This is a genomic window from Pseudomonas sp. Pseusp15 (assembly GCF_059492165.1).
Map to the genome: position 1 here is coordinate 5,962,375 of NZ_CP168523.1, position 112,539 is coordinate 6,074,913.

The 112,539-nt window shown below is 57.6% G+C and carries 113 protein-coding genes, 6 tRNA genes and 3 rRNA genes (2 of these 122 cut by a window edge); 84 read left to right on the forward strand and 38 right to left on the reverse strand.

Going from position 1 to position 112,539, the window contains the following annotated elements; genetic code table 11:
• Nucleotides 1-930: the 3' portion of a tRNA (adenosine(37)-N6)-threonylcarbamoyltransferase complex transferase subunit TsaD gene (gene tsaD, locus ACEN8R_RS26895; protein WP_495624482.1), read on the forward strand. Its footprint begins 96 nt before the window's first position; 930 of the gene's 1,026 nt are visible here — the last part of the coding sequence; its start codon lies beyond the left edge, outside the window; it ends in the stop codon at nt 928-930.
• A gap of 23 nt (nt 931-953) precedes the next feature.
• Here tsaD and plsY read toward each other — a convergent pair whose 3' ends face one another.
• Entirely contained in the window at nt 954-1,523 is a 570-nt protein-coding gene (gene plsY, locus ACEN8R_RS26900; protein WP_018928842.1) for a glycerol-3-phosphate 1-O-acyltransferase PlsY, read from the reverse strand.
• 74 nt (nt 1,524-1,597) lie between these two features.
• Here plsY and folB point away from each other — a divergent pair, with 74 nt between their 5' ends.
• The gene (gene folB, locus ACEN8R_RS26905; RefSeq protein ID WP_018928843.1) at nt 1,598-1,951 is read left to right on the forward strand and encodes a dihydroneopterin aldolase; all 354 of its coding nucleotides are present in this window, start codon (nt 1,598-1,600) and stop codon (nt 1,949-1,951) included.
• The gene (gene folK / locus ACEN8R_RS26910; RefSeq protein ID WP_018928844.1) at nt 1,942-2,460 is read left to right on the forward strand and encodes a 2-amino-4-hydroxy-6-hydroxymethyldihydropteridine diphosphokinase; all 519 of its coding nucleotides are present in this window, start codon (nt 1,942-1,944) and stop codon (nt 2,458-2,460) included. Before folB ends, folK begins: the two co-directional genes overlap by 10 nt.
• 79 nt (nt 2,461-2,539) lie before the next feature.
• On the opposite strand, the gene ACEN8R_RS26915 is transcribed toward folK, so the two are convergent.
• The 11 genes from ACEN8R_RS26915 to ACEN8R_RS26965 form a co-directional block, all read right to left on the reverse strand.
• Nucleotides 2,540-3,763 (reverse strand): multifunctional CCA addition/repair protein, encoded by a 1,224-nt coding sequence (locus ACEN8R_RS26915; RefSeq protein ID WP_018928845.1) that lies wholly within the window; start codon nt 3,761-3,763, stop codon nt 2,540-2,542.
• 63 nt (nt 3,764-3,826) lie between these two features.
• On the reverse strand, nt 3,827-5,389 hold the full coding sequence (locus ACEN8R_RS26920) for a SpoVR family protein (protein WP_018928846.1): 1,563 nt from the start codon (nt 5,387-5,389) through the stop codon (nt 3,827-3,829).
• The gene (locus ACEN8R_RS26925; protein ID WP_018928847.1) at nt 5,386-6,657 is read right to left on the reverse strand and encodes a YeaH/YhbH family protein; all 1,272 of its coding nucleotides are present in this window, start codon (nt 6,655-6,657) and stop codon (nt 5,386-5,388) included. Before ACEN8R_RS26925 ends, ACEN8R_RS26920 begins: the two co-directional genes overlap by 4 nt.
• Nucleotides 6,658-6,860: 203 nt before the next feature.
• A complete protein-coding gene (locus ACEN8R_RS26930) occupies nt 6,861-8,783 on the reverse strand; it encodes a PrkA family serine protein kinase (protein WP_007904259.1) in 1,923 nt (640 codons plus the stop codon).
• A 296-nt stretch (nt 8,784-9,079) separates the two neighbouring features.
• Nucleotides 9,080-9,409 carry a thiosulfate sulfurtransferase GlpE gene (glpE, locus tag ACEN8R_RS26935; RefSeq protein ID WP_018928848.1) on the reverse strand — a complete coding sequence of 110 codons (330 nt, stop codon included), beginning with the start codon at nt 9,407-9,409 and terminating at the stop codon, nt 9,080-9,082.
• A 33-nt stretch (nt 9,410-9,442) separates the two neighbouring features.
• A complete protein-coding gene (locus tag ACEN8R_RS26940) occupies nt 9,443-10,324 on the reverse strand; it encodes a symmetrical bis(5'-nucleosyl)-tetraphosphatase (protein ID WP_018928849.1) in 882 nt (293 codons plus the stop codon).
• Nucleotides 10,324-10,704, reverse strand: a complete 381-nt coding sequence (apaG, locus tag ACEN8R_RS26945) for a Co2+/Mg2+ efflux facilitator ApaG/CorD (protein ID WP_018928850.1) — start codon at nt 10,702-10,704, stop codon at nt 10,324-10,326. The genes ACEN8R_RS26940 and apaG overlap by 1 nt, the downstream gene beginning before the upstream one ends.
• 115 nt (nt 10,705-10,819) lie before the next feature.
• Nucleotides 10,820-11,638: a 16S rRNA (adenine(1518)-N(6)/adenine(1519)-N(6))-dimethyltransferase RsmA gene (gene rsmA, locus ACEN8R_RS26950; RefSeq protein ID WP_018928851.1), complete on the reverse strand. Its 819-nt coding sequence runs from the start codon at nt 11,636-11,638 to the stop codon at nt 10,820-10,822.
• On the reverse strand, nt 11,635-12,624 hold the full coding sequence (pdxA, locus tag ACEN8R_RS26955; RefSeq protein WP_018928852.1) for a 4-hydroxythreonine-4-phosphate dehydrogenase PdxA: 990 nt from the start codon (nt 12,622-12,624) through the stop codon (nt 11,635-11,637). Before pdxA ends, rsmA begins: the two co-directional genes overlap by 4 nt.
• On the reverse strand, nt 12,621-13,937 hold the full coding sequence (surA, locus tag ACEN8R_RS26960) for a peptidylprolyl isomerase SurA (RefSeq protein WP_018928853.1): 1,317 nt from the start codon (nt 13,935-13,937) through the stop codon (nt 12,621-12,623). Before surA ends, pdxA begins: the two co-directional genes overlap by 4 nt.
• On the reverse strand, nt 13,918-16,731 hold the full coding sequence (locus ACEN8R_RS26965) for an LPS-assembly protein LptD (RefSeq protein WP_495624483.1): 2,814 nt from the start codon (nt 16,729-16,731) through the stop codon (nt 13,918-13,920). The genes surA and ACEN8R_RS26965 overlap by 20 nt, the downstream gene beginning before the upstream one ends.
• Nucleotides 16,732-16,861: 130 nt before the next feature.
• On the opposite strand from ACEN8R_RS26965, the gene ACEN8R_RS26970 reads away from it, so the two are divergent.
• Genes ACEN8R_RS26970 through ACEN8R_RS26980 form a run of 3 tightly spaced genes read left to right on the forward strand, consistent with a single transcriptional unit; the run spans nt 16,862 to nt 19,315 of the window.
• Nucleotides 16,862-17,881 (forward strand): aminoglycoside phosphotransferase family protein, encoded by a 1,020-nt coding sequence (locus ACEN8R_RS26970; RefSeq protein WP_018928855.1) that lies wholly within the window; start codon nt 16,862-16,864, stop codon nt 17,879-17,881.
• Nucleotides 17,878-18,549 (forward strand): N-acetylmuramate alpha-1-phosphate uridylyltransferase MurU, encoded by a 672-nt coding sequence (gene murU, locus ACEN8R_RS26975; protein WP_018928856.1) that lies wholly within the window; start codon nt 17,878-17,880, stop codon nt 18,547-18,549. The genes ACEN8R_RS26970 and murU overlap by 4 nt, the downstream gene beginning before the upstream one ends.
• 1 nt (nt 18,550) lies before the next feature.
• Nucleotides 18,551-19,315 (forward strand): TerB family tellurite resistance protein, encoded by a 765-nt coding sequence (locus tag ACEN8R_RS26980; RefSeq protein WP_026286624.1) that lies wholly within the window; start codon nt 18,551-18,553, stop codon nt 19,313-19,315.
• A gap of 43 nt (nt 19,316-19,358) precedes the next feature.
• Here ACEN8R_RS26980 and ACEN8R_RS26985 read toward each other — a convergent pair whose 3' ends face one another.
• The gene (locus ACEN8R_RS26985; protein WP_018928858.1) at nt 19,359-20,351 is read right to left on the reverse strand and encodes an alpha/beta hydrolase family protein; all 993 of its coding nucleotides are present in this window, start codon (nt 20,349-20,351) and stop codon (nt 19,359-19,361) included.
• Between the two features lie 73 nt (nt 20,352-20,424).
• Between ACEN8R_RS26985 and ACEN8R_RS26990 the strand changes: the two genes are divergently transcribed.
• From ACEN8R_RS26990 to ACEN8R_RS27055, 14 genes are all read left to right on the forward strand, one after another.
• Nucleotides 20,425-22,821, forward strand: a complete 2,397-nt coding sequence (locus ACEN8R_RS26990) for a PAS domain-containing sensor histidine kinase (RefSeq protein ID WP_018928859.1) — start codon at nt 20,425-20,427, stop codon at nt 22,819-22,821.
• A gap of 72 nt (nt 22,822-22,893) precedes the next feature.
• Nucleotides 22,894-23,535: a response regulator gene (locus ACEN8R_RS26995; protein ID WP_177325199.1), complete on the forward strand. Its 642-nt coding sequence runs from the start codon at nt 22,894-22,896 to the stop codon at nt 23,533-23,535.
• A gap of 339 nt (nt 23,536-23,874) precedes the next feature.
• Nucleotides 23,875-24,999, forward strand: coding sequence for an ABC transporter ATP-binding protein (locus ACEN8R_RS27000; protein WP_018928861.1), 1,125 nt, complete (start codon nt 23,875-23,877; stop codon nt 24,997-24,999).
• 49 nt (nt 25,000-25,048) lie between these two features.
• Nucleotides 25,049-26,092 (forward strand): ABC transporter substrate-binding protein, encoded by a 1,044-nt coding sequence (locus ACEN8R_RS27005; RefSeq protein WP_018928862.1) that lies wholly within the window; start codon nt 25,049-25,051, stop codon nt 26,090-26,092.
• A gap of 120 nt (nt 26,093-26,212) precedes the next feature.
• On the forward strand, nt 26,213-27,460 hold the full coding sequence (locus ACEN8R_RS27010; RefSeq protein ID WP_018928863.1) for an ABC transporter permease: 1,248 nt from the start codon (nt 26,213-26,215) through the stop codon (nt 27,458-27,460).
• A 12-nt stretch (nt 27,461-27,472) separates the two neighbouring features.
• A complete protein-coding gene (locus tag ACEN8R_RS27015) occupies nt 27,473-28,297 on the forward strand; it encodes an ABC transporter permease (protein WP_018928864.1) in 825 nt (274 codons plus the stop codon).
• 138 nt (nt 28,298-28,435) lie between these two features.
• A complete protein-coding gene (locus ACEN8R_RS27020) occupies nt 28,436-29,584 on the forward strand; it encodes an iron-containing alcohol dehydrogenase (protein WP_018928865.1) in 1,149 nt (382 codons plus the stop codon).
• A gap of 91 nt (nt 29,585-29,675) precedes the next feature.
• On the forward strand, nt 29,676-30,350 hold the full coding sequence (rpe, locus tag ACEN8R_RS27025) for a ribulose-phosphate 3-epimerase (protein WP_007941649.1): 675 nt from the start codon (nt 29,676-29,678) through the stop codon (nt 30,348-30,350).
• Complete coding sequence (locus tag ACEN8R_RS27030) at nt 30,347-31,165, forward strand: phosphoglycolate phosphatase (RefSeq protein WP_018928866.1); 819 nt, start codon at nt 30,347-30,349, stop codon at nt 31,163-31,165. The genes rpe and ACEN8R_RS27030 overlap by 4 nt, the downstream gene beginning before the upstream one ends.
• A gap of 70 nt (nt 31,166-31,235) precedes the next feature.
• The gene (gene trpE, locus ACEN8R_RS27035) at nt 31,236-32,717 is read left to right on the forward strand and encodes an anthranilate synthase component I (protein ID WP_018928867.1); all 1,482 of its coding nucleotides are present in this window, start codon (nt 31,236-31,238) and stop codon (nt 32,715-32,717) included.
• 467 nt (nt 32,718-33,184) lie between these two features.
• Nucleotides 33,185-33,778: an aminodeoxychorismate/anthranilate synthase component II gene (locus tag ACEN8R_RS27040; RefSeq protein WP_018928869.1), complete on the forward strand. Its 594-nt coding sequence runs from the start codon at nt 33,185-33,187 to the stop codon at nt 33,776-33,778.
• A gap of 9 nt (nt 33,779-33,787) precedes the next feature.
• Entirely contained in the window at nt 33,788-34,837 is a 1,050-nt protein-coding gene (gene trpD, locus ACEN8R_RS27045; protein WP_018928870.1) for an anthranilate phosphoribosyltransferase, read from the forward strand.
• Entirely contained in the window at nt 34,834-35,670 is an 837-nt protein-coding gene (trpC, locus tag ACEN8R_RS27050; RefSeq protein WP_018928871.1) for an indole-3-glycerol phosphate synthase TrpC, read from the forward strand. The genes trpD and trpC overlap by 4 nt, the downstream gene beginning before the upstream one ends.
• 98 nt (nt 35,671-35,768) lie before the next feature.
• Nucleotides 35,769-36,470, forward strand: a complete 702-nt coding sequence (locus ACEN8R_RS27055) for a lipoate--protein ligase family protein (RefSeq protein WP_018928872.1) — start codon at nt 35,769-35,771, stop codon at nt 36,468-36,470.
• A gap of 26 nt (nt 36,471-36,496) precedes the next feature.
• Here ACEN8R_RS27055 and crp read toward each other — a convergent pair whose 3' ends face one another.
• On the reverse strand, nt 36,497-37,141 hold the full coding sequence (crp, locus tag ACEN8R_RS27060) for a cAMP-activated global transcriptional regulator CRP (protein WP_018928873.1): 645 nt from the start codon (nt 37,139-37,141) through the stop codon (nt 36,497-36,499).
• Nucleotides 37,142-37,388: 247 nt separating this feature from the next.
• Here crp and ACEN8R_RS27065 point away from each other — a divergent pair, with 247 nt between their 5' ends.
• Nucleotides 37,389-37,811 (forward strand): OsmC family protein, encoded by a 423-nt coding sequence (locus ACEN8R_RS27065; protein WP_007941657.1) that lies wholly within the window; start codon nt 37,389-37,391, stop codon nt 37,809-37,811.
• 238 nt (nt 37,812-38,049) lie between these two features.
• Complete coding sequence (gene speD, locus ACEN8R_RS27070; RefSeq protein ID WP_018928874.1) at nt 38,050-38,844, forward strand: adenosylmethionine decarboxylase; 795 nt, start codon at nt 38,050-38,052, stop codon at nt 38,842-38,844.
• Between the two features lie 93 nt (nt 38,845-38,937).
• Here speD and coq7 read toward each other — a convergent pair whose 3' ends face one another.
• The 6 genes from coq7 to hemJ all read right to left on the reverse strand — a co-directional run bounded on the left by coq7 (nt 38,938) and on the right by hemJ (nt 43,461).
• A complete protein-coding gene (coq7, locus tag ACEN8R_RS27075) occupies nt 38,938-39,585 on the reverse strand; it encodes a 2-polyprenyl-3-methyl-6-methoxy-1,4-benzoquinone monooxygenase (RefSeq protein WP_018928875.1) in 648 nt (215 codons plus the stop codon).
• Between the two features lie 121 nt (nt 39,586-39,706).
• Complete coding sequence (locus ACEN8R_RS27080; protein WP_007906873.1) at nt 39,707-40,045, reverse strand: histidine triad nucleotide-binding protein; 339 nt, start codon at nt 40,043-40,045, stop codon at nt 39,707-39,709.
• Between the two features lie 80 nt (nt 40,046-40,125).
• Nucleotides 40,126-40,914: an SDR family NAD(P)-dependent oxidoreductase gene (locus ACEN8R_RS27085; protein ID WP_018928876.1), complete on the reverse strand. Its 789-nt coding sequence runs from the start codon at nt 40,912-40,914 to the stop codon at nt 40,126-40,128.
• 62 nt (nt 40,915-40,976) lie between these two features.
• A complete protein-coding gene (locus ACEN8R_RS27090) occupies nt 40,977-41,936 on the reverse strand; it encodes a DUF805 domain-containing protein (protein WP_018928877.1) in 960 nt (319 codons plus the stop codon).
• A 91-nt stretch (nt 41,937-42,027) separates the two neighbouring features.
• Nucleotides 42,028-42,996, reverse strand: coding sequence for an NAD(P)H-dependent flavin oxidoreductase (locus tag ACEN8R_RS27095; protein WP_018928878.1), 969 nt, complete (start codon nt 42,994-42,996; stop codon nt 42,028-42,030).
• Between the two features lie 33 nt (nt 42,997-43,029).
• Nucleotides 43,030-43,461, reverse strand: coding sequence for a protoporphyrinogen oxidase HemJ (hemJ, locus tag ACEN8R_RS27100; protein ID WP_018928879.1), 432 nt, complete (start codon nt 43,459-43,461; stop codon nt 43,030-43,032).
• A gap of 295 nt (nt 43,462-43,756) precedes the next feature.
• Between hemJ and argC the strand changes: the two genes are divergently transcribed.
• Both argC and erpA read left to right on the forward strand, forming a co-directional pair.
• Entirely contained in the window at nt 43,757-44,791 is a 1,035-nt protein-coding gene (gene argC / locus ACEN8R_RS27105) for an N-acetyl-gamma-glutamyl-phosphate reductase (protein WP_018928880.1), read from the forward strand.
• A gap of 168 nt (nt 44,792-44,959) precedes the next feature.
• Nucleotides 44,960-45,310 carry an iron-sulfur cluster insertion protein ErpA gene (erpA, locus tag ACEN8R_RS27110; protein ID WP_007906865.1) on the forward strand — a complete coding sequence of 117 codons (351 nt, stop codon included), beginning with the start codon at nt 44,960-44,962 and terminating at the stop codon, nt 45,308-45,310.
• Nucleotides 45,311-45,383: 73 nt separating this feature from the next.
• Here erpA and ACEN8R_RS27115 read toward each other — a convergent pair whose 3' ends face one another.
• Entirely contained in the window at nt 45,384-46,475 is a 1,092-nt protein-coding gene (locus ACEN8R_RS27115) for an anhydro-N-acetylmuramic acid kinase (RefSeq protein WP_026286625.1), read from the reverse strand.
• 3 nt (nt 46,476-46,478) lie between these two features.
• Complete coding sequence (locus ACEN8R_RS27120) at nt 46,479-47,897, reverse strand: peptidoglycan DD-metalloendopeptidase family protein (RefSeq protein WP_018928882.1); 1,419 nt, start codon at nt 47,895-47,897, stop codon at nt 46,479-46,481.
• 210 nt (nt 47,898-48,107) lie between these two features.
• On the opposite strand from ACEN8R_RS27120, the gene tyrS reads away from it, so the two are divergent.
• The 55 genes from tyrS (at nt 48,108) to bfr (ending at nt 90,640) form a co-directional block, all read left to right on the forward strand.
• Nucleotides 48,108-49,307, forward strand: coding sequence for a tyrosine--tRNA ligase (gene tyrS, locus ACEN8R_RS27125; RefSeq protein ID WP_018928883.1), 1,200 nt, complete (start codon nt 48,108-48,110; stop codon nt 49,305-49,307).
• Between the two features lie 552 nt (nt 49,308-49,859).
• Nucleotides 49,860-51,398 (forward strand): 16S ribosomal RNA (locus ACEN8R_RS27130).
• A gap of 82 nt (nt 51,399-51,480) precedes the next feature.
• Nucleotides 51,481-51,557: transfer RNA gene (locus ACEN8R_RS27135), tRNA-Ile, on the forward strand.
• 29 nt (nt 51,558-51,586) lie between these two features.
• A tRNA-Ala gene (locus tag ACEN8R_RS27140) sits at nt 51,587-51,662 on the forward strand.
• A gap of 246 nt (nt 51,663-51,908) precedes the next feature.
• Nucleotides 51,909-54,800 (forward strand): 23S ribosomal RNA (locus ACEN8R_RS27145).
• A gap of 155 nt (nt 54,801-54,955) precedes the next feature.
• Nucleotides 54,956-55,071 (forward strand): 5S ribosomal RNA (gene rrf, locus ACEN8R_RS27150).
• Together the 16S, 23S and 5S rRNA genes with 2 tRNA genes alongside form the textbook arrangement of a ribosomal RNA operon.
• A 135-nt stretch (nt 55,072-55,206) precedes the next feature.
• Entirely contained in the window at nt 55,207-56,166 is a 960-nt protein-coding gene (birA, locus tag ACEN8R_RS27155; protein ID WP_018925649.1) for a bifunctional biotin--[acetyl-CoA-carboxylase] ligase/biotin operon repressor BirA, read from the forward strand.
• Complete coding sequence (locus ACEN8R_RS27160; RefSeq protein WP_018925650.1) at nt 56,156-56,905, forward strand: pantothenate kinase; 750 nt, start codon at nt 56,156-56,158, stop codon at nt 56,903-56,905. The genes birA and ACEN8R_RS27160 overlap by 11 nt, the downstream gene beginning before the upstream one ends.
• Nucleotides 56,906-56,912: 7 nt before the next feature.
• Nucleotides 56,913-57,353, forward strand: a complete 441-nt coding sequence (locus ACEN8R_RS27165) for a hypothetical protein (protein ID WP_018925651.1) — start codon at nt 56,913-56,915, stop codon at nt 57,351-57,353.
• A 143-nt stretch (nt 57,354-57,496) separates the two neighbouring features.
• Nucleotides 57,497-57,581, forward strand: a tRNA-Tyr gene (locus ACEN8R_RS27170).
• 24 nt (nt 57,582-57,605) lie between these two features.
• Nucleotides 57,606-57,679 (forward strand) — tRNA-Gly (locus ACEN8R_RS27175).
• 26 nt (nt 57,680-57,705) lie between these two features.
• Nucleotides 57,706-57,781 (forward strand) — tRNA-Thr (locus ACEN8R_RS27180).
• 174 nt (nt 57,782-57,955) lie between these two features.
• Nucleotides 57,956-58,031, forward strand: a tRNA-Trp gene (locus ACEN8R_RS27185).
• A gap of 45 nt (nt 58,032-58,076) precedes the next feature.
• Entirely contained in the window at nt 58,077-58,445 is a 369-nt protein-coding gene (gene secE, locus ACEN8R_RS27190; RefSeq protein WP_007933728.1) for a preprotein translocase subunit SecE, read from the forward strand.
• Nucleotides 58,446-58,454: 9 nt separating this feature from the next.
• Nucleotides 58,455-58,988, forward strand: a complete 534-nt coding sequence (gene nusG, locus ACEN8R_RS27195; protein WP_007933727.1) for a transcription termination/antitermination protein NusG — start codon at nt 58,455-58,457, stop codon at nt 58,986-58,988.
• 117 nt (nt 58,989-59,105) lie between these two features.
• Nucleotides 59,106-59,537 (forward strand): 50S ribosomal protein L11, encoded by a 432-nt coding sequence (gene rplK, locus ACEN8R_RS27200; RefSeq protein ID WP_007933726.1) that lies wholly within the window; start codon nt 59,106-59,108, stop codon nt 59,535-59,537.
• Entirely contained in the window at nt 59,537-60,232 is a 696-nt protein-coding gene (rplA, locus tag ACEN8R_RS27205) for a 50S ribosomal protein L1 (protein ID WP_007933725.1), read from the forward strand. Before rplK ends, rplA begins: the two co-directional genes overlap by 1 nt.
• 198 nt (nt 60,233-60,430) lie before the next feature.
• Nucleotides 60,431-60,931 (forward strand): 50S ribosomal protein L10, encoded by a 501-nt coding sequence (rplJ, locus tag ACEN8R_RS27210; protein WP_018925653.1) that lies wholly within the window; start codon nt 60,431-60,433, stop codon nt 60,929-60,931.
• Nucleotides 60,932-61,009: 78 nt separating this feature from the next.
• Nucleotides 61,010-61,375 carry a 50S ribosomal protein L7/L12 gene (gene rplL / locus ACEN8R_RS27215; protein ID WP_018925654.1) on the forward strand — a complete coding sequence of 122 codons (366 nt, stop codon included), beginning with the start codon at nt 61,010-61,012 and terminating at the stop codon, nt 61,373-61,375.
• 220 nt (nt 61,376-61,595) lie between these two features.
• Nucleotides 61,596-65,669: a DNA-directed RNA polymerase subunit beta gene (rpoB, locus tag ACEN8R_RS27220; RefSeq protein WP_018925655.1), complete on the forward strand. Its 4,074-nt coding sequence runs from the start codon at nt 61,596-61,598 to the stop codon at nt 65,667-65,669.
• A 64-nt stretch (nt 65,670-65,733) separates the two neighbouring features.
• Nucleotides 65,734-69,933, forward strand: a complete 4,200-nt coding sequence (gene rpoC, locus ACEN8R_RS27225; RefSeq protein ID WP_007933713.1) for a DNA-directed RNA polymerase subunit beta' — start codon at nt 65,734-65,736, stop codon at nt 69,931-69,933.
• A gap of 218 nt (nt 69,934-70,151) precedes the next feature.
• Complete coding sequence (gene rpsL, locus ACEN8R_RS27230) at nt 70,152-70,523, forward strand: 30S ribosomal protein S12 (RefSeq protein ID WP_003186084.1); 372 nt, start codon at nt 70,152-70,154, stop codon at nt 70,521-70,523.
• 118 nt (nt 70,524-70,641) lie between these two features.
• Nucleotides 70,642-71,112, forward strand: a complete 471-nt coding sequence (gene rpsG, locus ACEN8R_RS27235) for a 30S ribosomal protein S7 (protein WP_002555493.1) — start codon at nt 70,642-70,644, stop codon at nt 71,110-71,112.
• Nucleotides 71,113-71,142: 30 nt separating this feature from the next.
• Nucleotides 71,143-73,248 carry an elongation factor G gene (gene fusA / locus ACEN8R_RS27240; protein WP_007933703.1) on the forward strand — a complete coding sequence of 702 codons (2,106 nt, stop codon included), beginning with the start codon at nt 71,143-71,145 and terminating at the stop codon, nt 73,246-73,248.
• Between the two features lie 30 nt (nt 73,249-73,278).
• Nucleotides 73,279-74,472, forward strand: coding sequence for an elongation factor Tu (tuf, locus tag ACEN8R_RS27245; RefSeq protein WP_007933700.1), 1,194 nt, complete (start codon nt 73,279-73,281; stop codon nt 74,470-74,472).
• Nucleotides 74,473-74,630: 158 nt separating this feature from the next.
• Entirely contained in the window at nt 74,631-74,942 is a 312-nt protein-coding gene (gene rpsJ, locus ACEN8R_RS27250; RefSeq protein ID WP_003186070.1) for a 30S ribosomal protein S10, read from the forward strand.
• 80 nt (nt 74,943-75,022) lie between these two features.
• Nucleotides 75,023-75,658 carry a 50S ribosomal protein L3 gene (rplC, locus tag ACEN8R_RS27255; protein ID WP_003186059.1) on the forward strand — a complete coding sequence of 212 codons (636 nt, stop codon included), beginning with the start codon at nt 75,023-75,025 and terminating at the stop codon, nt 75,656-75,658.
• 12 nt (nt 75,659-75,670) lie between these two features.
• On the forward strand, nt 75,671-76,273 hold the full coding sequence (rplD, locus tag ACEN8R_RS27260) for a 50S ribosomal protein L4 (protein ID WP_003228735.1): 603 nt from the start codon (nt 75,671-75,673) through the stop codon (nt 76,271-76,273).
• The gene (gene rplW / locus ACEN8R_RS27265; protein WP_002555488.1) at nt 76,270-76,569 is read left to right on the forward strand and encodes a 50S ribosomal protein L23; all 300 of its coding nucleotides are present in this window, start codon (nt 76,270-76,272) and stop codon (nt 76,567-76,569) included. The genes rplD and rplW overlap by 4 nt, the downstream gene beginning before the upstream one ends.
• A gap of 14 nt (nt 76,570-76,583) precedes the next feature.
• Nucleotides 76,584-77,408 (forward strand): 50S ribosomal protein L2, encoded by an 825-nt coding sequence (gene rplB / locus ACEN8R_RS27270; RefSeq protein ID WP_003186055.1) that lies wholly within the window; start codon nt 76,584-76,586, stop codon nt 77,406-77,408.
• Between the two features lie 16 nt (nt 77,409-77,424).
• Nucleotides 77,425-77,700 (forward strand): 30S ribosomal protein S19, encoded by a 276-nt coding sequence (gene rpsS / locus ACEN8R_RS27275; protein WP_002555486.1) that lies wholly within the window; start codon nt 77,425-77,427, stop codon nt 77,698-77,700.
• An 11-nt stretch (nt 77,701-77,711) separates the two neighbouring features.
• Nucleotides 77,712-78,044, forward strand: a complete 333-nt coding sequence (gene rplV, locus ACEN8R_RS27280; protein ID WP_003103908.1) for a 50S ribosomal protein L22 — start codon at nt 77,712-77,714, stop codon at nt 78,042-78,044.
• Nucleotides 78,045-78,057: 13 nt separating this feature from the next.
• Nucleotides 78,058-78,744: a 30S ribosomal protein S3 gene (rpsC, locus tag ACEN8R_RS27285; protein WP_003176422.1), complete on the forward strand. Its 687-nt coding sequence runs from the start codon at nt 78,058-78,060 to the stop codon at nt 78,742-78,744.
• Between the two features lie 12 nt (nt 78,745-78,756).
• On the forward strand, nt 78,757-79,170 hold the full coding sequence (rplP, locus tag ACEN8R_RS27290) for a 50S ribosomal protein L16 (RefSeq protein ID WP_003228729.1): 414 nt from the start codon (nt 78,757-78,759) through the stop codon (nt 79,168-79,170).
• Nucleotides 79,170-79,361 carry a 50S ribosomal protein L29 gene (gene rpmC / locus ACEN8R_RS27295; RefSeq protein ID WP_002555481.1) on the forward strand — a complete coding sequence of 64 codons (192 nt, stop codon included), beginning with the start codon at nt 79,170-79,172 and terminating at the stop codon, nt 79,359-79,361. The genes rplP and rpmC overlap by 1 nt, the downstream gene beginning before the upstream one ends.
• Nucleotides 79,362-79,363: 2 nt before the next feature.
• Nucleotides 79,364-79,630, forward strand: coding sequence for a 30S ribosomal protein S17 (gene rpsQ / locus ACEN8R_RS27300; RefSeq protein WP_003176419.1), 267 nt, complete (start codon nt 79,364-79,366; stop codon nt 79,628-79,630).
• A gap of 23 nt (nt 79,631-79,653) precedes the next feature.
• Nucleotides 79,654-80,022, forward strand: coding sequence for a 50S ribosomal protein L14 (gene rplN / locus ACEN8R_RS27305; RefSeq protein ID WP_002555479.1), 369 nt, complete (start codon nt 79,654-79,656; stop codon nt 80,020-80,022).
• An 11-nt stretch (nt 80,023-80,033) separates the two neighbouring features.
• Nucleotides 80,034-80,348: a 50S ribosomal protein L24 gene (rplX, locus tag ACEN8R_RS27310; RefSeq protein WP_007896770.1), complete on the forward strand. Its 315-nt coding sequence runs from the start codon at nt 80,034-80,036 to the stop codon at nt 80,346-80,348.
• A gap of 20 nt (nt 80,349-80,368) precedes the next feature.
• The gene (gene rplE / locus ACEN8R_RS27315) at nt 80,369-80,908 is read left to right on the forward strand and encodes a 50S ribosomal protein L5 (protein ID WP_003210069.1); all 540 of its coding nucleotides are present in this window, start codon (nt 80,369-80,371) and stop codon (nt 80,906-80,908) included.
• A gap of 13 nt (nt 80,909-80,921) precedes the next feature.
• Nucleotides 80,922-81,227 carry a 30S ribosomal protein S14 gene (rpsN, locus tag ACEN8R_RS27320; protein WP_003176414.1) on the forward strand — a complete coding sequence of 102 codons (306 nt, stop codon included), beginning with the start codon at nt 80,922-80,924 and terminating at the stop codon, nt 81,225-81,227.
• A gap of 208 nt (nt 81,228-81,435) precedes the next feature.
• Nucleotides 81,436-81,828: a 30S ribosomal protein S8 gene (gene rpsH / locus ACEN8R_RS27325; protein WP_003186040.1), complete on the forward strand. Its 393-nt coding sequence runs from the start codon at nt 81,436-81,438 to the stop codon at nt 81,826-81,828.
• 13 nt (nt 81,829-81,841) lie between these two features.
• Nucleotides 81,842-82,375 (forward strand): 50S ribosomal protein L6, encoded by a 534-nt coding sequence (gene rplF, locus ACEN8R_RS27330; RefSeq protein WP_003176412.1) that lies wholly within the window; start codon nt 81,842-81,844, stop codon nt 82,373-82,375.
• A 10-nt stretch (nt 82,376-82,385) separates the two neighbouring features.
• Entirely contained in the window at nt 82,386-82,736 is a 351-nt protein-coding gene (gene rplR / locus ACEN8R_RS27335) for a 50S ribosomal protein L18 (RefSeq protein ID WP_003186037.1), read from the forward strand.
• A gap of 3 nt (nt 82,737-82,739) precedes the next feature.
• Nucleotides 82,740-83,240: a 30S ribosomal protein S5 gene (rpsE, locus tag ACEN8R_RS27340; RefSeq protein WP_003186035.1), complete on the forward strand. Its 501-nt coding sequence runs from the start codon at nt 82,740-82,742 to the stop codon at nt 83,238-83,240.
• A gap of 2 nt (nt 83,241-83,242) precedes the next feature.
• Nucleotides 83,243-83,419, forward strand: coding sequence for a 50S ribosomal protein L30 (rpmD, locus tag ACEN8R_RS27345; protein ID WP_003176408.1), 177 nt, complete (start codon nt 83,243-83,245; stop codon nt 83,417-83,419).
• Between the two features lie 3 nt (nt 83,420-83,422).
• Nucleotides 83,423-83,860, forward strand: a complete 438-nt coding sequence (rplO, locus tag ACEN8R_RS27350) for a 50S ribosomal protein L15 (protein WP_003228720.1) — start codon at nt 83,423-83,425, stop codon at nt 83,858-83,860.
• Nucleotides 83,861-85,189 carry a preprotein translocase subunit SecY gene (secY, locus tag ACEN8R_RS27355; RefSeq protein ID WP_003228718.1) on the forward strand — a complete coding sequence of 443 codons (1,329 nt, stop codon included), beginning with the start codon at nt 83,861-83,863 and terminating at the stop codon, nt 85,187-85,189.
• Nucleotides 85,190-85,216: 27 nt separating this feature from the next.
• Nucleotides 85,217-85,333 carry a 50S ribosomal protein L36 gene (gene rpmJ / locus ACEN8R_RS27360; protein WP_002555468.1) on the forward strand — a complete coding sequence of 39 codons (117 nt, stop codon included), beginning with the start codon at nt 85,217-85,219 and terminating at the stop codon, nt 85,331-85,333.
• Nucleotides 85,334-85,463: 130 nt separating this feature from the next.
• Nucleotides 85,464-85,820 carry a 30S ribosomal protein S13 gene (gene rpsM / locus ACEN8R_RS27365; protein WP_003186020.1) on the forward strand — a complete coding sequence of 119 codons (357 nt, stop codon included), beginning with the start codon at nt 85,464-85,466 and terminating at the stop codon, nt 85,818-85,820.
• A 30-nt stretch (nt 85,821-85,850) separates the two neighbouring features.
• Entirely contained in the window at nt 85,851-86,240 is a 390-nt protein-coding gene (rpsK, locus tag ACEN8R_RS27370; RefSeq protein WP_002555466.1) for a 30S ribosomal protein S11, read from the forward strand.
• Between the two features lie 18 nt (nt 86,241-86,258).
• Complete coding sequence (gene rpsD / locus ACEN8R_RS27375) at nt 86,259-86,879, forward strand: 30S ribosomal protein S4 (RefSeq protein ID WP_003176404.1); 621 nt, start codon at nt 86,259-86,261, stop codon at nt 86,877-86,879.
• A gap of 22 nt (nt 86,880-86,901) precedes the next feature.
• Nucleotides 86,902-87,903, forward strand: coding sequence for a DNA-directed RNA polymerase subunit alpha (locus ACEN8R_RS27380; protein ID WP_003186012.1), 1,002 nt, complete (start codon nt 86,902-86,904; stop codon nt 87,901-87,903).
• 42 nt (nt 87,904-87,945) lie between these two features.
• The gene (gene rplQ, locus ACEN8R_RS27385; RefSeq protein WP_007924175.1) at nt 87,946-88,332 is read left to right on the forward strand and encodes a 50S ribosomal protein L17; all 387 of its coding nucleotides are present in this window, start codon (nt 87,946-87,948) and stop codon (nt 88,330-88,332) included.
• A 238-nt stretch (nt 88,333-88,570) separates the two neighbouring features.
• Nucleotides 88,571-90,025 carry a catalase gene (locus tag ACEN8R_RS27390; RefSeq protein ID WP_018925656.1) on the forward strand — a complete coding sequence of 485 codons (1,455 nt, stop codon included), beginning with the start codon at nt 88,571-88,573 and terminating at the stop codon, nt 90,023-90,025.
• A 150-nt stretch (nt 90,026-90,175) separates the two neighbouring features.
• On the forward strand, nt 90,176-90,640 hold the full coding sequence (bfr, locus tag ACEN8R_RS27395; RefSeq protein ID WP_018925657.1) for a bacterioferritin: 465 nt from the start codon (nt 90,176-90,178) through the stop codon (nt 90,638-90,640).
• A gap of 72 nt (nt 90,641-90,712) precedes the next feature.
• Here bfr and uvrA read toward each other — a convergent pair whose 3' ends face one another.
• Complete coding sequence (gene uvrA / locus ACEN8R_RS27400) at nt 90,713-93,547, reverse strand: excinuclease ABC subunit UvrA (RefSeq protein ID WP_018925658.1); 2,835 nt, start codon at nt 93,545-93,547, stop codon at nt 90,713-90,715.
• A gap of 191 nt (nt 93,548-93,738) precedes the next feature.
• Here uvrA and ACEN8R_RS27405 point away from each other — a divergent pair, with 191 nt between their 5' ends.
• Both ACEN8R_RS27405 and ACEN8R_RS27410 read left to right on the forward strand, forming a co-directional pair.
• Complete coding sequence (locus ACEN8R_RS27405; RefSeq protein ID WP_018925659.1) at nt 93,739-95,136, forward strand: MFS transporter; 1,398 nt, start codon at nt 93,739-93,741, stop codon at nt 95,134-95,136.
• A gap of 9 nt (nt 95,137-95,145) precedes the next feature.
• On the forward strand, nt 95,146-95,667 hold the full coding sequence (locus ACEN8R_RS27410; protein ID WP_007933689.1) for a single-stranded DNA-binding protein: 522 nt from the start codon (nt 95,146-95,148) through the stop codon (nt 95,665-95,667).
• 72 nt (nt 95,668-95,739) lie between these two features.
• On the opposite strand, the gene ACEN8R_RS27415 is transcribed toward ACEN8R_RS27410, so the two are convergent.
• The 10 genes from ACEN8R_RS27415 to ACEN8R_RS27460 form a co-directional block, all read right to left on the reverse strand.
• Nucleotides 95,740-97,944, reverse strand: a complete 2,205-nt coding sequence (locus ACEN8R_RS27415; protein WP_018925660.1) for an OsmC domain/YcaO domain-containing protein — start codon at nt 97,942-97,944, stop codon at nt 95,740-95,742.
• Between the two features lie 120 nt (nt 97,945-98,064).
• A complete protein-coding gene (locus tag ACEN8R_RS27420; RefSeq protein WP_018925661.1) occupies nt 98,065-99,222 on the reverse strand; it encodes a glutathionylspermidine synthase family protein in 1,158 nt (385 codons plus the stop codon).
• A gap of 12 nt (nt 99,223-99,234) precedes the next feature.
• Nucleotides 99,235-99,963 carry a DUF1190 domain-containing protein gene (locus ACEN8R_RS27425; protein WP_018925662.1) on the reverse strand — a complete coding sequence of 243 codons (729 nt, stop codon included), beginning with the start codon at nt 99,961-99,963 and terminating at the stop codon, nt 99,235-99,237.
• A 19-nt stretch (nt 99,964-99,982) separates the two neighbouring features.
• The gene (locus ACEN8R_RS27430; RefSeq protein ID WP_018925663.1) at nt 99,983-100,411 is read right to left on the reverse strand and encodes a DUF350 domain-containing protein; all 429 of its coding nucleotides are present in this window, start codon (nt 100,409-100,411) and stop codon (nt 99,983-99,985) included.
• A gap of 14 nt (nt 100,412-100,425) precedes the next feature.
• Nucleotides 100,426-101,100 (reverse strand): DUF2491 family protein, encoded by a 675-nt coding sequence (locus tag ACEN8R_RS27435; RefSeq protein ID WP_018925664.1) that lies wholly within the window; start codon nt 101,098-101,100, stop codon nt 100,426-100,428.
• Nucleotides 101,087-102,121, reverse strand: coding sequence for an ion channel (locus ACEN8R_RS27440; RefSeq protein ID WP_018925665.1), 1,035 nt, complete (start codon nt 102,119-102,121; stop codon nt 101,087-101,089). Before ACEN8R_RS27440 ends, ACEN8R_RS27435 begins: the two co-directional genes overlap by 14 nt.
• A 71-nt stretch (nt 102,122-102,192) precedes the next feature.
• Nucleotides 102,193-102,756, reverse strand: a complete 564-nt coding sequence (locus ACEN8R_RS27445) for a rhomboid family intramembrane serine protease (RefSeq protein ID WP_018925666.1) — start codon at nt 102,754-102,756, stop codon at nt 102,193-102,195.
• A gap of 247 nt (nt 102,757-103,003) precedes the next feature.
• Nucleotides 103,004-103,702: a PspA/IM30 family protein gene (locus ACEN8R_RS27450; protein WP_007933675.1), complete on the reverse strand. Its 699-nt coding sequence runs from the start codon at nt 103,700-103,702 to the stop codon at nt 103,004-103,006.
• A 24-nt stretch (nt 103,703-103,726) separates the two neighbouring features.
• A complete protein-coding gene (locus ACEN8R_RS27455) occupies nt 103,727-104,308 on the reverse strand; it encodes a YjfI family protein (RefSeq protein WP_018925667.1) in 582 nt (193 codons plus the stop codon).
• A gap of 281 nt (nt 104,309-104,589) precedes the next feature.
• Complete coding sequence (locus ACEN8R_RS27460) at nt 104,590-105,138, reverse strand: cysteine hydrolase family protein (protein WP_018925668.1); 549 nt, start codon at nt 105,136-105,138, stop codon at nt 104,590-104,592.
• A 101-nt stretch (nt 105,139-105,239) separates the two neighbouring features.
• On the opposite strand from ACEN8R_RS27460, the gene ACEN8R_RS27465 reads away from it, so the two are divergent.
• From ACEN8R_RS27465 to ACEN8R_RS27475, 3 genes are all read left to right on the forward strand, one after another.
• A complete protein-coding gene (locus tag ACEN8R_RS27465) occupies nt 105,240-106,235 on the forward strand; it encodes a GlxA family transcriptional regulator (protein WP_495624484.1) in 996 nt (331 codons plus the stop codon).
• A gap of 209 nt (nt 106,236-106,444) precedes the next feature.
• On the forward strand, nt 106,445-107,554 hold the full coding sequence (locus tag ACEN8R_RS27470; RefSeq protein ID WP_495624485.1) for a DUF3182 family protein: 1,110 nt from the start codon (nt 106,445-106,447) through the stop codon (nt 107,552-107,554).
• Nucleotides 107,544-108,302 (forward strand): alpha/beta hydrolase family protein, encoded by a 759-nt coding sequence (locus tag ACEN8R_RS27475; protein WP_018925671.1) that lies wholly within the window; start codon nt 107,544-107,546, stop codon nt 108,300-108,302. The genes ACEN8R_RS27470 and ACEN8R_RS27475 overlap by 11 nt, the downstream gene beginning before the upstream one ends.
• A gap of 42 nt (nt 108,303-108,344) precedes the next feature.
• Here ACEN8R_RS27475 and ACEN8R_RS27480 read toward each other — a convergent pair whose 3' ends face one another.
• From ACEN8R_RS27480 to ACEN8R_RS27500, 5 genes are all read right to left on the reverse strand, one after another.
• The gene (locus tag ACEN8R_RS27480) at nt 108,345-109,331 is read right to left on the reverse strand and encodes a lysylphosphatidylglycerol synthase domain-containing protein (protein WP_495624486.1); all 987 of its coding nucleotides are present in this window, start codon (nt 109,329-109,331) and stop codon (nt 108,345-108,347) included.
• The gene (clsB, locus tag ACEN8R_RS27485; protein ID WP_064620680.1) at nt 109,328-110,614 is read right to left on the reverse strand and encodes a cardiolipin synthase ClsB; all 1,287 of its coding nucleotides are present in this window, start codon (nt 110,612-110,614) and stop codon (nt 109,328-109,330) included. Before clsB ends, ACEN8R_RS27480 begins: the two co-directional genes overlap by 4 nt.
• The gene (locus ACEN8R_RS27490) at nt 110,611-111,408 is read right to left on the reverse strand and encodes an endonuclease/exonuclease/phosphatase family protein (protein ID WP_018925674.1); all 798 of its coding nucleotides are present in this window, start codon (nt 111,406-111,408) and stop codon (nt 110,611-110,613) included. Before ACEN8R_RS27490 ends, clsB begins: the two co-directional genes overlap by 4 nt.
• On the reverse strand, nt 111,405-112,331 hold the full coding sequence (locus ACEN8R_RS27495; RefSeq protein WP_018925675.1) for a DUF72 domain-containing protein: 927 nt from the start codon (nt 112,329-112,331) through the stop codon (nt 111,405-111,407). The genes ACEN8R_RS27490 and ACEN8R_RS27495 overlap by 4 nt, the downstream gene beginning before the upstream one ends.
• Before the next feature lie 157 nt (nt 112,332-112,488).
• Nucleotides 112,489-112,539, reverse strand: the end of a protein-coding gene (locus ACEN8R_RS27500; RefSeq protein WP_495624487.1) for an MFS transporter. Its footprint extends 1,161 nt past the window's final position; the window shows 51 of its 1,212 coding nt (coding positions 1,162-1,212); its start codon lies off the right edge, out of view — the gene reads right to left on this strand; its stop codon occupies nt 112,489-112,491.

The following is a 112,539-nucleotide window of genomic DNA, read 5'->3' on the forward strand; positions in this document are numbered from 1 at the left end:
ATCGACCTGCATCGCGCTTATGGCGGCGTTGTGCCGGAGCTGGCTTCGCGCGATCACGTCAAACGCATGCTGCCCTTGATCCGTCAGGTGCTGGCGGAGGCCGACTGCGTGCCGACCGAGATCGACGCCATCGCTTATACCGCCGGCCCCGGCCTGGTCGGAGCCCTGCTGGTAGGGGCTTCCTGCGCGCAGGCGCTGGCTTTTGCCTGGGGTATCCCGGCCCTGGGCGTGCACCACATGGAAGGTCACTTGCTGGCGCCGATGCTGGAGCCGCAGCCACCGGAGTTCCCGTTCGTCGCTTTGTTGGTCTCGGGCGGTCATACGCAGCTGGTTCAGGTCGACGGGATCGGTCAGTACACGCTCTTGGGCGAGACCCTCGACGATGCCGCCGGCGAAGCGTTCGATAAAACTGCAAAAATGATGGGCCTCAATTACCCGGGCGGTCCGGAGATCGCTCGTCTGGCGGCGCAAGGCGTTGACGGACGTTTCGTCTTCCCGCGTCCGATGTGTGATCGTCCGGGCCTGGCGTTTAGCTTCAGCGGTTTGAAAACCTTCGCCTTGAACACCTGGCAGCAATGCGTCAGCGCCGGGGACGACGGCGAGCAAGCCCGTTGCGACATCTCGCTGGCGTTCCAGCAGGCCGTGGTGGAGACTTTGACCATCAAGTGCAAGCGTGCCCTGAAACAGGCTGGCATGAAGCGTCTGGTGATCGCTGGTGGCGTCAGCGCCAACAAGGCGTTGCGTACGTCACTGGAAAAAATGCTCGGCGACATGAGGGGCAATGTGTTTTATGCCCGTCCGGAGTTCTGCACCGACAACGGTGCGATGATTGCGTTTGCCGGCTGCCAGCGCTTGCGGGCCGGTCAGCACGAAAGCCTGGCAATCAGCGTGCAGGCGCGCTGGCCGATGGAGCAGTTGTCGGCGCTGTGATGAGTGGCGCTCACGTGCGGTATTTAAAAATGCCGTTCGCGCCCGGCAAACAGGTCGCGTAGATTGCCGCGATGACGCCAGACGATCAGCCCCGTGAGCGCGCTCATGGGCAGCAGTGCCGCCGGTTCTTGCCAGGCGAGCAGCGGCAGGGTCAGGGGTGTGGCAATCAGGGCGGCGAGTGAGCTGGTGCGGGTCAGGTAGAACGTCAACAGCCAGGCACAGACCGCCAGCAGCGCAGCGGGTGGATAGAGCCCCAACAGCATGCCGGCCGCGGTGGCGACACCCTTGCCGCCGCGAAAGCGGAAGTACAGTGGAAACAGGTGACCGATGACGGCGAAGACGCCGATCCAGGCCTGTTCCTGCAGTGAAAGGCCCATTGCACCTGCGACCAGCACTGGCAGCAGGCCTTTGCAGAGGTCGCCGAGCAAGGTCAGGATGGCGAGTTTTTTGCCGGCCAGACGAAACATATTGGTGGCACCGGCATTGCCCGAGCCACTCATTCGCGGATCGGGGTTACCGGTCAGGCGGCTGAGCAAAATGGCGAAGGACAGAGAGCCGAGCAGGTAGGCGAAAATCGCCAGTGACCAAAACATGCTAACTATTCCGGGCGAGGACGCCCTGATTCTAACGGCGCATTGCGCCCTTGTCGTGCAGCGGAGAGAAGTGCTTGGACAGAGTGTTTATCGAGGGCCTGGAAGTCGACACCGTGATCGGTGCCTACGACTGGGAACGAGGCATCCGACAGTGTCTGCGACTTGATCTGAGCTTCGCCTGGGACAATCGTCCGGCCGCTGCTGGTGATGACCTGACTCTGGCGCTCGACTACGCGAGCGTTTCGTCACGCATCCAGGCTTTTGCCGAGCAGGCGCAGTTCCAGCTGGTCGAGACGTTTGCCGAGCGTCTGACAGAAGTGCTGATGAGTGAGTTCAAGATCACCTGGATGCACCTCAAGCTGACCAAGCCAGGTGCCGTTCCGGCGGCCAAGGGCGTGGGTGTGGAGATCGAGCGCGGATGTCGCTGACTCAGGTGTACCTCGGGCTCGGTAGCAACATCGAGCGCGAATCCCATTTGCAGGCTGGCCTGGACGCCCTGGCGGGTTTCCTGGTGGATATGCGCTGCTCGGCGGTGTTCGAAAGCCAGCCGGTGGGGATCAAGAGCGGGCCGTTTTTCAACTTTGTGGTCTCGGCCTATACCGATCTACCGTTGATGGAGCTGGATCGACGGCTGAAATTCATCGAAGCGGATAACGGCCGTTACGCGCCGGACCGCAAGGGCTTGCCGCTGGATATCGACGTGCTGCTGTTCGGCGATCTGGTGGGCAATTTCGATGGTTTGGTCTTGCCGCGGGCAGAGATTCTGAAAAACGCATTCGTGCTGTGGCCGTTGTCGCTGATTGCGCCGGACAGAGTGCATCCGGGTGTAGGCAAAAGCTTTGCGACCTTGTGGAGCGAGGCGCGGATCGATCAGGTGTTGGCGCCGGTGGCTTTTGAGTGGCGCGGTGAGCAGTTGACCCCTTCCGATATGCTGTAAAGCAAAAGATCGCAGCCTGCGGCAACTTCTACGCCGATCTCTGTAGGAGTTGCCGCAGGCTGCGATCTTTTGCCCTTGCTTATGCTTTTTCTTTGTAGGCCTTCAGCGCTTTGAGCCGCTCGCGCTTGATCGCCTCGCCCAATTCCGGCCCCTTGAATCCCTTCTCCAGCAACGGCTGAACCGCCACGCTTCGCGCTGCAGTCGCGGCACCGCGCAAATAATCCGCCTGTGGATAACTTCGCTGCTCCAGGCCTTTGCGCCCTCGAGCGTCCATCTCGCACGCCGCAATAAACTCCTCAAAGCGCTGAGGTCGACGATAGACGTCGAAACTCTGCAGCAACTCCAGCAGGGTCGACGGTTTCAGCTCCAGAGCCCGGTGGCCATGGGTGTGATACTCGCCCACCAGCAGTGCCAATTCCTGACAATCCTTCGGTGCCTTGAAGCGCTCGTTGATCGCTTTGATCAGCTTCAGGCCTTTGTGCTCGTGGGCGATGTGGCGGGGCCATTCCTCCTCGGGCGTCAGTCCTTTGCCCAAGTCGTGCAGCAGGCAGGCCCAGCGCACGGTCAGCGGCTGTTTGTGCTGTGCCGCTTGCTCCAGCACGCTCAGGGTATGCACGCCTGTGTCGATTTCCGGGTGATGGGCCTCGGGTTGCGGTACACCGAACAGCGCATCGACTTCCGGCATTAGCACTTTGAGCGCACCGCACTCGCGCAGCACCTGGATGAACACCTGGGGTTGGTCTTCCATCAGCGCACGGGCGATTTCTTTCCAGCTGCGTTCCGCGGTCAGTGCCTCCAGTTCACCTGATTCGCTGAGTTGCCTCATCAGCGCCAGTGTTTCGGGGGCGACGGTGAAGCCCAGTCCTGCATAACGCGCGGCGAAGCGGGCAACGCGCAGAACGCGGAGCGGATCTTCGGCGAACGCGGGGGAAACGTGACGAAGCAGGCGAGCCTCGAGATCCCGCTGGCCATGGTAGGGGTCGGTCAGGTTCTGCTGATCGTCTTCGGCCATGGCGTTGATCGTCAGGTCACGACGAATCAGGTCTTCTTCGAGCGTGACTTCGGGGCTGGCGTGAAAGGTGAAGCCGCCGTAACCGCGCCCGCTTTTGCGTTCGGTGCGGGCGAGGGCGTATTCCTCACCGCTTTTGGGGTGAAGAAATACCGGAAAATCCGCACCCACCGGGCGAAAGCCCTTGGCGAGCATTTCTTCGGTGGTGGCGCCTACCACGACCCAGTCGATATCGGTGACAGGCCTGCCCAGCAGGCGATCGCGTACCGCACCACCGACTTTATAAATCTGCATAAAAAACCTCCGTTAGCCCGACAGAATAACCTTTGCGTCGAACTTCCGGAGGCCGAAACAGGATCAAAGATGAATGACAGCCAAGTCTAGCCGGCCGTAGTCTCCCTCGCCGTGTTCGCTTCTGGGTGGAACATGGTGGGTTTTCACCACCTGATCCCCTTGCAGGGTTTCCAGGTGAATGTCGAAGCCCCAGAGCCGATGCAGGTGCTTGAGCACTTCCTCGGTGGAATCGCCGAGCGGCTTGCGGTCGTGCTGCTGGTGACGCAGGGTCAGCGAGCGGTCCCCGCGCCGGTCGATGCTGTAGATCTGGATGTTGGGTTCGCGATTGCCCAGGTTGTATTGCGCCGCCAGGGTTTCGCGGATGGTTCGATAGCCCTCTTCGTCGTGGATCGCCGGAACCAGCAGATCATCCTTTTGGTCGTCATCGAGGATGCTGAACAGCTTCAGGTCGCGGATCACCTTGGGTGACAGGTACTGCAGGATGAAGCTCTCGTCCTTGAAGCTGCTCATGGCGAATTTGATGCTGGACAGCCAGTCTGTGCCGGCGATTTCCGGGAACCAGCGGTAGTCCTCTTCGGTAGGCTGTTCGCATATCCGCCGGATATCGCGATACATGGCAAAACCGAGGGTGTAGGGGTTGATTCCGCTGTAGTAGGGGCTGTCGAAGCCCGGCTGGAACACCACGCTGGTATGGGACGTCAGGAACTCCATCATGAAGCCATCGGTGACCAGGCCTTCGTCATACAAGTCGTTCATCAAGGTGTAGTGCCAGAAGGTGGCCCAGCCTTCGTTCATCACCTGTGTCTGGCGCTGTGGATAAAAATACTGGGCGATCTTGCGCACGATCCGCACGATTTCACGTTGCCATGGCTCCAGCAGCGGGGCGTGTTTTTCGATGAAATACAGGATGTTTTCCTGAGGCTCGGCGGGGAAGCGTGCGTTGTCCTTGTCGCTGAATTTGTCCGCGCCTTTTGGAATGGTTCGCCACAAATCGTTGATCTGCTTTTGCAGATGTTCTTCCCGATCCTTCTGCCGACGGCGTTCTTCTTCGGCGGAAATCGGATAAGGGCGTTTGTAACGGTCGACCCCGTAATTCATCAGCGCATGGCAGGAATCGAGCAAGTCCTCTACCGCGTCGATACCGTGGCGTTCTTCGCACTGCATGATGTACTGCTTGGCGAACACCAGGTAATCGATGATCGAGCTGGCGTCGGTCCAGGTGCGGAACAGGTAATTGCCCTTGAAGAAGCTGTTATGGCCATAGCAGGCGTGAGCCACCACCAGGGCCTGCATGCAGATGGTGTTTTCTTCCATCAGATAGGCGATGCAAGGGTCCGAGTTGATCACGATCTCGTAGGCCAGCCCCATCTGGCCGCGGCTGTAGGATTTTTCGGTACTTAGGAAGTGTTTGCCATAGGACCAATGGTGATAACCCAGGGGCATGCCCACAGAGGCGTAGGCGTCCATCATCTGTTCGGCAGTGATGACTTCGATCTGGTTGGGGTAGGTATCGAGCGCATAGCGGGCCGCGAGACGACTGATTTCGCGGTCGTAGGCCTGGATCAGCTCGAACGTCCATTCGGAGCCGGTGGAAATGGGTTGGCGCTTTTGCTCTTTGGCGGTCATGTCACTAACCTGCGCTGGAAGAGTTCACGGAAGACCGGATAGATATCCCCGGCCGAGACCAGTTGCTGCTGGGCAAAAGTGTCAGAGAAGGCTTCGGCGATGCGTTCGTACTCGAACCACAGGGCCTGGTGTTCGCGCGGGGTAATCTCTACATAAGTGTAGTACTGCACGAACGGCATGATCTGATTGATCAGAATGTCGCGGCAGATCGGCGAGTCGTCGTTCCAGTTATCGCCGTCGGACGCCTGGGCGGCATAGATATTCCACTCATTGCTCGGATAACGCTCGGCCATGATCTCCTGCATCAGTTTAAGGGCGCTGGAAACGATGGTACCGCCGGTTTCCCGGGAGTAGAAAAACTCCTCCTCATCCACTTCGCGGGCACTGGTGTGGTGGCGGATGAACACAACGTCGATTTTGTCGTAGTTCCGCTTGAGGAACAGGTACAGCAGGATGAAGAAGCGCTTGGCGATGTCCTTGGTCGCCTGGGTCATGGAGCCGGACACGTCCATCAGGCAGAACATCACTGCTTTGGAGCTCGGGTTCGGCTGTTTGATCAACAGGTTGTACTTGAGGTCAAAGGTGTCGAGAAATGGCACTCGGTGAATGCGCGCACTGAGCTTCTCGATTTCCGCTTCGAGTTCCTGGATGTCGCCGAAGTTGTCCGGCTCCTCCCGTCTAAGCCGGGCGAGCTCCTCTTTGACTTCGCGCAGTTTTGCCCGGCTGCTGCCGGACAGGGCGATTCGCCGGGCATGGGCCGAGCGCAGCGTACGGATAATGTTGATCCGTGACGGGTTGCCCTCGTTGCTGATGCCCGCGCGTACGGTCTTGAAGGTGTCGGTGCCGGTCAGGTGACGTTTGACCAGGTTAGGCAGTTCAAGGTCCTCGAACATGAATTCGAGGAATTCTTCCTGGGTGATCTGGAAGACGAACTCGTCCATCCCTTCACCCGAGTTACCGGCCTTACCGGGGCCTCTGCCGCCGCCACCTCCGGGCGGACGGGCAATGTGCTCGCCGCTGGTGAACTCCTTGTTGCCCGGGTGCACGATGGTCTGCTTGCCGCCCCGGCCATGGTGAAGCACCGGCTCGTCGATGTCGCGGCCGGGAATGCTGATTTGCTCGCCGTGTTCCATATCGGTAATGGAACGCCGGCCTACCGCCTCTTCGACGGCCTTTTTGATGTGATCACGGTAGCGCCGCAGAAACCGCTGACGGTTTACCGTGCTCTTGTTCTTGCCATTGAGACGTCGGTCGATCACATAGCTCATGACTGCTCCTTAGAAGCTGTCCTGAAAGGGGCGAGCGGTTATGCAGCATCGACCTGTGCCGAGGGATGTTCACGCTCCCCCAAGCGCTTCTGGATGCTGCCTGAACCTCGTTACCGACTTTCGAACACCTCCCAGAGGTCTGTGTAACAGAAAATGCGTACACAGGCCTCTGGCTAACGACAACCGGTCTGACCGGCAGCGGGTTACTGTGATTTTCTGACCCGCAAGTACCACTCGGACAGCAGTCGTACCTGTTTGTCGGTGTAGCCCCGCTCGACCATCCGTGTGACGAAGTCGTTGTGCTTCTGCTGGTCCTCTTTGCTGGCCTTGGCGTTGAAGCTGATGACCGGCAGAAGGTCCTCGGTGTTGGAGAACATTTTCTTCTCGATGACCACCCGCAGTTTTTCGTAGCTGAGCCAGGTTGGGTTTTTGCCGTTGTTGTTGGCACGGGCGCGCAGTACGAAGTTGACGATTTCGTTGCGGAAATCCTTCGGATTGCTGATGCCGGCCGGTTTCTCGATTTTCTCCAGTTCCTCGTTCAGGGCTACGCGGTTGAGGATCTCGCCGGTTTCCGGATCGCGGTATTCCTGATCCTGAATCCAGAAGTCGGCGTACAGCACATAGCGATCGAAGATGTTCTGGCCGTACTCGCTGTAAGACTCGAGATAGGCAGTCTGGATCTCCTTGCCGATGAACTCGATGTAACGCGGCGCCAGGTACTCTTTCAGGAAGCGCAGATAGCGTTCGCGGGTCTCGGCCTGGAATTGTTCCTGTTCGATCTGCTGTTCCAGCACGTAGAGCAGATGCACCGGGTTGGCGGCGATTTCGTGCGGATCGAAGTTGAAGACCTTCGACAGGATCTTGAAGGCGAAGCGGGTCGACAGACCGTTCATGCCTTCGTCGACACCTGCTGCATCGCGGTATTCCTGGATCGACTTGGCCTTCGGATCGGTGTCCTTGAGGTTTTCGCCGTCATACACGCGCATCTTGGAGTAGATGTTGGAGTTTTCCGGCTCTTTAAGGCGCGAGAGCACGGTGAACTGAGCGAGCATTTTCAGCGTGTCGGGTGCGCAATGGGCCTTGGCCAGCGAGCTGTTGAACAGCAGCTTGTCGTAGATCTTCACCTCGTCGCTGACGCGCAGGCAATACGGCACTTTGACGATATAGATCCGGTCGATGAAGGCTTCGTTGTTCTTGTTGTTCCGGAAAGTGTGCCATTCCGATTCGTTGGAGTGGGCCAGCAGAATCCCGGTGAACGGAATTGCCCCCAAGCCTTCGGTGCTGTTGTAGTTGCCTTCCTGAGTGGCCGTCAGCAATGGGTGCAGCACCTTGATCGGTGCCTTGAACATTTCGACGAATTCCATCAGGCCCTGGTTGGCCCGGCACAGCGCACCCGAATAGCTGTAGGCATCGGCGTCGTTCTGCGGGAACTCTTCCAGTTTGCGAATATCGACCTTGCCCACCAGTGCCGAGATGTCCTGGTTGTTTTCATCGCCCGGCTCGGTTTTCGCAACTGCAATCTGGTTGAGGATCGACGGGTAGAGTTTCACCACGCGGAACTGGCTGATGTCGCCGCCGAATTCGGCCAGGCGCTTGGTGGCCCATGGCGACATGATGGTGTTGAGGTAGCGCCGGGGAATGCCGAAGTCTTCCTCGAGGATCGCGCCATCTTCAGTGGCGTTGAACAGACCCAGGGGCGACTCGAAAACCGGCGAGCCCTTGATTGCGTAAAAGGGCACTTTCTCGATCAGCTGTTTGAGCTTTTCGGCCAAAGATGACTTACCGCCACCGACTGGGCCAAGCAGGTAGAGGATCTGTTTCTTTTCTTCCAGACCCTGAGCGGCATGGCGGAAATACGACACGATCTGGTCGATGCATTCTTCCATCCCGTGGAAGTCTTCAAAGGCCGGATAGCGGCGGATCACCTTGTTGGAAAAGATGCGCGACAGCCTCGAGTTGGTTGAGGTGTCGAGCAGTTCCGGTTCGCCGATGGCCAGCAATAGACGCTCGGCCGCGGAAACGTAGGCGCTGCGGTCCTTTTTGCACAGTTCAAGATACTCTTGCAGCGAGAGTTCTTCCTGGCGCGTGGACTCGAAGCGTTGTTGGAAGTGGCTAAAGATACTCATGACGTCACCTCGCTCGATACGTGGAGCCGACGCCGGATCACTCAGTCGATGCTGGCAGCAACCGAACAGGCAGTTGCTGTTTACCCCCCAGAACTCTTCCGGAGCTGACTACTCCGAAAGCTACTCCCGATGACCCGTGCGCCGGTGTACCGGCTCTCCCCTGTTTTGGATGGCCTGCGCTTAAGGATAGTTGGGAATTTGGGAGGTAAAGGCAAGATACGTAATTAGTTGTGGCAGACCGTTCGTCTGTAATCGCGCGAGCCCACGGGGGCCGGGGCTTGCGCATTACAAAATAATTATTCGGAAGTGCCTTGCGCCGTTTCCGAAGGATAGGTCGTACGCCACAGCTCAAAACCGCCGTCCATGCTGTAGACGTCGGAAAAGCCCTGGCTGATCAGATAAGCAGCTGCGCCCTGGCTGGAATTTCCGTGATAGCAGACCACTACCGTCGGTGCATCCAGATCGGCGCCCTGGATGAAAGCATGCAGAGAATGGTTATCCAGATGCTTCGAACCGGTGATGTGCAGTGCGGCAAATGTTGCCGGGTCGCGGACATCGACCACCACCGCGCCTTGTTCGCGCAGGGCCTGGGCCTGTTCTGGGGGGATACGTTTGAATTCGCTCATGGCGGGCTCCTGTGGCTCGGCTGAAAGCGCAGTCTAGCGCGGGGCGCTGGCTGACGTTTGTTCGGGAATAGAGGTGGCGACTGCCGGTCGAAGGTGGCCATGGGCGTCACACTTGCATTGCAGGCGCTCGAAGGTGTCGACATTCATCAGGGTCATGGCACCACCCCAGACGCAACCGCTGTCGAGGGCAAAGAGCCCCGGTTCGTTGCACTGGCCTTCGAGCGCCGCCCAATGGCCGAAGATGATCTTCAGGCCTTTGGTTTTACGCTCCTTGTGCGCGAACCACGGTGCATAGCCCGGCGGTGCGGTGTCGATGCCTTCCTTGCCCTTGAGGTCGAGTTTGCCGTCGCTGGTGCAAAAACGCATCCGGGTGAAATAGTTGGTGATGACTCGCAGGCGGGCGGCGCCTTTGAGGTCGCTATTCCATTTCACCGGCTCGTTGCCGTACATGCCGTCAAGGTAAGGCGCGAAGCGGTTGTCATCGTGAAGGGCTTCTTCGACTTCGGCGGCGCACTTCAAGGCTTTGCGCAGCGACCATTGCGGCGGGATACCAGCATGGACCAGGGCGATATCGCGTTGTTCATCGTAGTGCATGAGCTTTTGCTGGCGAACCCACTCCAGCAGCTCCGCGCTATCGGGTGCTTCGAGGATCTCACGCAAGGTATCGGCTTTCTTCAGGCGCTCGATGTTTTGCCCGACGGCCAGCAAGTGCAGGTCATGGTTGCCGAGTACGCATACCAGCGACTCGCGGATGCCATAGAGGAAGCGCAGGGTTTCCAGCGACTGTGGGCCACGGTTGACGAGATCACCCACCAGCCACAGGCGATCTCGGGCAGGGTCGAAGGCCACTTGCTCGAGCAGGCATTTGAGCGGTTCAAGGCAACCTTGCACATCACCGACGGCATACGTCGCCATCAGTGCAACGCCCCTGGGACCGCCAGACGGAACGGCGCGATGATGGCGTCGAAGTGCTTACCGTCTTCGGCGAGCATCTGGTAGGTGCCCTGCATCGTGCCGACCTTGGATGTCATGACGGTGCCGCTGCTGTACGTGTGGCTCTTGCCCACCTCGATCAACGGCTGCTGGCCGACGACGCCCGCACCGCGAACCTCCTCGACATGGCCGTCACCGTCGGTGATGACCCAATGCCGTGAAAGCAGTCTGGCGGGTAGCAGGCCATTGTTTTGCACGGTGATGGTGTAGGCGAAGGCAAAGCGGTCTTGCTCGGGTTGCGATTGTTCTGCCAGATAGCGGGTGACGACGCTGACGTCGACCTGGTAACGAGGATCGGACATGCAAAAGGCCTTAGAAACGAAGCGGAACGCGGGGCGTAGCTGATAGAACTCAGTCTAGGCCAAGTATCGGGTAGTAAACCAGAGTGGCGTCCTACCCGATAGCGCTCATCGCCTGTCAGTCAGTGGCAGGCTTTTGTAGGGCTTGTTCACTGAGCTTGTCGGCCAGGCGTACGAAGGCGGCCAGGTCGAGTTGCTCGGGGCGCAAGCTGCCATCGACGCCGGCAGCTTCGATTTCGGCATTGCTCAGCAAAAGTTTCAGTGTGTTGCGCAGGGTCTTGCGGCGCTGGTTGAAGGCTTCACGCACAACGCGCTCCAGCAGGCGATGATCCTTGGCCGGGTGCGGCAGTACCGCGTGGGGCACCAGGCGCACGATCGCGGAGTCGACTTTCGGCGGAGGATTGAACGCGCCCGGGCCGACGTTGAACAGATGCTCGACCCGGCAATGGTACTGAACCATGATCGACAGGCGACCCCAGTCACCGCCACCCGGACCCGCCGCCAGACGTTCGACCACTTCCTTTTGCAGCATGAAGTGCATGTCGCGAATCAGGTTGGCGTTGTTCAGCAGATGAAAGATCAGCGGCGTCGAGATGTTGTACGGCAGGTTACCGACCACTCGCAGGCTGTTTGGCGCAGCGTTCAGGCTGTTGAAGTCGAACTTCAGCGCGTCACCCTGATGCAGGTTGAAGTTGCTCTTGCCGGCGAACTGCTGATTGAGAATCGGGATCAGGTCCTTGTCCAGCTCTACGACGTCCAGTTGAGCGCCGCTGTTGAGCAGGCCGGCGGTCAATGCACCCTGGCCCGGACCGATTTCCAGCAGGCGGTCTTCAGGTTTGGCGTGAATGGAGCGCAGGATGCGATCGATAACGCCGGCATCGTGCAGGAAGTTCTGGCCGAAGCGCTTGCGCGCCCGGTGTTGGTAATGCTCGGTCATAAACGGGTCTCGGCCATCTGGTAGGCGGTTTCCAGGGCGACTTGCAGGCTGCCGGTGTCGATGTTGCCGCTGCCGGCCAGGTCCAGGGCGGTGCCGTGGTCGACCGATGTGCGGATGATCGGCAAGCCGAGGGTCACGTTGACTGCCGCGCCGAAGCCTTTGTATTTCAGCACAGGCAAGCCCTGGTCGTGGTACATCGCCAGCACCGCGTCGCAGTGCTCCAGATATTTGGGGGTAAACAGAGTGTCGGCGGGCAGGGGGCCGCGAAGGTCCATGCCCTCGCCGCGCAGGCGCTCTAATGTAGGTTCGATGATGTCGATTTCTTCATGGCCCAGATGACCGCCTTCACCGGCGTGCGGGTTGAGCCCGCAAACCAGGATGCGTGGCTGGGCGATGCCGAATTTTTCTTTCAGATCGGTGTGCAGGATCCGCGTGACCCGCTCCAGCCGCTCCGGCGTGATCGCGTCGGCAATCTCGCGAAGAGGCAGGTGAGTGGTGACCAGCGCCACGCGCAAACCGCGGGTGGCGAGCATCATCACTACTTGCGCGGTGTGGGTCAGGTCAGCGAGAAACTCCGTGTGCCCGGAAAAGGCGATCCCGGATTCGTTGATCACGCCTTTGTGCACCGGCGCGGTGATCATGCCGGCGAAATGCCCATCCAGACAGCCCTGGCCAGCGCGGGTCAGGGTTTCCAGGACGAAAGCCGCATTGGCCTTGTCCAGTTGCCCGGCGGTGACCCTGGCGTTGAGTGGCGTATCCCACACATACAGGCTGTTGGCCGGTGCAGGAACATCTGGCCAACTGTCCGGCGTGACCGCCAGCAGATCGACAACCACGCCCAGCTGCGCGGCCCGCTCAAGGAGCAGGTCGCGGCTGGTAATGGCAATCAGGGGGTGTGGCTGGGCTTGCGAGGCGAGCAGCAGGCACAGGTCGGGACCTATGCCGGCCGGTTCGCCGGGGGTCAGCGCGAAACGCTTGGGTTTCACTGCGCTGCCTGGTCTGCACCAGGGAGTTTGATTTCTACGTACGCTTCGTCACGGATCTGACGCAGCCAGGTTTGCAGCTCTTCGTCGTATTTGCGGTTACGCAGTACGGTCATCGCTTGCTGCTCGCGGGCCTGGGTCGTGCTGTCGGTGGCGCGGCGGCCAAGGACTTCCAGGACGTGCCAGCCATATTGGGTCTTGAACGGCTTGGACAGCTGACCTTGCGGGGTCTTGGCCATCACTTCGCGGAATTCAGGCACCAGTGCGTTCGGATCGATCCAGTTCAGGTCGCCGCCGTTGAGGGCGGAACCCGGGTCTTCCGAGAAGCTTTTCGCCAGCTCGCCAAAATCTTCGCCCGCTTCGATACGGGAGTAGAGCGATTGAGCCAGGGCCTTGGTTTTTTCTTCGTCGCGAATCGGGCTTGGTTTGACCAGGATGTGGCGTACATGAACTTCGTCACGCACCTGCGCTTCGCCACCACGCTTGTCGAGGATCTTCAGGATAATGAAGCCGCCCGGGGTGCGCATTGGCTGGGTTACGTCGCCAACGGCCATGGTGCTCAGCAGGCGGTCGAATGGAGGTGGCAATTGAGCGGCTTTACGCCATCCCATGTCGCCGCCTTCCAGTGCAGTTTCGCTGGCGGATTTGGCGATTGCCAACTGACCGAAGTCAGCGCCTTGCTTGAGTTGCTGGTAAACCGCGTCGGCTTGCTTGGCGGCATTCTGAATCGCCTCGGAGTTGGCGCTTTCCGGCGTAGGAATCAGGATGTTGGCCAGGCGGAACTCTTCGGACAGCTGCATTTTGCCCAGATCGGATGCCAGGAAATTCTTCACTTCCTGCTCGGACACCTGGATGCGCTCCGCCACACGGCGCTGACGCACACGGCTGATGATCATTTCGCGGCGGATCTGGTCACGGGCATCGTCATAAGACAGGCCGTCGCGAGCCAAAGCGGCGCGGAATTGTTCGATCGACATGTTGTTGCGCTGGGCAATGGTGCCGACAGCCTGGTTCAGTTCTTCATCGGTAATGCGGATGCCGGAGCGCTCGCCGATCTGCAATTGCAGGTTTTCGACGATCAGGCGCTCAAGCACTTGCTGATCCAGTACGCCGGTAGGCGGTACGGCAGCACCGCGTTTGGCGATGGTTTGCTGAACTTCGTGAACGCGCCGGTCCAGTTGGCTCTGCATGACCACGTCATTGTCGACGATGGCCACCACTTTATCGATGGACTGTACCGCGGCGTTGGCCGCGGTACCCAGGAACAGCGCGCCCAGCATCAGCGGGCGCAGACAATCAGAAAGCTTGGTCTTCACGTTCACGATAACCTTGGATGCCTTTGTCGAGGAAACTCTCTACTTTGGCGCCGGTGAGGCCGCCGAGTCCCTTCAGAACAATTTGGAGGAAGACGCCGTGGTCGCCTTTTTCGTTTTGTGGAGCTTCCTGACTGAATTCGTCATAGGAAACCCAGTAACGGTTGATCAGGCGTAGTTTCCAGCAGCAGTTGTCGTACTCGAAACCACCAAAGGCTTCCAGGGTACGGTTGCGGTTGTAGTCATACTGCCAGCGGCTGATGGCGTTCCATTGCGGCACGATCGGCCAGATCACCGAGAAGTCGTGCTGTTTGATCTTGTAGTAGTCCTTCACGTAGCCAGGTGTGCCCGGGGTGCCGTAGTCACCGCCGCCCACCGTCCATTTACCGGTGTTCTGGTCATAACGGATCTGGTCATTGCGATAGCGATAACCGGCGTTGATGACCTTGTTCGGGTTGTCTTCAGGCTGGTAGTGGAACATCGCGCTGCCCGAGCGAGGGCTGCGGCTGTCCGGGTCCCAGTTGTAGTCGGCCGTTGTACGCCAGTCGCGGTTCCAGCGGTATTCGTATTCCAGTGCATATGGCGAAACGTTGGCTTGAGCATCGGCGCGGGTTTTTGCATCGATACCTGGCAACTGGACTTCGCGGTCCTTGAAGTACAAGGCCTGGCCGACGCTGATGCGTTGACGTTCGAAACCATTGTCTTCGATCCAGCGGTTGGTCACGCCCAGCGACAGTTTGTTCTCGTCGCCGACGCGGTCGGAGCCGGAGAAGCGGTTGTCGCGGAACAGCGAGGCATAGTTGAAGGTGTATTCGCCGGTGTCGAATACTGGAATATCCTTCTGGTCTTCCTCAGGTACATAGAGGTAGAACAGGCGCGGCTCGAGGGTCTGGCGATAATTCTTGCCAAACCATTGGGTGTCGCGATCGAAATACAGGCCGCTGTCGATACTGACAATCGGCACGCCACGGTTCTGGTTGCTGCCGAAATGACCGTTGATGTTTTCAGTCCCGGCTGCAGCTGCGGCTTGATCCTGGGCCGCGATTTGGCTTTTGCCAGTACCGTCCAGATCCAGTTGGTACTGGGTGTATTGGTACTTGAGCGAAGGCTTCAGGAAGCCATAGGTCCAGTTCAACGGCAGGCTGACAGCCGGTTTGAGATTCAAGCGGTCGCCGTTGGCACGTGCCAGGCCGGTCACGTTGTTATCAAGACGTGATGCAACCGTGCCGTCTTGGTTTACGAAGTCACCGCTCTTCAAATCACGCTCAAACCGCACGGCCTCTGTCTCGTAATCGAAATTCAGCCCTTCCGGATGATAAGGCAGCTGACCATTGAAGGTGATCTGCGGCAAACGGTCATACGGCGTGATGTTCGAAACGGTCGCCAGCTGATAGGCCTGGGCGTTCAAGCGAGCGGTGTAGCTGTCGCCACGATAGGTGACAGAGCCCTGCTGGTTCACGTAGTCAGCGCTTTTCACGCCAATCTGGTCAGTCTGCAGATCCTGGAAGTAATACGGATCGCTGATCTTGGTGTAGTCAACCTGCGTAAAGACGCGCGAGTCGAGGCCACCCTTGTGCTGCCAGTTGTACATGTAGCGGGTTTTTTCGTAGTCGGTCTGCTTGCTGCGCTCAGTATCTTCGTCGTTGAGGTACGCGGCGCCGAACTGACCTTCGCTGGACTTGGTCAGGTAACGGAATTCGCCTTCCATCAACAGGCCGCGCTTGCTCATGTAGCGCGGGTACAACGTGGCGTCGTAGTTTGGCGCCAGGTTGAAGTAGTACGGGGTGACCAGCATGAAGCCGGTATCGCTGCCTGTGCCGATGGTCGGCGGCAGGAAGCCGGACTGGCGACGGTCATCGATCGGGAAATAGATGTACGGCGTGTACAGAACCGGAATGTCCTTGACCCGCAGCGTTACGTTGGTCGCGGTACCGAAACCGGTGGCCGGGTTCAAGGTGATGTTGTTGCCCTTGAGCTGCCAGGCATTGCTGTTCGGTTCGCACGTGGTGTACGTACCGTCCTTGAGACGGATGATCGCGTTCTCAGCACGTTTGGCGTACAGCGCGTTACCGCGGATGCGCGACTTGTGCATCACGTATTCGGCGTTGTCGACCTTGGCTTCACCGGTATCGAGCTGCACGTCGGCGTGGTCGCCCACGATCAGTGCGCCATTGTCGCGAATGCGCACGTTGCCGGCCAGTTCGCCACGGCTTTCGGCCTGGTACAGGTTCGCTTCGTCGGCTTCGACCTGCATGCTGCCCTGACGCATGACCACGTCACCGGCCAGGGTCGCGACTTGCTCTTCCTGCTTATAGCGGGAGGCCTTGGCACCGATAAAGGTTGGAGCGTCGCTTTTATTCGTCTTGTCATTCATGCCAGGACGAATCGGTTCGATATAGGAACCAGAGCAGTAAGGACCGGTTTCGGCCAATTGCGCTGCGGTGAGCTTCTCGCGCGGAACCCAGTCGAGGTGGCTGTAGTCTTCACTACGCGACTTCAGGCCGCGGCCCTTGGACTCGGTAACCAGCACAGGTTTGGCGCCGGTGTCTTCACTGGAGGCGGTGCCTGCCGGGGTTTCTCCAGTGGCGGAAACTGCGGTGCCTTCATGCACGGGGCGCGGCGGCAATGCAGCGGCCGGCGCCTTTGGCGCACAGTCCCAGGCACCCGAAGCAGAGACTGAGCAGTCATACTGTTCCGCGGCGACCACGAACGACGTGGCCAGGGGTTGCAGGGCCAGCAGACTGCCGGTAACCAACAACGGAAATTTTTTACGAAACGCGGGGGATTTCAATGCCATCTTATTAGTCCGGGCTTCCTGCGTGCCATCTGCCCGCGGTGTGGGCCGCACGCCTCTCGATGGTCTGAAAAAGATGCTGGATAATAAAGCATGACCCGCTTGACGGCTAGCGCCGTCGGAGACCCTTGCAATGCCTGACCAAGATGTACGCTTGCAACACCTGAAAGTTTGGCTCGATGAACAGTTGGCTATCCTCTTTGCAGAACAAGGTTGGGGCGCCGTGCCCCCGGCCACGTTGACCGCGGCCAGTAGCGACGCGAGTTTTCGGCGCTATTTCCGCTGGGAAGGCGCGGGCAGAAGTTTCGTCGTGATGGACGCGCCACCGCCCCAGGAAAACTGCAAACCCTTTGTGGATATCGCTTTTCTGCTGGCGAAATCCGGCATAAACGTGCCGAAAATTTATGCCGAGGACCTCGAGCGCGGTTTCCTTTTGCTCAATGATTTGGGCAACAAGACTTATCTGGACGTGATCGAAAGCGAAAATGCCGACGATTTGTTCAAGGATGCCCTGCAAGCGTTGTTGGCTTTCCAGCAATTGCCGATGGTGGCGCCGCTGCCGAGTTATGACGTCGCGTTGCTGCGTCGCGAGCTCGAACTGTTCCCCGAGTGGTACGTGAAGCGCGAACTGGGTATCGAGTTCGATGCGGCGCAGCAAGTGCTCTGGCAGCAGGTCAGCGACCTGCTGATCGACAGCGCTCTGGCTCAGCCTAAAGTCCTGGTGCATCGCGACTACATGCCGCGCAACCTGATGATCAGCGAGCCGAATCCCGGTGTGCTGGATTTCCAGGACGCGGTCTACGGGCCGGTGACCTATGACGTGACTTGCCTGTTCAAGGACGCCTTCCTCAGCTGGCCTGAAGAACGCGTGCGCGGCTGGCTGGAAGATTACTGGCAGCAAGCCGGTGCGCTCGACATCCCGGTTCAGCCGGACTTTGAAGACTTTCTGCGCGCCAGCGACCTGATGGGCGTGCAGCGTCACTTGAAAGTCATCGGCATCTTCGCCCGCATTTGCCATCGCGACGGCAAGCCACGCTATCTCGGCGATGTGCCGCGTTTCTTTGCTTATATAGACGCGGTCATTGCCCGTCGTCCTGAACTGGCTGAGCTGGATGTGTTGCTGGCCAGTCTGCGTGCTGGAGTGAAGGCATGAAGGCAATGATTCTGGCGGCGGGTAAAGGCGAGCGCATGCGTCCGCTGACCCTGACCACGCCAAAACCACTGGTTCGTGCCGGCGGAGCACCCTTGATCGAGTATCACCTGCACGCGCTGGCGGCTGCGGGGTTTACCGAGATTGTGATCAACCATGCCTGGCTCGGTCAGCAGATCGAAGATTATCTGGGGGATGGCTCGAAATATGGCGTGAGCATTCAATATTCGCCGGAAGGTGAACCGCTGGAAACCGGTGGCGGTATTTTCCGCGCGTTGCCTTTGTTGGGTGATGAGGCTTTTGTGGTGGTCAACGGCGACATCTGGACCGACTACGACTTCAGCGTGTTGCACCAGCCCATCGTCGGGCTCGCCCATTTGATCCTGGCGGACAACCCGGCGCATCACCCGAGCGGGGACTTCACTCTGGTCGATGGCCATGTGCAGGACGGTCAGCCGGATACCCCAACCCTGACCTACAGCGGCATCGCCGTGCTGCACCCGCAGCTGTTTGACGGTTGCTCGGCCGGGGCCTTCAAGCTTGCGCCATTGTTGCGCAAAGCCATGGCCGATGGACAAGTGACGGGCGAGCGCCTGAATGGACATTGGGTAGATGTCGGCACTCACGAGCGCCTGGCTGAAGTAGAAACCTTGATAGAAGCGAGACGCTGACATGTTGTGGCCAGGGACTCTGATTGGAGCCGGAGCGGGCTTTGCCATAGCCAGCATTCCGGGGGCCATGCTCGGTGCTTTATTGGGACAGGCGCTGGATCGGCGCTTGCACCTGCAGAGCTGGGCACATTTATGGGAAAAGTTCGGTGGCCGCTCGGTGCTGCGCAACGATGAACTGCTGTTCGTGTTGCTGGGCCGATTGGCCAAGAGTGATGGGCGGGTAGTGGATGGCCACATTCAGCAGGCGCGACAGGAAATGCGTGCGCTGGAGATGACCGAGTCGGCGCAACGTCGGGCGATAGCGGCGTTCAACCGCGGCAAGTCGGGGCACGATCGGTTGCGTGGTTATCTGCGACGCTTGAGTGCTCAGCCCCATGCGGCGGAAGGCGTGTTGCGTGCCTGTTGGCGGATGGTCTGGGCCGATGGCCGCGCCGGTAGCAGCGAGCGCGAACTGATTGCCCAGTGGGGCAAATGGTTGGGCTGGACGCCGCAACAGGTACAGGCACTGGCGAGTGACTACGAGCCGAAGCGACCATTGGTCAGCAGCGCGATTACGTATCAGGACGCCTTGCGGTTATTGGGCGTGTCGGCGACCAGCGAGCCAGCACAGATCAAACGCGCCTATCGACGCCTGCTCAGTCGCCATCATCCGGACAAGATTGCCGGCAGCGGTGCGACGGCGTTGCAGGTTCGTGAGGCGACGGACAAGACTCGTGAATTGCACAACGCCTACACGTTGATTCGCGAACGGCGGGACTTTCGATAGCAGGGCAGAGTTGTGTCGCCCGCGAATGGGGCGACGCGATCCATCAGTCCGCCGCAGGCTGCGGATTCAACCATCCCCGCACCCGGCGAACCAACTGCTCTTGCTCAGCCTTGGCATTGCCCGGCAGTGCCTTGAGCGAGACCTGGCTGAACGCCGATGTCTTCAAACGTTTATTGGCCTGCAAGCGTTCCAGTGCCGCGTTGCGATCCAGTGGTTTGTCCATATAGAAGATGTCGGCAGTCGGCAGCTTGATCGTCGGCGTCAACTCGGCAAGCTCAGGCTTCGCCGTAACAGGCGTCTGGGCGGCGACCATCACGAACTTCTCGACTTGCGATGGCTGCTTCTCGCTCAGATAGCGCGCGGCCCAGTAAGCGCCGGTGCCATGCCCCAGCACGACGACTTTGCGAGCGCTTTGCTGTTCGGCATAAGCGATGGCCGCGTCGATGCGGGCGAAAATTCGCTCGGCGTCGGCTTTGGCGTGTTCTTCGGTGGTTTCGGCGATAGCCTTGTCGGCCACCTCCGCTTCGCCGCCGGCGGCCTGTTCGATGGGCGCCGCGGTGGTCGAGTCTTTGTTGCCGGCATCAGGCGCTTTGGGCACTGGTGCCACTTCGACGATACGTGGCGCAATGGCTTCGCTTTGCAGGTCCGGCAAGGTGATACTCAGGCTGCTCCACTCGGCGTCCGGCAATTGGCGGCGCAATGGGCTGATTGCTTGCGGCCAGTCAACGGTTTCACCGGCACCCGGGATGATAATCACCGCGCCTTTGGGCTCGGCGGTATTGGCTGGTTTCCACAAGGCGAGAAAGCTGTCGGTACCGGCTTGCAGTTGTTGCTGTTCCTGCGCAGGAATTTGTCGCTCAAGTGCCGTCGATTCTTCCTGGCTACGCTCAAGCAGCGGCTGGCGTTCGACCGGTTTTTCTTCGGCGGGCTTTTCCGCAGTGGCAGGTGCCGGGTCGGCCGCCTCGACGGAAAAGGCGCACGGCAGGATCAACGACAGGCACAATGCTGGCAGTGCCAGGCGGTAGACAGGGGGCATCGGATATTCCAGGCCAGAAGTTATTCCGGCAGCCTAATGGGTTGGTCAGTATTTGTCAGTGTGTGAGACTTCGATGATGCATTTTCGCTGCCTGTGGGTTATCGGCTGTTTGTGGTTTCCCTTGATGGGCTGGGCGGCTCCCGCGCCGCCGGCGCATGTCGTGTCATTGTCTTCGGCGCAACAGCAATGGCTGGCGCAGCATGAAGAGTTGCGGGTCGGGGTTGTATTGCAAGTGCCCTATGCTCAATACGATCGCCGCTTGCAGCGCCTGTCCGGGGTCAACATCGAGTTGATGAAGTGGCTGGCCAAGTCGCTCAAGGTCGAGCTGAGCTGGCGTAATTATCCTGATCTTGCGCAACTGGAAGCCGCCGCGCGCGAAGGCGATATCGATATCGCGCCGGGGCTGACCCAGACTCCCGCCAGTTTACGACTCTGGCAATTTTCCGATCCGTACATGCGGGTGCCGCAACTGGTGGTCAGCGACCAGAAGAGTACGGGGGTGGTGGAGCTGGAAAAACTCGACAGTCAGACCCGCGTCGCCGTGCGCATGCCCAGCGTCACCGCCGATTTCTTGCGTAGTACCTATCCGCATTTGAACCTGCAGGGCGTGCCTCTGGAGCGCCAGGCGCTGCAACTGTTGTTGAGTCAGCAGGCCGGTTACGCGGTGGTCGATGAAGCGCAATTCGGGCGTCTGTCAGCCGAACCCGAGTTTGCCGGGCTGGCCGTGGTGGGCGACATCGGTTTCCCGCAACTGTTGCGAGTGGCCACGCGTCGGGACTGGCCGGAGTTGGCCGGCATCGTCGAAAACGCGCTGCGCGCGATTCCGGCCAAAGACCTCGAGCGACTGCACGATCAATGGCTGCAACCCAAGTACCCGCGGCTGTCCGATTCACCGGTTTTCTGGAAAAATCTCTGCCTGCTGTTGCTGGTGTTATTGCTGAGCAGCATGGCCATTGTGTTCTGGCAGCGTCGTCAGCAACACAGTCTGGAGCAACGTTTGCTGGCGGCGCGCGAAGACATTGCCCTGCGCGAGGCTAGCGAAGAGGCCTTGCGCCTCACGCAGTTCTCCATCGATCAAAGCACCGTCGGCATCCTTTGGGTCAACTGGGACAGCCATGTGCGCTACGCCAACCGTGCCGCCGAAAGCATGCTCGGCTATCCGGCGGGCGGGATCATTGATCGACCCTTGATCGATTTCGAGCCCGGTTTGCACATGGACCGCTGGCTGAGCCTGTGGAAACGCGCCCGGGCCAGTGAGGAAGGGCCGCTAAGTTTCGAAACCAATTGTGTGCGGGCCGATGGCAGTATTCTGCCGGCGGATGTCTCGTTGAGCTTCTTGCGTTTTCGCGAGGGCGAATACCTGGTGGTTTACCTCAATGATGTCACCGAGCGTCGTCGCGCCCTGGCCGCCTTGCAGGAAAGTGAAGCACGGCTGCAGGGGATCGCCGCCAACGTCCCCGGGCTGGTCTTTCGTCTGGAGCGCGCGCCAGTGACCGGGCAGATCGACTTTGCCTACATCAGTGAAGGCAGCGAGAGCCTGGTGGGCTACTCGCCCGCCACCCTGGCCCATCGTGACAAAGGCCTGCGCAGCCTGGTGCATCCGGATGACAAGGCCAGTTATCACCAGACCCAGGACCATGCACTGGACACCGACAGCGACTGGTCGTGGCAGGGACGGATTCTGACCCGTCAGGGCGAACAACGCTGGGCTGAGATCAAGGCCATTACCCGCCGACTGGAAGACGGCGCCTATGTCTGGGACGGGATCGTCTGGGACATCACCGAGAGCAAGCGCATCGAGCTGGAGCTGGCCAGCTCCCGTGAGCAGTTGCGCGAGTTGTCTGCGCATCTGGAGAGTGTGCGGGAAGAGGAGAAGGCACGGATTGCCCGGGAAGTTCACGACGAGCTGGGGCAGATGTTGACCGTGTTGAAGCTGGAAACGTCCATGTGCGAACTGGCTTATGCGCAGCTCGACCCTGGCCTGCACGAGCGCTTGAACAGCATGAAGCGTTTGATCGCGCAGCTGTTTCAACTGGTGCGTGATGTGGCCACGGCGCTGCGGCCACCGATTCTCGATGCCGGGATCGCCTCGGCCATCGAGTGGCAGGCCCGACGGTTCGAGGCGCGCACGCATATTCCGTGTCTGGTACAAGTGCCGGATAACTTGCCGGTGCTCAGCGATGCCAAGGCCATCGGCCTGTTCCGCATCCTTCAGGAAGCGCTGACCAATGTCATGCGCCACGCCCAGGCGCATACTGTTGAACTGACGCTGGCCCTTGAGGGCGATGAGCTTTGTCTGACTGTCAGCGATGATGGCGTAGGATTTGTCGCCGCGCCTGGCAGGCCGACATCCTTCGGTGTGGTCGGCATGCGTGAGCGGGTGTTGATCATGGGCGGGCAATTGTCGCTTGAGAGTGAGCCGGGGGAGGGCACGACCCTGACGGTGCGAGTGCCGCTGGATGAAGCCTGATGGTTTTGTGTTGTTTGAGCTGGCGCCTTTGCAGGCAAGCCCGCGATAGATCTTGGTTCTGACATAAGAAGAATGGAGAAGAACGTGATCCGTGTATTGGTAGCCGAAGACCACACCATCGTTCGTGAAGGCATCAAGCAATTGATCGGCCTGGCCAAGGACTTGCTGGTGGTCGGGGAGGCGAGCAATGGCGAGCAGTTGCTCGATACCTTGCGCCATGTTCCCTGCGAAGTGGTGTTGCTGGACATCTCCATGCCCGGGGTCAACGGCCTGGAGGCGATCCCGCGGATTCGCGCCATGAGCAATCCGCCGGCGATTCTGGTGCTGTCGATGCACGACGAAGCGCAGATGGCCGCTCGGGCGTTGAAGGTCGGCGCTGCGGGTTACGCGACCAAGGACAGCGATCCGGCATTGTTGCTGACGGCGATTCGCAAGGTCGCGGCGGGCGGACGCTACATCGATCCGGACCTGGCCGACCGCATGGTTTTCGAAGTCGGCCTGACCGACACGCGGCCGCTGCATTCGCTGCTGTCGGAGCGTGAATTCTCGGTATTCGAACGCCTGGCCCAGGGCGCCAACGTCAACGACATCGCCCAGCAACTGGCCTTGAGCAGCAAAACCATCAGTACCCACAAGGCGCGGCTGATGCAGAAACTCAACATCACCTCCCTGGCTGAACTGGTGAAGTACGCGATGGAACACAAACTCCTGTGATCCAGGGTTCACTGTGGATTTTGTAGGAGCGAGGCTTGCCCGCGAAGCTTTTGGCGCCAGTGAGATCGCCTTCGCGGGCAAGCCTCGCTCCTACAGAAAGAAGAGGCATGTCCATTTACGACATGCATGCAAAGCCGCTTTTACCGGTTCCTGTGGCTTGCAGCTCACCGTCTGTCGCCATCAAGAATCGACATATCCATCCCCGCCATCCTTGTAGGGCAATCCCTACCCCCAACCTTCCATCCGGCTGAGGCGATTCTCTCCTGCGCCCCGATTTGCGCGGCTCCCAGCGTCCACTAGGCTTAGTCCACAGCAGTCATCAATAACAAAGGTGTGGGTATGAGCCAGGTTGATTCAAGTGCAGGGGCCAGCGATATTCTGGTCAGCTTTCGTGGAGTGCAAAAGAGCTACGACGGCGAGAACCTGATCGTCAAAGACCTCAACCTGGAAATTCGCAAAGGCGAATTCCTTACCTTGCTCGGGCCGTCCGGTTCCGGCAAAACCACCAGTCTGATGATGCTCGCCGGCTTCGAAACGCCGACCGCCGGGGAGATTCAACTGGCCGGGCGTTCCATCAACAACGTGCCACCGCACAAGCGCGACATCGGCATGGTGTTCCAGAACTACGCGTTGTTTCCGCACATGACCGTGTCCGAGAACCTGGCGTTCCCGCTGACCGTGCGCGGCTTGAACAAGAGCGACGTCAGTGACCGGGTCAAGCGTGTGCTGAGCATGGTTCAGCTCGATACTTTCGCCCAGCGCTATCCGGCGCAACTGTCCGGCGGTCAGCAGCAGCGTGTGGCCCTGGCCCGTGCCCTGGTGTTCGAACCGCAACTGGTGCTGATGGACGAACCCCTCGGCGCACTGGACAAACAACTGCGCGAACACATGCAGATGGAAATCAAACACCTGCACCAGCGCCTCGGCGTGACCGTGGTCTATGTGACCCACGACCAGGGCGAAGCCCTGACCATGTCCGACCGTGTCGCCGTGTTCCATCAGGGCGAGATCCAGCAGATCGCGCCACCGCGCACGCTCTACGAAGAGCCGAAAAATACTTTCGTCGCCAACTTCATCGGCGAGAACAACCGCCTCAACGGCCGCTTGCACAGCCACACCGGTGATCGCTGCGTGGTCGAGCTTGGTCGCGGTGAAAAGGTTGAAGCACTGGCGGTCAACGTCGGCAAGACCGGCGAACCCGTCACGCTGTCGATTCGTCCGGAGCGCGTGAGCCTCAATGGCTCGAGCGAGTCCTGTGTCAACCGCTTCTCGGGAAGGGTGGCGGAATTCATCTATCTGGGCGACCACGTCCGGGTTCGCCTGGAAGTCTGCGGCAAGACCGACTTCTTCGTGAAACAACCGATTGCCGAGCTCGATCCTGCGCTGGCTGTCGGCGACGTGGTACCGCTTGGCTGGCAGGTCGAACACGTTCGCGCGCTCGACCCACTTCTAGAGGCGCATTGATCGCCCCCTGCTTCACCAACACCAACCCTGCACGTGGAGAGAACAATAAATGTTGAGATCCCTGAAATTCACCGCCCTGGTCGTCGGCATGATCGGCGCGGCGCACGCGATGGCGGCTGGCCCGGACCTGACCGTGGTGTCCTTTGGCGGGGCGAACAAGGCGGCGCAGGTCAAAGCCTTCTACGCACCATGGGAAGCGGCGGGCCACGGCAAAATCGTCGCTGGCGAATACAACGGCGAAATGGCCAAGGTCAAAGCCATGGTCGACACCAAGAGCGTGTCCTGGGACCTGGTGGAAGTTGAATCGCCGGAACTGTCCCGTGGTTGCGACGAAGACATGTTCGAGCAGCTTGATCCGAAGCTGTTCGGCAAGTCTGAAGACTACGTCAAAGGCGCTATCCAGCCTTGCGGCGTGGGCTTCTTCGTGTGGTCGACCGTGCTGGCCTACAACGCTGACAAGCTGAAAACCGCTCCGACCAGTTGGGCTGATTTCTGGGACACCAAGAAATTCCCGGGCAAGCGCGGCCTGCGCAAAGGCGCCAAGTACACCCTGGAATTCGCACTGATGGCTGACGGCGTTGCGCCGAAAGACGTCTACAAAGTGCTGGCCGGCAAAGATGGACAGGACCGGGCGTTCAAGAAACTCGATGAACTCAAGCCAAGCATCCAGTGGTGGGAAGCCGGCGCACAACCGCCGCAATACCTCGCCTCCGGTGACGTGGTCATGAGCTCGGCCTACAACGGCCGGATCGCCGCGGTACAAAAAGAAAGCAACCTGAAAGTGGTGTGGAACGGCGGCATCTACGACTTCGACGCATGGGCCATTCCAAAAGGTCTGGACAAGACCCGTGCCGAAGCTGCGAAGAAATTCATCGCCTTCTCGGTACAGCCGCAACAGCAGAAGACCTACTCGGAAAACATCGCCTACGGCCCGGCCAACACCCAGGCAGTGCCATTGCTGTCCAAGGATGTCCTGAAAGACATGCCGACCACCCCGGAAAACATCGCCAACCAGGTGCAGATCGACGTCAGCTTCTGGGCTGACAACGGCGAGCAACTGGAGCAGCGCTTCAATTCCTGGGCTGCCAAGTAACCACAACACTGTGGGCTTGCCTCTCCTACAGGGGCTGATGTGTAGCTAACAAGAACAGAGGTGGCCTCCCAGTTATGGAGTGCCACCCTCTGTAACGATCAAAGATTTCCGGAGTACGCCATGGCTATCGCCGTTCCCGTGAACGCGGGCACCGACCCCACCTTGAAGCAGCGGCTAAAGCACGCCGAGCGAATCAACCGCTGGAAAGCACAAGCCTTGATCGCGCCGTTGGTGCTGTTTCTGTTGCTGGTGTTCCTGGTGCCGATCGTGGCGCTGCTCTACAAAAGCGTCGGTAACCCGGAAGTGGTCGGCGTGATGCCGCGCACTGTGGCAGCCATCGCCAGTTGGGATGGCCGAGGCCTGCCGGCAGAGCCTGTGTACAAGGCCGCCAGCGAAGACCTCGCCGAAGCCCGCAAGAATCAGACCTTGGGTGATTTGTCCAAGCGCTTGAACATGGAGTTGGCCGGCTACCGCAGCCTGCTGACCAAAACCGCGCGCGCCTTGCCGTTCGCCACGGAGCCTGCTTCTTATAAAGAAGCGCTGGAAGGACTCGACGAACGCTGGGGCGATCCGGCCTATTGGCAGGTGGTGCGCCGCAACACCAGTGGCGTGACGCCTTATTACCTGCTGGCCGCCGTCGATCACCGTATCGACGACCTCGGCGAACTGGCCCGGGCCACTCCCGATCAGGCGATCTACCTCGACATCTTTGCCCGTACGTTCTGGATGGGCCTGATCATCACCATGATCTGCCTGGTGCTTGCTTATCCGCTGGCCTACCTGCTGGCGAACCTGCCCTCGCGCCAAAGCAACCTGCTGATGATTCTGGTGCTGTTGCCGTTCTGGACCTCGATTCTGGTGCGGGTCGCGGCGTGGATCGTGTTGCTGCAATCGGGCGGCTTGATCAACAGCGGCCTGATGGCCATGGGCGTCATCGATAAGCCGCTGGAGCTGGTGTTCAACCGCACCGGGGTCTACATCTCGATGGTGCACATCCTGCTGCCGTTCATGATTCTGCCGATCTACAGCGTGATGAAAGGTATCTCGCCGACTTACATGCGTGCGGCGATTTCCCTGGGCTGCCACCCGTTCGCCAGTTTCTGGCGGGTGTACTTCCCGCAGACCTATGCCGGTGTTGGCGCCGGTTGCCTGTTGGTGTTCATCCTAGCCATCGGCTACTACATCACCCCGGCGTTGCTGGGCAGCCCGAACGATCAGATGGTCAGTTACTTCGTCGCCTTCTACACCAACACCAGCATCAACTGGGGCATGGCGACCGCGCTCGGTGGACTGTTGCTGCTGGCGACCGTGGTGCTTTATCTGATTTACAGCTGGCTGGTGGGCGCCAGTCGCCTGCGCCTGAGCTAAGGGGAGAGTGAAATGCTGAGTCCTTATATGTCGCCCATCGAACGGGTGTGGTTCTACAGCTTGCGGATTCTCTGCGGCTTGATTTTGTTGTTCCTGATCTTGCCGGTGCTGGTGATCATTCCGCTGTCGTTCAACTCAGGGAGTTTTCTGGTCTACCCGCTGCAAGGCTTCTCGCTGCACTGGTATCAGGACTTTTTTGCCTCGGCGGAATGGATGCGTTCGTTGAAGAACAGCATGATCGTGGCTCCGGCAGCGACCGTGCTGGCGATGATCTTCGGTACGCTGGCGGCGATCGGCCTGACCCGTGGCGACTTCCCGGGCAAGGCGCTGGTGATGGCGCTGGTGATTTCGCCGATGGTGGTGCCGGTGGTGATCATTGGTGTGGCCAGTTACCTGACCTTCGCGCCACTGGGGTTCGGTAACAGCTATACCTCGTTGATCGTGGTGCACGCCGTGCTGGGCGTGCCGTTCGTGATCATCACGGTATCGGCGACCTTGCAGGGGTTCAACCAGAACCTGGTGCGGGCCGCGGCGAGCCTGGGCGCTTCGCCGCTGACGACGTTCCGCCGGGTGACCTTGCCGTTGATTGCGCCGGGGGTGATTTCCGGTGCGCTGTTTGCCTTCGCTACCTCGTTCGATGAAGTGGTGGTGACGCTGTTCCTCGCCGGTCCCGAACAAGCGACCTTGCCACGGCAGATGTTCAGCGGCATCCGCGAAAACCTCAGCCCGACGATCGCCGCTGCCGCGACGCTGCTGATCGCATTCTCGGTGATCCTGTTGCTGACCCTGGAATGGCTGCGTGGGCGCAGCGAAAAACTGCGCACCGCCCAAGCCTGACGCCAACTGTGATCGTTCCCGCGCGAGTGTGGGAACGATCACAGAAGCACCTCGATCATTCACCAACTTAATAGCAGACAAACCCCAATCCCCAGCTACTATTGTGCCCAGCTCCCCTATCTATAAGAGGCTGCGCACATGAGTCTTTCCTCTTTCAAAATCGCTCACAAACTGATCACCGGCGCAGGTGCCATCGAGCAACTGGCGGCCGAGCTCACACGTCTGGACATCGACAACCCGCTGATCGTCACCGATGCCGCGCTGGTCAAGTCCGGCACGGTGGAGCTGGCGCTGGCGCAGCTGGGCGAGCGCAGTTATGAGATTTTCGACCGGGTGTTGCCGGACCCGGAAATCGCCATCGTCGAAGATTGCATGCGGGTTTATCGTGAGGGTGGGCATGACGGGTTGATCGGCCTCGGCGGCGGCAGTGCCATCGACATCGCCAAGAGTGTTGCCGCCTATGCCGGTTATCACGGCGCGCTGGAGGATTTGTTCGGCATCGATCAGGTGCCGCGCAAAGGCCCGCCGCTGATCGCCATCCCGACCACCGCCGGCACCGGTTCGGAAGTGACCAACGTGGCCATCCTCTCCGACAAGGTCGCGCAGCTGAAGATGGGCATCATCAGCGATTACCTGTTGCCGGACGTGGCGCTGGTCAGCCCGCAAATGACCCTGACCTGCCCGCGCAGTGTCACCGCCGCCAGTGGCGTCGATGCGCTGGTGCACGCCATCGAGTCCTACCTGTCGCTCAACGCCTCGCCCATCACCGATGCCTTGGCCATTGGCGCGATCAAACTGATTACCAAGGCGCTGCCCAAGGCTTACGCCAATCCCGCCCACCTGCAAGCCCGCGAAGACATGGCCACCGCCAGCCTGATGGCCGGCATGGCGTTCGGCAATGCCGGGGTCGGTGCGGTGCATGCGTTGGCGTATCCGCTGGGTGGGCGTTTCAATATTGCCCATGGTGTCAGCAATGCCCTGCTGCTGCCGTATGTCATGACCTGGAACAAGATGGCCTGCGTGGAACGCATGCAGGATATTGCCGAGGCCATGGGGATGAAGACCGCTCATCTGAGCGCCAGTGAGGCGGCGGACAAAGCCGTGGAGGCGATGACCGAGCTGTGCGCCGCCGTGGAGATCCCGCGAGGTCTGCGCAGTTTCGGGGTCCCCGAGGAGGCGATCCCGGCCATGGCCGTGGAAGCCGCCGGCACCGAACGCCTGATGCGCAACAATCCGCGTAAGTTGAGCGCCACCGATATCGAGAAGATCTACCGAGCGGCCTATTAGGACTTGCCCCAATCATCGCAGCACGGTGCGCGCGTCAAAGCATGAGGTATACAATGCGCGCCATCGTGATTCTGCTCAGAAAAGGTGCGTCATGCAGCCCTTCGTTATTGCTCCGTCGATTCTCTCCGCCGACTTCGCCCGCCTGGGCGAGGAAGTGGACAACGTCCTGGCCGCCGGCGCCGACTTCGTGCACTTCGATGTCATGGACAACCACTACGTGCCGAACCTGACCATCGGCCCGATGGTCTGCTCCGCGCTGCGCAAGTACGGCGTGACCGCGCCGATCGACGCGCACCTGATGGTCAGCCCGGTGGACCGCATCGTCGGTGACTTCATCGAGGCCGGTGCGACCTACATCACCTTCCACCCGGAAGCCACGCTGCACGTCGACCGTTCCCTGCAACTGATCCGCGAAGGCGGCTGCAAGGCGGGCCTGGTGTTCAACCCGGCGACCCCGCTGGACGTGCTCAAGTACGTGATGGACAAGGTCGACATGATCCTGCTGATGAGCGTCAACCCGGGCTTCGGCGGGCAGAAGTTCATTCCAGCCACCCTCGACAAGCTGCGTGAGGCACGGGCGCTGATCGATGCTTCCGGGCGTGACATTCGCCTGGAAATCGACGGCGGGGTGAACGTGAACAACATTCGCGAAATCGCCGCTGCTGGCGCCGACACTTTCGTGGCCGGCTCGGCGATCTTCAATGCGCCGAACTACCAGGAAGTGATTGAAAAAATGCGCTCCGAACTGGCGCTGGCTCGCCCATGAGCGGTTTTGAGCAGCTGTTCCCGGGGCGTCTGCCGCGGCTGGTGATGTTCGATCTGGATGGCACGCTGGTCGATTCGGTCCCTGACCTCGCAGCGGCTGTGGATAACATGCTGCTCAAGCTCGGGCGTGACCCGGTCGGCATCGAACCGGTGCGTGAGTGGGTCGGCAACGGCGCGCCGGTGCTGGTGCGCCGTGCACTGGCCGGCGGCATCGATCATTCGTCGGTCGATGATGGCGAAGCCGAGGGTGCACTGCAGATTTTCATGGAAGCCTACGGTGAGGGGCATGAGCTGACCGTGGTCTATCCCGGTGTGCGCGACACCCTGAAATGGCTGCACAAGCAGGGCGTGGCGATGGCGCTGATCACCAACAAGCCGGAGCGCTTCGTCGCGCCGTTGCTGGATCAGATGAAGATCGGCCGTTACTTCAAATGGATCATCGGTGGCGACACCCTGCCACAACAGAAACCTGATCCGGCTGCGCTGTTTTTTGTGATGAAAATGGCCAACATTCCGGCGTCGCAATCATTGTTCGTCGGCGACTCGCGTAGCGATGTGCTGGCGGCGAAAGCGGCGGGGGTCAAATGCGTGGCCCTCAGTTACGGTTATAACCACGGTCGGCCGATTGCCGAAGAGTCGCCGGCGCTGGTGATCGATGATCTGCGCAAACTAATTCCCGGTTGCCTGGATCCGGCCGCTGAGATAACGTTGCCCGACGCTGTTCAACCCCCTGCTGGAAACGCCATCGTGGTGGTCACTCGCAAACTCTGGATGAAAGTCATCAAGGCCCTGGCCCGCTGGCGTTGGCGCGCCTGACTTGTTCCTGGCCGGCGTACCGGCGCGTTTGCATACCTGACCGTTAGACCCTCAAGCCACGAGGCACCTCATGATCCGCGAAGAATTCCTGCGTTTGGCCGCTGCCGGCTACAACCGCATCCCGCTTGCCTGCGAAACCCTGGCCGACTTCGACACGCCGCTGTCGATCTACCTGAAACTGGCCGACGAGCCGAACTCCTATCTGCTGGAGTCGGTGCAGGGCGGCGAGAAGTGGGGCCGCTACTCGATCATCGGCCTGCCGTGCCGCACCGTATTGCGGGTTCACGATCACCACGTCAGCGTGACCCACGACGGTGTCGAGATCGAAAGCCACGACGTTGAAGACCCACTGGCCTTCGTCGAAGCCTTCAAGGCGCGCTATAACGTGCCGACCATTGCCGGTCTGCCGCGCTTCAACGGCGGTCTGGTCGGTTACTTCGGTTACGACTGCGTGCGTTATGTGGAGAAGCGTCTGGGCAAATGCCCGAACCCGGATCCGCTGGGCGTGCCGGACATTCTGCTGATGGTGTCCGATGCGGTGGTGGTGTTCGACAACCTCGCCGGCAAGATGCACGCGATTGTCCTGGCCGATCCGTCGCAGGAAGATGCCTTCGAACAAGGTCAGGCGCGTCTGCAAGCGCTGCTGGAACAACTCCGTCAGCCGATCACACCGCGCCGTGGCCTGGACTTCAGCAAGCAGCAATCGGCCGATCCAGTGTTTCGTTCGAGTTTCACCCAGGACGATTACGAGAAAGCCGTCGACACCATCAAGGAATACATCCTGGCCGGTGACTGCATGCAGGTCGTGCCGTCCCAGCGCATGTCGATCGACTTCAAGGCTGCGCCTATCGATCTTTACCGGGCGCTGCGTTGCTTCAACCCGACGCCGTATATGTACTTCTTCAACTTCGGCGACTTCCACGTCGTCGGCAGTTCGCCGGAAGTGCTGGTGCGGGTCGAAGACAACCTGATCACCGTGCGCCCGATTGCCGGCACTCGCCCACGCGGGGCCAACGAAGAGGCGGACCTGGCGCTGGAAAAAGACCTGCTGTCGGATGACAAGGAAATCGCCGAGCACTTGATGCTGATCGATCTGGGCCGCAACGATACTGGGCGCGTCTCGGAAATCGGCTCGGTGAAGCTCACCGAGAAGATGGTCATCGAGCGTTATTCCAACGTGATGCACATCGTGTCTAACGTCACCGGCCAATTGAAGGCCGGGCTGACAGCGATGGACGCACTGCGGGCGATCCTGCCGGCCGGCACCTTGTCCGGCGCACCGAAGATTCGCGCGATGGAAATCATCGACGAGCTGGAACCGGTCAAGCGGGGCGTCTATGGCGGCGCGGTCGGTTACTTCGCCTGGAACGGCAACATGGACACCGCGATTGCGATTCGCACCGCCGTGATCAAGAACGGTGAACTGCATGTGCAGGCCGGTGGCGGCATCGTCGCCGACTCGGTACCGGCGCTGGAATGGGAAGAAACCCTGAACAAGCGTCGCGCGATGTTCCGCGCCGTGGCCCTGGCCGAACAAACCCCGGAAAACTGATCCACATAGAAAACGCGGTGCCTGCGAGGGCGCCGCGTTTTTTTATGCCTGTCATTCCCCTTTTAATCTTTTGATCTTGTGCTTCGGCCGCTCTCGACACCGCCAAAAAACTTCCAGCTTTTTGCCATCTGTCGCTAACCCTTCGATTGTTTCGCGAGCTGTCGCTCCGGCCATATTGCACGCTCTGCCCAGCTACGTTACTGTGCCCAGACGTATGAATGAGACCTTTCCCGTGTTGATCGTCAGCAAACTCCTGGATCAAGTCATCAAGGCACACGCCCGTTGGCGTTGGCGCGCCTGAATCTTTTCTGCCGGCCTGGCCGGACCTGTACCGCTTTGCCTTCTTTACCTGTACGAAATGCCGCTTTGCTGGCGCCACTCCAGCACCCGTCAAAGCGCAGCGCACTGCGGGTAAATCATTCGAAGGCCGTATTAAAAGTCAGTGAATTCAAGAGGTTCTTAACGCCATGTTGCTGATGATCGATAACTACGACTCTTTTACTTACAACGTTGTGCAATACCTCGGCGAGCTAGGCTCCGAGGTCAAAGTCGTGCGCAACGATGAACTCACCATTGCCGAAATCGAAGCCCTCAAGCCTGAGCGCATCGTCGTGTCTCCCGGTCCTTGCACCCCGACCGAAGCCGGTATTTCCATCGAAGCGATCAAATACTTCGCCGGCAAGCTGCCGATTCTCGGCGTTTGCCTGGGTCACCAATCCATCGGCCAGGCGTTTGGCGGCGATGTGGTCCGTGCCCGTCAGGTCATGCACGGAAAGACCAGCCCGGTATTTCACGAGGACAAGGGCGTATTCGAAGGTCTGAATCGCCCGTTGACGGTCACCCGCTACCATTCGCTGATCGTCAAGCGCGAAACCCTGCCCGATTGCCTGGAGCTGACTGCCTGGACCCAGCTCGAAGACGGCTCGGTGGATGAGATCATGGGCCTGCGTCACAAGACGCTGAACATCGAGGGTGTGCAATTCCACCCCGAGTCTATCCTCACCGAACAGGGGCACGAGCTGTTCGCCAACTTCCTCAAACAAACTGGCGGCACGCGCTAAGGACTTTCCATGGATATCAAGACAGCCCTGAGCCGTATCGTCGGCCACCTCGACCTCAGTACCGATGAAATGCGTGATGTCATGCGCGAAATCATGACCGGGCAATGCACGGACGCACAGATTGGTGCGTTCATGATGGCCATGCGCATGAAGAGCGAAAGCATCGACGAGATCGTCGGCGCCGTGACGGCGATGCGCGAGTTGGCGGACAAGGTCGAACTCAACACCCTCGACGGCGTGGTCGATGTGGTCGGCACCGGCGGCGACGGGGCCAATATCTTCAACGTCTCGACTGCTTCCTCATTCGTGGTCGCAGCGGCTGGTTGCACCGTGGCCAAGCACGGTAACCGTGCGGTGTCGGGCAAAAGCGGCAGCGCCGATTTGCTGGAAGCAGCGGGTATCTACCTGAACCTGACCCCAGTTCAGGTTGCACGCTGCATCGACAACGTTGGCATCGGTTTCATGTTTGCCCAGACCCATCACAGCGCCATGAAGCACGCCGCCGGCCCGCGCCGCGAGCTGGGCTTGCGCACCTTGTTCAACATGCTCGGCCCGCTTACGAATCCGGCCGGCGTGAAACATCAGGTGGTGGGTGTATTCAGTCAGGCGTTGTGCCGGCCATTGGCCGAAGTCTTGCAGCGCTTGGGCAGTAAGCACGTGCTGGTGGTGCACTCCAAGGATGGCCTGGACGAGTTCAGCCTGGCGGCCCCGACCTTTGTCGCGGAGTTGAAGAATGACCAGATCACCGAGTATTGGGTCGAGCCCGAAGATCTGGGGATGAAGAGCCAGAGCCTGCACGGTCTGTCGGTGGAAAGCCCGGCGGCTTCCCTGGAACTGATTCGCGATGCCTTGGGCAAGCGCAAGACCGAGAACGGTCAGAAAGCCGCCGAGATGATCGTGCTCAATGCCGGCGCCGCGCTGTACGCCGCCGACCATGCCAGCAGTTTGAAAGAAGGCGTTGCCCTGGCGCACGATGCGCTGCACACAGGCCTCGCTCGGGAAAAACTTGAGGAGTTGGGTGCATTTACCGCGGTATTCAAAGTGGAGAATGAGGGATGAGTGTACCGACGGTTCTGGAAAAAATTCTGGCCCGCAAAGTCCAGGAAGTCGCCGAGCGTAGCGCTCGTGTGAGCCTGGCAGAGCTGGAAAACCTGGCCAAGGCGGCCGATGCACCCCGTGGTTTCGCCAAGGCATTGATCGATCAGGCCAAGAAGAAACAGCCAGCGGTGATTGCTGAAATCAAGAAAGCTTCGCCAAGCAAGGGCGTGATTCGCGAGAACTTCGTGCCTGCGGACATTGCCAGGAGTTACGAGAAGGGCGGGGCTACTTGCCTGTCGGTGCTCACCGACATCGACTACTTCCAGGGTGCGGATGCGTATCTGCAACAAGCCCGGGCGGCGTGCAAGCTGCCGGTGATCCGCAAAGACTTCATGATCGATCCGTACCAGATCATCGAGTCCCGCGCCCTGGGCGCTGATTGCGTGCTGTTGATCGTCTCCGCACTGGATGACGTGAAAATGGCCGAGCTGGCGGCCGTGGCCAAAAGTGTCGGCCTCGATGTGCTGGTGGAAGTCCACGATGGCGACGAGCTGGAGCGGGCCTTGAAAACCCTCGACACGCCGCTGGTGGGCGTGAACAACCGCAACCTGCACACCTTCGAGGTCAGCCTGGAAACCACCCTCGACTTGTTGCCGCGTATTCCGCGTAATCGTCTGGTGGTCACCGAGAGTGGCATTCTTAACCGCGCCGATGTCGAGCTGATGGAAATCAGCGACGTGTATGCGTTCCTGGTCGGCGAAGCGTTCATGCGCGCCGAAAGCCCGGGTACTGAACTGCAGCGCCTGTTCTTTCCTGAGCGCGGTGTTCCAGTGAGCGGCTCTACGCTCGACTGAACACATTTTCGCAGGCAACCCGATCCCCTCTGGGAGCGGGTTTGCCCGCGAGTAGGTCATCAAGCCCCCCAAAGACTTCATGTCTTACGGAGTCGTCCATGTCCCAGCCAACCTCTCTGACCATCGAAGCCGGCCTGCTCGCCGAACAGGACCTGTTGGCCCATGTGTGCACCGGTGATTCGGAGTTCGGCTTGCTGTTCTGGCAACCCACAGACCAGGCATTGGTCATGCCGCGCCGCTTGAATCGCTTGCCGGGTTTCGAGGCAGCGTGCGAGATATCAGCCGCTGCCGGTTGGCCGGTACTGCTGCGCGAAACCGGCGGCGAGCCGGTGCCGCAATCGGCATCGACCCTCAACATCGCGCTGGTCTACGCGCCACCGCGTAGCGAGGGCGACCAGAACCGGATCGAAACCGCCTATCGCCGACTCTGTGACCCGATTTGCCAGCTGCTTGACGAGTTGGGCGGTGTGTCGTCCCTGGGCGAAATTGAAGGCGCGTTCTGCGATGGCCGTTTCAACGTCAACCTCGATGGTCGCAAGATGGTCGGTACCGCTCAGCGCTGGCGGCAGAGCAAGGGCGGTCAGCGTCCGGTCGGGCTGGTGCACGGGGCGATGCTGATCGATAACGAGCGAGAGTCAATGGTCGCGGCGGTCAATCGTTTCAACGAAGCCTGCGGTCTGGAACAGCGGGTTCGCGCAGAAAGCCACATTGCCCTGCATGAAAAATTTGCCGCTCCTGATGCACTGGAACGGCTCGATGCGTTGTATCGCCAAATACTGGCAGAAGTGCTCAGGGCTTAAGTATTCCAGGCTTCGGTTTTCAGAGCCTAGCGCGTACCGAAGACCACCATGGTCTTGCCTTTGACGTCGACCAGGTTGCGTTCTTCCAGATCCTTGAGCACGCGGCCGACCATCTCACGGGAACAACCGACAATCCGGCCGATCTCCTGGCGGGTCACCTTGATCTGCATGCCATCCGGGTGGGTCATGGCGTCTGGCTGCTTGCACAGCTCCAGCAGGCAGCGCGCCACGCGGCCGGTCACGTCGAAGAATGCAAGGTCGCCGACCTTGCGCGTGGTATTGCGCAGGCGTTGTGCGATTTGTCCGCTGAGCACGTAAAGAATGTCTGGATCCTGTTGAGACAACTCGCGGAATTTCGCGTAGCTGATTTCCGCGACTTCGCATTCGACTTTGGCGCGAACCCAGGCGCTGCGCTCCTGTTCCAGTCCTGCTTGCTCGAACAGACCCAGTTCACCGAAGAAGTCGCCGGAGTTAAGGTAGGCAATGATCATTTCACGGCCGTCGTCATCCTCGATCAGGATGGTCACCGAACCCTTGATGATGAAGAACAACGTGTCCGAGCGGTCGCCGGCACAAATGATGTTGCTCTTGGCGGCATAGCGACGGCGCTGGCAGTGCATCAACAGTTTGTCGAGGTTCTTGATTTTGGATATGGGGGTAATAGCAACCATGGTTGTATCCCGAAAAGACTGCACGGTGTGTTTGTTTTTTGTAGGGGGCTGGTGAAGCCTGGGTTTTTTGTTCGCTACAAAGCTGGCTAAGCGCCAGTGAATTGGCGTCAGCTTAACAGACACATTCCATCAAGATTCGAGAATTTACCTACGACCCATACGGTTATGTCCTAGGAAGGCGAAGCGCTGCCAATCAAGGGCCCTGTGCTAAGCTGGCGACCCTTTTTTATACAGTGGAGTCTTGGCGATGAAGGCACGCATCCAATGGGCAGGCGAAGCCATGTTCCTCGGTGAATCCGGCAGCGGTCATGTCGTGGTCATGGACGGTCCGCCCGATGCCGGCGGTCGCAACCTGGGTGTCCGGCCGATGGAAATGCTCCTGCTGGGTGTTGGCGGTTGCAGCAATTTCGATGTGGTCAGCATCCTCAAGAAGTCGCGTCAGGCCGTCGAAAGCTGCGAAGCCTTCCTCGAAGCCGAGCGTGCGACCGAAGATCCGAAGGTGTTTACCAAGATCCACATGCACTTCGTGGTCAAGGGCCGCGGGCTGAAAGAAGCCCAGGTCAAGCGCGCCATCGAGCTGTCGGCCGAGAAGTACTGCTCGGCCTCGATCATGCTCGGCGCGGCTGGCGTGGCGATTACCCACGACTACGAGATTATCGAGCTCGGTTGAATCGACATTCAACTATCATAAAAGCGGTGCAGACTCTGGTGATCCATAGCTGACGTCTGCATAATGCGCCACTTTTTTCAGGGCAGTGATCGGTCACCCGACAGGTCGCTTGCCTGAACAGACAACCAAAATCGCCATCGCGAAGAGGTGTTAACCGTCCTACGCAGGTGCGTCGTTCGCATCTGACGGGCATGCTTGATCACGCGGCCAGCCCGCAATACATAGAGAGTTTTTAACGGTGAAAAGCAAACTCAAGCTCCACGGGTTCAATAACCTGACAAAGACCTTGAGCTTCAACATCTATGACATCTGCTACGCGGAAACCCCGCAAGACCAGCAGGCTTACGTCGAGTACATCAATAAAGAGTACAACGCCAAGCGCCTGACGCAGATCCTCACAGAAGTTGTCGATATCATTGGTGCCAATATCCTGAACATCGCCAGTCAGGACTATGAACCCCAGGGCGCCAGCGTCACGATTCTGATCTCTGAAGAGCCGGTAACCCCCACCGACAGTCAGATTGAAGAGTCTCCGGGCCCGTTGCCCGAAATCATCCTGGCCCACCTCGACAAGAGCCACATCACGGTGCACACCTACCCGGAAATCCATCCGGTGGACGGTATCGCGACGTTCCGTGTGGACATCGACGTGTCGACCTGTGGCGTCATTTCACCGCTCAAGGCGCTCAACTTTCTGATTCACCAGTTTGATTCGGATATCGTGACTGTGGATTACCGCGTGCGCGGCTTCACCCGTGACGTTGAAGGCAAGAAACACTTCATCGACCACGAGATCAACTCGATCCAGAACTATCTCTCCGAAGACACCCGCGACGCGTACCAGATGACCGACGTGAACGTGTACCAGGAAAACCTGTTCCACACCAAAATGCTGTTGAAGAACTTCGAACTGGATAACTACCTGTTCGGCGACGCCACCAGCAACCTGTCCTCTGAGCAGCGTGCCCAGGTGACTGAGCGTGTAAAACACGAAATGCTTGAAATCTTCTACGCGCGCAACATGCCGAGCTGAGAGTTCCGAGTACAAAAAAAGGCGACTACCGCAAGGTAGTCGCCTTTTTCATTGCTGTTGTCCGCGAAGAGTCCCGATCAAACAACGCAACCGTCAGATCCGATAAGTGCTCTTGGTCATCACCTTGGCCAGCAGACTCATCCCGAACTTCACCGGCGCAGGAAAACGGAACCCTCCAGCATCCAGCGCACTTTCGGCGTGATGTTCTTCATCAATGCGCATCTGCTCAAGGATCGCCCGGGATTTTTCGTCCTCGGCGGGCAGTTGTTCAAGGTGTTCGTTCAGGTGTTTGCAAACCTGATGCTCGGTGGCGGCAACGAAACCCAGGCTGACTTTGTCGCTGATCAACCCGGCCACCGCGCCAATCCCGAACGACATTCCGTAGAACAGCGGATTGAGAATGCTGGTGTGGCTGCCCAACTGGTGGATGCGCTGTTCGCACCAGACCAGATGATCGATTTCTTCTTCGGCGGCATGTTCCATGGCAGCGCGCACTTGCGGCAACTTGGCGGTCAGGGCTTGACCTTGATACAGCGCCTGGGCACAGACTTCGCCGGTATGGTTGATGCGCATCAAACCGGCGACGTGCCGGGTGTCCTCGTCGTTCATTTGCGCATCCGGCTGCACGATGGCAGGCGACGGACGGTAGGGCTGACCGCTGAAGGGCAGCAAAGTACGCATTGCGGCATCGGCTTGCAGCAGAAGACGGTCAATTGGCGAGTAGTGACGTTGGGTAGTCATGCTGACCTCCGGGAAGAATCTCGGCGGCCAGTTTAACCCAATCGGCCGGGGAGGGTTTGCGCTGGGTCATCTGTGGCGAGGGAGCAAGCGCCCTCGCCACATAAACCGGTACTGCTTGCAATTAGCCCGGAGGCCAGTGCATCTGGCGCTGACCCAGCACGTGCATATGAATGTGATAAACGGTCTGCCCGCCCAATTCATTGCAGTTCATGACCACCCGGAAACCTTCTTCACAGCCCAGTTCCAGAGCCAGACGCTGCGCGGTGAACAGAATATGCCCGGCCAGAGCCTTATCGTCCTCGGTGAGATCGTTAAGGGTGCGCACCGGTTTCTTCGGGACCACCAGGAAATGCACGGGGGCCTGTGGGGCGATGTCGTGGAAGGCCAGTACCTGGTCGTCCTCGTAAATGATCTTCGCCGGGATTTCCCGGTTGATGATCTTGGTGAACAGAGTATCCACAGCTGTTTTCTCCGTTGTTTGGCTGGCTTGAGTGTACGCATGGGCCCTGCCTGAGCCCAGTTTTTTACCTTGAAGGCTGGTCAGCGCGGGCAGTACGCCTTATTGACCATGCCCGCGATTGTCCGGGTCAGCCAGCGCGAGCCGAGCCGTGGCAAGAAGGCGAACCAGCGATTCAGGCGACCGGGGATGATAATGGCGCGATTTTTCTCCAGGGCGCGCACGGTGTAGAGTGCGACTTCCTCTGGGCTCATCAGCAATTTGCTCTCGCCCAGCTTGTCGGTGTTCAGTTGCGCGGTGCGAAAAAACGCCGTGCGGGTCGGGCCGGGGCAGAGCACCGACACCTTGACCGCGCATTTTTTCAGTTCGACGCGCAAGCCTTCGGAAAAATTCAGCACATAAGCCTTGCTGGCGTAATAAGTGCTCATCCAGGGGCCGGGATGGAACGCCGCAACCGAGGCGACGTTCAGAATCTGCCCGCCGCCCTGCAAGGCCATGCTGTTACCGATGGCATGACACAGGCGAGTGAGGGCCAGGATGTTCACTTCGATCAGATCCTGCTCAGTCATCCAGTCCTGGGCCAGGAATGGGCCACAGGTACCGATGCCGGCGCAGTTGACCAGCAGATCGATTTGCCGCTCACCTTCCTCCAGCTCCAGCAGAAATCCGGACAGGCGCAACGGTTCTCCCAGGTCACAGGCACGAAACAACACTTCCACGCCAAAACGTTGAGTCAGTTCAATCGCAATACTTTCCAGCTGATCACGCTGTCGGGCCACCAATAGCAGGCTGCGGCCGCGCCGGGCCAGCGCTTCGGCCATTGCCAGGCCGATGCCGCTGGAAGCGCCAGTGATCAGAGCGTAACGGGTCATGCAGTTCTCCATCGCAACAGCTCCGCGCCAGCGACGCAGGTGTCACGGGCGGGGAGCGCTGTTCATTCTTTTGCAGAGTCTACAGGGGGCTGGGCCGCTTCGGCTGCATCGTCGGTTGAATCTGCTGCCGAGTCGACTTCGACGGGCGCAGCTTCGACTTCATCGGTGGTCACGGAGCTGCTTTGATAGGCGCTATCAGTGGCGCTTTCGTACTCATCCTGAATTGCCGTGAGACCTCCGGTCAGCCCGCCAACGAACATGATCGCAATAAACACCAGCCACAATGAAGCCAGTACCCTGACTGCATTGCTGTTGGGCGGCGGCGGTGCGCCATATCGATTGGCAGTGTTGTTACCCGGCACGATCATTATCACGAACGGGAAAGCGCCCCCCACGAACGGCACAAGGTTCAACAGCCAGAGCCATCCAGACCAGCCGATATCGTGCAGGCGCTGCACACTGAACTGAATGCTGATGAACGCGAGTATCACGATCAGAATAACGGCCAGCAGACCCGCGACAATCAGGCCGGCAGTCGAGTTGGTGCTGATGAGGCCGAAGCCGAAAATGGCCAGCACCGAGCCAATGCCCAACGTCACCAGCGTCAGAGCCATTGTCCAGGCCAGAAAGCGCAGTCGGCCGATGCGGCCACTGAAACTGAATGCCTTGAGTGTGGCGAACTCCGGCAGCGCTTCGCCGACCGTGGCGCGTGGCGGAGCGTAGGGGGAATCGGGCTCTGCCGATGGCGGTGGGCTGACGTGAACGTCGGACAGGTTCAGCTCGATCGAGGGTTCGGCTTCGATTCGGGCATCGATGCCGGTTTTCGTCAGCGCCTGAAGATAAGTTTGCGCGTCGGCGTGTGACAGTTCGCGTTTGAGCGCAACCGTCCGGCCACTGAACAGGCGTTCGATGGCTGCGACATCGCTTTTGAACAGCTCGGCGAGATTGAGCTTGGCGGTGGTGGCATCAACACCGGGCAGCAAAGCACCATCGAAGACGATCTTGAAACGGTTTTCGCTCATGGCCGAGGCATCCTTGTCGCGAGAGTTGTAATGGAAAGTGTAACAAGAGGGAGTTTAAGGCCGGCCGGGTTGGGCTGGCCAAACTTTCCTGTCAGCGCGGCCAGCGCTTGGGCAGTGCTGCCGCCAGTTCCAGCGCCTTGCGGTATTCGGTGCCGAGACGTTCGACCAGTTGATCGACACTCGGCAGATCCTCGATCTCCCCGACACCCTGGCCCGCAGACCACACGGTTTTCCAGGCTTTGGCTTCATCGTTCAACGGCTTGAGCTTGGAGCCGAAGTCCACCTCGCCCTTGCTTTGCAGCGCCGCCATGTCGAAACCGGCGGCCTCCAGGCTCTGACGCATGAAGCTTGCCGGAACCCCAGACACCGCTGGAGTATGGATGATGTCCGCGGCTCTGGCAGTCAGGAGCATCTCCTTGTAGGCGTCAGGCGCATGACTTTCGGTGGTGCCGATAAATCGCGTACCGAAGTAGGCCAGATCCGCACCGAGCAATTGCGCGGCAAGAATCTCGTGGCCATGGTTCAGGCAGCCAGCCAGCAGCAGGGTCTTGTCGAAAAACTGGCGAATCTCGGCGATCAGCGAAAACGGGCTCCAGGTCCCGGCGTGACCACCGGCCCCCGCGGCAACGGCAATCAAACCGTCGACACCGGCTTCGGCGGCTTTTTCTGCGTGGCGACGGGTCGTCACGTCGTGAAACACCAGGCCACCGTAGCTGTGCACGGCATCGACCACTTCCTTCACGGCGCCGAGGCTGGTGATCACGATCGGTACTTTGTGTTCGATGCAGATCGCCAGGTCCGCCTGCAATCGCGGATTGCTGTGGTGGACGATCAGGTTCACCGCGTAAGGCGCGGGGTTTTCCAGTGTCGCCAACCCTGCTTCGATTTCTTCCAGCCAGGCCTTGAACCCACTGCTCTCACGCTGGTTCAGCGCAGGGAAGCTGCCCACCACGCCATTACGGCAGCAGGCGAGCACCAGCTCAGGGTTGGAGATCAGGAACATCGGTGCCGCCACCACCGGCAGTCGCAAGCGTTGTTCGAGCAGAGCGGGCAGCGACATTGGAAGTACCCCGGGTGAGCGTGTCTGTTGGATTTAAAACGGCCGGACGACGACCAGAATTACGATAGCCAGCAATATCAGAACCGGCACTTCATTGAACCAGCGATAAAAGACATGGCTGCGGGTGTTTTCGCCACGGGCAAAACGTTTTACCTGTGCGCCGCACATGTGGTGGTAGCCGATCAGGATCACCACCAGGGTCAGCTTGGCGTGCATCCACGCGCCCTGGCCGAAATAGGCGCTCGGGTTGAGGCTGATTAGCCAAATGCCGAACACCAGGGTGGCGATCATCGCTGGCCCCATGATGCCTCGGTACAGCTTGCGCTCCATGATGCTGAAGCGTTCCTTGCTGACGGTGTCTTCGCTTTGCGCGTGATAGACGAACAGGCGCGGCAGGTAAAACAGGCCGGCAAACCAGCAGACCATGCTGATGATGTGAAGCGCTTTGAGCCACAGATAAAGCATTTTTGGTTATTCCCAGGTTCACGGTAGCCCGAATAGTAGAGAAAGTGTCCCGTCTCGGACATAACTGTTCAATTTTGACGGTGTCTTTTGTCGCCATACTGCGTTGCCGCTCCTCGCCATAGCGGGCTATGACTCGTCGCGGCGCCTTGTCTGGCAACAAAATCCACTCGCCAAAACTTGAACGTATGCCCGAGACGGGACACATGAGCCGCCGCACGTCACCTTGACGGTTGTCGCAGGGCCGCGCGGCCCCTATTATCGACGGCTTTCCAGTGGGTTCGTTGAGGGCAGGTTTATGGTCAAGGTCGGTATCGTCGGCGGCACGGGTTACACCGGTGTCGAACTGCTGCGTCTGTTGGCACAGCATCCGCAGGCAGAAGTGGTGGTGATCACTTCCCGATCCGAGGCCGGCCTGGCCGTGGCCGACATGTACCCGAACCTGCGAGGCCATTACGACGGCCTGGCGTTCAGCGTTCCGGATATCAAGACCCTCGGGGCTTGCGACGTGGTGTTCTTCGCCACGCCGCACGGTGTCGCCCATGCCCTGGCGGGTGAGTTGCTGGCTGCCGGGACCAAAGTCATCGACCTGTCGGCAGACTTCCGTCTGCAGGACGCCGATGAGTGGGCCAAGTGGTATGGCCAGCCGCACGGTGCGCCGGAACTGTTGGAGGAAGCGGTCTACGGCTTGCCGGAAGTCAATCGCGAGCAGATCAAGCAGGCACGCCTGATTGCTGTACCGGGTTGCTACCCGACCGCCACGCAATTGGGTTTCCTGCCATTGCTTGAAGCCGGTCTGGCCGATACCACGCGTTTGATCGCTGACTGCAAATCCGGTGTCAGTGGTGCCGGTCGTGGCGCTTCGGTAGGTTCGCTGTACTCCGAGACGTCGGAAAGCATGAAGGCCTACGCCGTAAAAGGTCACCGTCACTTGCCGGAAATCCGCCAGGGTCTGCGTCGTGCAGCGGGCAAGGAGGTCGGCCTGACCTTCGTTCCGCACCTGACGCCGATGATTCGCGGTATTCACTCGACGCTCTACGCGACTGTCGTGGACCGCTCGGTGGATCTGCAGGCTCTGTTCGAAAAGCGTTATGCCAACGAACCGTTCGTCGACGTAATGCCAGCCGGCAGCCATCCGGAAACCCGCAGCGTGCGTGGTGCCAACGTTTGCCGTATCGCCGTGCATCGTCCGCAGGATGGTGATCTGGTGGTGGTGTTGTCGGTCATCGACAATCTGGTCAAAGGCGCGTCGGGTCAGGCTGTGCAGAACCTGAATATCCTCTTCGGTCTGGATGAGCGCCTGGGTCTTTCCCATGCGGGCATGCTGCCGTAAGGCTTTATCCCGCAATGCAAAAAGGCCCGTTGAACGGGCCTTTTTGCATTCTGGTCTGACAATTGGATTGATTGATATACCGTAACAATAGTTGACCGATTTTCTGGGAGAAGCGGATAATGCGCGTCATCACGCATTATGGCGGCGTAACGCCGGGAGATAGTCAGCATGAGCGTCGAATCCTTCACCCCCACGGCTTTGCAATTCACCCACGGTGCTGCGCACAAGGTGAAGAGCCTGGTCGATGAAGAGGGGAATGATCGCTTGAAGCTGCGCGTATTCGTTACGGGCGGCGGTTGTTCAGGGTTTCAGTACGGCTTCACCTTCGATGAAGAAGTGGCCGATGACGACACCATTGTCGAACGCGAAGGCGTCAGCCTGGTGGTCGATCCGATGAGCTTCCAGTACCTGGCAGGTGCCGAGGTGGATTATCAGGAAGGTCTGGAAGGTTCGCGTTTCGTGATCAAGAACCCGAACGCGACCACCACGTGTGGCTGCGGCTCTTCGTTCTCGATCTGATCGCAACTCACCGCATCAACAAGCGCCGCAGGGTCTCAGGACTCTGCGGCGTTTTGCTGTCTGGAGTTAAGGTTCAGGCGGGGTAGATGGCGCCGAGAATGCGCAGGCCACGGGCGCCGGTGACGCTTGGGCGGTTGGTCGCGATACCTTCCAGGCAGCAATGAGCCAGCCAGGCAAAGGCCATGGCTTCAACCCAGTCCGGGTCTACACCATAAGCGGCAGTGCTGCTGACTTTCGCGTTCGGCAACAGGCTGGCCAACCGTTTCATCAACGTGGCGTTGTGTGCGCCACCGCCGCAGACCAGCAGCTCCCGGGTATCCGATTGAGCGCTTTGCAATGACTCGACGATGGTCAGGGCGGTCAGCTCAAGCAGTGTGGCCTGTACGTTTTCGGCTGCGAAGGTTGGCAGTTGTGACAGATGCTGCATCAGCCATGGCAGATTGAACACTTCGCGGCCAGTGCTCTTCGGGCCTTGAGTTACAAAGAACGGATCACTGAGCAGCTCATTCAACAGAGCCGGTTCAACCTTGCCGCTGGCGGCCCATTGGCCATCGCGATCGAAGTTGTCGCCGCGTTGCCGGTGAATCCAGGCATCCAGCAGGACATTCCCCGGGCCGCAGTCAAAACCCGCGACAGGCTTGCCGGGTTCGATCAGGCTGAGGTTACTGAACCCGCCGACGTTCAGCACCGCGCGGTTACCGGGCTGCTGTTCAAACAAGGCTTCGTGAAAGGCCGGAACCAATGGGGCGCCTTGTCCGCCAGCGGCTACGTCGCGGCTGCGGAAATCGCTGACCACGGTGATGCCGGTCAGCTCGGTGAGCAGCGCAGGGTTGCCGATCTGCACCGTGAACCCGCGTGCCGGTTCGTGGCGAATGGTCTGGCCGTGGCTGCCAATCGCGCGAATGTCGTCGGGCTTGAGGTTTTGTTGGTCGAGGAGGGTGTGAATGCCCTGTGCGGCCAGCTTCACCCAGTTTTGCTGGGCAATGGCGGAGCGGGCAATCTCGTCCGGACCGCTGGCGCACAAGCCTAGCAGCTCGGCGCGCAGGGATTCGGGCATGGGGATGTAATGCGTGGCGATCAGCTTGATCGCCGGGGCTTGCTCGATCAGCGCAATGTCCAGGCCATCAAGGCTGGTCCCGGACATCACACCTATATAGAGCGCCATGGCTTAGCGTTTGCTCGAAGCCAACAGGGTGGCTTTCTCTTGGTCCATACGCGCCATCAGCGGTTGGCTTTGCGCAAGGAAGCGTGAGCGTTCAGCTTTGGAGATCGGATCGGCCATCGCTACCTTCTGACCCAGTGGATCGACGTGCACGCCATTGACCTGGAACTCGTAGTGCAGGTGCGGGCCGGTGGAGAGGCCGGTGGTGCCGATGTAGCCGATCACCTGACCTTGCTTGACGCTGCCGCCAGTCTTGATGCCTTTGGCGAAGCCCTGCATGTGGCCGTACAGCGTACGGTAAGTACTGCCGTGCTGGATAATCACGGTATTGCCGTAACCGCCCCGGCGACCGGCCAACAATACCTGGCCGTCGCCGGCAGCCTTGATCGGTGTGCCGCGCGGTGCTGCGTAATCGACACCCTTGTGGGCGCGGATCTTGTTCAGGATCGGGTGCTTGCGGCCCATGGAGAATTTCGAGCTGATGCGGGCGAAGTCTACCGGAGTACGGATGAACGCCTTGCGCATGCTGTTGCCGTCAGCCGTGTAGTAGCTGCTGTTGCCTTGTTTGTTGGTGTAGCGCACAGCGGTGTAAGTCTTGCCACGGTTGGTGAAGCGTGCGGAAAGAATCGGGCCGTTACCGACGGCTTTACCGTTGACGACTTTCTGTTCATAGATCACATCGAACTCGTCACCCTGGCGAATATCCTGGGCGAAGTCGACGTCATAGCCAAACACGCTGGCCATATCCATGGTCAGGCTATGGGACAAACCGGCACGGGCTGCGGATTGCGACAGCGAACTGTTGATCACGCCATGTACGTAGGCGGTGCGAACAGTGGGCTTGGCGGTAATGCGGTTGAATGTATAACCCTTGCCGTTCTTGGTCAGGCTGATGCTTTCCGTGTCGCTGACTTTGCTGTGCAAATTGGTCAGTTGGCCGTTCGGGCCGAGTTCGAACTCGAGCTTCTGGCCATGTTTGAGCTGGCTGAACTGCTTGGCCTGCTTGTCGCTGGCCAGCACTTCATGCACCGAAGTGGCCGGAAGGCCGACTTTCTCAAACAAGGTCGAGAGAGTGTCGCCTTTGGCAACGATCACTTCCCTGTGGCCTGGCGCCTTCTTTTCTTCGACGACTGGCGCGGGGGCGGCCTGGGCGGCTTCCTGAGTGTTTTCGGCGCTGTTTTCGATCTGCGCGAAAGGGGAGGCTGCCGGCTCATTTGTGGCTTGGACGACGTCGGCGGCGTCTTGATCTTGTGTCAGTTGTTCTACAGGGCTTTCCAGTTCAAGACTCAGGGTCGTCTTTTTGGCTTCAACATCACTGGAAGGAAATACCAGAAGCGCCAGGCTCAGAAGGGCGGCGATACCGCTTGCTGCGAGCAGGTGGGTCTTCGGGTAAAGCGGTGGCGCTTTAGACGATTCTTTGGTCATAAGTAATTTTGACTTTGAAAAAATGAATTGGAAAAGATGAATGACATGATGAAGACGAAATAACTGTATAAAATATAACCAAATCATCTCTGAAGCAAGCCTGCGGATGCTCTGTCCGTGGATTGGCGTCCGTGCGCCGGGCAAAACTTGTATTTGACGCCCGATCTTGTATGGTTGGTCCCCTTTGAATTCGAGTCTTGCAGGTCTGTTATGAAGTCGGTTGAAGAGCAGCTAGCGCTGATCAAACGTGGTGCAGAAGAACTGTTGGTCGAGTCCGAGCTGATCGAAAAGCTCAAACGTGGCCAGCCGCTACGTATTAAGGCAGGCTTCGATCCGACCGCGCCGGATTTGCACCTGGGTCACACCGTGCTTATTAATAAGCTGCGCCAGTTCCAGGATCTGGGCCATCAGGTGATCTTCCTTATCGGTGACTTCACCGGGATGATCGGTGATCCGAGTGGCAAGAGCGCGACACGTCCACCGCTCACTCGTGAACAGGTTCTCGAGAATGCCGAGACCTACAAGACTCAGGTCTTCAAGATTCTTGATCCGGCCAAAACCGAAGTGGCGTTCAACTCCACCTGGATGGATCAGATGGGGCCTGCTGACTTCATACGTCTGACTTCGCAATACACCGTGGCACGCATGCTCGAGCGCGATGACTTCGACAAGCGCTACACGACCAATCAGCCAATCGCCATTCACGAATTCCTCTATCCGCTGGTTCAGGGTTACGACTCGGTCGCTTTGCGCGCGGACGTCGAGCTGGGCGGTACCGATCAGAAGTTCAACCTGCTGATGGGGCGTGAACTGCAGCGTGGTTATGGTCAGGAGGCTCAATGCATTCTGACTATGCCGTTGCTCGAAGGGCTGGATGGCGTGAAGAAGATGTCCAAGTCGTTGGGCAACTATGTCGGTATCCAGGAGGCGCCGGGTGTCATGTACGGCAAGTTGGTCTCTATTCCTGATGTGCTGATGTGGCGCTACTTCGAATTGCTCAGCTTCCGCTCCATGGAAGAGATCGATGCTTTGCGGGCTGACGTCGAGGCGGGTGCGAATCCGCGTGACATCAAGATCAAGTTGGCCGAAGAGATCGTTGCGCGTTTCCATGGTGAGGAGGCTGCGGCCAATGCTCACCGTGCAGCAGGCAACCGTATGAAAGATGGCGAGCTGCCGGATGATTTGCCAGAGATCGAATTGACCGCTACCGAAGACATGCCGATCGCTGCTGTCCTTAATAAGGCGGGCTTGGTGAAGAACTCCGCCGTGGCGCGTGACCTTCTGAGTTCTGGTGGTGTGCGTATAGATGGTGAGGTTGTCGATCGCACCTTTATATACGCGCTGGGCGCGACCCACGTTTGCCAGGCGGGGAAGAAGGCATTTGCGCGTATTACGCTCAAATCCGAATAAAGCTGAAATCAGGGGTTGACGGCAGATCCTGGACGTCTATAATTCGCCCCACTTCCGGCGCAGTCGAAACGGAAAACTCCTTGGTAAACAACGAGTTACGCAGCTTTCGACAGCGGTTACGCTTCAGTTCATCGAAGCCAGAAGGAGTTGGTAGGGCATGATGTTGTCGCCTTATTGACGGTTCGATCTTCTCGGTCGAAAGCGGAGAAAAAGAGGTGTTGACAGCAGCGACTAACGCTGTAGAATTCGCCTCCCGCTAACGAGAGATCGGAAGCGCAAGTGGTTGAAGTTGCAAAGGAAACTTTGAAAACTTCTGAAAATAACCGCTTGACAGCAACAGAGGCTGCTGTAGAATGCGCGCCTCGGTTGAGACGAAAGATCTTAACCAACCGCTCTTTAACAACTGAATCAAGCAATTCGTGTGGGTGCTTGTGGAGTCAGACTGATAGTCAACAAGATTATCAGCATCACAAGTTACTCCGCGAGAAATCAAAGATGTAACCAACGATTGCTGAGCCAAGTTTAGGGTTTCTTAAAAACCCAAAGATGTTTGAACTGAAGAGTTTGATCATGGCTCAGATTGAACGCTGGCGGCAGGCCTAACACATGCAAGTCGAGCGGCAGCACGGGTACTTGTACCTGGTGGCGAGCGGCGGACGGGTGAGTAATGCCTAGGAATCTGCCTGGTAGTGGGGGATAACGTTCGGAAACGAACGCTAATACCGCATACGTCCTACGGGAGAAAGCAGGGGACCTTCGGGCCTTGCGCTATCAGATGAGCCTAGGTCGGATTAGCTAGTTGGTGAGGTAATGGCTCACCAAGGCGACGATCCGTAACTGGTCTGAGAGGATGATCAGTCACACTGGAACTGAGACACGGTCCAGACTCCTACGGGAGGCAGCAGTGGGGAATATTGGACAATGGGCGAAAGCCTGATCCAGCCATGCCGCGTGTGTGAAGAAGGTCTTCGGATTGTAAAGCACTTTAAGTTGGGAGGAAGGGCAGTTACCTAATACGTAATTGTTTTGACGTTACCGACAGAATAAGCACCGGCTAACTCTGTGCCAGCAGCCGCGGTAATACAGAGGGTGCAAGCGTTAATCGGAATTACTGGGCGTAAAGCGCGCGTAGGTGGTTCGTTAAGTTGGATGTGAAATCCCCGGGCTCAACCTGGGAACTGCATTCAAAACTGTCGAGCTAGAGTATGGTAGAGGGTGGTGGAATTTCCTGTGTAGCGGTGAAATGCGTAGATATAGGAAGGAACACCAGTGGCGAAGGCGACCACCTGGACTGATACTGACACTGAGGTGCGAAAGCGTGGGGAGCAAACAGGATTAGATACCCTGGTAGTCCACGCCGTAAACGATGTCAACTAGCCGTTGGGAGCCTTGAGCTCTTAGTGGCGCAGCTAACGCATTAAGTTGACCGCCTGGGGAGTACGGCCGCAAGGTTAAAACTCAAATGAATTGACGGGGGCCCGCACAAGCGGTGGAGCATGTGGTTTAATTCGAAGCAACGCGAAGAACCTTACCAGGCCTTGACATCCAATGAACTTTCCAGAGATGGATTGGTGCCTTCGGGAACATTGAGACAGGTGCTGCATGGCTGTCGTCAGCTCGTGTCGTGAGATGTTGGGTTAAGTCCCGTAACGAGCGCAACCCTTGTCCTTAGTTACCAGCACGTAATGGTGGGCACTCTAAGGAGACTGCCGGTGACAAACCGGAGGAAGGTGGGGATGACGTCAAGTCATCATGGCCCTTACGGCCTGGGCTACACACGTGCTACAATGGTCGGTACAGAGGGTTGCCAAGCCGCGAGGTGGAGCTAATCCCATAAAACCGATCGTAGTCCGGATCGCAGTCTGCAACTCGACTGCGTGAAGTCGGAATCGCTAGTAATCGCGAATCAGAATGTCGCGGTGAATACGTTCCCGGGCCTTGTACACACCGCCCGTCACACCATGGGAGTGGGTTGCACCAGAAGTAGCTAGTCTAACCTTCGGGGGGACGGTTACCACGGTGTGATTCATGACTGGGGTGAAGTCGTAACAAGGTAGCCGTAGGGGAACCTGCGGCTGGATCACCTCCTTAATCGACGACATCAGCTGCTCCATAAGTTCCCACACGAATTGCTTGATTCATTGAAGAAGACGATACGAAGCAGCCCGAAATTGGGTCTGTAGCTCAGTTGGTTAGAGCGCACCCCTGATAAGGGTGAGGTCGGCAGTTCGAATCTGCCCAGACCCACCAATTTTGTGTGGGAACACCTGTAGAAATACGGGGCCATAGCTCAGCTGGGAGAGCGCCTGCCTTGCACGCAGGAGGTCAACGGTTCGATCCCGTTTGGCTCCACCACTACTGCTTCTGTTGTTGAAAGCTTAGAAATGAGCATTCCATCGTGATGATGGTGAATGTTGATTTCTAGTCTTTGGCTAGATCGTTCTTTAAAAATTTGGGTATGTGATAGAAAGATAGACTGAACGTTACTTTCACTGGTAACGGATCAGGCTAAGGTAAAATTTGTGAGTTGCTCTTAATTGAGCATGCGAATTTTCGGCGAATGTCGTCTTCACAGTATAACCAGATTGCTTGGGGTTATATGGTCAAGTGAAGAAGCGCATACGGTGGATGCCTTGGCAGTCAGAGGCGATGAAAGACGTGGTAGCCTGCGAAAAGCTTCGGGGAGTCGGCAAACAGACTTTGATCCGGAGATGTCTGAATGGGGGAACCCAGCCATCATAAGATGGTTATCTTGTACTGAATACATAGGTGCAAGAGGCGAACCAGGGGAACTGAAACATCTAAGTACCCTGAGGAAAAGAAATCAACCGAGATTCCCTTAGTAGTGGCGAGCGAACGGGGACTAGCCCTTAAGTTGATTTGAGATTAGCGGAACGCTCTGGAAAGTGCGGCCATAGTGGGTGATAGCCCTGTACGCGAAAATCTCTTGTCAATGAAATCGAGTAGGACGGAGCACGAGAAACTTTGTCTGAATATGGGGGGACCATCCTCCAAGGCTAAATACTACTGACTGACCGATAGTGAACTAGTACCGTGAGGGAAAGGCGAAAAGAACCCCGGAGAGGGGAGTGAAATAGATCCTGAAACCGTATGCGTACAAGCAGTGGGAGCCCACTTTGTTGGGTGACTGCGTACCTTTTGTATAATGGGTCAGCGACTTATTTTCAGTGGCGAGCTTAACCGAATAGGGGAGGCGTAGCGAAAGCGAGTCTTAATAGGGCGTCTAGTCGCTGGGAATAGACCCGAAACCGGGCGATCTATCCATGGGCAGGTTGAAGGTTAGGTAACACTGACTGGAGGACCGAACCGACTACCGTTGAAAAGTTAGCGGATGACCTGTGGATCGGAGTGAAAGGCTAATCAAGCTCGGAGATAGCTGGTTCTCCTCGAAAGCTATTTAGGTAGCGCCTCATGTATCACTGTAGGGGGTAGAGCACTGTTTCGGCTAGGGGGTCATCCCGACTTACCAAACCGATGCAAACTCCGAATACCTACAAGTGCCGAGCATGGGAGACACACGGCGGGTGCTAACGTCCGTCGTGAAAAGGGAAACAACCCAGACCGTCAGCTAAGGTCCCAAAGTTATGGTTAAGTGGGAAACGATGTGGGAAGGCTTAGACAGCTAGGAGGTTGGCTTAGAAGCAGCCACCCTTTAAAGAAAGCGTAATAGCTCACTAGTCGAGTCGGCCTGCGCGGAAGATGTAACGGGGCTCAAACCATACACCGAAGCTACGGGTATCACTTAGGTGATGCGGTAGAGGAGCGTTCTGTAAGCCTGTGAAGGTGAGTTGAGAAGCTTGCTGGAGGTATCAGAAGTGCGAATGCTGACATGAGTAACGACAATGGGTGTGAAAAACACCCACGCCGAAAGACCAAGGTTTCCTGCGCAACGTTAATCGACGCAGGGTTAGTCGGTCCCTAAGGCGAGGCTGAAAAGCGTAGTCGATGGAAAACAGGTTAATATTCCTGTACTTCTGGTTATTGCGATGGAGGGACGGAGAAGGCTAGGCCAGCTTGGCGTTGGTTGTCCAAGTTTAAGGTGGTAGGCTGGAATCTTAGGTAAATCCGGGATTCTAAGGCCGAGAGCTGATGACGAGTGTTCTTTTAGAACACGAAGTGGTTGATGCCATGCTTCCAAGAAAAGCTTCTAAGCTTCAGGTAACCAGGAACCGTACCCCAAACCGACACAGGTGGTTGGGTAGAGAATACCAAGGCGCTTGAGAGAACTCGGGTGAAGGAACTAGGCAAAATGGCACCGTAACTTCGGGAGAAGGTGCGCCGGTGAGGGTGAAGCATTTACTGCGTAAGCCCACGCCGGTCGAAGATACCAGGCCGCTGCGACTGTTTATTAAAAACACAGCACTCTGCAAACACGAAAGTGGACGTATAGGGTGTGACGCCTGCCCGGTGCCGGAAGGTTAATTGATGGGGTTAGCTAACGCGAAGCTCTTGATCGAAGCCCCGGTAAACGGCGGCCGTAACTATAACGGTCCTAAGGTAGCGAAATTCCTTGTCGGGTAAGTTCCGACCTGCACGAATGGCGTAACGATGGCGGCGCTGTCTCCACCCGAGACTCAGTGAAATTGAAATCGCTGTGAAGATGCAGTGTATCCGCGGCTAGACGGAAAGACCCCGTGAACCTTTACTATAGCTTTGCACTGGACTTTGAATTTGCTTGTGTAGGATAGGTGGGAGGCTTTGAAGCGTGGACGCCAGTTCGCGTGGAGCCATCCTTGAAATACCACCCTGGCAACTTTGAGGTTCTAACTCAGGTCCGTTATCCGGATCGAGGACAGTGTATGGTGGGTAGTTTGACTGGGGCGGTCTCCTCCTAAAGAGTAACGGAGGAGTACGAAGGTGCGCTCAGACCGGTCGGAAATCGGTCGTAGAGTATAAAGGCAAAAGCGCGCTTGACTGCGAGACAGACACGTCGAGCAGGTACGAAAGTAGGTCTTAGTGATCCGGTGGTTCTGTATGGAAGGGCCATCGCTCAACGGATAAAAGGTACTCCGGGGATAACAGGCTGATACCGCCCAAGAGTTCATATCGACGGCGGTGTTTGGCACCTCGATGTCGGCTCATCACATCCTGGGGCTGAAGCCGGTCCCAAGGGTATGGCTGTTCGCCATTTAAAGTGGTACGCGAGCTGGGTTTAGAACGTCGTGAGACAGTTCGGTCCCTATCTGCCGTGGACGTTTGAGATTTGAGAGGGGCTGCTCCTAGTACGAGAGGACCGGAGTGGACGAACCTCTGGTGTTCCGGTTGTCACGCCAGTGGCATTGCCGGGTAGCTATGTTCGGAATAGATAACCGCTGAAAGCATCTAAGCGGGAAACTAGCCTCAAGATGAGATCTCACTGGGACCTTGAGTCCCCTGAAGGGCCGTCGAAGACTACGACGTTGATAGGTTGGGTGTGTAAGCGCTGTGAGGCGTTGAGCTAACCAATACTAATTGCCCGTGAGGCTTGACCATATAACACCCAAGCAATTTGCTGATCCGAAAGGACACCAGATTGCGGTGTGTGAAGACGCAATGAACCGAAAGTTCGCAACCATTCACAAAAGCCGCACAAACTATCGCATACCCAATTTGCTGAAGCGTCGAAAGACGGTTCGGTACCCGAATTTCTTGACGACCATAGAGCATTGGAACCACCTGATCCCATCCCGAACTCAGAAGTGAAACGATGCATCGCCGATGGTAGTGTGGGGTTTCCCCATGTGAGAGTAGGTCATCGTCAAGATTAAATTCCGAAACCCCTATCTGCGTATGCAGGTAGGGGTTTTGTTTTGCCCGCAGGAAAACTGACGTTTAGGGTTTCTATGCAACTGCTCGGTGCATGGCTATCATGCGGGCCTCATTGTGAGGCGAGACTTGCATGCTGACGTTGTTAAAGCTTCTTAAGGATGGTCGATTCCATTCGGGCCAGGCCCTGGGCGTCGCCTTGGGCGTCAGTCGTAGCGCTGTATGGAAGCAGCTTCAGCATTTGGAGGCTGAGCTCGGCTTATCCATTCATAAAGTGCGCGGTCGCGGCTATCAGCTGGCTGCGCCATTGACGCTGCTTGATCCTGTCGAGATATGCGCGCGTGAGCCTTCCTGTGAGTGGCCCATCCTGGTCCTCGACTCAATTGACTCTACCAATGCTGAAGCTTTGCGCGCTATCGAGCGTGGCCAGATCGCGCCATTTCTGGTGCTTGCCGAGCGGCAAACGGCCGGTCGCGGACGGCGTGGACGCAAGTGGGTGAGTCCGTTCGCAGAAAACATCTATTACAGCCTGGTGTTGCGCATTGAGGGTGGGATGCGGCAACTGGAAGGCTTGAGTCTAGTTGTTGGGCTCGCCGTACTGCAGGCCTTGCGAGAGCTTGGTATTTCAGGCGCGGGTTTGAAGTGGCCTAATGATGTTCTGGTTGGTCAGAAAAAAATTGCTGGAATATTGCTCGAATTAGTGGGCGATCCTGCAGATGTGTGTCACGTAGTGATCGGTGTCGGGATCAATGTGAACATGCAGATGACTGATGAGGTTGACCAGCAGTGGACGTCCATGCGGCTCGAGTCGGGTAAGGCGGTTGATCGCAATCACCTGGTTGCGAAGTTGGGGGTGATGCTCCGGGCCTACTTGAGTCGCCACCAGGTCGACGGATTTCCGGCTATCCGGGCGGAGTGGGAGCAAAATCATCTATGGCAGGGGCGCGCCGTGTCGTTGATTGCTGGAGCTAGTCAGATAGATGGAGAGGTGTTGGGTATCGATGGTCAGGGTGCCTTGCGCTTGAAGGTGGATGGCGTGGAAAAAGTCTTTAGTGGTGGTGAGCTCAGCCTGAGGTTGCGTGATGATACTTGAGCTCGATTGTGGAAACAGTTTCATCAAGTGGCGTGTGCTCGGCGCGGATGTCGGGCGGGTGGTTGGTGAGGGTGTCGTTGATTCGGATCTCGCGCTGCTTGAGAGTTTGAAGGGGCTCAAGGGGCTCGCTCTCAAGCATTGTCGGTTAGTGAGTGTCAGAACCGCTGAAGAAACCGGAGCCTTGATCTCTTCGTTGACAGAGGCTTTCGGCGTTTCCGTGGTGTGTGCCACACCGGCTCGCGAAATGTCCGGGGTTCGTAATGGCTATGAAGAGTTCGAGCGGCTAGGACTTGATCGCTGGCTTGCAATGCTCGGAGGATTTCACCTGGCTTCAGGTGCTTGTCTGGTGCTTGACTTCGGTACCGCGGTCACTGCTGATTTTGTCGCTAGGGATGGCGAGCATCTTGGAGGCTTCATCTGTCCGGGAATGCCCTTAATGCGTAACCAGTTGCGTACTCATACCCGTAGAATCCGCTATGGCGACCTTGCTGCCGAGCGCGCTTTGGAGAGTCTTGTTCCTGGGCGTACTACCGTCGAGGCGGTCGAGCGAGGTTGTGTGCTGATGTTGAGGGGCTTTGTTCAGGCTCAGCTAGATTTGGCGCGCAGCTATTGGGGGGAGGATTTCGCTGTATTCCTCACAGGAGGAGATGCTGATCTGGTCTCCGAGATTGCGCCTGGGGCCAGGGTGGTTCCAGATCTGGTGTTTGTAGGGTTGGCTATGGCGTGTCCCTTGTCTTGAGGTTTTTATGCGTTGGTTGTTCCTGCTGCTGCTTGTTCTCAATGTGTTCTATTACGTCTGGCACCAACAGGAGGCCCCGCTTCGCGCGAAGGATGTGACCCCCTTGAGTATGTATCGGGGCTCTCAGCAGGACATTCGTTTGTTGAGCGAGGCGACTGATACGACCCGAGACAAAGGAAAATCCACGCAGCCGGAAAGCAGTTGTCTCTATCTGGGCGGCTCTGCCCGGCAGGAAGTCGCTCAGGCAATCGAGCATCGATTGAGTGGCATGGACATCAAGTTTCAGCCGTTGCCGAAGGACCTCCCTGAATATGCGGGTTACTGGGTGCGTGTGGCACCGGAAAGCCGGCGTTTGCTGGATGACTTGCAGTTGCAAAGCCTTTCTAAAGAATTCAATGAGTTAAAACATAAAATAATGCCGTGTGAGGGGGTTGCACCTGTCGAATAGTTTGCATAGAATGGCGCCCGCTTCGCAGTGAAGACCTTTTAAAGGTTGACGGTGCGAAGCGAGGTCAACGCAGCTAACCTCAGGTTTTTAATGAGAAAATGCTTGACAGAAGGCTGGCATAGTATAGAATGCCGGCTCGCTTAGGAGGGGTTCCCGAGCGGCCAAAGGGATCAGACTGTAAATCTGACGTCTACGACTTCGAAGGTTCGAATCCTTCCCCCTCCACCATTTTTAGCGAGAGCTGCAAGCTCCGCGGGTATAGTTTAGTGGTAGAACCTCAGCCTTCCAAGCTGATGATGCGGGTTCGATTCCCGCTACCCGCTCCAGGTTTGCAGGTCCTGCAAAGTGTTACGCTCTTGTAGCTCAGTTGGTAGAGCACACCCTTGGTAAGGGTGAGGTCAGCGGTTCAAATCCGCTCAAGAGCTCCATATAACAAGGCAGATATGAAAATATCTGCCTTTGTTTTAATGGCTTGTAGATGCGCGTTGTTGCCTGAGAGGGTGTTGTGCATCTTTGGTGCTGGTGTGCATGGCCAGGATCGATGAGTAAATTGTTGTAAAGTCTTTTTCGGGCCGGCATAATGGTCGGCCTGATTTTGTTTTAGGTCAGTAGCTCAATTGGCAGAGCGACGGTCTCCAAAACCGTAGGTTGGGGGTTCGATTCCCTCCTGACCTGCCAGATTCACCAGGTGTGTCTGGCTTTCTTTTCACAGGATCTTCATAGATGACTCCTAAAGCTGAAGCTCAAGGCTCTCGCTTCGATCTACTCAAGTGGCTGGTAGTAGTTGCTTTGGTGATTGTTGGCGTTGTTGGCAATCAGTATTACTCTGCTTCGCCGATCCTGTACCGCGTGCTCGCTTTGCTGGTCATTGCTGCTGTAGCTGCCTTTGTAGGCCTGCAGACGGTTAAGGGCAAGTCTTTCTTTGTACTGGTTAAGGAAGCGCGCACCGAGATTCGTAAAGTCGTTTGGCCAACTCGCCAAGAAACTACGCAGACCACGTTGATCGTTGTGGCTGTTGTTCTGGTTATGGCGTTGCTGTTGTGGGGGCTTGATTCCCTGCTCGGTTGGCTTGTTTCCTTGATCGTCGGCTAAGGGTGTCCCGTGGCTAAGCGTTGGTACGTTGTGCATGCTTACTCCGGTTACGAGAAGCATGTCATGCGTTCGTTGATCGAGCGCGTAAAGCTGGCTGGCATGGAAGATGGCTTCGGCGAAATTCTGGTTCCCACTGAAGAAGTGGTTGAGATGCGTAATGGCCAGAAGCGCAAAAGCGAACGCAAATTCTTCCCTGGTTATGTGCTGGTTCAGATGGACATGAACGAGGGTACTTGGCACTTGGTCAAGGATACTCCTCGGGTGATGGGCTTCATCGGTGGTACTGCCGACAAGCCTGCACCAATCACAGATAAAGAAGCAGAAGCGATTCTGCGTCGCGTTGCTGATGGTAGCGACAAGCCGAAGCCGAAGACGTTGTTCGAGCCGGGTGAGTCGGTACGTGTCAACGACGGGCCGTTTGCCGATTTTACCGGCACGGTTGAAGAGGTTAACTACGAAAAGAGCCGGATCCAAGTGGCGGTGCTCATTTTCGGTCGCTCTACTCCGGTAGAGTTGGAGTTCAGTCAGGTCGAAAAGGTCTAGCTGAGCAAGCATCCCAACCCCGCAGCCCTAGGCTGTGGGGTTTTGTCGTCACTGGGATAAACGCGCAAGTAACCGGGGAGCCTTTCGAGGCGTTTGAACCCGTAATTGGAGTGCCTCATGGCCAAGAAGATTACCGCTTACATCAAGCTGCAAGTGAAGGCCGCTCAGGCTAACCCAAGCCCACCTGTTGGTCCTGCTCTGGGTCAGCACGGCGTGAACATCATGGAATTCTGCAAGGCTTTCAACGCCCGTACTCAGGGTCTTGAGCCAGGTCTGCCGACTCCAGTGATCATCACTGTCTACAGCGACCGTAGCTTCACGTTCGAAACCAAATCCACTCCTGCTTCGGTTTTGCTGAAGAAGGCTGCTGGTCTGACTAGCGGTTCCGCTCGTCCGAACACCGTTAAGGTTGGCACTGTGACTCGTGCTCAGCTGGAAGAAATCGCGAAAACCAAAAACGCGGATCTGACTGCAGCTGATATGGAAGCAGCCGTGCGTACTATCGCCGGTTCTGCTCGTAGCATGGGCCTTAACGTGGAGGGTGTGTAATGGCTAAGCTGACCAAGCGTCAAAAGGCTATCGCCGGCAAAATCGAAGCAGGCAAGGCCTACAACTTTGTAGACGCTGCTGCTCTGCTGTCCGAGCTGTCGACTGTCAAGTTCAGTGAGTCGTTCGACGTAGCTGTGAACCTGGGTGTTGACCCGCGTAAATCCGACCAGGTCGTTCGTAGCGCTACCGTGCTGCCGCACGGTACCGGCAAGACCGTTCGCGTTGCTGTGTTCACTCAGGGTCCAGCTGCCGAGGCCGCTCTGGCTGCCGGCGCTGACCGTGTAGGTATGGACGACCTGGCTGCCGAAATGAAAGGCGGCGACCTGAACTATGACGTAGTGATCGCATCCCCGGATGCAATGCGCGTTGTAGGTCAGTTGGGTCAGATCCTCGGTCCACGTGGTCTGATGCCTAACCCTAAAGTCGGCACAGTAACTCCAGACGTAGCTACCGCGGTTAAAAACGCCAAGGCTGGTCAGGTTCGTTATCGCACCGACAAAAACGGCATCATCCACACTTCCGTTGGCAAAGTCGGCTTCGATGCCGTCAAGCTGAAGGAAAACGTTGAAGCCCTGATCGCTGATCTGAAGCGTATCAAGCCAGCTTCCTCGAAAGGTATTTACGTCAAGCGCGTTACCCTGAGCACTACTATGGGTCCAGGTCTGGTCATCGACCAGGGTTCGCTCGACGCGTAAGACGCAGGTTGGCGCAAGTAATTGCGCCAATTGAAAGATTGGGGTCCCTGCCTGGCGGGGGCTATCCAAGACCGTAGGCGACGCAAGTCTTAAACCTCAAGCCTACGCAGATGGTGCTCCCGGTTCCTTACCGAATCAGACACCAAAACGACATCCGGTTTCGACTGGATGAAACGGTAACAAGCAGGAGTTAAACCCGTGGCAATTAAACTCGAAGACAAGAAGGCCATCGTCGCTGAAGTCAACGAGGCTGCCAAAGTCGCTCTGTCCGCTGTCGTGGCTGATGCCCGTGGCGTAACAGTAGGCGCGATGACCGGACTCCGTAAAGAGGCTCGTGAAGCTGGCGTTTATGTACGTGTCGTACGTAACACCCTGCTCAAGCGCGCTGTTGCTGACACTGAATTCAGTGTCCTCAACGACGTGTTCACCGGCCCTACCCTGATTGCATTCTCCAAAGAACATCCAGGCGCTGCTGCCCGGATTTTCAAAGAGTTCGCCAAGGGTCAGGACAAGTTCGAGATCAAGGCAGCTGCGTTTGATGGCAAGTTCCTTGCCGCTAACCAGATCGACGTGTTGGCTACCCTGCCGACCCGCGACGAAGCTATTGCGAAACTGATGAGCGTGATCCAAGGCGCTACCAGCAAGCTGGCTCGTACCCTGGCAGCCGTTCGCGACCAGAAAGAAGCTGCTGCTGCCTAAGGCACAGCGAGACCTTTCAAAATCATATGTTTAATTTGATGGCTGCGTAAGCTGTCACCCCAATACAGGATTCAAGTCATGTCTCTGACTAACGAACAAATCATCGAAGCAATCGGCCAGAAAACCGTTCTGGAAGTTGTTGAGCTGATCAAAGCAATGGAAGAAACCTTCGGCGTTACCGCTGCTGTTGCTGCTGCTGGTCCAGCTGCTGCTGCCGCTGTTGTTGAAGAGCAAACTGAATTCAACGTCATGCTGACCGAAGCTGGCGAGAAGAAAGTTAACGTGATCAAGGCTGTACGTGAACTGACCGGTCTGGGCCTGAAAGAAGCCAAGGCTGTAGTTGACGGCGCTCCTGCCATGGTTCTGGAAGCTGTTGCCAAAGACGCAGCTGACAAAGCCAAAGCAGCTCTGGAAGAAGCAGGCGCTAAAGTCGAGCTGAAATAAGCATCGACTTTGCTCCTCCAGCCCGAGCGTTAAGCGAAAGGCTGATGGCTGGTGGCTCTTGCCACCGGCCTTTTTCCGTTATTGGCAGCCGACTGGGTCGGTGCTGGTAACGAGCTGTATCCACCCGATGTGGTGGCGCAAACCATGGGGTTTGCACGATTTTCTGGCTGCTCCCGTCGGGAGGGGCCAAACAAGCAGGTGACCAAGCTGGGGAACGCTGATGGCTTACTCATATACTGAGAAAAAACGTATCCGCAAGGACTTTAGCAAGTTGCCGGACGTCATGGATGTGCCGTACCTCCTGGCCATCCAGCTGGATTCGTATCGTGAATTCTTGCAAGCGGGAGCGACTAAAGATCAGTTCCGCGACGTGGGCCTGCATGCGGCCTTCAAATCCGTTTTCCCGATCATCAGCTACTCCGGCAATGCTGCGCTGGAGTACGTCGGTTATCGCCTGGGCGAACCGGCATTTGATGTCAAAGAATGCGTATTGCGCGGTGTAACTTACGCCGTACCTTTGCGGGTAAAAGTGCGCCTGATCATTTTCGACAAAGAATCGTCGAACAAAGCGATCAAGGACATCAAAGAGCAAGAAGTCTACATGGGTGAAATCCCCCTGATGACTGAGAACGGTACCTTCGTAATCAACGGTACCGAGCGTGTAATCGTTTCCCAGCTGCACCGTTCCCCGGGCGTGTTCTTCGACCACGACCGTGGCAAGACGCACAGCTCCGGCAAACTGCTGTACTCCGCGCGCATCATTCCTTACCGCGGTTCGTGGCTGGACTTCGAGTTCGACCCGAAAGATTGCGTATTTGTGCGTATCGACCGTCGCCGCAAGCTGCCTGCATCGGTACTGCTGCGCGCGCTGGGCTATACCACTGAAGAAGTGCTGGACGCGTTCTACACCACCAACGTCTTCCATGTGCAGGGTGAAAACCTCAGCCTGGAACTGGTGCCTCAGCGCCTGCGTGGTGAAATTGCTGTCCTCGATATTCAGGATGACAAAGGCAAGGTTATTGTCGAGCAAGGTCGTCGTATTACCGCTCGCCACATCAACCAGCTGGAAAAAGCCGGGATCAAAGAGCTGCAAGTGCCTCTGGACTACGTCCTGGGTCGCACTACCGCCAAGGTCATCGTGCATCCGGCTACCGGCGAAATCCTGGCAGAGTGCAACACCGAGCTGAACACCGAAATCCTGGCAAAAATTGCCAAGGCGGGCGTTGTTCGCATCGAAACTCTGTACACCAACGATATCGACTGCGGTCCGTTCGTCTCCGACACCCTGAAGATCGACTCCACCAGCAACCAATTGGAAGCGCTGGTCGAGATCTATCGCATGATGCGTCCAGGCGAGCCGCCAACCAAGGACGCTGCCGAGACACTGTTCAACAACCTGTTCTTCAGTCCTGAGCGCTATGACCTGTCTGCGGTCGGCCGGATGAAGTTCAACCGTCGTATCGGTCGTACCGAGATCGAAGGTTCGGGCGTGTTGTGCAAAGAAGACATCGTCGCGGTTCTGAAGACTCTGGTCGACATCCGTAACGGTAAAGGCATCGTCGATGACATCGACCACCTGGGTAACCGTCGTGTTCGCTGCGTAGGCGAAATGGCCGAGAACCAGTTCCGCGTTGGCCTGGTACGTGTTGAGCGTGCGGTCAAAGAGCGTCTGTCGATGGCTGAAAGCGAAGGCCTGATGCCGCAAGACCTGATCAACGCCAAGCCAGTGGCTGCGGCGGTGAAAGAGTTCTTCGGTTCCAGTCAGCTGTCCCAGTTCATGGACCAGAACAACCCGCTGTCCGAGATCACCCACAAGCGTCGTGTCTCTGCACTCGGCCCAGGCGGTTTGACTCGCGAACGTGCAGGCTTCGAAGTCCGTGACGTACACCCGACTCACTACGGTCGTGTATGCCCGATTGAAACGCCGGAAGGTCCGAACATCGGTCTGATCAACTCCCTGGCCGCCTATGCGCGCACCAACCAGTACGGCTTCCTCGAGAGCCCGTACCGCGTGGTGAAAGACGCTCTGGTCACCGACGAGATCGTTTTCCTGTCCGCCATCGAAGAAGCTGATCACGTGATCGCTCAGGCTTCGGCCACGATGAACGACAAGAAAGTCCTGATCGACGAGCTGGTAGCTGTTCGTCACTTGAACGAGTTCACCGTCAAGGCGCCGGAAGATGTCACCTTGATGGACGTGTCGCCGAAGCAGGTAGTTTCGGTTGCTGCGTCGCTGATCCCGTTCCTTGAGCACGACGACGCCAACCGTGCGTTGATGGGTTCGAACATGCAGCGTCAAGCTGTACCAACCCTGCGTGCTGACAAGCCGCTGGTAGGTACCGGCATGGAACGTAACGTGGCTCGCGACTCCGGCGTTTGCGTCGTGGCTCGTCGTGGCGGCGTGATCGATTCCGTCGACGCCAGCCGTATCGTGGTTCGTGTTGCTGATGATGAAGTTGAAACCGGCGAAGCTGGTGTCGACATCTACAACCTGACCAAGTACACCCGCTCCAACCAGAACACCTGCATCAACCAGCGTCCGCTGGTGAGCAAAGGTGATCGGGTTCAGCGCAGCGACATCATGGCCGACGGTCCGTCCACCGATATGGGTGAGCTGGCTCTGGGTCAGAACATGCGCATCGCGTTCATGGCATGGAACGGCTTCAACTTCGAAGACTCCATCTGCCTGTCCGAGCGTGTTGTTCAGGAAGACCGTTTCACCACGATCCACATCCAGGAACTGACCTGTGTGGCGCGTGACACCAAGCTTGGGCCAGAGGAAATCACTGCAGACATCCCGAACGTGGGTGAAGCTGCACTGAACAAGCTGGACGAAGCCGGTATCGTTTACGTAGGTGCTGAAGTAGGCGCAGGCGACATCCTGGTAGGTAAGGTCACTCCGAAAGGCGAGACCCAGCTGACTCCGGAAGAAAAACTGCTGCGTGCGATCTTCGGTGAAAAAGCCAGCGACGTTAAAGACACCTCCCTGCGTGTGCCTACCGGCACCAAGGGTACTGTCATCGACGTACAGGTCTTCACTCGTGACGGCGTTGAGCGTGATGCTCGTGCACTGTCGATCGAGAAGACTCAACTCGACGAGATCCGCAAGGACCTGAACGAAGAGTTCCGTATCGTTGAAGGCGCTACTTTCGAACGTCTGCGTTCCGCTCTGGTCGGCCACAAAGCCGAAGGCGGCGCCGGTCTGAAGAAAGGTCAGGAAATCACCGACGAAGTTCTCGACGGTCTTGAGCACGGCCAGTGGTTCAAGCTGCGCATGGCTGAAGATGCTCTGAACGAGCAGCTCGAGAAGGCTCAGGCCTACATCGTTGATCGCCGCCGTCTGCTGGACGACAAGTTCGAAGACAAGAAGCGCAAGCTGCAGCAGGGCGATGACCTGGCTCCAGGCGTGCTGAAAATCGTCAAGGTTTACCTGGCAATCCGTCGCCGCATCCAGCCGGGCGACAAGATGGCCGGTCGTCACGGTAACAAGGGTGTGGTCTCCGTGATCATGCCGGTTGAAGACATGCCGCACGATGCCAATGGCACCCCGGTCGACGTCGTCCTCAACCCGTTGGGCGTACCTTCGCGTATGAACGTTGGTCAGATCCTTGAAACCCACCTGGGCCTCGCGGCCAAAGGTCTGGGCGAGAAGATCAACCGGATGGTCGAAGAGCAGCGTAAGGTTGCTGAACTTCGCACCTTCCTGGACGAGATCTACAACCAGATCGGCGGTCGTAACGAAGATCTGGATAGCTTCTCCGACCAGGAAATTCTGGATCTGGCGAAGAACCTGCGTGGCGGCGTTCCAATGGCCACTCCAGTGTTCGACGGCGCCAAGGAAAGCGAAATCAAGGCCATGCTGAAACTGGCAGACCTGCCAGAAAGCGGCCAGATGCAGCTGACCGACGGCCGTACCGGCAACAAGTTCGAGCGCCCGGTTACTGTTGGCTACATGTACATGCTGAAGCTGAACCACTTGGTAGACGACAAGATGCACGCTCGTTCTACTGGTTCGTACAGCCTGGTTACCCAGCAGCCGCTGGGTGGTAAGGCGCAGTTCGGTGGTCAGCGTTTCGGGGAGATGGAGGTCTGGGCACTGGAAGCATACGGTGCTGCTTACACTCTGCAAGAAATGCTCACAGTGAAGTCGGACGATGTGAACGGCCGGACCAAGATGTACAAAAACATCGTGGACGGCGATCACCGTATGGAGCCGGGCATGCCCGAGTCCTTCAACGTGTTGATCAAGGAAATTCGTTCCCTCGGCATCGATATCGATCTGGAAACCGAATAACACGTGACGCGAATCGAGAGCGGGGCAGGATTGCCCGCTCTCTGCTCCGCCAGGAGGAAAGGCCTTGAAAGACCTACTGAATTTGCTGAAAAACCAGGGTCAAGTCGAAGAGTTCGACGCCATCCGTATTGGATTGGCATCGCCTGAGATGATCCGTTCGTGGTCGTTCGGTGAAGTTAAAAAGCCGGAAACCATCAACTACCGTACGTTCAAACCTGAGCGTGACGGCCTGTTCTGCGCCAAGATCTTTGGCCCGGTAAAGGATTACGAGTGCCTGTGCGGTAAGTACAAGCGCTTGAAGCACCGTGGTGTGATCTGCGAGAAGTGCGGCGTTGAAGTCGCGCTGGCAAAAGTTCGTCGTGAGCGCATGGCGCACATCGAGCTGGCCTCGCCAGTAGCCCACATCTGGTTCCTGAAATCGCTGCCGTCCCGTATCGGCTTGCTGATGGACATGACCCTGCGTGATATCGAGCGCGTTCTCTACTTCGAGAGCTATGTCGTTATCGATCCAGGCATGACCACCCTTGAAAAGGGTCAGCTGCTCAACGACGAGCAGTACTTCGAAGCGCTGGAAGAGTTCGGCGACGATTTCGATGCCCGCATGGGTGCCGAAGCTGTCCGTGAACTGCTGCACGCTATCGACCTGGAACACGAGATTGGCCGTCTGCGTGAAGAGATTCCGCAAACCAACTCCGAAACCAAAATCAAAAAGCTGTCCAAGCGTCTGAAGTTGATGGAAGCCTTCCAGGGTTCCGGCAACCTGCCAGAGTGGATGGTGCTGACCGTTCTGCCGGTTCTGCCGCCAGATCTGCGTCCACTGGTCCCATTGGATGGCGGTCGTTTCGCGACTTCCGACCTCAACGATCTGTATCGTCGAGTGATCAACCGTAACAACCGTTTGAAGCGCCTGCTTGATCTGTCCGCTCCGGACATCATCGTGCGCAACGAAAAGCGTATGTTGCAGGAAGCCGTCGACGCACTGCTCGACAACGGTCGTCGTGGCCGCGCTATCACCGGTTCGAACAAGCGTCCTCTGAAATCCCTGGCTGACATGATCAAGGGTAAGCAAGGTCGTTTCCGTCAGAACTTGCTCGGTAAGCGTGTTGACTACTCCGGTCGTTCGGTAATTACCGTAGGTCCGACCCTGCGTCTGCACCAGTGCGGTCTGCCGAAGAAGATGGCTCTCGAGCTGTTCAAGCCGTTCATTTTCGGCAAGCTGGAAATGCGTGGTCTTGCTACCACCATCAAAGCGGCCAAGAAGATGGTTGAGCGTGAGCTGCCAGAGGTTTGGGACGTTCTCGCTGAAGTGATTCGCGAACACCCGGTTCTCCTCAACCGTGCACCGACCCTTCACCGTCTGGGTATCCAGGCGTTTGAACCGGTACTGATCGAAGGTAAGGCTATCCAGCTGCACCCTCTGGTCTGTGCTGCGTACAACGCCGACTTCGACGGCGACCAAATGGCCGTGCACGTACCGCTGACGCTGGAAGCCCAGCTGGAAGCGCGTGCGTTGATGATGTCGACCAACAACATTCTGTCGCCAGCCAACGGTGAGCCAATCATCGTTCCTTCGCAGGACGTTGTATTGGGTCTGTACTACATGACTCGTGAAGCGATCAACGCCAAAGGCGAAGGTCGTGTGTTCGCGGATCTGCAGGAAGTTGACCGTGTGTTCCGTGCCGGCGAAGCCGCGCTGCACGCCAAGGTCAAGGTGCGGATCAACGAAACCGTGAACGATCGTGATGGCGGCAGCGTGACCAACACTCGTATCGTCGACACTACCGTCGGCCGTGCGCTGTTGTTCCAGGTTGTGCCAAAAGGTCTGTCCTTCGACGTCGTCAACCTGCCGATGAAAAAGAAAGCGATCTCCAAGCTGATCAACCAGTGCTACCGCGTGGTTGGTTTGAAAGAGACCGTGATCTTCGCTGACCAGTTGATGTACACCGGTTTTGCCTATTCGACCATCTCCGGCGTTTCCATCGGTGTTAACGACTTCGTTATCCCGGATGAAAAAGCCCGCATCATCGGTGCCGCCACCGACGAAGTGAAAGAGATCGAAAGTCAGTACGCCTCCGGCCTGGTAACCCAGGGCGAGAAGTACAACAAAGTGATCGACCTTTGGTCCAAGGCGAACGACGAAGTTTCCAAGGCGATGATGGCCAACCTCTCGAAAGAGAAAGTCATTGACCGCCATGGCGTCGAAGTTGACCAGGAATCCTTCAACTCGATGTACATGATGGCCGACTCGGGCGCACGGGGTTCTGCTGCGCAGATCCGTCAGCTCGCCGGTATGCGTGGCCTGATGGCCAAGCCGGACGGTTCCATCATCGAAACGCCGATTACTGCGAACTTCCGTGAAGGTTTGAGCGTACTTCAGTACTTCATCTCTACTCACGGTGCTCGTAAAGGTCTGGCGGATACCGCGTTGAAAACTGCGAACTCCGGTTACCTGACTCGTCGTCTGGTAGACGTGGCGCAGGATCTGGTTGTGACCGAGATCGATTGCGGTACCGAACATGGCCTGGTAATGACTCCGCACATTGAAGGCGGTGACGTTGTTGAGCCGTTGGGTGAGCGCGTATTGGGTCGTGTCATTGCCCGTGACGTATTCAAGCCAGGTACCGAGGAAGTTATCGTTCCTGCCGGCACTCTGGTAGACGAGAAGTGGGTCGAGTTCATCGAGCTGAACAGCATCGACGAAGTGATCGTGCGTTCGCCGATCAGCTGCGAAACCCGCTACGGCATTTGCGCCAAGTGCTACGGCCGTGACTTGGCTCGTGGTCACCAGGTGAACATCGGTGAAGCGGTCGGCGTTATCGCTGCCCAGTCCATCGGTGAGCCGGGTACCCAGCTGACCATGCGTACGTTCCACATCGGTGGTGCGGCAAGCCGGACCTCCGCAGCCGACAGCGTTCAGGTGAAGAATGGCGGTACCGTCCGTCTGCATAACCTGAAGCACGTTGAGCGAGTGGACGGTTGCCTGGTTGCTGTGTCCCGTTCCGGTGAGCTGGCAATCGCTGATGACTTCGGTCGTGAGCGTGAGCGCTACAAGCTGCCGTACGGTGCTGTGATTTCGGTTAAAGAAGGTGACAAGGTCGACGCTGGCGCAATCGTGGCCAAGTGGGATCCGCACACTCACCCAATCGTTACCGAAATGAAAGGTACCGTGACCTACGTGGGTATGGAAGAAGGCATCACGATCAAGCGTCAGACTGACGAATTGACCGGTATGACCAACATTGAAGTACTCGATGCCAAAGACCGTCCAGCTGCCGGTAAAGATATCCGTCCTGCTGTGAAGATGGTTGATGACAACGGCAAGGATCTCTTGCTGCCGGGTACCGACGTAATTGCTCAGTACTTCCTGCCTGCTAACGCCCTGGTCGGTGTAGCGGACGGTGCGAAAATCGCGATCGGTGATGTTATCGCTCGTATTCCGCAAGAGACTTCGAAGACCCGTGACATCACCGGTGGTCTGCCGCGTGTTGCCGACTTGTTCGAAGCCCGTCGTCCGAAAGAAGCCTCGATTCTGGCTGAAGTCAGCGGCACCATCGCGTTCGGTAAAGAGACCAAAGGCAAGCGCCGTCTGGTTATCACCCCGAACGACGGTAGCGATCCGTACGAAGAGCTGATTCCGAAGTGGCGTCACCTGAACGTCTTCGAAGGCGAACAGGTAAACCGCGGCGAAGTTATCTCCGACGGTCCGAGCGATCCACACGACATCCTGCGTCTGCTGGGTGTGAGTGCGCTGGCCAAGTACATCGTGAACGAGATCCAGGACGTTTACCGTCTGCAAGGCGTGAAGATCAACGACAAGCACATCGAGACCATCCTGCGTCAGATGCTGCGTAAAGTTGAGATCGCTGAATCCGGCGATTCCAGTTTCATCAAGGGCGACCAGATGGAATTGACTCACGTGCTGGTAGAGAACGAGCGTCTGAGCAATGAAGACAAATTTGTCTCCAAGTTCACTCGTGTTCTGCTGGGTATCACCAAGGCGTCGTTGTCCACCGAATCGTTCATCTCGGCGGCTTCCTTCCAGGAAACCACTCGCGTACTGACCGAGGCGGCGGTAACCGGCAAGCGCGATTACCTGCGCGGCCTGAAAGAAAACGTGGTCGTGGGTCGTCTGATCCCGGCCGGTACCGGTCTGGCTTATCACAGCGAGCGCAAGCGCCGCCGTGATGCTGACAAACCGTTGCGCGTGAGCGCCAGTGAAGTGGAAGCTGCACTGACCGAAGCGCTGAACTCGAGCGGTAACTGAGTTCTGCGGTAGTAAATGAGTGCAGGCCCTGATCGCTCCGTTCATCCAGTCGAGACAATTTGTCGAGGTTGGATGGGGGGAGAGGTCGGGGCCTTGCCTTGACTGGGGGCAAGATCCTCTTTAGACTCTTGTACCCCTAAATTTGGCGGGGATTCGTTCCTGCCATTTTGCTTTTCTTGCAAGACAATAGCGTCGCAAGACAACAGTGGAGCTAGTAGATGGCAACTATCAACCAGCTGGTACGTCAGCCGCGTAAGCGTATCGTCGAGAAATCCGACGTGCCTGCGCTGCAGAACTGCCCGCAACGTCGTGGCGTATGCACCCGTGTGTATACCACTACGCCGAAAAAACCTAACTCGGCACTGCGTAAAGTATGCCGTGTGCGTCTGACCAACGGTTTCGAGGTTTCCTCGTACATCGGCGGTGAAGGCCACAACCTGCAAGAGCACAGCGTGGTACTGATCCGCGGCGGTCGTGTAAAAGACTTGCCAGGTGTTCGTTACCACACCGTTCGCGGCTCTTTGGATACTTCCGGCGTTAAAGGTCGTAACCAAGGTCGTTCGAAGTACGGTACCAAGCGTCCGAAGTAATAGTCGCTTGCAGCAAAAAACCGATTTCTATTTTTCTGAGTCGATAAGAGTAAGGTCGGAGGCGTCCCGAAAGGGCACCGATTCCGAGCGAACCTGAAGACCGTTTGAGGGCTTATCCATGCCAAGAAGACGCGTAGCAGCCAAGCGCGAAGTGCTTGACGATCCAAAATACGGAAGCCAAATCCTGGCCAAGTTCATGAACCACGTGATGGAAAGCGGCAAAAAAGCCGTTGCCGAGCGTATCGTTTATGGCGCGCTGGAAAAGGTTAAAGAACGCAAGAACAGCGACCCCCTGGAAATCTTCGAGAAAGCTCTCGACGCCATCGCTCCGCTGGTCGAAGTAAAGTCGCGCCGTGTAGGCGGTGCTACTTACCAGGTTCCGGTCGAAGTTCGTCCGTCCCGTCGTAACGCGCTGGCAATGCGCTGGTTGGTAGACTTCGCCCGTAAGCGCGGCGAGAAGTCTATGGCTCTGCGTTTGGCTGGCGAACTGTTGGACGCTGCTGAAGGTAAAGGTGCTGCTGTTAAGAAGCGTGAAGACGTGCACCGTATGGCTGAAGCCAACAAGGCTTTCTCGCACTACCGCTTCTAATTTTAGCTTCACTAATTTTGCGAGGGCTTTATGGCTCGTACTACTCCGATTAGCCGCTACCGTAACATCGGTATCGTTGCTCACGTGGATGCTGGTAAAACCACCACCACCGAGCGCGTCCTTTTTTACACTGGCAAAAGTCACAAAATGGGCGAGGTGCATGACGGCGCCGCGACCACAGACTGGATGGTGCAGGAGCAGGAGCGTGGTATTACCATTACTTCTGCTGCTATCACCGCCTTCTGGAAAGGTTCTGAGAAGCAGTACTCGCACGAACACCGTTTCAACGTTATCGATACCCCGGGCCACGTAGACTTCACTATTGAAGTTGAACGCTCCCTGCGCGTACTCGACGGCGCTGTCGTTGTGTTCTGCGGTACTTCGGGTGTTGAGCCTCAGTCGGAAACCGTATGGCGTCAGGCCAACAAGTACGGCGTTCCACGTCTTGTTTACGTAAACAAGATGGACCGTGCTGGCGCTAACTTCCTGCGCGTGATCGGTCAGATCAAGCAGCGTCTGGGTCACACTCCGGTGCCAATCCAGTTGGCTATCGGTTCCGAAGACAACTTCCAGGGTCAGATCGATCTGATCAACATGCAAGCTGTCTACTGGAATGACTCTGACAAGGGTATGGTCCCTGTTCGCAAGGACATTCCTGCCGAGCTGCAAGAGCTGGCTGAAGAGTGGCGCAGCAACATGGTCGAGGCTGCGGCCGAAGCCAACGAAGAGCTGATGAACAAGTATCTCGAAGGGGAAGAGCTCTCCATCGAGGAAATCAAGGCCGCTCTGCGTCAGCGTACTATCGCTGGTGAGATCGTTCTGGCTGTTTGCGGTTCTTCCTTCAAGAACAAGGGTGTTCCCCTGGTTCTCGACGCCGTTATCGACTTCCTGCCTGCTCCTACCGACATTCCTGCTATCAAGGGTTCCAACCCGGATAACGAGGAAGAGGAAATGGAGCGTCATGCAAGCGACGACGAGCCTTTCGCGGCTCTGGCGTTCAAGATCGCTACCGACCCATTCGTGGGTACCTTGACCTTTGTTCGGGTTTACTCGGGCGTGTTGGCCTCCGGCGACGGCGTGATCAACTCGGTAAAAGGCAAGAAAGAGCGCGTGGGTCGTATGGTGCAAATGCACGCAAACGCCCGTGAAGAAATCAAGGAAGTACGCGCTGGTGACATCGCGGCCTTGATCGGCATGAAGGACGTCACCACTGGTGAAACTTTGTGCAACGCTGACAAGCCAATCATCCTGGTTCGCATGGACTTCCCGGAGCCGGTTATTTCGGTTGCCGTAGAGCCTAAGACCAAGGATGACCAGGAAAAAATGGGTATCGCTCTGGGCAAGCTTGCTCAGGAAGACCCGTCTTTCCGCGTCAAAACTGATGAAGAGACTGGTCAAACGATCATCTCCGGCATGGGCGAGCTGCACCTGGACATCCTGGTTGACCGGATGCGCCGTGAGTTCAACGTCGAAGCCAACATCGGTAAGCCTCAAGTTTCGTACCGTGAGCGCATCACGAAGAGCTGCGAAATCGAAGGCAAGTTCGTTCGTCAGTCCGGCGGTCGTGGCCAGTTTGGTCATTGCTGGATCCGTTTTGCACCTGCTGACGAAGGTCAGGAAGGTCTGCAATTCCTGAACGAAGTAGTGGGTGGTGTGGTTCCTAAGGAATACATCCCGGCTATCCAGAAGGGTATCGAAGAGCAGATGAAGAACGGTGTTGTTGCCGGCTATCCGCTGATCGGCCTGAAGGCTACCGTGTTTGATGGTTCTTACCACGACGTCGACTCGAACGAGATGGCGTTTAAGGTGGCTGCTTCCATGGCGACCAAGCAACTGGCCCAGAAGGGTGGTGGTGAGTTGCTTGAGCCGATCATGGCGGTAGAGGTTGTTACGCCTGAAGACTATATGGGTGACGTGATGGGCGACCTTAACCGTCGTCGCGGCATGATTCTGGGTATGGAAGATACGGTTTCCGGTAAAGTAATTCGTGCCGAGGTTCCGTTGGGCGAGATGTTCGGTTATGCGACCGACGTTCGTTCCATGTCTCAGGGTCGCGCAAGCTACTCTATGGAATTCAAAAAATACAATACGGCTCCGTCGCACATCGTCGAAACCGTTACCAAAAAACAAGGCTGATTCAGTCCTTTAGGCAAGGAGTTAATTGTCGTGGCTAAAGAAAAATTTGATCGTTCCCTACCGCACGTCAACGTTGGCACTATCGGTCACGTTGACCACGGTAAAACCACTCTGACCGCTGCTCTGACTCGCGTCTGCTCCGAAGTTTTCGGTTCGGCTCGTGTTGACTTCGACAAGATCGACAGCGCACCAGAAGAGAAAGCTCGCGGTATCACCATCAACACCGCTCACGTTGAGTACAACTCGAAGATCCGTCACTACGCTCACGTTGACTGCCCAGGTCACGCTGACTATGTGAAGAACATGATCACCGGTGCTGCTCAAATGGACGGCGCTATCCTGGTTTGCTCGGCCGCTGATGGTCCGATGCCACAAACCCGTGAGCACATCCTGCTGTCCCGTCAGGTAGGCGTTCCGTACATCGTGGTTTTCCTGAACAAGGCTGACCTGGTAGACGACGCTGAGCTGCTGGAACTGGTTGAGATGGAAGTGCGCGATCTGCTGAGCACTTACGACTTCCCAGGCGACGACACTCCAATCATCATCGGCTCCGCTCGTATGGCGCTGGATGGTCTGGACGATAACGAGATGGGCACCACTGCCGTCAAGAAACTGGTTGAAACTCTGGACAGCTACATCCCAGAACCAGTTCGTCTGACTGACAAGCCGTTCCTGATGCCAATCGAAGACGTATTCTCGATCTCGGGTCGCGGTACTGTTGTGACTGGTCGTATCGAGCGCGGTATCGTTCGCGTTCAGGATCCACTGGAAATCGTTGGTCTGCGTGACACTACCGTCACCACCTGCACCGGTGTTGAAATGTTCCGCAAGCTGCTCGACGAAGGTCGTGCTGGCGAGAACTGCGGCGTGCTGCTGCGCGGCACCAAGCGTGATGACGTGGAGCGTGGTCAGGTTCTGGTTAAGCCGGGTACCGTTAAGCCGCACACCAAGTTCACCGCAGAAGTTTACGTTCTGAGCAAGGAAGAAGGCGGTCGTCACACTCCGTTCTTCAAAGGCTACCGTCCACAGTTCTACTTCCGTACTACTGACGTGACTGGTAACTGCGAACTGCCAGAAGGCGTTGAAATGGTAATGCCAGGCGATAACATTCAAATGACTGTTACCCTGATCAAAACCATCGCAATGGAAGACGGTCTGCGTTTCGCTATTCGCGAAGGCGGCCGTACCGTTGGTGCTGGCGTTGTAGCTAAAATCATCGAGTAAGCTTCTCTTTTGAGATAGCTTCGATGCTTTGAAAAAGCCCCCGCTTAGCGGGGGCTTTTTTATTGGGTTGACACCTATCGGGGGCGTCTATAGAATTGCGCCTCCTTTTAACGGGCGTATTGCGCCCGGTGGGAATAGCAGCCGGAGTCTGAAATCCAATGCAAAATCAGCAAATCCGTATCAGGTTGAAGGCTTTTGACCATCGCCTGATCGACCAATCCACCCAGGAAATCGTGGAAACCGCGAAACGTACTGGTGCTCAAGTGCGTGGTCCAATTCCACTGCCTACCCGTAAAGAGCGGTTCACCGTTCTGGTCTCCCCGCACGTCAACAAAGACGCGCGTGACCAGTACGAGATCCGTACTCATAAGCGCGTTCTGGACATCGTCCAGCCAACGGATAAAACCGTTGATGCTCTTATGAAGCTTGATCTTGCGGCCGGTGTGGAAGTGCAGATCAGCCTCGGCTAAGACTCGGTCTTAGTCGTGTAACGCTCTGAAATGGGCGGCCATAGCGGGTGAAAGCCCCGTACACTCATGAGGTTTACAACATGACTATTGGTGTAGTCGGTCGTAAATGCGGTATGACCCGTATTTTCACCGAAGAAGGTGTCTCCATTCCGGTCACGGTCATTGAGATCGAGCCGAATCGCGTCACCCAGTTCAAAACTGAAGAGACCGATGGCTATCGTGCAGTGCAAGTCACTGTAGGCGAGCGTCGTGCTTCGCGTGTTACAGCTGCGCAAGCTGGCCACTTCGCTAAGGCGAACGTTGCCGCTGGTCGTACCGTAATGGAATTCCGCCTTGAAGAAGGCGAGTACCAGGCCGGCGATCTGATCAACGCTGAAATCTTCGCTGCTGGTCAACTGGTTGATGTAACCGGTCAGTCCAAAGGTAAAGGCTTCCAGGGTACGATCAAGCGTTGGAATTTCCGCGGGCAAGATAACACCCACGGTAACTCCGTATCCCACCGCGTTCCAGGCTCTATCGGCCAGTGCCAGACTCCTGGTCGTGTATTCAAGGGCAAAAAAATGTCCGGTCATATGGGCGCTGAGCGCGTGACCGTGCAGTCCCTCGAAGTAGTGCGCGTGGACGCTGAACGCAATCTGTTGTTGGTCAAGGGCGCTGTTCCTGGCGCTACTGGCGGCAACTTGGTTGTACGTCCAGCAGCCAAGGCTCGCGGTTAAGGGGAAGCTGACATGCAATTAAATGTAAATGACGCTCAAGCGATCGAAGTTTCCGAACTGACATTTGGCGGCGAATTCAACGAGACGCTGGTTCACCAAGCAGTCGTGGCCTATATGGCCGGCGGCCGTCAAGGTAGCAAGCAGCAAAAGACCCGTTCCGACGTTCGTGGTGGCGGTAAGCGCCCATGGCGTCAGAAAGGTACTGGCCGTGCTCGTGCCGGTACTATCCGTAGCCCAATCTGGCGTGGCGGCGGTACCACTTTCGCAGCTCGTCCTCAGGATCACTCCCAGAAGCTGAACAAGAAGATGTATCGCGCAGCAATGCGTTCCATCCTTGCTGAGCTGGTGCGTACTGATCGTCTGGTCGTGGTTCAGGATTTCGCTGTTGAAACGCCGAAAACCAAAGACCTGCTGGGCAAGCTGAACAACATGAGCCTGACCGACGTTCTGATCGTGTCGGACGCTGTTGATCAGAACCTGTACCTGGCTGCTCGTAACCTGCCGCACGTTGATGTACGTGATGTGCAAGGTTCCGATCCAGTTAGTCTGATCGCATACGACAAGGTGTTGATCACCGTGTCGGCCGTGAAGAAATTCGAGGAGCTGCTGGGATGAACCAGGAACGCGTATTTAAAGTTCTGCTTGGCCCGCACGTTTCCGAGAAGGCTACGGTTCTGGCAGACAAGAAAGGCCAGTTCGTTTTCAAGGTTGCCACTGACGCAACCAAGCTGGAAATCAAGAAGGCCGTCGAAAGCCTGTTCAGCGTGAAAGTAGAGCGTGTTACTACCCTGAATGTTCTGGGTAAGAGCAAGCGCACTGCTCGCGGTCTGGGCAAGCGTAATGACTGGAAGAAGGCAGTTATCTCCCTTCAGCCAGGCCAAGATCTCGATTTCAGCAGCAGTGCTGAGTAAGGAAGGGGTGCATCATGGCAATCGTTAAATGCAAACCGACTTCCCCTGGCCGCCGTTTTGTGGTCAAGGTGGTCAACCAGGAGCTGCATAAAGGCGCTCCTCACGCACCGCTGCTCGAGAAAAAATCGAAGTCTGGTGGTCGTAACAACAATGGTCGTATTACCACTCGTCACATCGGTGGTGGCCATAAGCAGCATTATCGTCTGGTCGATTTCCGTCGCAACGACAAAGATGGCATCGCTGCCACTGTTGAGCGTATCGAATACGATCCAAACCGTACTGCTCACATCGCTCTGCTGCTGTACGCAGATGGCGAGCGTCGCTACATCATCGCGCCTAAAGGCGTGAGTGCTGGCGACCAGCTGATCGCAGGTGCTCTGGCACCGATCAAGCCGGGCAACGCTCTGCAACTGCGTAACATTCCAGTTGGTAGCACCGTACACGGCATCGAATTGAAGCCAGGTAAAGGCGCGCAAATCGCTCGCTCCGCTGGTGCTTCGGCTCAGCTGATCGCTCGTGAAGGTGTCTACGTGACCCTGCGTCTGCGTTCTGGTGAGATGCGTAAAGTGCTGGCTGAATGCCGCGCGACCCTGGGCGAAGTCTCGAACTCCGAGCACAGCCTGCGTTCGCTGGGTAAAGCTGGTGCCAAACGCTGGCGTGGCGTTCGCCCAACCGTTCGTGGTGTTGCCATGAACCCGGTTGACCACCCACATGGTGGTGGTGAAGGTCGTACCTCTGGTGGTCGTCATCCGGTATCGCCATGGGGCTTCCCGACTAAGGGCGCGAAGACTCGTGGTAATAAGCGTACCGACAAAATGATCGTCCGTCGTCGCAAGTAAATAGAGGGATACGACAGTGCCACGTTCTCTGAAAAAAGGTCCTTTTATCGATCTTCACCTACTGAAGAAGATCGAAGTGGCGGCGGAAAAGAACGATCGCAAACCAGTTAAAACCTGGTCGCGTCGCTCGATGATCCTGCCACAAATGGTCGGTCTGACCATCGCAGTACACAACGGTCGTCAACACGTCCCAGTTCTCGTTAACGAAGACATGGTCGGCCACAAACTGGGCGAGTTCGCCGGTACCCGCACATATCGTGGGCACGTGGCAGACAAGAAAGCCAAGCGTTAAGGGGTTAGGAAATGGAAGTAGCCGCTAAGTTGTCGGGCGCTCGAATCTCCGCCCAGAAAGCCCGCTTGGTCGCCGACCAGATCCGCGGGAAGAAGGTGGGCGAAGCGCTCAACCTGTTGGCTTTCAGCAGTAAGAAAGCCGCCGAGATCATGAAGAAAGTGCTGGAGTCGGCCGTAGCCAACGCCGAGCATAACGAAGGCGCAGACGTTGATGACCTTAAGGTCAGCACCGTTTTCGTCAACGAAGGGCGTTCGCTGAAGCGCATCATGCCACGTGCCAAAGGCCGTGCTGATCGCATCGTCAAGCGGTCTTGCCATATCACTGTCAAGGTTGCTGACAAGTAACGGAGTCGAAGAGATGGGTCAGAAAGTACATCCCATTGGCATTCGCCTGGGAATCGTCAAGGAGCACACCTCCGTCTGGTACGCAGACGGTCGGACTTATGCGGACTACTTGTTCGCTGATCTGAAGGTGCGTGAGTATCTCCAAGACAAACTAAAAAGCGCGTCCGTAAGCCGTATCGATATCCATCGTCCGGCCCAAACTGCACGTATCACCATCCACACCGCTCGTCCAGGTATCGTTATCGGGAAGAAAGGTGAAGATGTTGAGAAACTGCGTCAGGACCTGACCAAGCAAATGGGTGTGCCTGTGCACATCAATATCGAAGAGATCCGCAAGCCGGAGCTCGACGGTATGCTGGTTGCGCAGAGCGTAGCTCAGCAGCTGGAGCGTCGCGTAATGTTCCGTCGCGCTATGAAGCGCGCTGTTCAGAACGCCATGCGCATTGGTGCCAAAGGCATCAAAATCCAAGTGAGCGGTCGTCTCGGCGGTGCTGAAATCGCACGTACTGAATGGTATCGCGAAGGTCGTGTGCCTCTGCACACCCTGCGTGCCGACATCGACTATGCCAACTACGAAGCTCACACCACTTATGGTGTGATCGGTGTAAAGGTTTGGATCTTCAAAGGCGAAGTAATTGGTGGTCGCCAAGAAGAACTGAAACCACAAGCACCAGCGCCTCGTAAAAAAGCTGCTAAGTAAGGGGTACGCCAAATGTTGCAACCAAAGCGTACGAAGTTCCGCAAGCAAATGACTGGTCACAACCGTGGCCTGGCATTGCGCGGTAGCAAAGTCAGCTTCGGCGAGTTCGCGCTGAAGTCTGTTGCTCGTGGTCGTCTCACCGCTCGTCAGATCGAGTCAGCGCGTCGTGCACTGACCCGTCACGTTAAACGTGGCGGCAAGATCTGGATCCGTGTATTCCCGGACAAGCCTATTTCCAAAAAGCCACTCGAAGTTCGGATGGGTAAAGGTAAGGGTAACGTGGAGTACTGGGTTGCCCAGATTCAGCCAGGCAAAGTCCTGTATGAAATCGAGGGTGTTTCTGAAGAGCTGGCGCGTGAGGCTTTCGCCCTGGCTGCTGCAAAGCTGCCGCTCGCCACCTCCTTTGTTAAACGGACGGTGATGTGATGAAAGCGAATGAACTTCGTGAAAAATCCGCACAGCAGCTGAACGAGCAACTGCTCGGCCTGCTGCGCGACCAGTTCAATCTGCGTATGCAGAAAGCAACTGGCCAGTTGGGGCAGTCTCATCTGCTCTCGCAAGTTAAGCGTGACATCGCTCGCGTGAAGACTGTGCTCAACCAGCAGGCAGGTAAGTAATCATGGCTGAAGCCGAAAAAACTGTCCGTACGCTGACTGGCCGTGTTGTCAGCGACAAGATGGACAAAACCATCACCGTTCTGATCGAGCGTCGCGTTAAGCACCCGATCTACGGTAAATACGTTAAGCGTTCGACTAAGCTGCACGCGCACGACGAAACCAATCAGTGCCACATCGGCGACAAAGTCACTATTCGTGAAACTCGTCCTTTGGCCAAGACCAAGTCTTGGGCGCTGGTTGATGTTCTCGAACGCGCTGTGGAAGTCTAAGGACTAGGGGTCGGAGAAATTATATGATTCAGACTCAATCCATGCTCGATGTGGCCGATAACAGCGGCGCTCGCCGCGTTATGTGCATCAAGGTGCTGGGTGGCTCCCATCGTCGTTACGCTGGTATCGGTGACATCATCAAAGTTACCGTGAAGGAAGCAATTCCTCGCGGTAAGGTGAAAAAAGGCCAAGTGATGACTGCTGTTGTAGTCCGCACTCGTCACGGCGTTCGCCGTGCAGATGGCTCCATTATCCGCTTTGATGGCAACGCTGCTGTTCTTCTGAACAACAAGCAAGAGCCGATCGGCACCCGTATCTTTGGGCCAGTGACCCGTGAACTTCGTACTGAGAAGTTCATGAAGATCGTCTCGCTCGCCCCAGAAGTGCTGTAAGGAGATCCGACATGCAAAAGATTCGTCGTGACGACGAGATCATCGTGATCGCCGGCAAAGACAAAGGTAAGCGCGGTAAGGTGCTGAAGGTTCTTGCTGATGACCGTCTGGTCGTTGGTGGTCTGAACCTGGTCAAGCGTCATACCAAGCCTAACCCGATGTCGGGCGTACAGGGCGGTATCGTCGAGAAAGAAGCGCCACTGCACGCTTCCAACGTCGCCATCTTCAACGGCGAAACCAACAAGGCTGACCGCGTTGGTTTCAAAGTAGAAGACGGTAAGAAAATTCGTGTCTTCAAGTCGACCCAAAAAGCGGTTGATGCTTGAACACTGCTAGGTAGAAGACCATGGCACGACTAAAAGAGATTTACCGGAAGGAAATCGCACCGAAACTTAAGGAAGAACTTAAGCTTTCGAACGTGATGGAAGTTCCGCGCGTTACCAAAATCACCCTGAACATGGGTCTGGGCGAAGCGATCGGCGACAAAAAAGTCATCGAACACGCTGTTGCTGACCTGGAAAAGATCACCGGCCAGAAAGTCGTTGTGACCTACGCTCGGAAATCCATCGCTGGCTTTAAAGTCCGTGAAGGTTGGCCGATCGGCGTCAAAGTGACCCTGCGCCGTGAGCGTATGTACGAGTTCCTGGATCGTCTGCTGTCGATCTCCCTGCCTCGGGTTCGCGACTTCCGCGGCCTGAATGCCAAGTCCTTCGATGGTCGTGGTAACTACAGCATGGGCGTTAAAGAGCAGATCATCTTCCCGGAAATCGACTACGACAAGATCGATGCTCTCCGCGGTCTGGACATTACCCTGACCACCACTGCCAAGAACGATGATGAAGGTCGCGCCCTGTTGCGTGCTTTCAAATTCCCGTTCCGCAACTGATTGGAGTAGGAAAATGGCCAAGATGAGCATGAAAAACCGCGAGCTGAAGCGTCAGCTCACGGTTGCCAAGTACGCCAAAAAGCGTGCAGCACTGAAAGCTATCATCGTTGATCTGAACGCAAGTCCAGAAGCACGTTGGGAAGCTACAGTAGCTCTGCAGAAGCAGCCACGTGACGCAAGCGCTTCGCGCATGCGTAACCGCTGCCGCCTGACCGGTCGTCCACACGGCGTTTACCGCAAGTTCGGCCTTGGCCGTAACAAACTGCGTGAAGCTGCAATGCGTGGTGACGTACCTGGTCTGGTTAAAGCCAGCTGGTAAGCACTGTCAAAGTCTCGGTGTTCGGGGTCGCAAGATCCTGACCATCGGTGACCTTGAACTTGAATCAAGCCCCTTTTGGGGCTTGATTCATTTGTGGGGTGTGTCTAGAATACCCGGCTCGCCTGAGCCCGTGTTTTTTACGCGGATGTACTCGGCGACACGTAGTAGCCGCAAGGCTAATTTTTTGTGTATTAGGAGCGTCTAGCCCATGAGTATGCAGGACCCGTTAGCGGACATGCTAACTCGAATCCGTAATGCCCAGATGGCTGAAAAGTCCGTCGTAAGCATGCCATCTTCTACTTTGAAGGTAGCTGTTGCCAAAGTCCTGAAGGACGAAGGTTACATTGCGGGTTATCAGATCAGCAGCGAAATCAAGCCACTGCTGTCCATCGAGCTGAAGTACTTCGAAGGCCGTCCGGTCATCGAGGAAGTGAAGCGCGTTAGCCGTCCAGGCCTGCGTCAGTACAAGTCCGTCGATGATCTGCCAAAAGTTCGTGGCGGTCTCGGTGTGTCTATCGTCTCCACCAACAAAGGTGTGATGACGGATCGTGCTGCGCGCGCTGCCGGTGTCGGCGGCGAAGTTCTTTGCACTGTGTTCTAAGGGGGGGATAAGCATGTCACGCGTCGCTAAGAACCCCGTTAAGCTGCCAGCCGGTGTCGAAGTCAAATTCGCAGGCCAACAGCTTTCGGTGAAGGGTGCCAAGGGTACTCTCGAACTGAACATCCATTCGTCCGTTGAGATCGTTGAAGAAGCTGGTGAGCTGCGTTTCGCTGCTCGCAATGGCGATCAACAAACTCGCGCAATGGCTGGTACCACTCGTGCGTTGGTTAACAACATGGTCCAAGGCGTAAGCCAAGGCTTCGAGCGTAAGCTCCAGCTGGTCGGTGTTGGTTACAAAGCGCAAGCAAAAGGCACGGTGCTGAACCTGGCTCTTGGCTTCTCGCACCCAGTGGATTATGAACTGCCGGAAGGCATCACCGCTGAGACTCCTAGCCAGACCGATATCCTGATCAAGGGCATCGACAAGCAGCTGGTAGGTCAAGTGGCCGCCGAGATCCGCGACTTCCGTCCACCAGAGCCGTACAAAGGCAAAGGTGTGCGCTACGCGGACGAAGTCGTCCGTCGTAAAGAAGCCAAGAAGAAGTAGGGCATAGCAAATGACCGACAAAAAAGTTACTCGACTGCGTCGCGCTCGCAAAGCACGCCTGAAAATGCACGAACTCGAAGTCGTGCGTCTCTGCGTGTTCCGCTCGTCGCAGCACATCTACGCCCAGGTCATTTCGGCCGACGGCAACAAAGTCCTGGCAAGTGCCTCGACTTTGGATAAAGAACTGCGTGATGGTGCCACCGGCAACATCGACGCGGCCACTAAGGTTGGCCAGCTGGTCGCTACGCGTGCTAAAGCCGCTGGCGTCTCGCAGGTGGCTTTCGACCGCTCTGGCTTCAAGTACCACGGCCGCGTCAAGGCGCTGGCTGATGCTGCTCGTGAAGCTGGGCTGGAGTTCTAAGTTATGTCAAATAACGACCAAAAGCGCGACGAAGGCTACATCGAGAAGCTGGTTCAAGTTAACCGCGTAGCCAAAACCGTTAAAGGCGGCCGTATCTTCACTTTCACCGCGTTGACCGTGGTTGGTGATGGTAAAGGGCGCGTTGGCTTCGGCCGTGGCAAGTCGCGTGAAGTGCCTGCTGCGATCCAGAAGGCAATGGAAGCTGCTCGCCGCAACATGATCCAAGTTGATCTGAACGGCACCACTCTGCAGTACGCAATGAAGTCCGCTCACGGCGCTTCGAAGGTGTACATGCAGCCTGCTTCTGAAGGTACCGGTATCATCGCTGGCGGCGCTATGCGTGCTGTCCTCGAAGTTGCTGGCGTTCAGAACGTTCTGGCCAAGTGCTACGGCTCGACTAACCCGGTAAACGTGGTTCACGCCACTTTCAAAGGTTTGAAAGCAATGCAGTCTCCTGAATCCATTGCCGCCAAGCGTGGCAAAAGCGTCAAGGAGATCTTCTGATCATGGCTACCGTTAAAGTTACGCTGATCAAAAGCATGACCGGCCGCATCCCTAACCACAAACTGTGCGTTAAGGGTCTGGGTCTGCGTCGCATCGGTCACACTGTAGAAGTCCAGGATACTCCCGAGAATCGCGGGATGATCAACAAGGCTTACTACATGCTGCGTGTCGAGGGTTAATCGATGAAACTCAATGATCTGAGTCCAGCGCCGGGTTCCCGTCGCGAAAAGCATCGTCCGGGCCGTGGTATCGGTAGCGGTTTGGGTAAGACTGGTGGCCGTGGTCACAAAGGTCAAACCTCCCGCTCCGGTGGCACCATTGCTCCAGGCTTTGAAGGCGGTCAACAGCCGCTGCATCGTCGCCTGCCGAAGTTTGGTTTCGTTTCCCTGAAAGCCATGGACCGCGCAGAAGTGCGTCTGTCCGAGCTGGCTAAAGTGGAAGGCGACATCGTCACCGTGCAGTCCCTGAAAGATGCCAACGTGATCAACGTCAACGTTCAGCGTGTGAAAATCATGCTGTCCGGCGAAGTTACTCGCGCTGTCACCATCGGAAAGGGAATCGGCGCCACCAAAGGTGCGCGTGCGGCTATCGAAGCAGCTGGCGGCAAGTTCGAGGAATAAATGGCTAAGCAAGGTGCTCTCTCTGCGCTCGGCAAAGGCGGTATGTCTGAACTCTGGGCTCGTCTGCGTTTTCTGTTCCTGGCGATTATCGTCTACCGAATAGGCGCACACATCCCGGTTCCAGGTATCAACCCGGACCGACTCGCGGACCTGTTTCGACAGAATGAGGGGACCATTCTTAGCTTGTTCAACATGTTTTCCGGCGGCGCGCTGGAGCGGATGAGTATCTTTGCACTGGGGATCATGCCGTACATTTCGGCATCGATCATCATGCAACTGATGACCGCCGTCAGCCCGCAGCTGGAACAGTTGAAGAAGGAAGGTGAAGCTGGCCGTCGCAAGATCAGCCAGTACACCCGCTACGGCACTGTCGTCCTCGCTCTCGTCCAGGCTATTGGCATGTCCATTGGTCTGGCGGGGCAGGGCGTTGCGTTCACTGGTGACTTTGGCTTCCATTTCGTCGCGGTATCCACTTTTGTGGCTGGTGCGATGTTCATGATGTGGCTGGGTGAGCAGATTACTGAGCGTGGTGTTGGCAACGGTATCTCGATGTTGATTTTTTCGGGTATCGTCGCCGGTCTTCCGAGAGCGATCGGGCAGTCTTTCGAGTCTGCACGTCAGGGTGATATCAACATCTTCGCCCTGGTTGCCATCGGTTTGCTGGCAGTAGCGATTATCGGTTTCGTGGTGTTCATTGAGCGTGGCCAGCGTCGTATTGCTGTTCACTACGCCAAGCGTCAGCAGGGCCGTAAGGTCTTCGCTGCGCAGACCAGCCACTTGCCGCTGAAGGTGAACATGGCCGGTGTTATTCCGGCTATTTTCGCGAGCAGCATTTTGCTGTTCCCGGCTTCGTTGGGTGCCTGGTTCGGTCAGTCTGAAGGTATGGGCTGGTTGCAGGACATCTCGCAGTCGATCGCTCCTGGTCAGCCGTTGAATATTCTGCTGTTTAGTGCAGGGATTATTTTCTTCTGCTTCTTCTATACGGCGTTGATGTTCAATCCGAAAGACGTAGCGGAAAACCTGAAGAAGTCCGGTGCCTTTATTCCGGGCATCCGTCCAGGTGAGCAGTCTGCGCGCTACATTGATGGCGTTCTGACTCGCTTGACCATGTTCGGTGCTCTTTACATGACGGCCGTCTGCCTGTTGCCCCAGTTCCTGGTGGTTGCAGCAAACGTACCGTTCTACCTTGGCGGGACCTCGTTGCTGATCGTGGTCGTGGTTGTGATGGACTTCATGTCCCAAGTACAATCGCACCTCGTTTCGCACCAGTACGAATCCCTGATGAAGAAAGCCAACCTGAAGGGTTACGGCAGCGGCATGTTGCGCTGAGTACCCATAAGGTTCGAGGAGTTGGTGATGAAAGTTCGTGCATCGGTGAAAAAGCTGTGCCGTAACTGCAAGATTATTCGCCGCGAAGGTGTTGTTCGAGTAATTTGCAGCGCGGAACCGCGTCACAAACAGCGCCAAGGCTGAGTGTGATTGTGCTTCAAGCCCGGCAGCTAGTGCGCTGCCGGGTTGATTATTTGTTATTACAGCGATATTATCTCGCGCCCTATTTCTTGGCTTCCGGGGCGTAGGTAGCTGTCAATTGGAGTCCCACTGAATGGCCCGTATTGCAGGCGTTAACATTCCAGATAACAAGCATACTGTTATCTCGCTGACCTACATCTATGGTGTTGGTCGCACTACTGCACAGAAAATTTGTGCAGTGACTGGGGTAAACCCAGCGGCAAAGATCAAAGATCTGAGCGACGAGCAGATTGAACAGCTGCGTGGCGAAGTGGCGAAGTTCACCACTGAAGGTGACCTGCGTCGCGAAATCAACATGAAAATCAAGCGTTTGATGGACCTCGGTTGCTATCGCGGTCTGCGTCATCGTCGTGGTCTGCCAGTACGCGGTCAGCGTACCAAGACCAACGCGCGTACCCGTAAAGGTCCGCGTAAGCCGATCCGCAAGTAATCGCCCCAGCGAATCGACAGGAAATTAATCATGGCAAAACCTGCTGCTCGTCCTCGTAAAAAAGTTAAAAAGACAGTGGTTGATGGCATCGCCCACATCCATGCTTCTTTTAACAACACCATCGTGACCATCACCGACCGTCAAGGTAACGCTCTTTCCTGGGCTACCTCCGGTGGTTCGGGTTTCCGCGGTTCCCGCAAGTCCACCCCGTTCGCTGCTCAAGTAGCTGCTGAACGTGCTGGTCAAGCTGCGCTGGAATACGGCCTGAAAAACCTCGACGTTAACGTCAAAGGTCCAGGTCCAGGTCGTGAATCCGCAGTCCGCGCTTTGAACGGCTGTGGCTACAAGATCGCCAGCATCACCGACGTGACGCCAATCCCGCACAACGGGTGCCGTCCGCCGAAGAAGCGCCGCGTGTAATCCAGGAGATTGTAAAGAATGGCTCGTTACATTGGTCCAAAATGCAAACTCGCTCGTCGCGAAGGCACCGATCTCTTTCTGAAGAGCGGCGTGCGCGCGATCGAATCGAAGTGCAACATCGAAGCAGCACCTGGTATCCACGGCCAACGCCGCGGTCGCCAGTCCGACTACGGCACCCAACTGCGTGAAAAGCAGAAGGTCCGTCGTATCTACGGCGTTCTCGAGCGTCAATTCAGCGGCTACTACAAAGAAGCTGCTGGCAAGAAAGGCGCAACTGGCGAAAACCTGTTGCAACTGCTCGAATGCCGTCTGGACAACGTTGTATACCGTATGGGTTTTGGCTCTACTCGTGCCGAATCCCGTCAGCTGGTATCGCACAAGTCGATCAGCGTTAACGGTCAGACCGTAAACGTTCCGTCCTACCAGGTTCGTGCTGGTGACGTGGTCGCAGTTCGCGAGAAAGCAAAGAACCAACTTCGCATTGTCCAAGCTCTCGATCTGTGTGCCCAACGTGGCCGCGTAGAATGGGTAGAAGTAGACACTGAGAAGAAGTCGGGCGTTTTCAAGAACGTTCCTGCTCGCAGTGATCTGTCCGCCGACATCAACGAAAGCCTGATTGTCGAGCTCTACTCCAAGTAAGGGCTAGAAAATAGGTGCATCCATGCAGATTTCGGTAAATGAGTTCCTGACACCCCGCCATATTGATGTGCAGGTTGTCAGTCCAACCCGCGCCAAGATCACACTCGAGCCTCTCGAGCGTGGTTTCGGCCACACCCTGGGCAACGCGCTGCGCCGCATCCTGTTGTCCTCAATGCCCGGCTGTGCAGTAGTCGAGGCCGAGATTGACGGTGTGCTCCACGAGTACAGCGCCATCGAAGGTGTACAGGAAGACGTAATTGAAATCCTGTTGAACCTTAAAGGTCTGGCTATCAAGCTGCACGGTCGAGACGAAGTTACGCTGACCTTGTCGAAGAAGGGTTCGGGGGTGGTTACCGCTGCCGATATTCAGCTGGATCATGATGTCGAGATCGTTAACCCCGATCACGTAATCGCTAACCTGGCGTCTAACGGCGCCCTGAACATGAAGCTCACCGTAGCTCGTGGTCGTGGTTATGAACCGGCAGACTCGCGTCAGAGCGATGAAGACGAAAGCCGCAGCATCGGTCGCTTGCAGCTCGACTCTTCGTTCAGCCCGGTTCGCCGTATCGCATACGTGGTGGAAAACGCCCGTGTCGAACAGCGTACTAACCTGGACAAGCTGGTTATTGATCTGGAAACCAACGGTACCCTGGATCCTGAAGAGGCTATCCGCCGTGCTGCAACCATTCTGCAACAGCAGTTGGCTGCGTTCGTCGATCTCAAAGGTGACAGTGAGCCAGTGGTTGTCGAGCAGGAAGACGAGATCGATCCGATCCTGCTTCGCCCGGTTGACGATCTGGAACTGACTGTACGTTCGGCTAACTGCCTTAAGGCGGAAAACATCTACTACATCGGCGACCTGATTCAGCGTACCGAAGTAGAGCTGTTGAAGACTCCGAACCTTGGCAAGAAATCCTTGACTGAAATCAAGGACGTTCTGGCCTCCCGCGGTCTGTCCCTCGGCATGCGCCTCGACAACTGGCCGCCTGCAAGTCTTAAGAAGGACGACAAGGCGACTGCCTGATCGTCGTAATCACCGAACGTTGTGTTTGGTAAGGAATGAACCATGCGTCATCGTAAAAGTGGTCGTCACCTGAGCCGCACCAGCTCGCACCGCAAGGCCATGTTTCAAAACATGGCGGTGTCGCTGTTCGAGCACGAGCTGATCAAAACTACACTGCCAAAAGCCAAAGAACTGCGCCGCGTTGCTGAGCCGCTGATCACTTTGGCCAAGACAGACAGCCTGGCTAACCGCCGTCTGGCTTTCGACCGTACTCGTTCGAAAGCTATCGTTGGTAAGCTCTTCAACGACCTGGGCAAGCGTTACGCTACCCGTGAGGGTGGCTACCTGCGCATCCTCAAGTGCGGTTTCCGCGCTGGCGACAACGCGCCTATGGCGTACGTCGAGTTGGTTGATCGTGCTGTCGGCGGTGAAGCTGTATCCGCTGAGTAAGACGTCAGTCTGAAACAAAGAACCGGGCCTAGTGCCCGGTTTTTTGTGCCCGCAAGAAATGCGCCCTGCGTACAAGCTTCAAACCCTTCCCTATAGGCACTATATGCTTGGGTTGATCATTAGTAATTTTCTATTGATGTCTGCAAATTAATGAATTTGTGACTGTCATGTTGATGATCAATACTTCCCACCAAGCCGATTTAGCCGGCAGTTCAAGACTGACAGAGGAAGAGATCGCATGAGCCAAAACAAAACACTTACGACCGCCAGCGGCGCTCCTGTCGCCGACAACCAGAATTCCCGCTCCGCCGGCCCTCGTGGCCCTCTGCTGCTCGACGATTTCCACCTGATCGAGAAGCTTGCCCACTTCAATCGTGAAAACATCCCGGAGCGTCGCGTACACGCCAAAGGCTCGGGTGCTTACGGCACGTTCACTGTGACTCGCGATATCACTCAATACTCCAGCGCCAAGCTGTTTGAGTCTGTTGGCAAACAAACCCCGACCTTCCTGCGGTTCTCCACAGTGGGTGGCGAGCGCGGCTCGGCTGACACCGAGCGTGATCCACGCGGTTTTGCCCTGAAGTTCTACACCGAGGAAGGCAACTGGGACATCGTCGGTAACAACACGCCGGTGTTCTTCATCCGTGATCCGCTGAAATTCCCTGACTTTATCCACACCCAGAAGCGTCTGCCGCAAAGCAACCTGAAAAGCGCGCAGATGATGTGGGATTTCTGGTCGCATTCGCCTGAGGCGCTGCACCAGGTCACTATCCTGTTTTCGGACCGCGGCATCCCTGACGGTTACCGTCACATGCACGGTTTCGGCAGCCACACCTACAGCTTGATCAACGCCAATGGCGAGCGTCATTGGGTGAAGTGGCATTATAAAACCAAGCAAGGGATCAAGAACCTCGCTCCGGCAGAAGCGGCGCGCCTGGCCGGCACCGATCCGGATTACGCACAACGTGACCTGTTCGGCGCCATTGAGCGCGGTGACTTCCCGAAATGGAGTGTCAACATTCAGATCATGACCGAGGCTCAGGCCTCGGCTCACTACGAGAACCCGTTTGACGTGACCAAGACCTGGTCGCAGAAAGAGTTTCCGTTGATCGAAGTGGGCGAGCTTGAGCTCAACCGCAATCCGCTGAACTACTTCGCTGAAGTCGAGCAGGCCGCGTTCGGTCCGAGCAACATGGTCCCAGGCGTCGGCCTGTCACCTGATCGCATGCTGCAGGGGCGTGTGTTCGCTTACGCGGATGCTCACCGCTATCGTGTGGGCACCAATCACCAGCAGCTGCCAGTGAATGCACCTCGCAGTCCGGTCAACACTTACCAGCGCGATGGTTCGATGGCGTTTGGCAGTAATGGCGGTGCGGCGCCGAACTACGAGCCGAACAGCTACGTTGAATCACCGAAACAGGCACCGCACTACGCAGAACCTGCCTTGGCCTTGAGCGGCGCGGCTGACCGTTACGATCATCGCGAAGATACCGACTACTACAGTCACGCGGGTGCGCTGTTCCGTCTGATGAACGATGAGCAGAAAGCGCTGCTGATCAACAACATTGCCGGTGCAATGGCTGGGGTTTCCGGCGACGTGGTTGATCGTCAGCTACAGCATTTCTTCAAGGCCGATCCGGCTTATGGAGAAGGCATCGCGAAGGCGTTGGGCGTACAGCTTAACGAAGTCTAAACGAGAAGCAGAACCGCCCTCATTAGGGCGGTTTTTTGCGTTATTTGAACCCATTTTCTCAGAATATCTTCGCTTTTATTGCGGCGGGCGAGTGACCTTCAGGTCAGGTTGGTTCAAACTACAGACTTTCAAGCAGGGAGATGTAGGGCGATGCAAGGTCACCCAGACGTAATCGATTACCTCAACACGTTGCTGACAGGCGAACTGGCAGCGCGTGATCAATATTTCATCCATTCGCGGATGTACGAGGACTGGGGGTTCACCGAGCTCTACGAACGTATCAACCACGAGATGGAAGAAGAGGCTCAGCACGCTGATGCGCTGATGCGTCGGATCCTGATGCTCGAAGGTACGCCGCGCATGCGTCCGGACGATCTCGATGTCGGCACCACCGTGCCGGACATGCTCGCCGCTGACCTGCGTCTGGAATATAAAGTTCGTGCAGCTCTGTGCAAAGGCATCGAGCTTTGCGAGCGGCACAAGGACTATGTCACCCGCGAGATCTTGCGCATTCAGCTGAACGACACCGAGGAAGATCACACCTATTGGCTGGAGAAACAGCTGGGTTTGATCAAGTTGATCGGATTGGAGAATTACCTGCAATCGCAGTTCTGATTTTTAGGCCGACGACGCACAAAAAAGCCCCTGTCACCGACAAAGTGACAGGGGCTATTTCATGGGCCTGATTCAGGCCTTGTCGCGAGCCAGCAGTGGTTTGAGGTAGTAGCCAGTGTGAGACTGCTTCATCTCGGACACGTCTTCCGGCGTGCCGACGGCAATAATCTGGCCGCCCTTGGAGCCGCCTTCCGGCCCCAGGTCCACCAACCAGTCGGCGGTCTTGATCACATCCAGGTTGTGTTCGATCACCACCACGGTATTGCCATGGTCGCGCAAGCGATGCAAAACATCGAGCAGTTGCTGGATATCCGCAAAGTGCAGGCCGGTAGTTGGCTCATCGAGGATATACAGGGTCTTGCCGGTATCGCGCTTGGACAGCTCGCGGGACAGTTTCACCCGCTGGGCTTCACCGCCCGACAGCGTCGTCGCCGATTGTCCCAGCTTGATGTACGAAAGGCCTACGTCCATCAGCGTCTGAAGCTTGCGCGCCAAGGCCGGAACTGCGTCGAAGAACACCCGGGCTTCCTCGATGGTCATCTCGAGGGTTTCGTGGATGCTCTTGCCCTTGTATTTGATCTCAAGGGTTTCGCGGTTGTAGCGCTTGCTCTTGCAGACGTCGCACGGGACATAGATGTCCGGCAGGAAGTGCATCTCCACTTTGATCAGGCCATCGCCCTGGCAGGCTTCACAGCGTCCGCCCTTCACGTTGAAGGAGAAACGCCCCGGCCCGTAACCGCGGGAGCGCGATTCCGGTACGCCGGCGAACAACTCGCGAATTGGCGTGAACAAGCCGGTGTAGGTCGCCGGGTTGGAGCGCGGTGTGCGACCGATCGGGCTCTGATCGATGTCGACGACTTTATCCAGGTGCTCAAGGCCCTTGATGCTGTCGTGAGCCGCCGCTTCCAGGGTCGTTGCCCCGTTGAGTGCGGTAGCGCTCAAGGGAAACAACGTGTTGTTGATCAGCGTCGATTTGCCCGAGCCGGACACGCCGGTCACGCAGGTCAGCAGGCCGATTGGAATCTCCAGATCGACATTGCGCAAATTGTTACCGCGAGCACCCTTGAGGGACAGCGACAGCTTCTTGTTACGGGGTGTGCGTTTGGCTGGAACGGCGATCTTCACCCGGCCCGACAAATACTTGCCGGTCAGCGAATCAGGGTGAGCCATGACTTCGTCCGGCGTGCCTTCGGCAACGATATGTCCACCGTGCACACCCGCGCCCGGGCCGATATCCACCACATAATCAGCCAGACGAATCGCGTCTTCATCGTGCTCGACCACGATCACCGTGTTGCCGATGTCACGCAGGTGCTTGAGTGTGCCGAGCAATCGGTCGTTGTCCCGCTGGTGCAGGCCAATTGACGGTTCATCGAGGATGTACAGAACCCCCACCAGACCGGCGCCAATCTGACTGGCCAGGCGAATGCGCTGGGCCTCACCGCCGGACAGCGTGTCGGCACTGCGATCCAGTGACAGATAGTCCAGGCCAACGTTGACCAGAAACTGCAGGCGTTCGCGGATTTCCTTGAGGATCTTGTCGGCAATTTCGCCACGGCGGCCGGTCAGCTTCAGCACGCCGAAGTATTCGCAGGCATCGCCGATGGGCAAGTTGGTCACCGCCGGCAAGGTCTTCTCGCCAACCCACACGTGTCGCGCCTCGCGACGCAGACGGGTGCCACGGCAATCCGGGCAAGGCTGGGTGCTGAGGAATTTGGCCAGTTCTTCGCGGACCGAAGCCGATTCGGTTTCGCGGTAGCGGCGTTCCAGGTTCGGCACGATGCCTTCGAACGGGTGCGAGCGTTTGACGATGTCGCCACGGTCGTTCAGGTACTTGAAGTCGACATTCTGCGAGCCGCTACCATGCAGGATGAATTTCTGCTGATCAGCCGGCAGTTCGTTGAACGGCACTTCGAGGCTGAACTTGTAGTGGGCGGCCAGCGAGCCAAGCATCTGGAAGTAATAGACGTTGCGCCGGTCCCAGCCGCGGATCGCGCCTTCGGCCAGGGTCAGTTCACCGTTCACCAATCGTTTGGTGTCGAAGAACTGTTTAACCCCCAGGCCATCGCAGGTCGGGCAGGCGCCGGCTGGGTTGTTGAAGGAAAACAGCTTGGGTTCCAGCTCGCTGATGGCGTGGCCGCAGATCGGACAGGCAAAGCGTGCGGAGAAGATGATTTCTTCGCCGGGCTCGTCGTCCATTGGCGCCACGAGAGCGATGCCGTCCGCCAGTTTCAGCGCGGTCTCGAACGATTCGGCCAGGCGTTGTTGCAGATCGGCGCGGACCTTGAAGCGGTCGACCACGACATCGATCGAGTGCTTCTTCTGTTTATCCAGCTTCGGCAACTCGTCCAGCTCACAGAGTTTGCCGTTGACCCGGGCCCGCACAAAGCCCTGGGCGCGCAGTTCTTCGAAGACCGAGAGGTGCTCACCCTTGCGCTCGCGGATCACCGGAGCCAGCAGCATCAGTTTGCTGCCTTCCGGTTGTGCCAGCACCAGGTCGACCATCTGGCTGACAGTCTGGGCTTCCAGCGGAATGTCGTGATCCGGGCAGCGCGGAATACCGACGCGAGCGTAAAGCAGGCGCAGGTAGTCGTAGATTTCGGTGATGGTGCCAACCGTCGAGCGCGGGTTGTGCGAGGTCGACTTCTGTTCGATGGAGATCGCTGGCGACAGACCTTCGATGGTGTCGACGTCAGGCTTTTCCATCATCGACAGAAACTGCCGGGCGTAGGCCGACAGCGATTCGACATAGCGGCGCTGGCCTTCGGCGTACAGCGTGTCGAAGGCCAGGGACGACTTGCCGGATCCGGACAGGCCGGTGATGACGATCAGTTTGTCCCGTGGCAGGGTCAGGTCGATGTTCTTCAGGTTGTGGGTTCGGGCCCCACGAATCAGGATCTTGTCCAAAGTGGCCTCGCTCGGCGGGCGTCGAAAACGTAGGAGTATACGGCCAAATACTGGATGGATGCACACTATCAAATGAGGGGCGCGCAACCTTGCATGAAGATTGCGTCATCTGCGCGCGTCATAGCGTCGCTATATACCCCGTCAATCGATGGGACTGGTAGAATCGCCGCCGGTTCAGATGAGGTTTTTCCATGCACGATCCCCACAGCGAACGCATGAGTGGCAGTGAGACCCGCGCAGCAAGCGGTCTGGCCCTGGTGTTCGCCTTCCGTATGCTTGGCATGTTCATGGTGTTGCCGGTGCTGGCGACCTATGGGATGGACCTGGCAGGCGCGACCCCGGCCCTCATCGGGTTGGCGATTGGCGCTTACGGCCTGACCCAGGCGATTTTTCAGATTCCTTTCGGTTTCATTTCCGACCGTATCGGTCGACGTCCGGTGATTTACCTGGGGCTGATCGTCTTCGCCCTGGGCAGCGTGCTGGCGGCCAATGCCGATTCGATCTGGGGCGTCATCGCCGGACGCATCCTGCAAGGCGCCGGGGCGATTTCCGCAGCGGTCATGGCATTGCTGTCTGACCTGACCCGAGAACAGCATCGGACCAAAGCCATGGCCATGATCGGCATGACGATCGGTCTGTCGTTCGCGATCGCCATGGTGGTAGGGCCATTGCTGACCCGTGCCTTCGGCCTCTCGGGGCTGTTCTTCGCCACCGGCGGCATGGCGCTGCTCGGTATCGTCATCGTGATGTTCATGGTGCCGCGCGCCACCGGGCCATTGCAGCACCGCGAGTCCGGTGTCGCGCGTCAAGCGCTGATACCGACGCTCAAGCACCCGGACCTGCTGCGCCTGGACCTGGGCATTTTTGTGTTGCACGCGATGTTGATGTCGAGCTTCGTTGCATTGCCCCTGGCGCTGGTCGAAAAAGCCGGTTTGCCCAAGGAGCAGCACTGGTGGGTGTACCTGGCCGCGCTGCTGATTTCCTTCTTCGCCATGATCCCGTTCATTATCTACGGCGAGAAGAAACGCAAAATGAAACGAGTTTTATTGGGCGCGGTGCTGACGCTGATGCTCACTGAGCTATTCTTCTGGCAGTTCGGCGACAGCTTGCGGGCGCTGGTAATCGGCACGGTGGTGTTTTTCACCGCGTTCAATCTGCTGGAAGCGTCCTTGCCGTCGCTGATCAGCAAGGTTTCACCGGCAGGTGGCAAAGGCACGGCGATGGGGGTTTATTCCACCAGCCAGTTCCTTGGTTCGGCGCTGGGTGGGATCCTCGGCGGCTGGATGTTCCAGCACGGCGGTTTGTCGGTTGTATTCCTCGGATGCGCCGGCCTGGCTGCCCTCTGGCTGGCCTTTGCTGTTACCATGCGCGAACCACCTTACGTCACGAGCCTGCGCTTGCCGTTGTCGCCCGAGGCGATCCGCGAAGCGGGTCTGGTTGAGCGCCTGAAGGCCGTCGTAGGGGTAACAGATGCGGTGATCGTTGCTGATGAAGCGGCGATTTACATCAAATTGGACACAGAACTATTGGATCGCACGACCCTTGAGCGCCTGGTGAACAACCCGGCCGAGGCAGCGTGCGTAGCCTAGGAGAACGTTATGGCCCGTGGGGTTAACAAAGTCATATTGGTCGGCACTTGCGGCCAGGATCCCGAAGTTCGCTACTTGCCTAACGGTAACGCCGTGACCAACCTGAGTCTGGCGACCAGCGAACAGTGGACCGACAAGCAAACCGGTCAGAAGGTCGAGAAGACCGAATGGCACCGTGTTTCGATGTTCGGCAAAGTGGCCGAAATCGCCGGCGAATACCTGCGTAAAGGTTCGCAGGTCTACATCGAAGGCAAGCTGCAGACCCGCGAGTGGGAAAAAGACGGTATCAAGCGTTACACCACTGAAATCGTGGTCGACATGCAAGGCACCATGCAACTGCTGGGCGGCCGTCCACAGCAGGGCGACCAACAAGGCGGGGGCAATAACTACCAGCAATCCGCTCCAGCCCCACGCCAGCAGGCTCCGCGTCCGCAGCAGTCGGCACCGCAACAGTCGCGCCCGGCTCCTCCGCAGGCCGCACCGCAACCGGCTCCGGATTTCGACAGCTTTGATGACGATATTCCGTTCTGATAAGCCGCTGTTCGACAAGTGACACCGTAAAAGCGAAGCCATTGATCTGGCTTCGCTTTTTTGTTGGCGCTGTTAACTGGATAGAGCGGTCATGTTGGCCCGCGCCATGTGCAGTTTTTTGTAGCTGTCGATCAGGCGCAAGTGTCTATCGAGCCCCTCCAGCTTCATGCTGGTCGGCGTCAGGCCATGGAAGCGCACGCTGCCGTCCACCGATCCGATCGCTGCATCCATCCGCTCGTTGCCAAACATCCGGCGGAAGTTGGCCTCGTAGTCTTCCAGTTCCAGGTCTTCGTCCAGCTTCATCTCCAGCACCACATTGACCGCCTGATAGAACAAGCCACGCTCAACCGTGTTGTCGTTGTACTGCAGGAACATTTCCACCGCTTCTTTCGCCTCTTCAAACCGCTGCAAGGCGAGATAAATCAGCAGCTTCAACTCCAGAATCGTCAGCTGACCCCAGGCGGTATTGTCGTCAAATTCGATGCCGATCAAGGTGGTGATGTCGGTGTAGTCGTCCAGTTCACTTTCCACCAGGCGCTCAACCAGCGCTTGCAGTTCCTCTTCGTCCAGGCGATGCAGGTTCAGGATGTCGGCGCGGAAGAACAGCGCTTTGTTGGTGTTATCCCAGATCAGATCGTCTACTGGATAAATTTCCGAATAGTCTGGCACCAGGATACGGCAGGCCGTTGCACCGATATGCTCGTAGACCGCCATGTACACTTCTTTGCCCATGCCTTCGAGAATGCCGAACAAGGTCGCGGCTTCCTCGGCATTCGAGTTTTCACCCTGGCCGGAGAAGTCCCACTCCACGAATTCGTAATCCGATTTTGAGCTGAAGAAGCGCCACGACACCACGCCGCTGGAGTCGATAAAGTGCTCGACGAAGTTATTCGGCTCGGTCACCGCATGACCTTCAAACGTCGGCTGGGGCAGGTCGTTGAGGCCTTCGAAGCTGCGGCCCTGGAGCAATTCGGTCAGGCTGCGTTCCAGCGCCACTTCCAGGCTCGGGTGCGCGCCGAACGAGGCGAACACCCCGCCGGTACGCGGGTTCATCAACGTGACGCACATCACCGGGAATTCACCTCCCAGGGACGCATCCTTCACCAGCACCGGGAACCCTTGCTCTTCCAGTGCCTGAATCCCGGCCAGTATTCCAGGGTACTTCGCCAGCACGTGAGCCGGCACATCCGGCAGGGCAAATTCACCTTCGATGATTTCGCGTTTTACCGCGCGCTCGAAGATCTCCGACAGGCACTGCACCTGGGCTTCGGCCAGCGTGTTACCGGCACTCATGCCGTTGCTCAGGAACAGGTTTTCAATCAGGTTGGACGGGAAATACACCACCTCGCCGTCGGACTGGCGCACGTAAGGCAGCGAGCAGATGCCGCGCTCTTCATTGCCCGAGTTGGTGTCGATCAGGTGGGAACCACGCAGCTCGCCGTCGCGGTTGTAAATCTTCAGGCAGTACTCGTCGAGGATTTCGGTCGGCAGTGCATCTTTACGGCCAGGCTTGAACCAGCGTTCGTCCGGGTAGTGCACAAACGCTGCGTCGGCGATGTCTTCGCCCCAGAACTGGTCGTTGTAGAAGAAGTTGCAGTTGAGTCGCTCGATAAACTCGCCCAACGCCGACGCCAACGCGCCTTCCTTGGTCGCACCCTTGCCGTTGGTAAAGCACATCGGTGAGTGCGCATCGCGGATATGCAACGACCACACATTGGGCACGATATTGCGCCACGAGGCGATTTCAATCTTCATGCCCAGGTCCGCCAGAATGGCCGACATGTTGCCGATGGTTTGCTCCAGCGGCAGATCCTTGCCGGCAATATAGGTGCTCGCCCCTGAGTTGGAAGCAGGCATCAACAACGCCTGGGCATCGGCGTCGAGGTTGTCCACCTCTTCGATCACAAACTCAGGCCCGGCTTGCACCACTTTCTTCACGGTGCATCGGTCGATGGAGCGCAGGATGCCCTGGCGGTCCTTGTCGGAGATATCCGCCGGCAACTCGACCTGGATCTTGAAAATCTGGTTGTAGCGGTTTTCCGGGTCAACAATATTGTTCTGCGACAGGCGGATGTTATCCGTGGGGATATTGCGCGTATTGCAGTACAACTTCACAAAATACGCCGCACACAGCGCCGACGAAGCCAGGAAGTAGTCGAACGGACCCGGTGCCGAGCCATCGCCCTTGTAGCGGATAGGTTGATCGGCCACCACCGTGAAGTCATCGAACTTGGCTTCAAGTCGCAGGTTGTCGAGAAAGTTGACCTTGATTTCCATGTGGGATTACCAGAATAACGGCTAAACGAATGGCCGCCATTATCCGGCATTTGCGCAGTAAGTCTTGTAGGTGTCTGACGATATGTCGACACCAGTCCTTTTTAGTGGGCGATGGAGGGCTCAGTCGAGTATCAGATGCGGCAAGAACCGGCTCGAATCCTTGGTAATCAGACTGTTGTCCTCACGCACGCCGATGCCGGCTGCCTGATCCCCGATCACCCAGGAACCGATCAGTGTGTAGCTGTCGCCAAATTTCGGCAGCGGGGCAAACTCCTGAAGGATAAACGGCGCATCAGTGTAGGGGCCGTCCTCTTTTACGATCAGGCCATCGGCAGTTTGCAGCTCAATGTTCGCGCCTTCCCGTGAGAAGAATGGCTTGCGCACCCAACCTTTGGGCACCGCTTTACTCGGGTCGGAGTCCAGGTGCGCCGCGAGCAGGTTTGGGTGACCTTGGTTGAACTCCCACAGCAGCGGCAGGATGCCCTTGTTGGAGATGATGGATTTCCAGGGTGGTTCGAAAAACTGCGTATCGCTCTGCGCAATCGCTGTGCCGAAGGGTTCGTGGAAGATGAACTCCCAGGCATGCAGTTTGAACAGGTGAGGGATCCAGCGATCTTCGAGGTCAACGAAACGTCCGTCACTGGTGAGGCCAATGTCTTCGATGTCGATGTGCCGCGATTCGATGCCGACCTTTTCCGCGACCAGGCGCAGGTAATCGGTGGTGCCCTTGTCTTCGACCGAGTCTTTCATCGAGGCGAAATAGAAGGGCTGTTTGAGCTGCAGTTGGGCAAAAGCCTGATGCAGCTTGGTGTCGATGCTGTTGAACTGGTCGGCGTGCCTGGGCAGCAAGCCACGCTCGATGCATTGTTCCAGCCAGCCCCACTGAAACGCCGCGGCCTCATACAGGCTGGTCGGCGTGTCGTAGTTGAGTTCCAGCAGCTTGGCTGGCCCGCTGCCGTTGTAGGAGAAGTCCATGCGCCCATACAGGTGCGGGTGGCCTTCGAGCCATGAAGTGCGAACCATGTCGAAGAACGGCGCGGGGATGCTCAGGCGCTCCAACAACTCTTCGCTTTGCACCACTCGCGCCACCAGGTCCATGCACATCTCATGAACTTCGGTGGTCGGGTCTTCGAGGTCGTTCTCGATCTGCTTGAGCGTGAACTGGTAGTACGCGCTCTCGTCCCAATAGGGTTCGTCGTCGATGGTATGGAACAGGAAGCCGAGGCTTTCGGCGGTCTGTTTCCAGTCATGACGCTCTGCGCAGAGGATTTTCTTCATGGCCTTGTTCCCTTAGCTACTCGAACCGCCAAAGCTCTTGCCTGATCCACCCCAGCCACTGCGTGCGCTGGCCTGGCTGCCGAACCCGCCGCGGGAGGTGGACGATGCAACGGACACCGGCTTGCTGCGGGTGATGGTGTCGGTGTAACTGCCACTGCTGCCGTAGCGCGCCTGATTGGACCTGTTGAAGGTTGAACCTGACGATACCCGCTGACTGAGTGTCGAGGACGAGTAGTCACCGCGATCATCGCGATAGCGGTAGACCGGTTCGGAGTAGTAGCTGTTGCGGTTGCTGCTGAGCATGTTGCCGATCAGCAGCCCGGTCAGCAGGCTACTGCCGGAGAAACCCGACCCTGCGGCATTCGCTTCCGATGCGGGCAATTTAGCCTTGGCCGCGTCCACTTCGGACTGCGTCACCTCGCCATCGGCACTCAGTTCGAAGCCGCCGAGCTTGGGGATGAATTTGCCGGCGGAATCCTGCTGGCACCAGTCGGCGACAAAGTCGGCGTCGCAATCAGCCTGGTTGTCGTACACCGGCGCAATGCTTCGATGCTGGGCCATGGCCTTCATATAGGCGTCAGAACAGATGTCGACCGGGAGCTTTTCATCGGCGCACTGCTGAACGGACTGGAAATTGTACTTTTTGTGTATCTCGTAGGTTTTTTCCGTCGGCCCGCAGCCTGATATGGCCATGGCGACCGATGCCGCCAGCGAGAGCTGAACGTACTTGCTTCGTTTCATCGCAATCTCCGTGGCGCAATCAGTTCTGGGAAGGGGTCATGCACGCGGCGTTCAACATGCCGACGCTGATGGCCACTGCCGCGACATAGATACCCGCTGCGATTTCGCCGTTCTTGATGCGTTCAGAGGCGCCTTTGAGCACCAGGCTGGTCACCAGGAACGCCAGCAGTTGGACGAAAGCGGCGATCACCGCCCAGACGACGAAGTCCAGAATGCTGATCGAGTAGGCGATCACATTGCTGGCCGGAATGGCGAATCCGATGATGGCACCGCCCAGGGCGATGGCGGCCGCAACGTTGCCCGCACGGATCAATTCGAATTCCCGGTGCGGTGTGATTCGGGTGTAGATGAACTGGAACAGCGCGAACAGCACGGCGGCGCCGAGGATGTACAAAACAAACCCGAGTACGGCGGCTTTGTTCAGGGAGATAGAGAGCGCTTCAAGCATGGACTTCTTCCTTTTTAAAAAGTGTTCAGGTCGGTGGTGTACAGCGAAATACCCAGCGAAGTGCTCAAGCTGATGGTGCCCTCGGCGTCTTCTTCGACGGAAAACAGCAGGAATTCTCGGCGATCGGTCAGGCCGGTTTCGCGGGCGTACAACATCGAACGGTGCCCGATGCTGTAGGTCTCATCCGGATTCTTCAGGTGTTCGCTCAACGGCACCAGTTCGGTCTGGCCGTTCTCGGTGCCCCATTCGCGGGTGTATTCGACCCCGTTTAGGGTGTAGGTCGGCAGGCCGATCAGGCTTTGAGGACCGGCCAGCCGCCGCAGCTCCGCTTCACTGTTGATGGTGACGTAACTGAGGTAGTTGAACAGGATCACCGACTCGACCTGTCCGGCAATGTCGCCGGTGGTGTGCACTTGCAGCCAGTAATCCTCGTCGTTCATGTAATAGCGCGACAGCCAGTTCGACTGCCCGAGATCGACGGTGCCGGCGCTCCAGATCTGTTGGGAGCCAGGGATGGTCACGGTGGTGTTGCCGTCGAGCAGCAGCTTCAGGGAGGTGTCGAACATAACCTCTTTACCCAATGCCAGGCCGAGCGGGCCGCTGACTGGCAGGTTGTCGTTGGCTGTCCATTTCGATTCCGTATTCGCTTTCGGGGCCTCAAGCCCCATCAACTGTTTAAACCATCCCATTGGTGATTTCCTTGAGGCGAGTGGAGGCGATGTAGAAGAGTTCGCCGCCCTCGACGCGAGTGGCGCCGGGCGGGTTGATCGAAGGCTGTCGGGCGCCTTTGGCGCGGTAGCCGATAAGGGTCGCGTTGTGGTGTTCTTTCATCTGTGCGTACAGATCGCCAAACGTTGCTTCGAAGGAGTCGGGCAGTCTCATCAGGTATTGGGTGGCACCTTGGCCCACGCACAGCAATTCATTGATGACCACTGACGAGCCCGGATCCTGAGAGGCGCGCACCAACATCTCGATGGCCATGCTTGAGGTGCATTCCAGGCTGGGCGCGTAGGCACTGGCGAGCGCGGCGATTTCACTTTCATTGAAGTGGGCGACCACATGCCCGACCGGGCTCAGTTGATTGACCGCCAGCACGGTGGCCAGGGTCAGATCATCTGAATGGGTACGCACCAGTACGCGTTCGGCGCCAGGCACGCCGGCACGCAGCAAAAGCGCGGCGGATGACAGGCTTTCACCTTTGATAAAGGCGGCCTTGCCCGGCATGGGGTTTTCTTCGAGGTCGCAATCGCAAATGACGATCAGGTTGTCATTGGACGTTTCGTCCTGCAGCAGCAACTCAATAACCCGCTCGCTGGACGCGCCTTCCCAGCCGATGAGAACGGTATGGCCGACCTTACCGGTGAAATCGCCTTTGCCCTTCATGCCTTTTCTCCATACATCGATGACACTGCTGGTGGTTTTGCCGATGGCTGCCGTCAGCAGCGCAATGCCCCCGAGCATGACCCAGGTGGCCACGAAAATCCGTCCCGCAGCTGTCTGTGGCGCAAGATCGCCGTAGCCGACGGTGAGCGTGGTGGTGAGATAGAAGTAGGTGAACGTGGCGGGAGCGATGAGGTGTTGTTCGCCCAGAAGCACCAGGCCGAGCCAGGCCGTGGTCAGGTGTACGCCCAGTGCAATGGCCAGGCCGGCCCAGCCGAAGCGATGGAAGAAGGACGCCGCGTACGCGCGCAATAAAAGGAAAATCGACATTTCGTCCCTGACTCCGTGGGGGCTTATTCCTGGCGACGTAATCGCTCGGGCATCTAAGTGCTCGAGTGTGGTTACCGGGCGGCATTAAACCTGCTGCGCGGCGTAGATAACAGTACCTTGGCTGCAATATACCCGGCGATTGCAGCAAAAATATGCCCTTCGAAGGAAATGCCCCGGCGAGGAAGGAAGCCAACAACCAGCCCGCCATAGAGCAGGGCCACGACACTGGCGGTTATCAGGTTGCTCCAGCTCCTCTGGAACCAGGCGCGCGACAGGAGATACGCCCACAGCCCGAACACCCAGCCGCTGGCACCGATATGCACGCCGGCAAAACCGAACAGCCAGATCAGCGAACCGCCCAGCAAAATGATGATAGCGCTGACGGCCATGAACCGGTTGAGCCCTTCGACGATGACCAGGGTACCGAGGATCAAAAAGGCAATCAGGTTGGCACTCAGGTGCGCAAAGGATGTGTGCAAGAAAGGCGAGGTGATGATGCCGACCAGTCCGTGCAGGGTTCTCGGAACCAGGCCGAAGGCGTTAAGGCTGTAGCCGGTCGCCACATTGAGCAGTTGCAGCGCAACCATGAAGATGGCCAGGCCAGCGATTGTCTTGAAACCCTTCAGGGCATCCATCCTTGACCTCGACTCGACAGTAAAGAAGGGCGATCAATTAATGCCTGTCAGTTAAGAGATAGAACAAGCACTGAGTAAAGTTGTGGCGAGGGAGCTTGCTCCCGCTGGGCCGCGCAGCGGCCCCTCTTATCCCCAAAAAGAAGGGACTGCTGCGCAGTCCAGCGGGAGCAAGCTCCCTCGCCACAGGGTCAGTGCACTTGACTGACTGGCATCAGGGCAATGAATGCCCTTTCTGCTGGGGTATTGCTTACTCGGCCGATTTTTTCTTCAGGCGTTCCAGGATCGCATTGGCGCTGCCTTCGTCCGGCGTGATGCCGGCTTCGCGCAGTTTGCGCTCCAGGTCGGTGCCGGTCGACGCATCGGCCAGTTCGTCCTGGGCTTGCAGTTCAGCGGCGCGTTGCTGCTGCTTGGCCTGCAGGCGGTTCAGTGTACCGACGGCGGTTTCCAGCTTGCCGTTGGCGCCGCCACTGGCGATCGAGGCGCTGACCTGGGCTTTCTGTACACTTTCACGAGCCTTGGCCATGTCCACTTGCTGGCGCAGGCTTTTGATGCGGTTTTCAGCCTTGGTGATGTCTTTACGCATGTTGTCGGCGTAACCGCCGAATTCGGTGGCCTGCTTTTGCTCGACATCCAGTTCATTGGTCAGGGTCGAAATGGCTTCGGCCACTTCCAGTGCCAAGTCTTCGCGGTTGGCCTGGATCGCGGCCAGGGCTTTGGATTCCAGGTCCTTGATCTTGGCGTTGTACTCGCTGACGCGGTCAGCCGACAGTTTGTGCTTGGCCATGATGGTGACCAGCTCACGCTTGGCGTTGGCCAGCGCGCTGTCAGCATCGCGAATTTCCTGGTCGAGAATGCGCAGGGCCTGTTGGTCGACGATCGATTCGCCGACTTCGTTGGCACCGCCACGCAGCGCGGTGAACAATTTGCTCCAGATGGACTGAGTCATTGGATATATCCTGTTCCCGAATAATTAATTGAAGAAGCGTTCAAAGGCTTCGCTGGCGCGCTGGACGTTGTCGACGAGGGTTTTGATCTCAGTCACGACGTTGGTCAGGCTGGAGTCGGAGCTCAGCGCGCCGAACATGTTGTAAACGACCTGCCCGTTGGGCATGGACTCGATACCGATCGAGGACAGCGGGAACATTTCCCGGCTGCGCAGAACGGCATCATTGAATGCCGGGACGTCGTTGATCGACTCGACATCGACCAGGACCGTATCGACGATGATCTGATCGCCAACCACTGCGATGTAAATCGGCAAGCCACCGAAATCGTTCATTTCCAGCTTGATGCTGGATTCGGAGCCTTGAACGAGGGAGAGGGTGATTTCGTTCGCAACCACTTCGTCGAGGGCCTGGAGGGCGCTGTAGAGGCGATCGATGTTCCAGTTATTACCTGCGCTCATGTAATTCTCCGACATGAATGAGCCAGCCAGAATCGGTTGGCGTAGCTGTTTCTCCATCTGCTTGAGCAGGCTTCGATTTTCGGGAAGCACCCAAGTCTCGTGTTTCACATAGCCGGCGGCACCCAGGCCCGCGCGCATCTGCTTCATGTAAAAGCTCGATGGTTTTTTCGCGGAGGGTTTCGAGCGCTCTCCTTTGCGGCTCGCTGAATCGGTAACAGACCCGGTAGGCGGATCTGATGGAGAGCTGCTTTTCATGGTGCTGATCCCGTTGTGAAAAAACTCACGCGTGATAACACTACAGGCTATTTTTGCAGCCCTCAATAGCTCACGCGTGAGATTTTTTCGACGGTTGCGCAGGTGTATGAAAAAGAAGGGAAGCAACATGATTCCGATCAGTTAAGCGCAATCCTGTGGAACGAGCTTCTCATCTAACCAGCCAGAAAGTCATCGGTGGACACCACGCTGGCATAGGCAAAACCCAAAGCCGACATGAACGCGGCATGCACATGGGCGGCCGGGACGGTGACGCCGTTGAACTCCAGATCAAGGGTGGCACAGGCGTCGTGGATCACCGTGACCGTATAGCCGAAGTCCGCTGCGGCACGGGTGACGCCGTCGATGCACATGTGGCTCATGCTGCCGACGACCACCAGGTGTTCGATACCTTGCTGGTCGAGGATGGCCTTGAGTTCGGTTTCGCGGAACGCGTTGACGAAGTGCTTGAGCACCACCGGTTCATCGGCGCGGTTCAGGACTTTGGGGTGCAGCTTCGCGCCGTCGGAGCCCGGGGTGAAGAACGGCGCGGCGTCGGAGGTGAATTCGTGGCGGATGTGCACCACCGCGTCACCGGCCTCGCGAAAGGCCTGGATCAGCCGTGCAGCGTTGTCTGCGGCGGCATCGGCGCCCGCCAAAGGCCACTTGCCCTGGGGGAAGTAGTCGTTCTGGATATCGACTACGATGAGTGCTTGCTTGGCCATGAGTGTTTCCTCGAAGTGCTTGTTGGGTGTGATTCAAGTATCAGGTTCTGCAGGCCGTCCGAGGATTGGCCGCACCGACAATAGAAGGGGGAAAACTGACAATGGGCGTAGAAAGGGCAGTCGTCGAATTGGGCGTGCTGATCTATCCCGGCGCGCAGATGGCGGCGGTGCATGGGCTGACGGATCTGTTCGGGGTGGCCAACCGGATTGCCGCAGAGCATCAGACAGCGCAGTTGCCGTTGTTGCGGGTCAGTCATTGGCGGGTCGAGGGCGATCAGGTGCCAGAGCGGGTCTATGACAGTCAACCCGGCCCGGCCGAAGCGTTGGTCGCGGTGTTGATCCCGCCGTCGATTGGCGGCTTTTCCGCGGGCCAGGCATCGCAAGGGCTGATCCGCTGGATTCGTCAGCAACACGCCAGTGGTGCGACGTTGGGCGGGGTTTGCGTGGGGTCGATCCTGTTGGCTGAAAGCGGCCTGCTCGACGGCCGTAGCGCCACCACTCATTGGACCTCGGCCAAAGCCTTCGCCGAGCGTTACCCGGCGATCAAGCTCAAGGCTGACACGCCCATCGTCGATGACGGCGATCTGATTACCACCGCCGGGCTGATGGCCTGGTCAGAGCTGGGGTTACGGCTGGTGAACCGCTTGCTGGGGCCGAGCATTGCCACTAGCACGGCACGCTTTCTGGTGGTGGAGCACAGCGACAGCGCGAGCGAATGCGGCAGTAATTTTTCACCGATTCTCAGCCATGGCGATGCCTCGATTCTCAAGGTCCAGCATTGGCTGCAAAGCACCGGGGCGGTCGATGTCTCGCTGGCGGCAATGGCCGATCGGGCGGGGCTGGAAGAGCGCACCTTCCTGCGGCGATTCCGCGCGGCGACCGGGTTGAAACCCACCGAGTACTGCCAGCACCTGCGCGTCGGCAAGGCGCGCGAGATGCTCGAATTCACCAACGGCACCATTGATCACATTGCCTGGACCGTGGGTTATCAGGACCCGAGTGCGTTTCGTGCGACGTTCAAAAAGATTACCGGGCTGGCGCCGAGTGATTACCGGACGCGGTTTGGCGTGACGCCGCCAGCTGTTGTGGCCCGGTAGCCAGAGCACGCCAGATCAAGAAAATGTGGGAGGTTTGAGTCGTGCAAAATGCCGGAGTCCTGAAGGGCGTCGTGCATAATCAAACAGGCGTAATGCCATTACTGTCTGGGCAACCGGCTGATTTAACAGTCGTTCTTCATCAGCCGCCATTGGCCTGATCCCTGCACCCCTCCAGCTACATTTATCCAACGCAGATTGAAGGGGGACGCATGACCCCAACAAATCGCAAGAAACTGGTACTCGCCCATTCGGTACGGCCCGATGCCCCGCTGCACGAAGTTGAAACCAATCGGGCGCTGGCTCGTTGGCTGGCGCAGATCGTCGGGCTCGAATACGGCGGCAGTTACGACCCGCAACTGCACAGCGGTCGTGACCGCTATCTGTTGCCGACCCAGACGCTGGTGGGCGCCGCTATCGCCCGGAAGCTGGGCGTCAAAGGGCCGGAGGATTTGTGGGGCGGTTACGTCGACCACGATTTCATCTGCACCAAAGCCATCAGTCATGGGCTGTTGAACCGCTATGCGTTCGCGCCCGAAGGCTGGGCAACGTTGTTTTGCGAACGGGTGCGCAGCGTCGTGCTCGATGGCCTCAGCGTGTTCTCCCTGGACGATGCGCGCCCGGCGGCGGAGCACCTGCTCTACAGCGGCCCGATCCGCATCAAGCCTATTCACGCCTGCGCCGGACGCGGTCAGGAAGTGATCAAGAGCCTTGACCAGTTCGACGCCATCCTCGCTCGCCCCGAGGCCAAGACACTGTTCACCGAAGGCGTGGTGCTGGAGCAGGACTTGACCGAGGTGATCACCCACAGCGTCGGCCAAAGCTTCATCGGCGACAAAGTGCTGAGTTATTGCGGTGATCAATACTTGACCGAAGACGCTCAGGGCGAGCAGGTTTATGGAGGGTCCAACCTGTTGGTGGTGCAGGGTTATTATGAGGACCTGCTGGCGCTGGAACTGCCGGATGACGTGAGGCTGGCGATCCAGCAGGCACAGGTATTCGACAGTGCGGCGGATGAAGCCTACCCCGGTTTCTATGCCTCGCGGCGCAATTACGATATTGCCCAAGGGCTGGACTGCAACGGCCGACAACGCAGCGGCGTGCTCGAACAATCCTGGCGTTTGGGCGGTGCCAGTAGTGCTGAAGTCGCGGCGCTGCAAAGCTTCGTCCACGACCCCGGCCTGCGTGCGATTCGCGTGTCGTCGGTCGAAACCTATAGCGATCAATCGCTGCCGGAGAACGCCATCGAGATTTACCGCGGGCCGGCGGAGCGCAGTGATTTTCTTCTCAAGTACGTGACGGTCAAATCCTATGACGGCTAGAAGCGAAACCATTCAGATCGACATCGACGATGAACAGATGAGCGGGACCTTCCTCAGCCCCAAATCGAAAGTCCCGGGGGTGCTTTTCGTCCACGGCTGGGGCGGTAGCCAGGAGCGCGACCTGGAGCGCGCCAAAGGCATTGCCGGATTGGGTTGTGTGTGCCTGACGTTCGACTTGCGTGGCCATACCGGCGGGACCGGCATTCCGTTGTCCAGGGTCACCCGCGAAGACAACCTGCGCGACCTGCTGGCAGCCTACGACCGTTTGCTCGCCCACCCGGCGCTCGACACCTCTGCGATCGCGGTGGTCGGCACCAGTTATGGCGGTTATCTGGCGGCGATCCTGACGACGTTGCGTCCGGTGCGCTGGTTGGCGCTGCGGGTGCCGGCATTGTATCGCGACGACTTGTGGCACACGCCCAAGCGTGAGTTGGACAAAGCCGACTTGCGCGACTATCGCGGCACGCTGGTGCGCGCCGACAGCAATCGCGCGTTGCACGCCTGCTCGCAATTCACCGGGGATGTGTTGCTGGTGGAGTCCGAGACCGATGCCTATGTACCCCACGCGACGATCATGAGTTACCGCGCCGCGTGTCAGCAGACTCACTCGCTGACTCACCGGATCATCGATGGTGCGGATCACGCCTTGAGCGACCCGGTTTCGCAACAGGCGTACACCTCGATTCTGGTGGATTGGATCACCGAGATGGTGGTGGGTGAGCGGTTGAGCATCATTCAATCGAGTTGAGAGAGGCGGTGGTCTTGCGGCCGTTCGCGGGCAAACCACATCTCACCGAGGTTTCTTCGAGATCCGCAACGACTTGGCCTTGGCTTCCACCACCAGATACATCAACACCGTTATCAACAGCGGCAGAATGAAATAGATCGCCCGATAAGCGATCAACCCCGCCACCAGGCTGCCCCGCGATACTTCGTGCTGCAGCAGCGCCACGAACACCGCCTCCAACACACCGAGCCCGGCCGGGATATGGGTGATGACCCCGGCAATGGCGCTGATCAGCAACACACCAAGCACCAGCGGATAATCCAGTTTGCTCGGCAGCAACGTGAAGATCACCGCCGCCATCAGCGCCCAGTTCAGTGCGCCGAGGGCCAGTTGCAGGATTGCCATGCGTAGCGACGGCAGAATGATATCCACGCCGCGAACCGACCATTTCCGGCGCCTGGAATACCGGCAGGCCGCCAGATATCCCATGCTCAACAACAGCAACAAAATCCCCACGTCCTGCAGTGCATTGCTGCTCACTTTCCAGCCCGGCGGCATTCGCATCAGGCCGCTGCTGAACACCGCGCCGGCAATCACCATGTAGCCGAACCAGTTGGTCGCCAGGCTCAGCCCGAGGATTTTTGCGATGTTGCCTTTGCTCACGCCGAGCCGCGAATACAGCCGATAACGCATGGCGACACCGCCGACCCAGGCGCTCAGGTTGAGGTTGAAGGCATAGCTGATGATCCCCACCGGGAGGATCTGCCGCCAGGTCAGGTTCTGCCGGATGTAGGTGCGCCCGATCAGGTCGAAACAGGCATAGACCAGAAAGCTTGCCAGGGTCACACCTGACGCAATGATCAACGTGCGTACTTTGAAATCAGCCAGGGTATCGAACACTTCGTTCCATTCGATGCGCTGGGCGAGCATCGTGAACAACACGATCAGCGCCAGGAAAAACAGCATCGTCAGCGGCCTTTTCCAGCGGTGCCAGTGGTGTTTGCCCGGCGTGTCGGAGTGCGACGCAGGCTGCGCTTCGGAATGGCTCATGCCTTGGCGCTCCCGGGTGGGTGGATGAAGGGCTTCAGGCGCGGTTTATGCGCCGGCAACCAACCGGCCCATGCGGGGAAATGCCGCAGGAAGTGAAACACCAGAAAGCCGATGGTCATGTCCCAGATCCGCCCGCGAGGGGCTGTGTCCACCGACATGACCTTGCAATGGTTGCTGCTCAACTCGTCGAGACGCTCGTACAGATCGCGGTTGAAGATACGGTCGCGGATCAGCACGTTGGCTTCCAGGTTCAGGGACAGGCTCAGCGGATCGAGGTTGCTTGAGCCGACAGTGCTCCAGTCCTCGTCGACCAGGGCGACTTTGCCGTGCAGTGGGCGGTCGCAATATTCGTAGATCACCACCCCGGCCCGCAGCAGGTAATCGTAGGTCATGCGCGCGGCGAGCCTGGCCACCCGCAGGTCCGGTTGTCCCTGAAGAATCAGGCGCACCTCGACCCCCCGGCGTGCCGCATTGCGAATCTCGCGCAGCAGCCGATAGCCTGGAAAGAAGTAGGCATTGGCGATCACCACGCGACGCCGGGCACTGCGCAGCACCTGCAAATACACCTCTTCGATATCGTTTGGGTGTTCTGCGTTGTCGCGATACACCAGCCGCACCTGACCGTCATGATCGCTGACCGCCAGTTCAGCGTGCCGCTGCCGGCGGCGCTGCCACCAGTATTTGGCCCGAGCCGGTCGACCGCTTTTTAGCAGGGCGAAATGATGAATATCGGCCACTGCCGGGCCTTGCACTTCAACCGAATAATCCTGCTTGGCCTCGGGGCCGAAGTCGGCCAGATGGTCGGCGGAAAAATTGATCCCACCGAGGAACGCAATCGTGCCGTCGACCACCACAATCTTGCGGTGCAGACGGCGGAACCAGTTGGTGCGGATGCCCAGGTGACGCGGGGCAGGGTCGAATATTTGCAGGTGCACGCCTGCGTTGCTCAGGGCGGCGAGGAACGCCGTACTCAGTTCGCCACAACCAAAGCCGTCGAGACTGACCGTGATACGCACACCGCGTTGCGCCGCTTCAATCAGGATCTGTTGAAGCTCATTGCCGACCTTGTCTTCGAACAGAATGAAGGTTTCCAGGAGGATTTCCCTCTGGGCCTGGCGCAGCACTTCAAACACCCGTGGAAAGTACGCCTCACCGTTTTCCAGCAACTCGACCCGGTTGTTACCGTGCCAGCCGTATTCAACTTCAGTCACCGCAGGCTCGCGCACGGGGGGAGGAGGGGAGACGTGTTCGACCGTGGTTTTTTCCATCGATGGGCTGCTCATAACTCGATCTCCACCGACAGGGGCGCATGGTCGGAAAGGTGTGACCAGGGGCGTGCCGCCAGCACTTGCGGATGGCTGGCCTTGAGATGGCGCACGTAGATGCGGTCCAGGCGTAACGCCGGCAAACGCGCGGGGAAACTGCGCGCCGGTTTGCCATGCTGCTCGGCAAAGACCTCACGCAAACCGCAAGGCTTGAGCAACGCATCGGCGCGTTGGCGCCAGTCGTTGAAGTCGCCGGCGACCACCACCGGGGCATCTTGCGGTAACTCTTCCAGGCGTCGGATCAGCAGCTTGAGCTGTGCCGTCCGGTGGCTTTCGCGCAGACCCAGATGGACGCAAATGGCATGCACTTCCCGGCCATCGCCGGGCATCCGCAACACGCAATGCAGGACTCCACGGTTTTCATGGCCGCTGATGGACACGTCGAGGTTGTCGTGGCGAATGATCTGGAATTTCGACAACAGTGCATTGCCGTGATCGCCCGCCGGGTAGACCGCGTTGCGCCCGTAGGCGAATTGCGGCCACAGGCTATCGGCAAGGAATTCGTACTGGGGCATCGCCGGCCAATTGTTGTAGCGCTGGGGATGCTGTTCGTGGGTGCCGTGGACCTCCTGCAAAAACACCACATCGGCGGACACACTGCGCACCGCTTCGCGCAACTCGGGCAGGATGAAGCGCCGATTGAGTGCGGTGAACCCCTTGTGGGTGTTGACCGTCAGCACGGTGAAGCGGCTCACGGCATTGATGATGGGTTGCTGTTCATCCGTTCCGCCGACCGGTTCGGGAATGCTCATGGCAGCGCTCCTTCGGCAACCGGCTCGCCGGGGGCCGTGACCAGGTCTTTGTCGAGATGCAAACGCTCAAGCAGGTGGCGGGCATCGAAGGGCGCGCGGACTTTGATGTCGTTATCGAAATAGCAGAACACTTCCCGGGATCTGCGAGTCTTGGGTTTTTGCCGGGGCGCGATCAATTGCGGATCTGCCGGTTGCTGGCCGTGATGCCAGGCCTCGATCCGCTCGCTCCAGCGTTGCAGCGCTTGAGGGGTGTAACCGCTGGCGTAGAGTTCTTCGGCGCCGTGCAGGCGCAGGTAGACGAAATCACTGGTGAGGTCTTCGCGGTACGGCCATTTGCCGGCGGTGTCGGCAATCACCAACGCGGTGTTGTAGCGTTTGAGCAGCCGGACGAAGGCCGGATCGACAAAGCTTTCGTGGCGAATTTCCACGGCATGGCGCACCGGTTTTTTGCCGTAGGCCTTCATGCTGGCGTGACCGTTCAGACGTGGTTCGTGCTGGCGGGCAAGGGCGGCGGCCTGTTCGGTGTCGTGGGGCAGTTGTTCAAGAAAGTGTTCGAACAGCTCCGGGTCGAATTTGAAGCTGGGCGGGAACTGCCAAAGGATCGGGCCGAGTTTTTCCTTGAGTTCCAGCACCCCGGAGGCGAAGAAATTCGCCAGGGGTTTATGGATCTCCCGCAAGCGCTTGATGTGGGTGATGAAACGCGGCGCCTTGACGCTGAACACGAAGCCCGCCGGGGTTTCGGCGTACCACTGGGCGTAACGTTCGGGCCGTTGCAGGGCGTAGAATGATCCATTGATTTCGATGCTGTTGACCGCCCGTGACGCGAATTGCAATTCGCGTTTGTGGGTCAGCCCCTTCGGGTAGAAGGCTCCCCGCCAGGGCGTGTAGCGCCAGCCTGAAATGCCGATATGAATCGCCGCCATGTCGCCTCCCATCCTCGGACAGCCCTGTCTTTTGATGACTGCCAGGCGTGCGAGAAAGTTTCGACGGGGCTACGGACGGTAAAAGCAAAAGATCGCAGCCTTCGGCAGCTTCCCACAGGCGTGCAGGAGTTGCCGAAGGCTACGATCTTTTGATCCATCAGTGCCCGACAACGATCCGGGCCGAACCTTCAGCCGGCTCGGCATACAC

Coding starts and splice junctions, on each gene's coding strand:
- ACEN8R_RS27425 (WP_018925662.1), bottom strand. CDS start 99,963: ATGAAACGAAGCAAGTACGTTCAGCTCTCGCTGGCGGCATCGGTCGCC.
- ACEN8R_RS27450 (WP_007933675.1), bottom strand. CDS start 103,702: ATGACTCAGTCCATCTGGAGCAAATTGTTCACCGCGCTGCGTGGCGGT.
- ACEN8R_RS27030 (WP_018928866.1), top strand. CDS start 30,347: ATGAGCGGTTTTGAGCAGCTGTTCCCGGGGCGTCTGCCGCGGCTGGTG.
- rplF (WP_003176412.1), top strand. CDS start 81,842: ATGTCACGCGTCGCTAAGAACCCCGTTAAGCTGCCAGCCGGTGTCGAA.
- ACEN8R_RS26985 (WP_018928858.1), bottom strand. CDS start 20,351: ATGCCCCCTGTCTACCGCCTGGCACTGCCAGCATTGTGCCTGTCGTTG.
- ACEN8R_RS26920 (WP_018928846.1), bottom strand. CDS start 5,389: ATGACCGCCAAAGAGCAAAAGCGCCAACCCATTTCCACCGGCTCCGAA.
- ACEN8R_RS27020 (WP_018928865.1), top strand. CDS start 28,436: ATGAGTCTTTCCTCTTTCAAAATCGCTCACAAACTGATCACCGGCGCA.
- ACEN8R_RS27090 (WP_018928877.1), bottom strand. CDS start 41,936: ATGAGCGAAAACCGTTTCAAGATCGTCTTCGATGGTGCTTTGCTGCCC.
- rplR (WP_003186037.1), top strand. CDS start 82,386: ATGACCGACAAAAAAGTTACTCGACTGCGTCGCGCTCGCAAAGCACGC.
- clsB (WP_064620680.1), bottom strand. CDS start 110,614: ATGAGCAGCCCATCGATGGAAAAAACCACGGTCGAACACGTCTCCCCT.
- murU (WP_018928856.1), top strand. CDS start 17,878: ATGAAGGCAATGATTCTGGCGGCGGGTAAAGGCGAGCGCATGCGTCCG.
- trpC (WP_018928871.1), top strand. CDS start 34,834: ATGAGTGTACCGACGGTTCTGGAAAAAATTCTGGCCCGCAAAGTCCAG.
- ACEN8R_RS27380 (WP_003186012.1), top strand. CDS start 86,902: ATGCAGATTTCGGTAAATGAGTTCCTGACACCCCGCCATATTGATGTG.
- rpoB (WP_018925655.1), top strand. CDS start 61,596: ATGGCTTACTCATATACTGAGAAAAAACGTATCCGCAAGGACTTTAGC.
- ACEN8R_RS27040 (WP_018928869.1), top strand. CDS start 33,185: ATGTTGCTGATGATCGATAACTACGACTCTTTTACTTACAACGTTGTG.
- trpE (WP_018928867.1), top strand. CDS start 31,236: ATGATCCGCGAAGAATTCCTGCGTTTGGCCGCTGCCGGCTACAACCGC.
- ACEN8R_RS27445 (WP_018925666.1), bottom strand. CDS start 102,756: ATGGATGCCCTGAAGGGTTTCAAGACAATCGCTGGCCTGGCCATCTTC.
- rpsN (WP_003176414.1), top strand. CDS start 80,922: ATGGCCAAGATGAGCATGAAAAACCGCGAGCTGAAGCGTCAGCTCACG.
- rplL (WP_018925654.1), top strand. CDS start 61,010: ATGTCTCTGACTAACGAACAAATCATCGAAGCAATCGGCCAGAAAACC.
- ACEN8R_RS27495 (WP_018925675.1), bottom strand. CDS start 112,331: ATGGCGGCGATTCATATCGGCATTTCAGGCTGGCGCTACACGCCCTGG.
- rpsK (WP_002555466.1), top strand. CDS start 85,851: ATGGCAAAACCTGCTGCTCGTCCTCGTAAAAAAGTTAAAAAGACAGTG.
- ACEN8R_RS27160 (WP_018925650.1), top strand. CDS start 56,156: ATGATACTTGAGCTCGATTGTGGAAACAGTTTCATCAAGTGGCGTGTG.
- ACEN8R_RS27415 (WP_018925660.1), bottom strand. CDS start 97,944: ATGGAAATCAAGGTCAACTTTCTCGACAACCTGCGACTTGAAGCCAAG.
- trpD (WP_018928870.1), top strand. CDS start 33,788: ATGGATATCAAGACAGCCCTGAGCCGTATCGTCGGCCACCTCGACCTC.
- secY (WP_003228718.1), top strand. CDS start 83,861: ATGGCTAAGCAAGGTGCTCTCTCTGCGCTCGGCAAAGGCGGTATGTCT.
- rplE (WP_003210069.1), top strand. CDS start 80,369: ATGGCACGACTAAAAGAGATTTACCGGAAGGAAATCGCACCGAAACTT.
- rplW (WP_002555488.1), top strand. CDS start 76,270: ATGAACCAGGAACGCGTATTTAAAGTTCTGCTTGGCCCGCACGTTTCC.
- ACEN8R_RS26990 (WP_018928859.1), top strand. CDS start 20,425: ATGATGCATTTTCGCTGCCTGTGGGTTATCGGCTGTTTGTGGTTTCCC.
- rpsQ (WP_003176419.1), top strand. CDS start 79,364: ATGGCTGAAGCCGAAAAAACTGTCCGTACGCTGACTGGCCGTGTTGTC.
- ACEN8R_RS27000 (WP_018928861.1), top strand. CDS start 23,875: ATGAGCCAGGTTGATTCAAGTGCAGGGGCCAGCGATATTCTGGTCAGC.
- ACEN8R_RS27430 (WP_018925663.1), bottom strand. CDS start 100,411: ATGCTTGAAGCGCTCTCTATCTCCCTGAACAAAGCCGCCGTACTCGGG.
- rpmC (WP_002555481.1), top strand. CDS start 79,170: ATGAAAGCGAATGAACTTCGTGAAAAATCCGCACAGCAGCTGAACGAG.
- rplP (WP_003228729.1), top strand. CDS start 78,757: ATGTTGCAACCAAAGCGTACGAAGTTCCGCAAGCAAATGACTGGTCAC.
- folK (WP_018928844.1), top strand. CDS start 1,942: ATGTCGCTGACTCAGGTGTACCTCGGGCTCGGTAGCAACATCGAGCGC.
- ACEN8R_RS27085 (WP_018928876.1), bottom strand. CDS start 40,914: ATGACCCGTTACGCTCTGATCACTGGCGCTTCCAGCGGCATCGGCCTG.
- glpE (WP_018928848.1), bottom strand. CDS start 9,409: ATGAGCGAATTCAAACGTATCCCCCCAGAACAGGCCCAGGCCCTGCGC.
- apaG (WP_018928850.1), bottom strand. CDS start 10,704: ATGTCCGATCCTCGTTACCAGGTCGACGTCAGCGTCGTCACCCGCTAT.
- ACEN8R_RS27460 (WP_018925668.1), bottom strand. CDS start 105,138: ATGGCCAAGCAAGCACTCATCGTAGTCGATATCCAGAACGACTACTTC.
- rsmA (WP_018928851.1), bottom strand. CDS start 11,638: ATGACCGAGCATTACCAACACCGGGCGCGCAAGCGCTTCGGCCAGAAC.
- ACEN8R_RS26915 (WP_018928845.1), bottom strand. CDS start 3,763: ATGCAGATTTATAAAGTCGGTGGTGCGGTACGCGATCGCCTGCTGGGC.
- ACEN8R_RS26980 (WP_026286624.1), top strand. CDS start 18,551: ATGTTGTGGCCAGGGACTCTGATTGGAGCCGGAGCGGGCTTTGCCATA.
- rplB (WP_003186055.1), top strand. CDS start 76,584: ATGGCAATCGTTAAATGCAAACCGACTTCCCCTGGCCGCCGTTTTGTG.
- coq7 (WP_018928875.1), bottom strand. CDS start 39,585: ATGACTACCCAACGTCACTACTCGCCAATTGACCGTCTTCTGCTGCAA.
- ACEN8R_RS27015 (WP_018928864.1), top strand. CDS start 27,473: ATGCTGAGTCCTTATATGTCGCCCATCGAACGGGTGTGGTTCTACAGC.
- plsY (WP_018928842.1), bottom strand. CDS start 1,523: ATGTTTTGGTCACTGGCGATTTTCGCCTACCTGCTCGGCTCTCTGTCC.
- rplK (WP_007933726.1), top strand. CDS start 59,106: ATGGCCAAGAAGATTACCGCTTACATCAAGCTGCAAGTGAAGGCCGCT.
- erpA (WP_007906865.1), top strand. CDS start 44,960: ATGAGCGTCGAATCCTTCACCCCCACGGCTTTGCAATTCACCCACGGT.
- rplD (WP_003228735.1), top strand. CDS start 75,671: ATGCAATTAAATGTAAATGACGCTCAAGCGATCGAAGTTTCCGAACTG.
- rpsG (WP_002555493.1), top strand. CDS start 70,642: ATGCCAAGAAGACGCGTAGCAGCCAAGCGCGAAGTGCTTGACGATCCA.
- rplN (WP_002555479.1), top strand. CDS start 79,654: ATGATTCAGACTCAATCCATGCTCGATGTGGCCGATAACAGCGGCGCT.
- ACEN8R_RS27165 (WP_018925651.1), top strand. CDS start 56,913: ATGCGTTGGTTGTTCCTGCTGCTGCTTGTTCTCAATGTGTTCTATTAC.
- ACEN8R_RS27390 (WP_018925656.1), top strand. CDS start 88,571: ATGAGCCAAAACAAAACACTTACGACCGCCAGCGGCGCTCCTGTCGCC.
- ACEN8R_RS27005 (WP_018928862.1), top strand. CDS start 25,049: ATGTTGAGATCCCTGAAATTCACCGCCCTGGTCGTCGGCATGATCGGC.
- ACEN8R_RS27440 (WP_018925665.1), bottom strand. CDS start 102,121: ATGTCGATTTTCCTTTTATTGCGCGCGTACGCGGCGTCCTTCTTCCAT.
- rplC (WP_003186059.1), top strand. CDS start 75,023: ATGACTATTGGTGTAGTCGGTCGTAAATGCGGTATGACCCGTATTTTC.
- ACEN8R_RS27010 (WP_018928863.1), top strand. CDS start 26,213: ATGGCTATCGCCGTTCCCGTGAACGCGGGCACCGACCCCACCTTGAAG.
- rpsH (WP_003186040.1), top strand. CDS start 81,436: ATGAGTATGCAGGACCCGTTAGCGGACATGCTAACTCGAATCCGTAAT.
- ACEN8R_RS27120 (WP_018928882.1), bottom strand. CDS start 47,897: ATGACCAAAGAATCGTCTAAAGCGCCACCGCTTTACCCGAAGACCCAC.
- tyrS (WP_018928883.1), top strand. CDS start 48,108: ATGAAGTCGGTTGAAGAGCAGCTAGCGCTGATCAAACGTGGTGCAGAA.
- ACEN8R_RS26965 (WP_495624483.1), bottom strand. CDS start 16,731: ATGGCATTGAAATCCCCCGCGTTTCGTAAAAAATTTCCGTTGTTGGTT.
- rplV (WP_003103908.1), top strand. CDS start 77,712: ATGGAAGTAGCCGCTAAGTTGTCGGGCGCTCGAATCTCCGCCCAGAAA.
- ACEN8R_RS27455 (WP_018925667.1), bottom strand. CDS start 104,308: ATGAAGCAGATGCGCGCGGGCCTGGGTGCCGCCGGCTATGTGAAACAC.
- rplX (WP_007896770.1), top strand. CDS start 80,034: ATGCAAAAGATTCGTCGTGACGACGAGATCATCGTGATCGCCGGCAAA.
- ACEN8R_RS26930 (WP_007904259.1), bottom strand. CDS start 8,783: ATGAGTATCTTTAGCCACTTCCAACAACGCTTCGAGTCCACGCGCCAG.
- rplA (WP_007933725.1), top strand. CDS start 59,537: ATGGCTAAGCTGACCAAGCGTCAAAAGGCTATCGCCGGCAAAATCGAA.
- fusA (WP_007933703.1), top strand. CDS start 71,143: ATGGCTCGTACTACTCCGATTAGCCGCTACCGTAACATCGGTATCGTT.
- ACEN8R_RS26995 (WP_177325199.1), top strand. CDS start 22,894: ATGGAGAAGAACGTGATCCGTGTATTGGTAGCCGAAGACCACACCATC.
- ACEN8R_RS27065 (WP_007941657.1), top strand. CDS start 37,389: ATGAAGGCACGCATCCAATGGGCAGGCGAAGCCATGTTCCTCGGTGAA.
- rplQ (WP_007924175.1), top strand. CDS start 87,946: ATGCGTCATCGTAAAAGTGGTCGTCACCTGAGCCGCACCAGCTCGCAC.
- ACEN8R_RS27115 (WP_026286625.1), bottom strand. CDS start 46,475: ATGGCGCTCTATATAGGTGTGATGTCCGGGACCAGCCTTGATGGCCTG.
- ACEN8R_RS27095 (WP_018928878.1), bottom strand. CDS start 42,996: ATGTCGCTGCCCGCTCTGCTCGAACAACGCTTGCGACTGCCGGTGGTG.
- ACEN8R_RS27055 (WP_018928872.1), top strand. CDS start 35,769: ATGTCCCAGCCAACCTCTCTGACCATCGAAGCCGGCCTGCTCGCCGAA.
- ACEN8R_RS27435 (WP_018925664.1), bottom strand. CDS start 101,100: ATGGGATGGTTTAAACAGTTGATGGGGCTTGAGGCCCCGAAAGCGAAT.
- rpmD (WP_003176408.1), top strand. CDS start 83,243: ATGGCTACCGTTAAAGTTACGCTGATCAAAAGCATGACCGGCCGCATC.
- secE (WP_007933728.1), top strand. CDS start 58,077: ATGACTCCTAAAGCTGAAGCTCAAGGCTCTCGCTTCGATCTACTCAAG.
- hemJ (WP_018928879.1), bottom strand. CDS start 43,461: ATGCTTTATCTGTGGCTCAAAGCGCTTCACATCATCAGCATGGTCTGC.
- ACEN8R_RS27420 (WP_018925661.1), bottom strand. CDS start 99,222: ATGAAGAAAATCCTCTGCGCAGAGCGTCATGACTGGAAACAGACCGCC.
- rplO (WP_003228720.1), top strand. CDS start 83,423: ATGAAACTCAATGATCTGAGTCCAGCGCCGGGTTCCCGTCGCGAAAAG.
- ACEN8R_RS27465 (WP_495624484.1), top strand. CDS start 105,240: ATGGGCGTAGAAAGGGCAGTCGTCGAATTGGGCGTGCTGATCTATCCC.
- ACEN8R_RS27410 (WP_007933689.1), top strand. CDS start 95,146: ATGGCCCGTGGGGTTAACAAAGTCATATTGGTCGGCACTTGCGGCCAG.
- rpsC (WP_003176422.1), top strand. CDS start 78,058: ATGGGTCAGAAAGTACATCCCATTGGCATTCGCCTGGGAATCGTCAAG.
- argC (WP_018928880.1), top strand. CDS start 43,757: ATGGTCAAGGTCGGTATCGTCGGCGGCACGGGTTACACCGGTGTCGAA.
- birA (WP_018925649.1), top strand. CDS start 55,207: ATGCTGACGTTGTTAAAGCTTCTTAAGGATGGTCGATTCCATTCGGGC.
- rpsM (WP_003186020.1), top strand. CDS start 85,464: ATGGCCCGTATTGCAGGCGTTAACATTCCAGATAACAAGCATACTGTT.
- rpmJ (WP_002555468.1), top strand. CDS start 85,217: ATGAAAGTTCGTGCATCGGTGAAAAAGCTGTGCCGTAACTGCAAGATT.
- ACEN8R_RS27470 (WP_495624485.1), top strand. CDS start 106,445: ATGACCCCAACAAATCGCAAGAAACTGGTACTCGCCCATTCGGTACGG.
- rpsD (WP_003176404.1), top strand. CDS start 86,259: ATGGCTCGTTACATTGGTCCAAAATGCAAACTCGCTCGTCGCGAAGGC.
- ACEN8R_RS26970 (WP_018928855.1), top strand. CDS start 16,862: ATGCCTGACCAAGATGTACGCTTGCAACACCTGAAAGTTTGGCTCGAT.
- bfr (WP_018925657.1), top strand. CDS start 90,176: ATGCAAGGTCACCCAGACGTAATCGATTACCTCAACACGTTGCTGACA.
- ACEN8R_RS26925 (WP_018928847.1), bottom strand. CDS start 6,657: ATGAGCTATGTGATCGACCGACGTCTCAATGGCAAGAACAAGAGCACG.
- rpsJ (WP_003186070.1), top strand. CDS start 74,631: ATGCAAAATCAGCAAATCCGTATCAGGTTGAAGGCTTTTGACCATCGC.
- rpsE (WP_003186035.1), top strand. CDS start 82,740: ATGTCAAATAACGACCAAAAGCGCGACGAAGGCTACATCGAGAAGCTG.
- rpsL (WP_003186084.1), top strand. CDS start 70,152: ATGGCAACTATCAACCAGCTGGTACGTCAGCCGCGTAAGCGTATCGTC.
- ACEN8R_RS27405 (WP_018925659.1), top strand. CDS start 93,739: ATGCACGATCCCCACAGCGAACGCATGAGTGGCAGTGAGACCCGCGCA.
- ACEN8R_RS27480 (WP_495624486.1), bottom strand. CDS start 109,331: ATGAGCCATTCCGAAGCGCAGCCTGCGTCGCACTCCGACACGCCGGGC.
- ACEN8R_RS27490 (WP_018925674.1), bottom strand. CDS start 111,408: ATGAGCATTCCCGAACCGGTCGGCGGAACGGATGAACAGCAACCCATC.
- crp (WP_018928873.1), bottom strand. CDS start 37,141: ATGGTTGCTATTACCCCCATATCCAAAATCAAGAACCTCGACAAACTG.
- ACEN8R_RS27475 (WP_018925671.1), top strand. CDS start 107,544: ATGACGGCTAGAAGCGAAACCATTCAGATCGACATCGACGATGAACAG.
- rpe (WP_007941649.1), top strand. CDS start 29,676: ATGCAGCCCTTCGTTATTGCTCCGTCGATTCTCTCCGCCGACTTCGCC.
- ACEN8R_RS26940 (WP_018928849.1), bottom strand. CDS start 10,324: ATGGCGACGTATGCCGTCGGTGATGTGCAAGGTTGCCTTGAACCGCTC.